The 113,709-nt window shown below is 55.5% G+C and carries 105 protein-coding genes (2 of these 105 only partly in view); 40 read left to right on the forward strand and 65 right to left on the reverse strand.

Annotated features, from left to right (window positions below; all coding sequences use genetic code 11):
* Positions 1–326, forward strand: partial view of an HAD family hydrolase gene (locus ACMGGR_RS14070; RefSeq protein WP_414148970.1) — the 3' portion only. The gene continues 322 nt to the left of window position 1, outside the view; only the last 326 of its 648 coding nucleotides appear in the window; its start codon lies off the left edge, out of view; it ends in the stop codon at positions 324–326.
* 31 nt (positions 327–357) lie between these two features.
* Here ACMGGR_RS14070 and ACMGGR_RS14075 read toward each other — a convergent pair whose 3' ends face one another.
* The gene (locus ACMGGR_RS14075; RefSeq protein WP_414147147.1) at positions 358–1,473 is read right to left on the reverse strand and encodes a PQQ-dependent sugar dehydrogenase; all 1,116 of its coding nucleotides are present in this window, start codon (positions 1,471–1,473) and stop codon (positions 358–360) included.
* A gap of 243 nt (positions 1,474–1,716) precedes the next feature.
* Here ACMGGR_RS14075 and ACMGGR_RS14080 point away from each other — a divergent pair, with 243 nt between their 5' ends.
* Both ACMGGR_RS14080 and ACMGGR_RS14085 read left to right on the forward strand, forming a co-directional pair.
* A complete protein-coding gene (locus ACMGGR_RS14080) occupies positions 1,717–2,424 on the forward strand; it encodes a phage antirepressor KilAC domain-containing protein (RefSeq protein WP_246760494.1) in 708 nt (235 codons plus the stop codon).
* A gap of 560 nt (positions 2,425–2,984) precedes the next feature.
* Positions 2,985–3,833, forward strand: a complete 849-nt coding sequence (locus ACMGGR_RS14085) for a manganese catalase family protein (protein WP_246760493.1) — start codon at positions 2,985–2,987, stop codon at positions 3,831–3,833.
* Positions 3,834–3,976: 143 nt separating this feature from the next.
* On the opposite strand, the gene ACMGGR_RS14090 is transcribed toward ACMGGR_RS14085, so the two are convergent.
* The 6 genes from ACMGGR_RS14090 to ACMGGR_RS14115 all read right to left on the reverse strand — a co-directional run bounded on the left by ACMGGR_RS14090 (position 3,977) and on the right by ACMGGR_RS14115 (position 10,770).
* Positions 3,977–4,426, reverse strand: a complete 450-nt coding sequence (locus tag ACMGGR_RS14090; RefSeq protein WP_246760492.1) for a DUF4385 domain-containing protein — start codon at positions 4,424–4,426, stop codon at positions 3,977–3,979.
* Positions 4,427–4,487: 61 nt separating this feature from the next.
* Positions 4,488–5,393, reverse strand: a complete 906-nt coding sequence (gene gsiD, locus ACMGGR_RS14095; RefSeq protein ID WP_414147148.1) for a glutathione ABC transporter permease GsiD — start codon at positions 5,391–5,393, stop codon at positions 4,488–4,490.
* Positions 5,394–5,402: 9 nt separating this feature from the next.
* On the reverse strand, positions 5,403–6,323 hold the full coding sequence (gsiC, locus tag ACMGGR_RS14100; protein WP_246760490.1) for a glutathione ABC transporter permease GsiC: 921 nt from the start codon (positions 6,321–6,323) through the stop codon (positions 5,403–5,405).
* A gap of 53 nt (positions 6,324–6,376) precedes the next feature.
* Positions 6,377–7,912, reverse strand: a complete 1,536-nt coding sequence (gene gsiB, locus ACMGGR_RS14105; RefSeq protein ID WP_246760489.1) for a glutathione ABC transporter substrate-binding protein GsiB — start codon at positions 7,910–7,912, stop codon at positions 6,377–6,379.
* A 34-nt stretch (positions 7,913–7,946) separates the two neighbouring features.
* A complete protein-coding gene (gene gsiA, locus ACMGGR_RS14110; RefSeq protein WP_414147149.1) occupies positions 7,947–9,797 on the reverse strand; it encodes a glutathione ABC transporter ATP-binding protein GsiA in 1,851 nt (616 codons plus the stop codon).
* A 10-nt stretch (positions 9,798–9,807) separates the two neighbouring features.
* On the reverse strand, positions 9,808–10,770 hold the full coding sequence (locus tag ACMGGR_RS14115) for an isoaspartyl peptidase/L-asparaginase (protein WP_414147150.1): 963 nt from the start codon (positions 10,768–10,770) through the stop codon (positions 9,808–9,810).
* A 250-nt stretch (positions 10,771–11,020) separates the two neighbouring features.
* On the opposite strand from ACMGGR_RS14115, the gene moeA reads away from it, so the two are divergent.
* The 4 genes from moeA (at position 11,021) to ACMGGR_RS14135 (ending at position 15,247) form a co-directional block, all read left to right on the forward strand.
* Positions 11,021–12,256, forward strand: coding sequence for a molybdopterin molybdotransferase MoeA (gene moeA / locus ACMGGR_RS14120; RefSeq protein ID WP_414147151.1), 1,236 nt, complete (start codon positions 11,021–11,023; stop codon positions 12,254–12,256).
* Entirely contained in the window at positions 12,256–13,008 is a 753-nt protein-coding gene (gene moeB / locus ACMGGR_RS14125) for a molybdopterin-synthase adenylyltransferase MoeB (RefSeq protein WP_414147152.1), read from the forward strand. The genes moeA and moeB overlap by 1 nt, the downstream gene beginning before the upstream one ends.
* Before the next feature lie 128 nt (positions 13,009–13,136).
* A complete protein-coding gene (locus tag ACMGGR_RS14130; RefSeq protein WP_414147153.1) occupies positions 13,137–14,678 on the forward strand; it encodes a diguanylate cyclase domain-containing protein in 1,542 nt (513 codons plus the stop codon).
* A gap of 161 nt (positions 14,679–14,839) precedes the next feature.
* Positions 14,840–15,247, forward strand: coding sequence for a hypothetical protein (locus ACMGGR_RS14135; RefSeq protein WP_414147154.1), 408 nt, complete (start codon positions 14,840–14,842; stop codon positions 15,245–15,247).
* A gap of 105 nt (positions 15,248–15,352) precedes the next feature.
* On the opposite strand, the gene ACMGGR_RS14140 is transcribed toward ACMGGR_RS14135, so the two are convergent.
* From ACMGGR_RS14140 to ompX, 8 genes are all read right to left on the reverse strand, one after another.
* Positions 15,353–16,945: an ABC-F family ATPase gene (locus tag ACMGGR_RS14140; RefSeq protein WP_414147155.1), complete on the reverse strand. Its 1,593-nt coding sequence runs from the start codon at positions 16,943–16,945 to the stop codon at positions 15,353–15,355.
* A gap of 100 nt (positions 16,946–17,045) precedes the next feature.
* Complete coding sequence (locus tag ACMGGR_RS14145; protein WP_246760481.1) at positions 17,046–18,533, reverse strand: sugar porter family MFS transporter; 1,488 nt, start codon at positions 18,531–18,533, stop codon at positions 17,046–17,048.
* Between the two features lie 641 nt (positions 18,534–19,174).
* Complete coding sequence (locus tag ACMGGR_RS14150) at positions 19,175–20,737, reverse strand: efflux transporter outer membrane subunit (RefSeq protein ID WP_414147156.1); 1,563 nt, start codon at positions 20,735–20,737, stop codon at positions 19,175–19,177.
* Between the two features lies 1 nt (position 20,738).
* Positions 20,739–22,307 (reverse strand): DHA2 family efflux MFS transporter permease subunit, encoded by a 1,569-nt coding sequence (locus tag ACMGGR_RS14155; protein WP_246760479.1) that lies wholly within the window; start codon positions 22,305–22,307, stop codon positions 20,739–20,741.
* Complete coding sequence (locus ACMGGR_RS14160; protein ID WP_246760478.1) at positions 22,304–23,479, reverse strand: HlyD family secretion protein; 1,176 nt, start codon at positions 23,477–23,479, stop codon at positions 22,304–22,306. Before ACMGGR_RS14160 ends, ACMGGR_RS14155 begins: the two co-directional genes overlap by 4 nt.
* Before the next feature lie 103 nt (positions 23,480–23,582).
* Positions 23,583–24,704: an SLC13 family permease gene (locus ACMGGR_RS14165; protein WP_246760477.1), complete on the reverse strand. Its 1,122-nt coding sequence runs from the start codon at positions 24,702–24,704 to the stop codon at positions 23,583–23,585.
* A 17-nt stretch (positions 24,705–24,721) separates the two neighbouring features.
* A complete protein-coding gene (gene mntR / locus ACMGGR_RS14170; RefSeq protein WP_246760476.1) occupies positions 24,722–25,174 on the reverse strand; it encodes a manganese-binding transcriptional regulator MntR in 453 nt (150 codons plus the stop codon).
* Positions 25,175–25,511: 337 nt separating this feature from the next.
* Entirely contained in the window at positions 25,512–26,024 is a 513-nt protein-coding gene (gene ompX / locus ACMGGR_RS14175; protein ID WP_246760475.1) for an outer membrane protein OmpX, read from the reverse strand.
* A 366-nt stretch (positions 26,025–26,390) separates the two neighbouring features.
* Here ompX and rhtA point away from each other — a divergent pair, with 366 nt between their 5' ends.
* From rhtA to ybiO, 7 genes are all read left to right on the forward strand, one after another.
* Positions 26,391–27,284 carry a threonine/homoserine exporter RhtA gene (rhtA, locus tag ACMGGR_RS14180; RefSeq protein ID WP_414147157.1) on the forward strand — a complete coding sequence of 298 codons (894 nt, stop codon included), beginning with the start codon at positions 26,391–26,393 and terminating at the stop codon, positions 27,282–27,284.
* 368 nt (positions 27,285–27,652) lie between these two features.
* Positions 27,653–28,156 (forward strand): DNA starvation/stationary phase protection protein Dps, encoded by a 504-nt coding sequence (gene dps, locus ACMGGR_RS14185; RefSeq protein ID WP_147200555.1) that lies wholly within the window; start codon positions 27,653–27,655, stop codon positions 28,154–28,156.
* Positions 28,157–28,250: 94 nt separating this feature from the next.
* Complete coding sequence (locus ACMGGR_RS14190; protein WP_246760473.1) at positions 28,251–28,514, forward strand: DksA/TraR family C4-type zinc finger protein; 264 nt, start codon at positions 28,251–28,253, stop codon at positions 28,512–28,514.
* Positions 28,515–28,766: 252 nt separating this feature from the next.
* Positions 28,767–29,513 (forward strand): glutamine ABC transporter substrate-binding protein GlnH, encoded by a 747-nt coding sequence (gene glnH, locus ACMGGR_RS14195; protein WP_414147158.1) that lies wholly within the window; start codon positions 28,767–28,769, stop codon positions 29,511–29,513.
* Positions 29,514–29,593: 80 nt separating this feature from the next.
* Positions 29,594–30,253: a glutamine ABC transporter permease GlnP gene (gene glnP / locus ACMGGR_RS14200; RefSeq protein ID WP_246760471.1), complete on the forward strand. Its 660-nt coding sequence runs from the start codon at positions 29,594–29,596 to the stop codon at positions 30,251–30,253.
* On the forward strand, positions 30,250–30,972 hold the full coding sequence (gene glnQ / locus ACMGGR_RS14205; RefSeq protein WP_246760470.1) for a glutamine ABC transporter ATP-binding protein GlnQ: 723 nt from the start codon (positions 30,250–30,252) through the stop codon (positions 30,970–30,972). Before glnP ends, glnQ begins: the two co-directional genes overlap by 4 nt.
* A 133-nt stretch (positions 30,973–31,105) precedes the next feature.
* Positions 31,106–33,370, forward strand: a complete 2,265-nt coding sequence (ybiO, locus tag ACMGGR_RS14210; protein WP_414147159.1) for a mechanosensitive channel protein — start codon at positions 31,106–31,108, stop codon at positions 33,368–33,370.
* A gap of 47 nt (positions 33,371–33,417) precedes the next feature.
* Here ybiO and rlmF read toward each other — a convergent pair whose 3' ends face one another.
* Entirely contained in the window at positions 33,418–34,350 is a 933-nt protein-coding gene (rlmF, locus tag ACMGGR_RS14215; protein WP_246760468.1) for a 23S rRNA (adenine(1618)-N(6))-methyltransferase RlmF, read from the reverse strand.
* A gap of 126 nt (positions 34,351–34,476) precedes the next feature.
* Here rlmF and ACMGGR_RS14220 point away from each other — a divergent pair, with 126 nt between their 5' ends.
* From ACMGGR_RS14220 to ACMGGR_RS14230, 3 genes are all read left to right on the forward strand, one after another.
* Entirely contained in the window at positions 34,477–35,109 is a 633-nt protein-coding gene (locus ACMGGR_RS14220; RefSeq protein WP_414147160.1) for a flavin reductase family protein, read from the forward strand.
* A gap of 117 nt (positions 35,110–35,226) precedes the next feature.
* On the forward strand, positions 35,227–35,751 hold the full coding sequence (locus ACMGGR_RS14225) for a 5' nucleotidase, NT5C type (protein ID WP_414147161.1): 525 nt from the start codon (positions 35,227–35,229) through the stop codon (positions 35,749–35,751).
* 68 nt (positions 35,752–35,819) lie between these two features.
* Entirely contained in the window at positions 35,820–36,974 is a 1,155-nt protein-coding gene (locus ACMGGR_RS14230; RefSeq protein WP_414147162.1) for a M20 aminoacylase family protein, read from the forward strand.
* 178 nt (positions 36,975–37,152) lie between these two features.
* On the opposite strand, the gene ybiB is transcribed toward ACMGGR_RS14230, so the two are convergent.
* The 4 genes from ybiB to ACMGGR_RS14250 all read right to left on the reverse strand — a co-directional run bounded on the left by ybiB (position 37,153) and on the right by ACMGGR_RS14250 (position 42,016).
* Entirely contained in the window at positions 37,153–38,124 is a 972-nt protein-coding gene (gene ybiB, locus ACMGGR_RS14235) for a DNA-binding protein YbiB (RefSeq protein WP_414147163.1), read from the reverse strand.
* Positions 38,125–38,144: 20 nt separating this feature from the next.
* The gene (gene dinG / locus ACMGGR_RS14240) at positions 38,145–40,301 is read right to left on the reverse strand and encodes an ATP-dependent DNA helicase DinG (protein WP_246760463.1); all 2,157 of its coding nucleotides are present in this window, start codon (positions 40,299–40,301) and stop codon (positions 38,145–38,147) included.
* A 173-nt stretch (positions 40,302–40,474) separates the two neighbouring features.
* Entirely contained in the window at positions 40,475–41,251 is a 777-nt protein-coding gene (locus ACMGGR_RS14245) for a DUF3750 domain-containing protein (protein WP_414147164.1), read from the reverse strand.
* A gap of 246 nt (positions 41,252–41,497) precedes the next feature.
* Entirely contained in the window at positions 41,498–42,016 is a 519-nt protein-coding gene (locus tag ACMGGR_RS14250; protein WP_414147165.1) for a GNAT family N-acetyltransferase, read from the reverse strand.
* 228 nt (positions 42,017–42,244) lie between these two features.
* Here ACMGGR_RS14250 and ACMGGR_RS14255 point away from each other — a divergent pair, with 228 nt between their 5' ends.
* Entirely contained in the window at positions 42,245–42,976 is a 732-nt protein-coding gene (locus ACMGGR_RS14255; RefSeq protein ID WP_246760460.1) for a MerR family transcriptional regulator, read from the forward strand.
* Positions 42,977–43,096: 120 nt separating this feature from the next.
* A complete protein-coding gene (locus tag ACMGGR_RS14260; protein ID WP_158783236.1) occupies positions 43,097–43,201 on the forward strand; it encodes a protein YohO in 105 nt (34 codons plus the stop codon).
* Here the strand turns inward: ACMGGR_RS14260 and ACMGGR_RS14265 are convergent.
* The 4 genes from ACMGGR_RS14265 to ACMGGR_RS14280 are packed head-to-tail and all read right to left on the reverse strand — an operon-like array spanning position 43,188 to position 46,920.
* Entirely contained in the window at positions 43,188–43,913 is a 726-nt protein-coding gene (locus ACMGGR_RS14265) for an ABC transporter permease (RefSeq protein ID WP_414147166.1), read from the reverse strand. The two genes, ACMGGR_RS14260 and ACMGGR_RS14265, sit on opposite strands and share 14 nt — an antisense overlap.
* 1 nt (position 43,914) lies before the next feature.
* The gene (locus tag ACMGGR_RS14270; RefSeq protein WP_414147167.1) at positions 43,915–44,847 is read right to left on the reverse strand and encodes an ABC transporter ATP-binding protein; all 933 of its coding nucleotides are present in this window, start codon (positions 44,845–44,847) and stop codon (positions 43,915–43,917) included.
* Complete coding sequence (locus ACMGGR_RS14275) at positions 44,844–45,998, reverse strand: ABC transporter permease (RefSeq protein WP_414147168.1); 1,155 nt, start codon at positions 45,996–45,998, stop codon at positions 44,844–44,846. The genes ACMGGR_RS14270 and ACMGGR_RS14275 overlap by 4 nt, the downstream gene beginning before the upstream one ends.
* A gap of 16 nt (positions 45,999–46,014) precedes the next feature.
* Positions 46,015–46,920, reverse strand: a complete 906-nt coding sequence (locus tag ACMGGR_RS14280; protein WP_246760594.1) for an ABC transporter substrate-binding protein — start codon at positions 46,918–46,920, stop codon at positions 46,015–46,017.
* A 182-nt stretch (positions 46,921–47,102) separates the two neighbouring features.
* Here ACMGGR_RS14280 and ACMGGR_RS14285 point away from each other — a divergent pair, with 182 nt between their 5' ends.
* Positions 47,103–48,581 (forward strand): MFS transporter, encoded by a 1,479-nt coding sequence (locus ACMGGR_RS14285; protein WP_414147169.1) that lies wholly within the window; start codon positions 47,103–47,105, stop codon positions 48,579–48,581.
* A 53-nt stretch (positions 48,582–48,634) separates the two neighbouring features.
* Here the strand turns inward: ACMGGR_RS14285 and idi are convergent, their stop codons facing one another.
* The 11 genes from idi to ACMGGR_RS14340 all read right to left on the reverse strand — a co-directional run bounded on the left by idi (position 48,635) and on the right by ACMGGR_RS14340 (position 58,180).
* A complete protein-coding gene (gene idi, locus ACMGGR_RS14290; RefSeq protein WP_246760455.1) occupies positions 48,635–49,177 on the reverse strand; it encodes an isopentenyl-diphosphate Delta-isomerase in 543 nt (180 codons plus the stop codon).
* 81 nt (positions 49,178–49,258) lie between these two features.
* Complete coding sequence (locus ACMGGR_RS14295) at positions 49,259–50,356, reverse strand: suppressor of fused domain protein (RefSeq protein ID WP_246760454.1); 1,098 nt, start codon at positions 50,354–50,356, stop codon at positions 49,259–49,261.
* Positions 50,357–50,444: 88 nt separating this feature from the next.
* Entirely contained in the window at positions 50,445–51,317 is an 873-nt protein-coding gene (locus ACMGGR_RS14300; protein WP_414147170.1) for an oxygenase MpaB family protein, read from the reverse strand.
* Positions 51,318–51,400: 83 nt separating this feature from the next.
* Positions 51,401–52,093 (reverse strand): amino acid ABC transporter permease, encoded by a 693-nt coding sequence (locus ACMGGR_RS14305; protein ID WP_414147171.1) that lies wholly within the window; start codon positions 52,091–52,093, stop codon positions 51,401–51,403.
* A 12-nt stretch (positions 52,094–52,105) separates the two neighbouring features.
* Positions 52,106–52,810 (reverse strand): amino acid ABC transporter permease, encoded by a 705-nt coding sequence (locus ACMGGR_RS14310; RefSeq protein WP_246760451.1) that lies wholly within the window; start codon positions 52,808–52,810, stop codon positions 52,106–52,108.
* 52 nt (positions 52,811–52,862) lie between these two features.
* The gene (locus tag ACMGGR_RS14315) at positions 52,863–53,678 is read right to left on the reverse strand and encodes a transporter substrate-binding domain-containing protein (RefSeq protein ID WP_414147172.1); all 816 of its coding nucleotides are present in this window, start codon (positions 53,676–53,678) and stop codon (positions 52,863–52,865) included.
* 17 nt (positions 53,679–53,695) lie between these two features.
* Positions 53,696–54,430, reverse strand: coding sequence for an amino acid ABC transporter ATP-binding protein (locus ACMGGR_RS14320; RefSeq protein WP_246760449.1), 735 nt, complete (start codon positions 54,428–54,430; stop codon positions 53,696–53,698).
* Entirely contained in the window at positions 54,423–55,004 is a 582-nt protein-coding gene (locus tag ACMGGR_RS14325; protein ID WP_246760448.1) for a peroxidase-related enzyme, read from the reverse strand. The genes ACMGGR_RS14320 and ACMGGR_RS14325 overlap by 8 nt, the downstream gene beginning before the upstream one ends.
* Positions 55,001–55,483 carry a CMD domain-containing protein gene (locus ACMGGR_RS14330; protein ID WP_414147173.1) on the reverse strand — a complete coding sequence of 161 codons (483 nt, stop codon included), beginning with the start codon at positions 55,481–55,483 and terminating at the stop codon, positions 55,001–55,003. Before ACMGGR_RS14330 ends, ACMGGR_RS14325 begins: the two co-directional genes overlap by 4 nt.
* Entirely contained in the window at positions 55,480–56,937 is a 1,458-nt protein-coding gene (locus ACMGGR_RS14335) for an NAD(P)-binding domain-containing protein (RefSeq protein WP_414147174.1), read from the reverse strand. The genes ACMGGR_RS14330 and ACMGGR_RS14335 overlap by 4 nt, the downstream gene beginning before the upstream one ends.
* Before the next feature lie 283 nt (positions 56,938–57,220).
* Positions 57,221–58,180 (reverse strand): LysR family transcriptional regulator, encoded by a 960-nt coding sequence (locus tag ACMGGR_RS14340; protein ID WP_246760445.1) that lies wholly within the window; start codon positions 58,178–58,180, stop codon positions 57,221–57,223.
* Between the two features lie 192 nt (positions 58,181–58,372).
* Between ACMGGR_RS14340 and ACMGGR_RS14345 the strand changes: the two genes are divergently transcribed.
* Positions 58,373–58,858, forward strand: coding sequence for an N-acetyltransferase family protein (locus ACMGGR_RS14345; RefSeq protein WP_414147175.1), 486 nt, complete (start codon positions 58,373–58,375; stop codon positions 58,856–58,858).
* A gap of 43 nt (positions 58,859–58,901) precedes the next feature.
* Here ACMGGR_RS14345 and bglX read toward each other — a convergent pair whose 3' ends face one another.
* Positions 58,902–61,199: a beta-glucosidase BglX gene (gene bglX, locus ACMGGR_RS14350; protein WP_414147176.1), complete on the reverse strand. Its 2,298-nt coding sequence runs from the start codon at positions 61,197–61,199 to the stop codon at positions 58,902–58,904.
* 159 nt (positions 61,200–61,358) lie between these two features.
* On the opposite strand from bglX, the gene dld reads away from it, so the two are divergent.
* Together dld and ACMGGR_RS14360 are read left to right on the forward strand one after the other, a co-directional pair.
* On the forward strand, positions 61,359–63,092 hold the full coding sequence (gene dld, locus ACMGGR_RS14355; RefSeq protein ID WP_414147177.1) for a D-lactate dehydrogenase: 1,734 nt from the start codon (positions 61,359–61,361) through the stop codon (positions 63,090–63,092).
* A gap of 105 nt (positions 63,093–63,197) precedes the next feature.
* On the forward strand, positions 63,198–63,455 hold the full coding sequence (locus tag ACMGGR_RS14360) for a type II toxin-antitoxin system Phd/YefM family antitoxin (RefSeq protein WP_414147178.1): 258 nt from the start codon (positions 63,198–63,200) through the stop codon (positions 63,453–63,455).
* A 73-nt stretch (positions 63,456–63,528) separates the two neighbouring features.
* On the opposite strand, the gene ACMGGR_RS14365 is transcribed toward ACMGGR_RS14360, so the two are convergent.
* The 3 genes from ACMGGR_RS14365 to ACMGGR_RS14375 form a co-directional block, all read right to left on the reverse strand.
* Positions 63,529–65,967 (reverse strand): DUF3772 domain-containing protein, encoded by a 2,439-nt coding sequence (locus ACMGGR_RS14365; RefSeq protein WP_246760439.1) that lies wholly within the window; start codon positions 65,965–65,967, stop codon positions 63,529–63,531.
* An 85-nt stretch (positions 65,968–66,052) separates the two neighbouring features.
* Complete coding sequence (pbpG, locus tag ACMGGR_RS14370; RefSeq protein ID WP_246760438.1) at positions 66,053–66,994, reverse strand: D-alanyl-D-alanine endopeptidase; 942 nt, start codon at positions 66,992–66,994, stop codon at positions 66,053–66,055.
* 178 nt (positions 66,995–67,172) lie between these two features.
* Positions 67,173–67,760, reverse strand: a complete 588-nt coding sequence (locus tag ACMGGR_RS14375) for a Yip1 family protein (RefSeq protein WP_246760437.1) — start codon at positions 67,758–67,760, stop codon at positions 67,173–67,175.
* A 215-nt stretch (positions 67,761–67,975) separates the two neighbouring features.
* Here ACMGGR_RS14375 and ACMGGR_RS14380 point away from each other — a divergent pair, with 215 nt between their 5' ends.
* Positions 67,976–68,554 carry a DedA family protein gene (locus tag ACMGGR_RS14380; protein ID WP_414147179.1) on the forward strand — a complete coding sequence of 193 codons (579 nt, stop codon included), beginning with the start codon at positions 67,976–67,978 and terminating at the stop codon, positions 68,552–68,554.
* 351 nt (positions 68,555–68,905) lie between these two features.
* On the opposite strand, the gene ACMGGR_RS14385 is transcribed toward ACMGGR_RS14380, so the two are convergent.
* The gene (locus tag ACMGGR_RS14385) at positions 68,906–69,682 is read right to left on the reverse strand and encodes an SDR family oxidoreductase (RefSeq protein WP_246760435.1); all 777 of its coding nucleotides are present in this window, start codon (positions 69,680–69,682) and stop codon (positions 68,906–68,908) included.
* Positions 69,683–69,827: 145 nt separating this feature from the next.
* Here ACMGGR_RS14385 and ACMGGR_RS14390 point away from each other — a divergent pair, with 145 nt between their 5' ends.
* Entirely contained in the window at positions 69,828–71,642 is a 1,815-nt protein-coding gene (locus ACMGGR_RS14390) for a glycoside hydrolase family 15 protein (protein WP_414147180.1), read from the forward strand.
* Positions 71,643–71,815: 173 nt separating this feature from the next.
* A complete protein-coding gene (locus ACMGGR_RS14395) occupies positions 71,816–73,045 on the forward strand; it encodes a L,D-transpeptidase family protein (RefSeq protein ID WP_414147181.1) in 1,230 nt (409 codons plus the stop codon).
* 90 nt (positions 73,046–73,135) lie between these two features.
* On the opposite strand, the gene ACMGGR_RS14400 is transcribed toward ACMGGR_RS14395, so the two are convergent.
* Positions 73,136–74,146 (reverse strand): DUF481 domain-containing protein, encoded by a 1,011-nt coding sequence (locus ACMGGR_RS14400; RefSeq protein WP_414147182.1) that lies wholly within the window; start codon positions 74,144–74,146, stop codon positions 73,136–73,138.
* A gap of 237 nt (positions 74,147–74,383) precedes the next feature.
* Between ACMGGR_RS14400 and ACMGGR_RS14405 the strand changes: the two genes are divergently transcribed.
* The 3 genes from ACMGGR_RS14405 (at position 74,384) to ACMGGR_RS14415 (ending at position 76,928) form a co-directional block, all read left to right on the forward strand.
* A complete protein-coding gene (locus ACMGGR_RS14405; protein ID WP_414147183.1) occupies positions 74,384–75,991 on the forward strand; it encodes an inorganic phosphate transporter in 1,608 nt (535 codons plus the stop codon).
* A gap of 165 nt (positions 75,992–76,156) precedes the next feature.
* Complete coding sequence (locus tag ACMGGR_RS14410) at positions 76,157–76,405, forward strand: hypothetical protein (RefSeq protein ID WP_414147184.1); 249 nt, start codon at positions 76,157–76,159, stop codon at positions 76,403–76,405.
* The gene (locus ACMGGR_RS14415) at positions 76,392–76,928 is read left to right on the forward strand and encodes a hypothetical protein (RefSeq protein WP_414147185.1); all 537 of its coding nucleotides are present in this window, start codon (positions 76,392–76,394) and stop codon (positions 76,926–76,928) included. Before ACMGGR_RS14410 ends, ACMGGR_RS14415 begins: the two co-directional genes overlap by 14 nt.
* A gap of 52 nt (positions 76,929–76,980) precedes the next feature.
* Here ACMGGR_RS14415 and ACMGGR_RS14420 read toward each other — a convergent pair whose 3' ends face one another.
* The 5 genes from ACMGGR_RS14420 to ACMGGR_RS14440 form a co-directional block, all read right to left on the reverse strand.
* Positions 76,981–78,171 carry an MFS transporter gene (locus tag ACMGGR_RS14420; protein WP_414147186.1) on the reverse strand — a complete coding sequence of 397 codons (1,191 nt, stop codon included), beginning with the start codon at positions 78,169–78,171 and terminating at the stop codon, positions 76,981–76,983.
* 50 nt (positions 78,172–78,221) lie between these two features.
* Positions 78,222–78,278 (reverse strand): hypothetical protein, encoded by a 57-nt coding sequence (locus ACMGGR_RS14425; RefSeq protein WP_414148971.1) that lies wholly within the window; start codon positions 78,276–78,278, stop codon positions 78,222–78,224.
* Positions 78,271–79,230, reverse strand: a complete 960-nt coding sequence (dusC, locus tag ACMGGR_RS14430; RefSeq protein WP_246760427.1) for a tRNA dihydrouridine(16) synthase DusC — start codon at positions 79,228–79,230, stop codon at positions 78,271–78,273. Before dusC ends, ACMGGR_RS14425 begins: the two co-directional genes overlap by 8 nt.
* Before the next feature lie 178 nt (positions 79,231–79,408).
* The gene (rhlE, locus tag ACMGGR_RS14435; RefSeq protein ID WP_414147187.1) at positions 79,409–80,857 is read right to left on the reverse strand and encodes an ATP-dependent RNA helicase RhlE; all 1,449 of its coding nucleotides are present in this window, start codon (positions 80,855–80,857) and stop codon (positions 79,409–79,411) included.
* Between the two features lie 299 nt (positions 80,858–81,156).
* Positions 81,157–81,537 carry a YbhQ family protein gene (locus ACMGGR_RS14440; RefSeq protein WP_246760425.1) on the reverse strand — a complete coding sequence of 127 codons (381 nt, stop codon included), beginning with the start codon at positions 81,535–81,537 and terminating at the stop codon, positions 81,157–81,159.
* A gap of 186 nt (positions 81,538–81,723) precedes the next feature.
* On the opposite strand from ACMGGR_RS14440, the gene ACMGGR_RS14445 reads away from it, so the two are divergent.
* Genes ACMGGR_RS14445 through ACMGGR_RS14455 form a run of 3 tightly spaced genes read left to right on the forward strand, consistent with a single transcriptional unit; the run spans position 81,724 to position 84,700 of the window.
* On the forward strand, positions 81,724–82,485 hold the full coding sequence (locus ACMGGR_RS14445; RefSeq protein WP_414147188.1) for an endonuclease/exonuclease/phosphatase family protein: 762 nt from the start codon (positions 81,724–81,726) through the stop codon (positions 82,483–82,485).
* Positions 82,482–83,732, forward strand: coding sequence for a cardiolipin synthase ClsB (gene clsB, locus ACMGGR_RS14450; RefSeq protein WP_414147189.1), 1,251 nt, complete (start codon positions 82,482–82,484; stop codon positions 83,730–83,732). Before ACMGGR_RS14445 ends, clsB begins: the two co-directional genes overlap by 4 nt.
* Positions 83,732–84,700: a lysylphosphatidylglycerol synthase domain-containing protein gene (locus ACMGGR_RS14455; RefSeq protein ID WP_246760422.1), complete on the forward strand. Its 969-nt coding sequence runs from the start codon at positions 83,732–83,734 to the stop codon at positions 84,698–84,700. Before clsB ends, ACMGGR_RS14455 begins: the two co-directional genes overlap by 1 nt.
* Before the next feature lie 31 nt (positions 84,701–84,731).
* Here ACMGGR_RS14455 and ACMGGR_RS14460 read toward each other — a convergent pair whose 3' ends face one another.
* Positions 84,732–85,442 (reverse strand): Bax inhibitor-1 family protein, encoded by a 711-nt coding sequence (locus tag ACMGGR_RS14460; protein WP_414147190.1) that lies wholly within the window; start codon positions 85,440–85,442, stop codon positions 84,732–84,734.
* A gap of 223 nt (positions 85,443–85,665) precedes the next feature.
* On the opposite strand from ACMGGR_RS14460, the gene ACMGGR_RS14465 reads away from it, so the two are divergent.
* On the forward strand, positions 85,666–87,606 hold the full coding sequence (locus ACMGGR_RS14465) for a methyl-accepting chemotaxis protein (protein WP_246760420.1): 1,941 nt from the start codon (positions 85,666–85,668) through the stop codon (positions 87,604–87,606).
* A gap of 230 nt (positions 87,607–87,836) precedes the next feature.
* On the opposite strand, the gene aguA is transcribed toward ACMGGR_RS14465, so the two are convergent.
* Together aguA and aguB are read right to left on the reverse strand one after the other, a co-directional pair.
* On the reverse strand, positions 87,837–88,919 hold the full coding sequence (aguA, locus tag ACMGGR_RS14470) for an agmatine deiminase (RefSeq protein ID WP_414147191.1): 1,083 nt from the start codon (positions 88,917–88,919) through the stop codon (positions 87,837–87,839).
* A gap of 2 nt (positions 88,920–88,921) precedes the next feature.
* Positions 88,922–89,806, reverse strand: a complete 885-nt coding sequence (aguB, locus tag ACMGGR_RS14475) for an N-carbamoylputrescine amidase (RefSeq protein WP_414147192.1) — start codon at positions 89,804–89,806, stop codon at positions 88,922–88,924.
* 197 nt (positions 89,807–90,003) lie between these two features.
* On the opposite strand from aguB, the gene ACMGGR_RS14480 reads away from it, so the two are divergent.
* Positions 90,004–90,900 carry a LysR family transcriptional regulator gene (locus tag ACMGGR_RS14480; RefSeq protein WP_414147193.1) on the forward strand — a complete coding sequence of 299 codons (897 nt, stop codon included), beginning with the start codon at positions 90,004–90,006 and terminating at the stop codon, positions 90,898–90,900.
* Here the strand turns inward: ACMGGR_RS14480 and ACMGGR_RS14485 are convergent.
* The 11 genes from ACMGGR_RS14485 to ACMGGR_RS14535 all read right to left on the reverse strand — a co-directional run bounded on the left by ACMGGR_RS14485 (position 90,897) and on the right by ACMGGR_RS14535 (position 104,003).
* Positions 90,897–91,979 carry a DUF1615 domain-containing protein gene (locus ACMGGR_RS14485; RefSeq protein ID WP_414147194.1) on the reverse strand — a complete coding sequence of 361 codons (1,083 nt, stop codon included), beginning with the start codon at positions 91,977–91,979 and terminating at the stop codon, positions 90,897–90,899. The two genes, ACMGGR_RS14480 and ACMGGR_RS14485, sit on opposite strands and share 4 nt — an antisense overlap.
* 293 nt (positions 91,980–92,272) lie before the next feature.
* Complete coding sequence (locus tag ACMGGR_RS14490; protein ID WP_414147195.1) at positions 92,273–93,610, reverse strand: c-type cytochrome; 1,338 nt, start codon at positions 93,608–93,610, stop codon at positions 92,273–92,275.
* Position 93,611: 1 nt separating this feature from the next.
* Positions 93,612–95,381 carry a GMC family oxidoreductase gene (locus ACMGGR_RS14495; protein ID WP_246760414.1) on the reverse strand — a complete coding sequence of 590 codons (1,770 nt, stop codon included), beginning with the start codon at positions 95,379–95,381 and terminating at the stop codon, positions 93,612–93,614.
* A gap of 17 nt (positions 95,382–95,398) precedes the next feature.
* Positions 95,399–96,127, reverse strand: coding sequence for a gluconate 2-dehydrogenase subunit 3 family protein (locus ACMGGR_RS14500; protein WP_246760413.1), 729 nt, complete (start codon positions 96,125–96,127; stop codon positions 95,399–95,401).
* Positions 96,128–96,478: 351 nt separating this feature from the next.
* Positions 96,479–97,501, reverse strand: coding sequence for a LacI family DNA-binding transcriptional regulator (locus tag ACMGGR_RS14505; protein ID WP_414147196.1), 1,023 nt, complete (start codon positions 97,499–97,501; stop codon positions 96,479–96,481).
* 403 nt (positions 97,502–97,904) lie between these two features.
* Complete coding sequence (locus tag ACMGGR_RS14510; RefSeq protein WP_246760411.1) at positions 97,905–98,822, reverse strand: substrate-binding domain-containing protein; 918 nt, start codon at positions 98,820–98,822, stop codon at positions 97,905–97,907.
* A gap of 123 nt (positions 98,823–98,945) precedes the next feature.
* Positions 98,946–99,263, reverse strand: coding sequence for a hypothetical protein (locus ACMGGR_RS14515; protein WP_246760410.1), 318 nt, complete (start codon positions 99,261–99,263; stop codon positions 98,946–98,948).
* Positions 99,264–99,337: 74 nt separating this feature from the next.
* Complete coding sequence (locus ACMGGR_RS14520) at positions 99,338–100,144, reverse strand: SDR family oxidoreductase (RefSeq protein WP_246760409.1); 807 nt, start codon at positions 100,142–100,144, stop codon at positions 99,338–99,340.
* Positions 100,144–101,058, reverse strand: coding sequence for a myo-inosose-2 dehydratase (iolE, locus tag ACMGGR_RS14525; RefSeq protein ID WP_414147197.1), 915 nt, complete (start codon positions 101,056–101,058; stop codon positions 100,144–100,146). Before iolE ends, ACMGGR_RS14520 begins: the two co-directional genes overlap by 1 nt.
* A gap of 13 nt (positions 101,059–101,071) precedes the next feature.
* The gene (gene iolD / locus ACMGGR_RS14530) at positions 101,072–102,916 is read right to left on the reverse strand and encodes a 3D-(3,5/4)-trihydroxycyclohexane-1,2-dione acylhydrolase (decyclizing) (protein ID WP_246760407.1); all 1,845 of its coding nucleotides are present in this window, start codon (positions 102,914–102,916) and stop codon (positions 101,072–101,074) included.
* A 148-nt stretch (positions 102,917–103,064) separates the two neighbouring features.
* Entirely contained in the window at positions 103,065–104,003 is a 939-nt protein-coding gene (locus ACMGGR_RS14535) for a MurR/RpiR family transcriptional regulator (RefSeq protein ID WP_414147198.1), read from the reverse strand.
* Positions 104,004–104,410: 407 nt separating this feature from the next.
* Between ACMGGR_RS14535 and ACMGGR_RS14540 the strand changes: the two genes are divergently transcribed.
* The 6 genes from ACMGGR_RS14540 (at position 104,411) to ACMGGR_RS14565 (ending at position 111,041) form a co-directional block, all read left to right on the forward strand.
* Positions 104,411–105,844, forward strand: coding sequence for an NAD-dependent succinate-semialdehyde dehydrogenase (locus ACMGGR_RS14540; RefSeq protein ID WP_414147199.1), 1,434 nt, complete (start codon positions 104,411–104,413; stop codon positions 105,842–105,844).
* Between the two features lie 9 nt (positions 105,845–105,853).
* Positions 105,854–106,672, forward strand: a complete 819-nt coding sequence (locus ACMGGR_RS14545; protein WP_246760404.1) for an HpcH/HpaI aldolase family protein — start codon at positions 105,854–105,856, stop codon at positions 106,670–106,672.
* Between the two features lies 1 nt (position 106,673).
* The gene (locus ACMGGR_RS14550; RefSeq protein ID WP_246760403.1) at positions 106,674–107,666 is read left to right on the forward strand and encodes a hydroxyacid dehydrogenase; all 993 of its coding nucleotides are present in this window, start codon (positions 106,674–106,676) and stop codon (positions 107,664–107,666) included.
* A 39-nt stretch (positions 107,667–107,705) separates the two neighbouring features.
* Positions 107,706–108,701, forward strand: a complete 996-nt coding sequence (gene iolG, locus ACMGGR_RS14555) for an inositol 2-dehydrogenase (RefSeq protein ID WP_414147200.1) — start codon at positions 107,706–107,708, stop codon at positions 108,699–108,701.
* An 11-nt stretch (positions 108,702–108,712) separates the two neighbouring features.
* Positions 108,713–109,828, forward strand: coding sequence for a Gfo/Idh/MocA family protein (locus ACMGGR_RS14560; protein WP_414147201.1), 1,116 nt, complete (start codon positions 108,713–108,715; stop codon positions 109,826–109,828).
* 67 nt (positions 109,829–109,895) lie between these two features.
* A complete protein-coding gene (locus ACMGGR_RS14565) occupies positions 109,896–111,041 on the forward strand; it encodes a phytanoyl-CoA dioxygenase family protein (protein ID WP_414147202.1) in 1,146 nt (381 codons plus the stop codon).
* Positions 111,042–111,065: 24 nt separating this feature from the next.
* Here the strand turns inward: ACMGGR_RS14565 and moaE are convergent, their stop codons facing one another.
* The 5 genes in view from moaE to moaA are tightly spaced (at most 15 nt apart) and all read right to left on the reverse strand, a layout consistent with a single transcriptional unit that may run on beyond the window.
* Positions 111,066–111,518 (reverse strand): molybdopterin synthase catalytic subunit MoaE, encoded by a 453-nt coding sequence (gene moaE / locus ACMGGR_RS14570; RefSeq protein ID WP_246760399.1) that lies wholly within the window; start codon positions 111,516–111,518, stop codon positions 111,066–111,068.
* Between the two features lies 1 nt (position 111,519).
* The gene (gene moaD / locus ACMGGR_RS14575) at positions 111,520–111,765 is read right to left on the reverse strand and encodes a molybdopterin synthase sulfur carrier subunit (RefSeq protein ID WP_414147203.1); all 246 of its coding nucleotides are present in this window, start codon (positions 111,763–111,765) and stop codon (positions 111,520–111,522) included.
* Positions 111,758–112,243 (reverse strand): cyclic pyranopterin monophosphate synthase MoaC, encoded by a 486-nt coding sequence (gene moaC / locus ACMGGR_RS14580; protein WP_414147204.1) that lies wholly within the window; start codon positions 112,241–112,243, stop codon positions 111,758–111,760. Before moaC ends, moaD begins: the two co-directional genes overlap by 8 nt.
* Positions 112,244–112,246: 3 nt before the next feature.
* Entirely contained in the window at positions 112,247–112,762 is a 516-nt protein-coding gene (gene moaB, locus ACMGGR_RS14585; protein ID WP_246760396.1) for a molybdenum cofactor biosynthesis protein B, read from the reverse strand.
* 15 nt (positions 112,763–112,777) lie between these two features.
* On the reverse strand, positions 112,778–113,709 hold the 3' portion of the coding sequence (gene moaA, locus ACMGGR_RS14590) for a GTP 3',8-cyclase MoaA (RefSeq protein ID WP_414148972.1). Its footprint extends 58 nt past the window's final position; 932 of the gene's 990 nt are visible here — the last part of the coding sequence; its start codon lies off the right edge, out of view — the gene reads right to left on this strand; it ends in the stop codon at positions 112,778–112,780.

Consider the following 113,709-nt stretch of genomic DNA (forward strand, 5'->3'; position numbering starts at 1 on the left):
TTGTCTCCGGAAGTGGTGAACATCTGGTTGTGCCTATTGCGCAACACCTCGGCGCTCACGGCGCATGTGCCACCGGTGTAGAAATTATTGACGATCGTTATAGCGGCCGGCACTACGGCAGCATGACCTGGCAGCAGGAAGGCCCCGCTACGGATGGCTGGCTAACTGTTAAAGCCAGATGCCATCGTACCTGGGCCTACAGTGATTCTATTAGTGATTTATCAATGCTGGAACAGGCCGATCACGCCTGCGTTATTAATCCGGCAGAATCACTACACCAGCTGGCGCAGCAGCGCGGCTGGGAAGTTTGTCGCTGGGTAAAATAATTTTGCGGGTCGTTAACGCGGCCCGCAGGTCTTACTTTAACGCCCCTATCCTGAGCAATTTGCCGTTTGTTTCATCCGTCAACACATACAGATAGCCGTCTGGCCCAACTCTGACATCCCTGATGCGCTCACCACGGTTTGCCAACAGTCGCGCTTTCTCTTGGGGCCGTTCACCCTCTGCCTGTAGCCGGATCAGGCTCTTTTCCTTGAGCGCGCCGATAAACAGCGAACCTTTCCACCGGGGAAAACGCGAGCTGTCATAGAAAGCCATGCCGCTAATGGCTGGCGAAACTTTCCAGTAAAACACGGGCTGTACGGTACCGGCCACCTTTCCGCCTTTGGAACCGGGTACCTTTTCGCCGCTATAATCGATGCCCCAGGTAGCCAGCGGCCAGCCATAGTTCTGGCCTTTACGCGGAATATTAATCTCATCACCCCCGCGTGGGCCATGCTCGCTTTCCCAGAGCTGCCGGGTCCAGGGATTCAACGCCAGCCCCTGCGGATTGCGCATGCCGTAGCTCCAGATTTCAGCGCGAGCATGCTGCCGAGCGACAAAGGGATTATCCTCCGGCACGCTGCCGTCGCTTTTGAGGCGCACGATTTTACCGGCCAGCTGTTGCAAATTTTGCGCGCTGTCGGCCTGAAAATTATCGCCAAAGCTGGCATACAGATAACCTTTATCGTCAAAAGCCAGCCTCGAACCAAGGTTAGCCCCGCTGGAAAGCTTCGGTTCCTGCCGCAACACAACCTTAAAATTTTGTAGCTGCGTGTTCTCTGTGTTTAATACTCCGTACCCCACCACTGCGCCTGCATGACCACGACTATCCGCTTCGGTGTAGCTGAGCCAGACGCGGCGACTCTGCACGAAGTCCGGAGCCAGCGCGATATCCAGCAGGCCCCCCTGCCCGTGCGCCCAAACCTGCGGTGTGCCGCTAAGGGGCGCAGAAAGCCCCTTCCCTTGTTGCCAGAGGCGAAGCTGGCCGGAGCGCTCGGTAATTAATATTCCCTGGCTATCCGGCAAAAAAGCAATGGCCCAGGGATGGTTCAGATTTGTTTGCAGTTCAGTAACGGTAACCTCTTCAGCCTGGGCGTTACCGAGCGTAAAAAGCGTTATTGCCAGCAAACACGTTTGCAGCAGTCGGCACATGTTTTTCTCCTGAAGGATGAGCTGCATTAAAAGCAGTCGGCGCACGTTTTTCTCTTGAAGGATGAGCTGTATTAAATCTAGCGGAGCCGCGCTGCGAGGGCGTCATCTTTACAAAAACGCAAAATGCGTAATGGAATCAGCTTACTGGATCGGCCAAAAAAAGTACTGGATATTTAAACAGCTTATTGTATAATATTTCTACTGCCCGCTCGGGTGTCTCCTGGAAAGCTTAGGGTGAAACCTATGATGATTTCGACAGAAAACCTCAATACGCTAAATAATCCGGTCTCGATGAGCAGCCGTGAAATTGCCAGACTGGTCGGCCTTGCGCACGGCGAAGTGAAACGTATGATCAAGACGCTGGAAACGACGCAGCGTCTGTCGCAGCCATTGACGGTGAACCTATACGAACGCGAAGGTGAGATGCGTCAGGAATACTGCCTGAACAAGCGCGACTCGCTGCTGGCGGTGGCTCGCCTTGCACCTGCCTTCATTGCTCAGGCGCTGGATATCTGGCAGGAGCGCGAGAAAACCACCCGTCTGCCGGACTTCACTAACCCGGCAGCGGCCGCACGCGCCTGGGCAGAACAGTTTGAACAGCGTCAGGCTGCCGAACAACAGCTGGCACTGTTCGCCCCAAAGGCGGAATTCTTTGACCGTTTTGTACAGGTGGAAGATTCGCTCGGTTTTCGTCAGCTCTGCAAGATGCTAAAGGTAAAAGAACCCGACTTCCGCCAGTTCCTGTTTGAGCGCAATATTATGTATCGCGCTAACGGCGCGCTGATGCCGCAACAGCATCACGTGCAGGCAGGCTACTTTACGGTTCATACCAGCGTGGGCGAGAACCAGCACGCCTTTTCCCAGGCTCGCTTTACGACTAAAGGCGTGAAGTGGGTGACGAATTTATGGGCAAACCATCTGGCTACGCAAACCAAAGGCGCAGCGGCCTGATTGACCACCTTCTCCTGGCCCCTATAGCGAGCCTGCGATAAAAAGAGGCTCGCTGTATTGTGAACGTTATATTCCAAAGCTCCCTACCTTCCTGCCCGTAACTTAAGCTTGCCGATCCTTTTTGAATAATAAAAAACCTGTTAGTAATATGGGAGGGCGATAATTAAAACGATTTTATATAAGATCAAAACCTCATTATTAAATGGTCGCTCATGCCGCTAGCAGCAATGTAAAAACATCGATATAAGAAATATCTTACCTTAGAAAATACCTGGCAAGACAATATAAAGAAAAGACCTCACAACAACAGAGGAATTAATTTTATCTGTTTGATTTAAAATAACAATTTATGGGTTAGGCATGAATTCAACTACAAAAATCGCCCAGCTATAACCATTAAATCTATCTGGACATTAGCATAACACTCAAGGATAAAATAAGCCTTACCCCACCTGAAACTTACTCATTAAATAAAATTTTTCGCTTTCTCCTTTCATTTTCCGCAAAGTCATCCAGGCTTTATGGGGTAATTTATTTCAATAGCGTATCTGGAGGAGACTATGTTCCACCATTCATCGAAGTTGCAATATCCGGTAAAAGTCGACAAGCCCGATCCAGAATTTGCCATGCTGTTACAGCAGGCTATCGGCGGCGTAGAAGGTGAAATTCGCGTTGCTATGCAGTACTTTTTTCAGGCTATGGGAACACGTGGCGATCCACGTATCAAAGATTTGCTGATCTCTACCGCTACGGAAGAACTGGCACATATCGAAATGCTGGGCCATGCCGTCGCGCTTAACCTTGAAGGCGCACCGCTTTCTTACCAGGAAGAATCGGCAAAAGACCCGGTGGTTAACGCCATTCTCGGCGGAATGAACCCACGCCATATTCTCTCTTCTGGCCTGGCGGCTATGCCAGTCAACGCCAACGGTATGGCGTTTGATATGAGCCATATCTATGCTTCAGGCAACGTTGCAGCGGATATGCTGGCTAACGTCACCGCAGAAGCGACCGGCCGCGTTCTGGCTACTCGTTTATATAATCTGACCGAAGATAAAGGCATGAAGGATTTCCTTTCCTTCCTGATTGCTCGCGATACCATGCACCAGCAGCAGTGGCTGGCGGTCATCGAAGACATGGGCGGTATCAGCGCTTCTATGCCGATTCCGAACAGCTTTCCGCAGTCTGAGGAAGCGCAGGAACATTCTTACTACTGTCTGAATACTTCGCTGGATAAACCGCTGCCGAAAGGCCGCTGGAGTGAAGGTCCGGCCTATGATGGCGTCGGACAATTTACGGCAAAAGAAAAGCCGGATATTTTAGGTCAAGAGCCTATTCTTGGCCCGGCTAAGCCAGGTTCAGGTGCGCAAAAAGAGCAGATGATCGCGGGTGAAGCACCAAAGAAATAGGCCGTTCTGGCGTATAAAGTCACACCAGAATTTTGATGCCGCCTTTGCGCGGCATCAGGCTTTTACAGCCGGGCAAAGATCTTTTTTAGTCCGGCCAGCCCCCTTTCTGTAACCCGGTAGAACGGGCTGTACGAGGTGTCCCGTCACCCATATTTAGCCTGATGCGCCTTCTTCCGCTGCAAATAGTCTTCATCTGCGCGCAGCTTGTCCCAGTACGTTTTAAAAATCGCGGCCGATGCCGCTTTCTCTTCATTAACGTGATAAGGCAGCACCTGTCGCTCTTCGTCATACTTGCGTCCGCCCTTATGATTAGCGTAACGCCTTGCGCGGGTATAGCCCATCTGGATGAATTTCCTTGCCATATCCATGCCGACGAAATCATCCTTCGCACGGTACTCTTCAAACAGCGCCATAATTTTTTTTGCGGAAGCCTCGGCAATGGCGGGCGTTTTGAAACGCCAGTGCGGCAAGATTTCACCTTTGTAAGGTTCCACCATCAGCACGCCCTGTTCGCCGCGCCCTACCTGGTATAGCTCCGGATGCTGGCGAAAATCGATAGTTTTAAAATCCTGCTGATAATCAAATTCCTTCACGGCCTGACCTCTGGAGAAAAGAATAAGTCTGGCACAGGAAATCAGAGCGCGCACAGCTGCCTTAGTTTTTCAGTCTGGGATCCAACGCGTCCCGCAGGCCGTCGCCCAGCAGGTTAAAGGCCAGTACCGTCAAAAATATTGCCAGGCTCGGAAAGAGAGCCACGTGCGGCGCCATCACCATATCGGCTCTGGCTTCATTCAGCATTGCGCCCCACTCCGGCGTCGGCGGCTGTGCGCCAAGCCCTAAAAATGAGAGGCTGGCCGCGGTAATAATTGACGTGCCGATACGCATGGTAAAGTAGACCACGATAGATGAAAGCGTACCCGGCAAAATATGGCGCAGTATGATGGTAGTATCGCTCGCGCCAATGCTGCGGGCGGACTCAATATAGGTCATTTGCTTAAGTACCAGCGTGTTGCCTCGTACCAGGCGGGCAAACGCGGGAATGCTGAAGATCGCGACGGCGATAACCACGTTAGCCATCCCGCTACCCATAATAGCGACAACGGCAATAGCCAGCAAAATGCCGGGAAAGGCAAACAGGACGTCGCTGATGCGCATAATAATGCGATCCCACCAGCCTTCATAATAGCCCGCCAGCAACCCTAACAGCGTGCCGATAGCCGCGCCAATCGCCACCGAAAAGAAGCCAGAGATCAGCGACAAACGCGTTCCCACTAGTACGCGGCTAAAAATGTCGCGGCCCAGCGAATCGACGCCGAACCAGTGCATCGCCGAAGGCCCTTCGGTCAGGCGATCGTAATCAAAATAGTTTTCTGCATCAAAAGGTGCCAGCCATGGCGCAAAAAAGGCCACCAGAATCAGCAGCACCACGAAAATTCCTGCCGTCAGCGCCACCGGCTGACGGCGAAACCGCCGCCAGAACTCCCGCCACGGTGTCCGCACGCGATGTTGATTTAATGCAGGCATCGCGGAAAGCGCCGCGCTACGTCGCCAGTTTTTCATCGCCTGTCCTTATTTGTAGCGAATGGCCGGGTTAATCGCCGCGTAAAGCATATCGACCACCAGGTTGATAAGAATAAACTCCAGTGAAAACAGCAGAACTTCCGCCTGTACCACCGGATAATCACGCATCTCTACTGAATCCACCAGCAGACGGCCCAGGCCAGGCCAGTTGAAAACCACTTCCACCACGATGGAGCCGCCCAGCAGAAAACCGAACTGTAGCCCCATCATGGTCACAACCGGGATCATGGCATTGCGCAGACCGTGTTTTACGACCACCAGCGTTTCACGCACGCCTTTTGCTCGCGCGGTTCGCATGTAATCTTCCTGCATGACCTCGACGAAAGAGGCACGGGTAAAGCGCGCCATGACCGCTGCAACGGCCGCGCCAAGCGTGATCGAAGGCAAAATATAGTTGCGCCAGCCGTCTGCGCCGATGGTCGGCAGCCAGCCCAGTTGAACCGAGAAAACCTGCATCAACAGCATCCCCAACGCGAAGGCGGGAAAAGAGATGCCGGAAACGGCCAGCGTCATGCCGATCCTGTCAGGCCAGCGGTTGCGCCAGACGGCAGAAACAATACCGATGGTCATTCCCAACAGCACCGACCACAGCATGCTGGCTAACGTTAACCAAAGCGTGGGCAAAAAGCGCTGGGCAATTTCGGTAGAAACCGGTCGCCGTGAAACCATCGACTGACCGAAATCACCCTGCACAGCGTGACTGATAAAGTGCCAGAACTGCTGAATTAGCGGCTGATCCAGCCCCAGCTGCTGACGTACCAGCGCCACGACGGTTGCGTCCGCTTCCGGCCCGGCCACCAGCCTGGCCGGATCGCCCGGCAGCATATGCACAAACAGAAAAACCAGCACCGCAACAATCAGCAGCGTTGGGATCAGCCCCAGCAAACGTTTGATAAAATAGTTAAGCATACTTTTCCCTGCGCTTTTACAGCGGCGTCCCGGTTAAGACGCCGCCCGGGCAGTTACTTCAGATCGGCATCGTCAAAGCTGAACGAGGTGTCCGGCATGACATAAAATCCCGTCAGATTTTTCGTGTTGGCTGAAACCAGCTTCTCCACCACCAGCGGTGCCCATGGACGATCGTTCCAGATCCGGTCCTGTGCATCTTTGTACAGCGACGCTTTTTTCTGGTCGTCCGTGGTTTTCAGCGCCTCGGCCAGATCGTTATCAACCTGAGGGTTGCTGTAAAAAGCGGTATTAAAGATAGTTGGCGGCCATGACTGCGTAGCAAACAGCGGCGTCAGCGCCCAGTTGGCTTCGCCGGTTGACGCGCTCCAGCCGGTATAGAACATTCTTACGCCGCTCTCTTTCTGACCCTTGTCCTCCACCTGCGCGGCACGCTGTCCGGCATCCATGGCGGTAACGGTGGCTTTAATGCCCACCTGCGCCAGCTGCTGCTGGGTGAACTGCAACACTTTTTGCGCGGTGCTGTGGTTATGAGAAGACCATAGCGTTGTGGTGAAGCCGTTTGGATAGCCAGCTTCTTTCAGCAGTTCGCGCGCTTTGGCCGGGTTGTATTCCGGTGCCGGATAGCTTTGCGAATATTGAATGGAAGGCGGCACGATGCCGGTCGCTGGCGTGGCATAACCGGCAAAAGCAACTTTTACCAGCGCCTGACGGTTGATAGCGTAGTTGATCGCCTCACGTACTTTCGGGTTATCAAACGGTTTTTGCGTCACGTTAAAGCTGATATAGCGCTGCATGATCGAAGGCGAAGTGACCAGATCCAGCTTGCTGTTTTTCTCCAGCAGTTTGGCCTGCTCATAAGGGATTGGGAAAGCAAAGTTCGCCTCGCCGGTTTGCAGCATCGCCGCACGGGTATTGTTATCAACCACCGGACGCCAGGTAATGCTGTCCAGCTTCGGATAGCCCTTTTTCCAGTAGCCCGCAAATTTTTTCACCTTCACGAAATCGGTCTGGTTCCAGGTTTCCAGCTCGTAAGGGCCGGTGCCGACAGGATGAAAACCGATCTCTTTACCATATTTTTTCAACGCGGTCGGCGAAATCATCGCTGCAGCCGGGCTGGCCAGCGTATTGATAAAGGCGGAAAACGGCTGTTTCAGCGTGATTTTAACGGTCAGCGGATCAACCACTTCCGTGGTCGCAACGGACTTAAACAGGTTATAGCGTTTCAGATGGTTATCCGGATTGCTGGCGCGGTCGAGATTCACTTTTACCGCTTCAGCATTAAAGTCGGTGCCGTCCTGGAACTTAACGCCGCTACGCAGTTTGATGGTGTAGGTCAGGCCATCTTTACTGGCGTCATAGCTTTCGGCCAGCACGTTAGTCAGCTTCATCTCTTTATCAAAGCCAAACAGCCCCTGATAGAAGGATTTTGCCACCGCCTGCGACAGCGTATCGTTGGCGTCGTAGGGGTCAAGCGTGGTGAAGTTTGAACCAACGGCGATCACCGCATCTTTTGCGGCCCAGGCAGGAACCGCCGCCAGGCCGCTAAGGATGCCGGCCGCTAACAGCAGCTTGCGTTTGCTATCGATCATTATTTTTCTCCTGAGATTAAGTTATGCAGCAAAATCAGACCACGGCATGACGCGCCACAAAATGTCCGGCGCTGACCTCCACAAGCTTTGCCACTTCCGGTTCGTCGCCCACGGCCCTGACTGGACTGGGTATTTCATCTACCAGCAGCGCTCGCTCGCGGCGGCGATGGCCAGGATCGGCGACCGGCACGGCGGACATCAGCTTGCGCGTGTAAGGATGCTGCGGATTTTCAAAGACGGCCTGGCGCGAACCCATTTCAACAATTTGTCCTAAATACATCACCGCAACGCGATGGCTGATGCGCTCTACCACTGCCATATCATGCGAAATAAACAGGAAGGCAATGCCAAACTCGCGCTGCAAATCCATCATCAGATTGACGATTTGTGCCTGTACGGAAACATCGAGCGCGGAGACGGACTCGTCAGCGATAACCACCTTTGGGTTCAGCGCCAGCGCGCGGGCGATACAGATACGCTGCCGCTGGCCGCCGGAAAACTCATGCGGATAGCGGCGGGCGTGTTCCGGCAATAACCCTACTCGCTCAAGCAGCCACGCCACGCGCTCTTCGGCCTGTTTACCTTTTGCCACGCCGTGCACCAGCAGGGGTTCCATAATGGAAAAACCAACCGTCAAGCGGGGATCGAGGGAAGCGTAAGGGTCCTGAAAAATAAACTGAATATCACGACGTAGATGCGATAAGGCTGCGCCGGTTAAATTATCGATACGCTGCCCGTTAAAGGTGATAGTGCCGCCCTGGCTCGCCACCAGACGCAGTAAGGAGCGGCCCGTGGTGGATTTGCCGCAGCCCGACTCGCCCACCAGCGCCAGCGTTTCTCCGGCATAAAGATCGAAACTGACTTTTTCGACGGCATGAACGCGGCGCGTAACGCGATTCAGGATGCCGCTGCGTATGTCAAAGCGCGTGACCAAATCACGCACCTGTAAAACTGGTTCGCTGTTGGCTACCACCGTATCCTGAATGCTGTCGGGTGCTTCGCCCTCTTCCGGGCTGACAAGCGGAAAGCGAGCGGGGAACGGCTTGCCGTGCATTGCGCCCAGTTTAGGCACGGCGGCCAGTAGCGCTTTAGTATATTCCTGCTGGGGTGCCTGAAAAATGGCGTCGACCGGGCCGGTTTCAATAACGTCGCCGCGATACATGACCTGCACGCGATCGGCCATTTCCGCCACCACGCCCATATCGTGAGTGATAAAAATCACCCCCATCTGCATCTCTTTTTGCAGTACGCGGATCAGCTGTAAAATTTGTGCCTGAATCGTCACGTCCAGCGCCGTGGTTGGCTCGTCGGCAATCAGCAGCGCGGGCCGGCAGGAGAGCGCCATCGCAATCATCACTCGCTGACGCATGCCGCCGGAAAGCTGATGCGGAAAGCGTCTCAGCACGTTTTTCGCTTCAGGAATGCGGACCAGATCCAGCATTCGCTCCGCTTCTTTCAGCGCGTCACGATGGCTTTTACCCTGATGCAGCACGATGGATTCCGCAATCTGGTCGCCGACCGGGAAGACCGGATTCAGGGAAGTCATCGGTTCCTGGAAAATCATTGCCATATCGGCACCGCGCACCGTTCGCAGTCGCGACTGCGACGCGCGGGTAACGTCAATCACTTCGCCGTTGCGCCGCCGCAGCAGAATTTCGCCGCTGTCGATGCGCCCGCCGCCCTGCTCAATTAGCCGCATCAGCGCCAGCGAGGTGACGGATTTTCCTGAACCGGACTCGCCAACAATAGCCAGCGTTTCGCCTCGCCGGACGTCAAGCGACAGGTTTTTAACTGCATGAACGATTTCGCCTTCTTGCGTAAAGCTGACGCTCAACTCTCTGACCGACAATACTTGCCCGGCGGGCAGTTCGCTTCCACTGGCCATCCTGACTCCCTTATTCTTCGCGATAGATACCCACGTTTGGCGCGTCGCCCACGTAGCCAAAACCCCGGTACATGCCTTCGCTGTTGAACGGCAGCGCAATATTGCCTTCGCGATCGATAGCGATGACGCCGCCGCTGCCGCCCAGCACTTTGATTTTTTCCATCACCACTCCCTCGCTGGCTTCTTTAAGCGACAGGCCGCCGTATTCCATTAACGCCGCAATATCATAGGCCGCCAGCGTGCGCATAAATATTTCGCCGCTTCCGGTACAGGAAACGGCCACGTTAGCGTTATTGGCATAGCAGCCTGCGCCAACAATGGGTGAGTCGCCTACCCGTCCGGCCTGCTTGTTGGTCATGCCGCCGGTTGAGGTCGCCGCAGCCAGATTACCCTGGCGATCCAGTGCCACCGCGCCTACGGTGCCAAATTTACGATCCGGATCGAGCGGATCGTCCGGGGAAGGCGACGCACCATCGTGATCCAGCATCACCTGTTGCGCAGCCAGCGCACGCTGTAGCTGTTCCCACCTTTCTGGCGTAGAGAAAAAATCGGGTGCAACGGGTGTAAAACCTTGCTCGAGCGCAAAAGCTTCTGCGCCTTCGCCGATAAAAAACAGATGGGGGCTTTTTTCCAGCACGGCCCGTGCCACCAGTATCGGGTTGCGCACCTGTTTCACACCGGCTACCGCGCCGGCATCGAGCGAGCGCCCATCCATAATGCAGGCATCAAGCTCGTGCGTTCCCTGATGGGTAAAGACTGCGCCTTTGCCTGCGTTAAACAACGGACACTCTTCCAGCAGGCGCACAGCCTCCGTTACGGCGTCCAGCGCGCTGCCGCCCTGCGCCAGAATGGCCTGCCCCCTGGCCACAATCGAGGAAAGCGCTTCGATATACTGCCGCTCTTTTTCTACACTCATACTGGCTCGGGCGATGGCGCCTGCGCCGCCGTGGATCGCAATTGCTGCTCTGCTCATTGGTTTACCCTGCGTGCCAAATCGGCAAGAAAAACACGAAGTTAGAATAGTTTTATATAAATGTGACCGTTTTTGACTATAGGCAGGCGGTAAAGTGATGTAAAGCAGAATGTTAAGCGAATCATAATAACGAAAGCTTATGATTTATAACCTGACGATGGCATAACGTGACCCCGCTGACAATTCACGCCATAATAATTGCCATCTGAATTTTTATGCCTGTCTGTAGCACAGGCACACCGAGGACGTTATGGAAGCTTTTACCGCGGGACTGATCTCCCTTGACGATGCGCTGTCTACCATGCTGGCACGCGTTACGCCCGTCACCGAAACAGAAACCCTGCCGTTAACGGCGGCTACAGGCAGAATTACCGCTTCTGCCGTGATTTCCCCCATTAACGTTCCCCCCTTTGCTAATTCCGCGATGGATGGCTATGCCGTGCGTCTTGCCGATTTAGCGCTGGAGCAGCCGCTGGCCGTCGCCGGAAAAGCGTTTGCCGGTACCCCTTTTGATGGCGAATGGCCCGCCGGCAGCTGCGTCCGCATTATGACTGGCGCGCCGGTGCCGCAAGGCACCGATGCCGTGGTAATGCAGGAAGAAACCGAGCAGGCCGACGAGAAAGTACGTTTTCTGGCGAAGGCTAACGCCGGACAAAATATTCGCCTGCCCGGCGAAGATATTGCTCAGGGCAGCAGCGTGCTGGCAGCGGGTATTCGTCTTGGCGCGGCCGAGCTTCCTTTACTTGCTTCGCTGGGCGTCGCGCAAATCACCGTAAAACGTAAGCTGCGCGTGGCGGTGTTTTCAACCGGCGATGAGCTGCAGCCCGTTGGCGAGCCGCTGGCGACAGGCCAGATTTACGATACCAATCGCTTTGCTGTACGTCTGATGCTGGAAAAACTGGGCTGCGAAACGATCGATCTTGGCATCATCCGCGATAACCAGTCGGCCCTGCGCACAGCCTTTATTACAGCGGACAGCAAAGCCGATGTGGTTATCAGCAGCGGCGGTGTTTCGGTCGGTGAAGCGGACTATACCAAGGCCATGCTGGAAGAGCTTGGCAAGGTTGGCTTCTGGAAGCTGGCCATCAAGCCCGGCAAGCCGTTTGCCTTTGGCCGTCTGCAAAACAGCTGGTTCTGCGGTTTGCCGGGCAATCCCGTTTCTGCCGTGCTGACGTTTTATCAGCTGGTGCAGCCGCTGCTGGCAAAGCTTAGCGGCCTGGCGACGCCTGCTCTGCCGCCGCGTCTACGCGTAAAGAGCGCCGACAACCTGAAGAAAACGCCGGGAAGACTCGACTTCCAGCGTGGTCGGCTGGTACGTAATGCACAAGGTGAAGCCGAGGTCCACACTACCGGTGCGCAAGGTTCGCATGTGTTTAGCTCATTCAGCCAGGCGAACTGCTTTATCGTGCTGGAGCGCGAGCGCGGCAATGTCCAGGCCGGAGAATGGGTAGAAGTTGAGCCGTTTAACAGCCTGCTGGAGGGCTAATGAATCCGGAACTCAGCGATGCAGAAATGCTGCGCTATAACCGTCAAATCGTGCTGCGCGGCTTTGATTTTGACGGTCAGGAAAAGCTGAAAGCGTCCCGCGCGCTGATTGTCGGGCTGGGCGGACTGGGCTGTAGCGCCAGCCCTTATCTGGCCTCGGCTGGCGTTGGCCATCTGACGCTGCTGGATTTCGATCGGGTTTCCGTCTCCAATTTACAGCGGCAGATCCTGCATCACGATGCGCAAATCGGTTTGGCCAAAGTGGACTCTGCCCGCCAACAGCTGAGCGACATTAATCCGCATATCAGCATAGAAACCGTCGATCGGCAGCTTGAGGATACGGAGCTGGGCGAGCTGATTGCTCGTCACGATGTGGTGCTGGACTGTACGGATAATGTAGCCACCCGCGAACAGCTGAATCGCCTCTGCTTCGCCAGCAAAACGCCGCTGGTTTCCGGCGCGGCAATCCGCATGGAAGGCCAGCTTAGCGTTTTTACCTGGCAGGAAACGGAGCCTTGCTATCGTTGTCTGAGCCGCTTGTTCGGCGATGCCGCGCTCAGCTGCGTGGAGGCCGGAGTGATGGCCCCGCTGGTTGGCGTTATAGGTTCTCTCCAGGCGATGGAAACGATCCGGCTGCTGACCCGCTTCGGCGACGGCGTAGCGGGTAAACTGCTGATGTATGATGCGATGACCCTGCAGTTTCGTACTTTAAAGCTGGCGAAAGATCCACACTGTGAAGTTTGCGGAAAATAAGGCCAGACTGACGTCTTATTTTTGCGTCGCCAGCTCCCATTTCTGCCCTTTTCTGGCGTAAAAACAACACATTCTCTCTGCGACCACTATAGTTATATCACTGCGAATTTCGCGCCAGGGAGAATGCCATGAGCGAAGAGCATCACCCGCGCCCGGATGTCAGTATGCATGGCCTGCGCCGCCTGCTGATAATCTTCCTGCTGGTGATTGGAAGTGCCGTTGTGCTGGTAAACGGCTGGGTGGTTTACAGCATCTGGCAGCGCATCGTTAATGAAACCCAGAACGATGCGCATAATCTGTCACAATCGCTTTCACGACAGTCCGAGGATACGATTCTGCCGGTCGAGCTGACCCTGCAGGATCTCCGCGATCGGATCACGCTGGTCGGGCTGGATCCTGAACGCCAGGCCTACCTGCGCACGCTGCTTATGGAACGCAAGGCTTCGCTGCCGCAGCTGCACGGCCTGTTTGTTTACGACAGCCAGGGCAACTGGGTGTTAACTTCCGAGGGGATGTTTGACCAGCGCCGCAATAATGCCGACCGCGCCTACTTCAAATATCATCAGCAGCACAGCGATCTTAATTTGCATATTGATGAAGTTATCCGCAGCCGCAGCACCGGCGATTTGATTATTCCTTTATCGATGCGGCTGAATAATCGCGATGGCTCATTCAGAGGGGTGCTGCTGGCCACGCTGCGCCTTGACTATTTTCGCCAGACGTTTGGCTACTATAATCTGGGCGAGCGTGGCCTGCTGGCGCTAATGACCCATACGGGCAATATTCTCTACGTTCGGCCTTTTGCCAACGAGCTGGTTAACCGCAATATTTCTGATAGTCCACTGTTCAAGCATCTGCTGAAAACCTCTACCAGCGGCACGGCAACCTATAAGGCGGCGGTAGATGGACTTGAGCGCGTTTTTGGCTATGCCAGCCTGAAACGTTATCCGCTGGTGGTAGCGGTGGGCTACGATAAACAACAGCTGGTGCAGTCCTGGTTAACGGAGCTGGTGGCTTATCTGACGCTGTGCGCCTTGCTGCTGGCGGTCATCGCCGCGCTGGGCTGGCTGCTGATGCGCAATATCGGCCATACCATCCGCGATCAGGAAGAGCTGGCGATGGCGCGCGATCGCCTGGCGATAATGAACCGCACGCTACAAACGCTGGCGCTGGTGGATAGCCTTACCGGCCTGGCAAACCGCCGACAGTTCGATCTCTATCTCGACCGCAGCCTTGAGCGAGCCAATAACCTGCGCGCGCCGCTGGCGCTGTTAATGATTGACGTCGACTCTTTTAAGCGCTTTAACGATACCTATGGTCATCTTGCCGGTGACGAATGCTTAAAGTATGTCGGCAACGCGTTACAAAGCGTTGATCATCACGCCGACGATCTGATTGCACGCTATGGCGGTGAAGAGTTTGCCGTAATCCTTTGCGATTGCGAAGCGGAAACCGCGCTGCGTCTGGCCCATGCCGTCCGAGAAGCCGTCGCCGCCTTGCAAATCCCTCATCGCAACAGTGAAAATGAGGCCAGAGTAGTTACGATTAGCGTGGGGGTTCACGTTATTCAGCGTAGCCAGAAGGAAGATCGCCAGACGCTGATAAGCCAGGCCGATAAAGCCCTGTATCAGGCAAAAACGGGCGGAAGAAATCGGGTAGAGATAGTGTAATAATTACCAGAAATCGTCTGTTTTTTGTCCTCCCTCATTTTTTCATCGCTGTTAATCCCCTACTCTTTCCCGGCCAGCAAAGCATTAACTGGCGCAACCTTTTGCATGCTATCGACTGGCAACCACTACAGGAGTAACGTAAGCACACAAGGAAGAGCAACATGGAGAGTTATCTGTACCTGGAGGATATGGACGATTTTTGGCCTGAAGAAAAGGAATATGGAGGCGATATGGATAATCTGGAACAGCGCGTTGAGCGGCTTGAAAAAGATACGCAGCAGATCAAGCTCGATCTGGCGGTATTAACTTCTCGTTCGGAGAATTTTGCTACTAAGGCCGACGTTGCGGAGCTTAAAGCCGAACTGGTGCAGGAAATAGTGGCCAGCGAAGTGCGCACTACTGCTAAATTCGAAAGAATTGATGAAAAGTTTCAAAGAATTGATGAGAAATTTGAAAGGATAGATAAAAGGTTTGACGACCTCAACAACAGAATTTTATGGACGCTAATGGTGCCGGCCCTCACGGCCATTCTCTTGTGGTTTGTCAAAACCGCCATCCTGAAAATCTGAACGCAACATTGACCTGAGCCAGGTGGCTCAATAAGGCGGAGCAGATGCCCCGCCTCAGGCGGCCAACAAACATCACGCGCTTTACCGGCGGCCCTTTTATAAGGTTTAGAAAATACCCTGGCTGCGCAGGTAATCTTCGTAGTTACCGGTAAAGTCTTTCACTTTGCCTGGCGTCATCTCAATCACGCGCGTTGCCAGTGAGCTAACAAACTCACGGTCGTGAGAAACGAAGATCAGCGTGCCTTCATACATCTCCAGCGCCATATTCAGCGCCTCGATGGATTCCATATCCAGGTGGTTGGTTGGCTCATCCATAATCAGCACGTTCGGTTTTTCCATCATCAGCTTACCAAACAGCATGCGGCCTTTTTCACCACCGGACAGCACCTTCGCTGGCTTTTTGATGTCGTCCTGGCTAAACAGCAGACGACCAAGAATACTGCGTACAGCCTGCTCGTCATCGCCTTCCTGCATCCACTGGCTCATCCAGTCGAAAACGGTCAGATCGTTAGCAAAATCATGGGCATGGTCCTGAGCATAATAACCAATGCGCGCATTTTCCGACCACTTGACCGTGCCGTTATCCGGTTGCAGCTCGCCCACCAGCGTTTTCAGCAGGGTCGATTTACCAATACCGTTAGGGCCGATAATCGCCAGCTTTTCACCCACTTCCAGCAGCAGATCGAGGTTTTTAAACAGCGGCCCCTGGTCGAAACCTTTCGTCAGTGACTGTAGCTCCAGCGCGTTACGGAACAGCTTTTTATCCTGCTCGAAACGAATAAACGGGTTCTGGCGGCTGGAGGCTTTCACCTCATCCAGCTTGATCTTATCAATCTGTTTGGCACGCGAGGTTGCCTGACGAGATTTTGAGGCGTTGGCGCTGAAGCGGCTAACAAAGGATTGCAGTTCGTTAATCTGCGCCTTTTTCTTGGCGTTATCCGCCAGCAGACGTTCACGTGCCTGGGTGGCCGCCGTCATGTATTCATCGTAGTTGCCCGGATAAACACGCAGCTCGCCGTAGTCCAGATCGGCCATGTGCGTACAGACCATGTTCAGGAAGTGACGGTCGTGCGAAATAATAATCATGGTACTGTTACGTTCGTTCAGCACCTGCTCCAGCCAGCGAATAGTATCGATGTCCAGGTTGTTGGTTGGTTCGTCAAGCAGCAGAATTTCCGGATTGGAAAACAGCGCCTGCGCCAGCAGCACACGCAGCTTCCAGCCGGGCGCCACTTCGCTCATCGGGCCATAGTGCTGCTCAAGCGGAATACCCACGCCTAATAGCAGTTCACCGGCGCGAGACTCGGCGGTATAACCATCCATTTCGCCATACTTTTCTTCCAGGTCGGCAACCTTATAGCCATCTTCTTCGCTCATTTCTGGCAAAGCGTAAATACGGTCGCGTTCTTCTTTAACGGCCCACAGTTCACCGTGGCCCATAATGACCGTATCCAGCACGGAATATTGTTCGAAAGCGAACTGATCCTGGCGAAGCTTACCGATACGTTCATTCGGATCGAGGGAAACGTTACCCGCCGATGGCACAAGGTCGCCGCCGAGGATTTTCATAAAGGTGGACTTGCCGCTACCGTTGGCACCGATCAGGCCATAGCGGTTGCCGCCGCCAAATTTGACAGAGATGTTTTCGAACAGCGGCTTACTGCCAAACTGCATGGTGACGTTGCTGGAAACTAGCACAGGATAGCCTTTCATTTGCGATGGGATAATATCAGCGCGTATTATGCCAAAAAAAAGGGGCGGCGAATACACCGCCACCCCCTCAAGCCTTGCGTTTTCGCTAATGGCTTTCCGCTTTGCGTTTTGGCGCAGGCAGAGGCCGAGCCTCACCGTCGCTGCTTAGCCAGTCATGCAGATAGTGCTCAATCTGCTCCAGGCTACGGTTACGCGTTTCCGGCACGCATTTAATGACGAACGCCGCGCCAAACAGGCCGATAAAGGCGAAGATAAAGAAGGCGCCGGCCAGCCCTACCTTCGCCAGCAAGACAGGGAAAACCAGCGAGATAAGGAAATTAGCAATCCACATGGCGAATACCGCGCCGCCCATAAAGATGCCGCGCAGGCGGGTCGGGAAGATTTCGGAAAGCAGCAGCCAGGTTACCGGCGACAGCGCACCCTGCTGGAAACTGAGAAACATCAGCATACCCAGCAGCACCAGATAGCTGCGCATCACATCAACCTGGCCATTAATTGTTTCCGGCATAAAGTAGCTGATGCAACCGATAAACAGCAGGCAGGCAGTACAGCCAAACTGGCCGATCATCGTCATAGTACGGCGGCCCAGACGGCCAAGCAGCCAGATGCCGACAAAGGTCATCAAGACAGAAATAGCGCCGTTGGCAATAGTGGCAAACAGCGCCGCATCGGTACTCATCCCTGCCGCTTTCAACATGGTAGGCGCGTAATACATGATGGTGTTCACACCGGAAAGCTGCTGAATAACCGCCACGCCAATACCGATTAAAAACAGTTTGAACAGCCAGGGCTTGCGTAACTCTTTCAGGCTGGGTTTATTTCTGTTTTCTTCTTCGCTGAGCGTTTCTTCAATTTCCGTCAGTTCCCATTCAACATCACTTTTTGCTCGCGTACGCTCCAGTACCTTGCGCGCTTCCGCCAGGCGACCTTTCATCGCATACCAGCGTGGCGTATCAGGCATAAACATCATACCAAACCACAGCGCGACGGCGGGCACGGTCGCAATCGCCAGCATCCAGCGCCAGGTATTTTCACCGCCCCAGGCCGCATTAAAGCCAGCGTTGGACATATAGGCCAGCATTTGCCCGGAGACGATCATCAGCTCTTGCAAGGTAACCAGCTGGCCGCGCTTGTTAGCGGGCGCAATTTCAGCAATGTAGACCGGGACGGTCGCTGAAGCGCCGCCTACCGCTACGCCTAACACCAGGCGGAAGAAAATCATCCAGTGCACGTCAGGTGCCAACGAAGTTCCCAGCGCACCGATCGCAAAGATAACTGCGAGAACAATAATGATTTTCTTCCGCCCGGCTGCCGCAGCATAATGCCCGGAAATCAGTGCGCCAAACGCGGCACCAAACAGCAGTGAACTGGTGACGAGCCCGGTAGTAAAAGGCGTCAGGTGCAGCTCCGTGCCCATAAACAGAAGCGCGCCGGAAATAACGCCCGTATCGTAGCCAAACAGCAATCCACCCAGCGTAGCAATAAGGGCAATAACCTTAACAAAAGGCTCCGTTCGCGACGTGCTGTTGGGTCCAGATGCCCGACTGGGCGTGAGATATTGTTCTTTCGGCATGATTGTCGACCTCTTATCGTTATTCACAGGTCAGGCTGGCAGGAACGGGCAGCCTGGTGTCTTTCCCAGGCCTTTAACTTAGTCTTTTTCTTTCATTTAAAAAAACAATGAAAATTAAATTTTGCGGCACAGCTCTCATCACCTGGTCAGATTTGTGACGCAAGTATCATAAATAGACCTTATATTTCCGCTTTCACTGACCTGGCTCCAGGAAAATTTGAAATGACCCACCCTGCTTTTTAAAATTTATATTCCACCACAATGGAAAGTATTCACTATTATTTCGAAAAGAAGGGAGCCGCTTTAACCGGCCAGAAAGTTGACGGCAGCCAACAATGCTGCCTGAAAGAGCGAGCAAGTTTCGGCCGCAGCGGCAATAAAGCTGACTGAAAGAGCAAGCCAGTTTCAGCCACAGCGGCAATAAAGCTGCCTGAAAGAATGAGAAAATTTCAGCCGCAGCAGTAATAAAGCTGCCTGAAAGAATGAGAAAGTTTCAGCCGCAGCGGCAATAAAGCTGGCCAGGCGTCATGAAGAGGTGCGGACAGAGTAGCCTGGAAAAGACGGGTAAATATCGAAAACGAAAAATTGTGTAATAAAAAGGATGGGCGATAAGCAAGAAGTTATCGCCCGCCCGTTAACGCTTACCTTGCGGCCACATCGCCTGTTTCCGCAGGGCCAAACACGGAATAGTCAGGTAGCTTCACATTCTGGTAAAGCTCCCAGCCGCCGCCAAGCGCCTTGTAAAGCGCGACCAGATCCAGGCTGGACTGAACCCTGGCTGAAGCAGCCTGCTGCTTCGCCTGGGACAGCTGACGCTGCGCGGTCAGGGCGTCGATAAACGAAGAAAGGCCCTTACCATAGCTATCATTCGCCAAATTAAAGGCGTTTTGCAGCGCGTCGACCGTTTGATCAAGGCCTTCGACCTGCTGCTGGTCGGTACGATAGCTAACCAGCGCATTTTCTACATCCTGGAGCGCCGTCAGCACGGTTTGCCGATAGCCCAGCGCGGCATTGGCCTGCTCTGCTCTTGCCAGCTTCACGCCGGAAACCAGCCGACCGCCCTGGAAGATGGGCAGGGAAACCGACGCGCCATAGGTGTAAAAATGGCTGCTCCAGTTGTCCAGATAGCTGGCGTCAGTATTGCGCAGGCCAAACTGGCCGGTCAGCGAGAAGTCAGGAAACAGCTGTGCAACGGAGACGCCGATATTGGCCGTTGCTTCATGCAGACGGGCTTCCGCCTGACGCACGTCCGGACGACGCCGCGCCAGCGTAGAGGGCAGCCCGACGGCCACCTCTTTTGGCAAGGCCGGCAGCGCTTTAGGTGCGGCAAGCTCTGCATCCAGCATGCCTGGCGGCTTACCGATCAGCACCGCCAGCCCGTTCATCGCCTGATGAATTTGCGCTTCATACTGCGGCAGTTGCGCCTGCAGGGAGTGTAGCTGCGCACGAGCGTTTTCCACGTCCATCTGCGGCGCAAGCCCGTTACGCTGCTGGCTTTGCGTCAGCTCCAGCGTCTGCTGCGCGACTTCAAGCTGTGTTTGCAGGGTCTGGCTAATCAACTGCGCGCCACGCAGCTGCAAATAGGTTCGCGCCACTTCCGCTTCAAGAGAAACCAGCGCATCGTTGCGGCTCTCCAGCGACTCCTGCTGCTGCGCGCCTGCGGCCTCAACCTGACGTCGTACCCTGCCCCAGAGGTCCAGTTCCCAGGACGCGTCAAAGCTACCCTGATACAGGCCAACCGGTTCTGTCAGCTCATTCAGTGCCGAACTCACATCGGCATCGGTATTCGCCGCGTCAAGCTGTTGGTAAACGCCATTTGATTCCAGTTCCCCCTTCAGGCCAAGCTGCTGGCGCTGCGCCGACGCTTTACCATTCACTGAAGGAAACCAGGCACCGCGCGCCTGATTAAGCTGCTGACGCGAGCCGGCGATACGCAGCACGGCCTGCTGCAGACTCAGGTTTCCGGCGATAGCGCGGTCAATCAGGCTGTTTAACTGCGGATCGTTAAAAGATTTCCACCAGCCCGGATTGGTCACGGTAGCCTGCGGCTTTGAGGCGCGATCCGACGCCAGCGAGTTAAACGATGACGGCGTGGCGGCTTTGGGCGGCTGGTAGTCAGGCCCGACGGTACAGGCCGATAGCGTAATAGTCGCAACCAGCAGCACGCCGAGTCGCGAACGCGTAAACAAAGGAGAAACGTTCATGTCAGTGTGCTCCTGCACTGCCCTCGCTCTTAATCGGCGCAAGCAGTAAACAAAATGGAATAAGAACCAGGGCGAGAATACTCAGGCCCATAAATACGTCGATATAGGCCAGAATGCGCGCCTGGGCAATCATCTCTTTATAGAGCTGTCCGGTCGCCACGGTGACCGGATCGCCAACGGCGGAAGTAAAGTCCCTGACTCCCTGCGCCCAGCGTTCTACCGTCAGGTTGAACGGCTCGTTCAGCGGCGTCATGTTATGCACCATGCTTGCGCTACGCGCCTGCTCACGTTCAGTGATCATCGCGGTGGAAAGCGAAATGCCGATTGAGCCCGCTACGTTACGACACATGGTAAACAGCGCCGAGGCGTCCGCATTCAGTTTTTGCGGAATAGTGACAAAAGCCACGGTTGTCAGCGGGACAAACAGGAAGCCAAGCCCGATAGTTTGCGCGCTACGCATCATCACCAGCGTGGTAAAGTCGATATTCGGCGCCAGCTTTGCCGAGTAGATAAAAGAGACGAACAGGCAGGTAAAGCCGAAAGCGATAATCCAGCGGGTCTGCACGATCGGCATCAGTTTCAGCACCAGCGGAATCGTCAGGACAATCAGCACCGCTCCGGGCGAAAGCACCAGCCCGGACCAGGTTGCGGTATAGCCCAGATCCTGCTGCGCCAGCTGCGGAATCACCACCGAGCTGCCATACAGTATCGCTGCCATGCCGGACATCAGCAGACTGGCGACGGCAAAGTTACGGTCTTTCAGCACGTGCAGATCCACCACCGGCTTTTTGGCATACAGCAGCCAGTAAGCCGCGCCGACCAGCCCGATTGCGCTCATAATGGCAAAGGTAATAATAAACGGCGAGCTAAACCAGTCGTCGTCTTCGCCCCGGTCCAGAAACACCTGCAAACAGCCAAGTCCCAGCGTAATCAGGCTGATGCCGATATAGTCGATAGAGAGCTTGCCCTTCGCCATTTTACGTTCCCACGGCGGATCTTCTAGCAGCTGATAGATAGCCAGCACGCTAAGGATCCCAACCGGGATGTTGATAAAGAATACCCAGCGCCAGCTGTAGTTATCGGTAATCCAGCCGCCCAGGGTTGGGCCAAGCACCGGCGCCACGATAATAGCAATGGATGACAGGCCAAAAGCCTTACCGCGATCTTCCGGTTTGAAGTAATCCAACAGCACCGACTGCTGTACCGGCTGTAGCCCGCCGCCAAAAAACCCTTGCAGCACCCTGAACAGAATGATCTGCCAAAGCTCGGTGGCAATGCCGCACAGGAACGAACAGACGGTAAACATCACAATACAGATCAAAAAGAACTGTTTACGACCGAAAACGCGACTCAGAAAAGCCGAGATAGGCAGCACGATACCGTTCGCCACCAGATAGGAAGTCAGCACCCAGGTTGATTCATCGTAGCTGGACGACAGCGAACCGGCGACGTGCGGCAGCGCCACGTTAACGATGGTGGTGTCCAGGATCTCCATGAACACCGCCAGCGTTACGGTCATGGCGACAAGCCAGGGATTGCTGGCCGGCTTCCAGCTCTGGCCCTGACTCATTCCACGGTTACCTCAGGCTCTACCGACAGGCCCAAAGGCAGCGGTTTATCAGGGTTTAGACCTTTATCAATCACAATTTTTACCGGGACGCGCTGCACAATCTTCACGTAATTGCCGGTGGCATTTTCCGACGGGAAGGTAGAGAAGCGCGAGCCGGAACCCATCTGAATGCTGTCCACATGACCTTCCAGCTTCATATCCGGCCAGGCGTCTACGGAAATTTTCACCTTGTCGCCAGGGTTCATGCGTTCTAACTGGGACTCTTTAAAGTTGGCGGTGATCCAGACATTTGGCGAGACCAGCGAGAAAAGCGAAGTGCCAGCCTGCACCAGCGTACCGACCTGTACATTACGTTTGGTGACAAAACCGTCGTAAGGCGCACGCACCTCGGTATAGGAAAGATTCAGGTTCGCCGTATTTAACTGCGCCTTCGCCTGCTCAACCTGCTGCTGGCGCGCTTCAACGTTAGTTTCCTGCTGGCGAATTTGCAGCTGAATTTGCGAAGCCACCTCAACCTGAGCCTGGGCGCTTTGCAGTTCGGCCTTCGCGCTTCTTAACTGAGCGCTGGCGGCATCGATGTTACGTTGCGAAGTGGCGCGAGGATCGACGCCGCGCTGGCGTTTGTAATCTTCCTGCGCATTAAGATAGTTGGCTTGCGCCTTAGCCTGCTGCGCCAGCGCCTGATCTTTCTGCGCCGGATACTGCACGCGAGAAAGCGCCAGCTGCGCCTGAGCCTGATGCAGCTGAGCGATAGCCAGACCAAGCTGTGCCTGCGCCTGGTCGCGCTGCGCCTGATTATCCTGCGGATCGATAACGACCAGCAGATCGCCCTTTTTCACCCGCTGGTTATCGGTAACCAGCAGTTTAGTGACGTAGCCGGAAGCTTTAGGCGCAATGGTAACGGCGTCCGATTCAGTGAAGGCATCGTCCGTCGTCTCAATATTGCGACCGGTAAACCAGAAGTAGAAGCCGACAATAACCATGACCACCACAACGATGGCAAGAATGATCAGGGGTTTTTTACCCGGGCGTTTACGCTCCGGCTGCTCGTCTTCGTTCTGCTTTTTGTCCTGCTGTTGGTTATTATCCTGACCACCGTTTGCCGCAGGGTCATGCTGATGACGCGGATCTACGTCCGAGGAAGAATTTGATTGATTAGCCATAGTTCTCATCAGGTTACGGCGGGCTCAAACCGAGCCCGCAAGATTAACGCTGTTATAAACATAGGGCTTAAATTGACAAATGCCAGTGTTTCTTTACGAAGTCAGACAAGACTCAGGCCTGTACCGCATTAATGACTAAAAGCAGGCACCAGCCCAGTGCGGCCGCCCATGCCAGCATCGGCAAAGAATAAAAATGAAAGCGTAACCAGACGGTACGATCTTTAGCCATACGTAAGGCGATCAGGTTAGCCAGCGAGCCGGGTAGCAGGCCAAAACCGCCGATATTCACAGCCCAGGCAAGCAGCGTGCTGGCCGGTAAATTCCCCAGCAGAAGAATGGTTGCCGGAACGTTACTGATGACCTGTGATAAACCAATGGCCAGCAGATATTTTTCACCGGCAGAAAAGTGGCTAATTTGCTCAAGCAGATGATGTATCGCGGGCAGACGCGTTAATAAAAACACATCGACGAACATGGCGATAAAAACGGCCAGCAGGCTCCAGTCGATAGCCAGCAGCGTACGGCGCGCTATCAGTAAAAAAACGGCAAAAATCAGCAGTACGCCCCACCCCGCGTAACCTGATTCCAGGGCGGTAATAAAGACTAAATAGAGCGCTACGCTTGCCAGCAATAGCAGCTTCTGCCACTGCGTTTCAGGTGCCTGGTCGGTGCGCTCTATCCGCCGTCTGGAAAAGCTAAATGCGGTCAGCAGCAGTAAACTGGCCAGCAACACGACGGCCAGCGGCAGCATCTGCATAATAAAGCCGCCGAAACCCAGCTTGCCGTGTTGCCACAGCAGAATGTTTTGCGGATTCCCGACGGGCGTCAGTAGCGAACCGGCGTTAACGGCCAGCGCTTCAAAGATAATAAGGCGGGTGACCGGCAACGAGGAGTAGCGCCGTAAGGTCAACGTCAGCGGCACCAGGATAAAAAGCGCGACGTCGTTGGTCAGAAAGGTTGAGAGCGCCGCCGCCGCCGCGGTCAGAAACAGCGCCAGCGAGCGTTCCGAGCGGAAACGCTGCACCAGCCGATGTCCCAGCACGTCAAAATAGCCGCTGGCTTCAATCCCTTTGGTGAGCATTAATAACCCACCCAGCGTCAAAATGGTTGACCAGTCTACGGCGGCAGGCAGCTGCCGCAGGGAAAATGGCGCGAAGCAGGCCAACAGCAGCCCGGCAAGTACCAGCAGATGCAAAAAGCGATCGTGCAAAAAAGGCCTGAGCAGCGTGACCATGGTTCACCAAAAAGTTGTTACTGACGGCTTTCGTAAAATTGCTGAAAAATAGCCAGCGTTTCATCACTGACGTGATGCTCCAGACCTTCGGCATCACGCCGGGCGGTATCGGGGCTTATCCCCAGCGCCAGCAAAAAGGTCTCGACAATATGATGTCGCTTGCGGCTCTCTTCGGCCAGCGCCTCACCTTCGGCGGTCAAAAAGACGCCGCGATAGGGTACCTGCTCGACCAGTCCGACCGTCGCCAGCCTTTTTAACATTTTGGCCACGGTGGGCTGGGATACGCCAAGGCGCGCCGCCATATCAACCTGGCGAGCCTCGCCAAATTCACGAATAAGATCGGAAATCAGCTCAACATAGTCATCGATCAGCTCACGGCGGTGGGCCTCACGAACCTGACGAAAGCCTTCGACGTGCTCTTCAATTTCTTTCAGTGGCGCAGGCACTGTGGTTTTAGCGCGACGACTCATTCAGCTTCCTCTTTTTATTATCAACTGACGCGTAACGGCTCGCGGCAGCCTGTTGGTGCCACATTGTAAACGAAGCTCAAAGAAGCACAAATTTTCGCGCAATAGCACTGGCTACGAAGTATAGCCTGTGCTATATCTGGTGATAAAGCGTACGAAGGGGGACAATATGAAAAAGCCACTTTTACTGCAGCTGTTCTGTCGCTCGCCTTTTACGCTGCGTCTGATGCTGCTGGAAATGCTCACAACAGAGAAAAAACGCCGCCGTTGATCGGCCATAAAAAAATCCGCCACGTGGGCGGATTTTTTATCGACCGATCGAAACCGGTTTTTAGCAGGCTTAGAAGCTGTAGCCTACGCCAGCAATCCAGGTGCCAACGTCTACGCTGCGGATACGGCTCTGCTCGTAGCCAACATCCAGAGCAACGTTTTCGATGCCCGGGTTGAACTGCAGGCCAGCGCCGTAAGAGAAGCCAACGTCGCTTGAGTCAGACTTCACGCGGTCTGCGCCGTTCTGCTGGAATTTACCGTAGCCGATACCTACTACGCCGTAGATGCTTGCCCAGTCGTTCAGACGGTAAGCAGGACCACCGGTGATGCCGTAGTACTGGCCTTTGTTATACACGCCAGCGTCGGTACGATCTTTCTCGGTGTAGGTGAAAGAACCGATCCAACCCAGGGCATCGGTGCCGTTTTCGTAACGGTATTTCAGGTTGAAACCGTTAGCTTTGTTAGCCACGCCCTGCATATCGCTTTGTGCGTAACCACCGGAAACAGTGCTCTGTGCCATCGCTGAACCAGCAGAAACTGCCAGTACACAAGCCAGTGCTGAAAGACATGCAATTTTTTTCATAACCACCTCAAATGTGAAAGTACTTATCTCCTGACAACGCTGAAAATATAACAAACCTCAGACAGAAACTCTGCCCCGTTTTTGTTGTCCAAGACAATGTTTGGTGTAACAGGACGTTAATGATTGATTGTATTTATCTGTTTTTATTCAACTTTAAGCCAACACCGCCTCGGCTGACCCGCAATGTAAAAATTTGTTCATTGAGATAAATCTTAATTAATTTTGACACTTCTTTACGTCAGCAGGCCTTTTTTTCCGAATTTCCTCACCTGTTTATGCTGTTTTCGCCACTTTTTATCGGCGTCTGTTGGTACACTCGACGGAACTTTTTCCTCTTCTGACAGACAAATAAGGTTGGTTTCAAGGATGTCTTCTTCCCGCACTTCCTCAGTCTGGTTTTCTGTTTCGCTGCTGTTAATCGCCATGATTTCTATTCAGGGCGGCGCCGCCTTAGCCAAAACGCTTTTCCCTGTTGTTGGCGCGCCAGGCATTACGGCCTTACGTTTGGGTTTGGGCACGTTAATCCTTTGTCTCGTTTTTAAGCCCTGGCGTTTGCGTTTCAGCCGCCAGCAAATTTTGCCGCTGCTTTGTTACGGGCTGGCGCTGGGAGCAATGAACTACTCCTTTTATCTGTCGATACGTACCGTACCTTTGGGTATTGCCGTCGCGCTGGAGTTTGTCGGGCCGCTCACGCTGGCGTTAGCCGGAGCAAGAAAACTGCTGGATTTTGTCTGGGTGGCGCTGGCGCTGGCCGGTTTGTGGTGGCTGCTGCCGCTGGGCGATTCAATTTACGGTGTGGATATCAAGGGCGCGCTGCTGGCGTTGCTGGCCGGTGCCTGCTGGGCTGTATATATTCTGAGTGGTCGCCGCGCCGGCGCTGAACACGGCCCGGCGACCGTTGCGATGGGGTCACTAATCGCCTCGCTGGTTTTTGTTCCGTTAGGTTTTACCTTTGCCGATAGCGGTATCTGGAGCCTGGCAATTTTACCCGTCGCGCTGGCCGTTGCCGTGCTGTCCAGCGCCTTCCCTTATTCGCTGGAAATGGTGGCGCTGACCCGCTTACCGGCAAAAACATTTGGTACGCTAATGAGCCTTGAACCGGCGATGGGCGCGCTTTCTGGTATGCTGTTTCTGGGCGAAAACCTGACGCTGCCGCAGTGGGCCGGGCTGTTGGCTATCGTGCTGGCCTCCGTCGGAACAACGTTGACGTTGCAATCTGCCAGGCCGGAAATTGAACCCGTAAGCGAACCTGGCGAATAAATTGCCGAATTATCTCATGCCGGTGAATTAATTCAGGTTCCCGGCTTTAATGGCTAATAATTTAATATCACTCAGACTATTCCGAGCTATTTTTATATCATTACTGTCGACTACGTTAACGTTGCTGGTAAGTTTCCCTTTTCAAACAAAATAAAAATATTTTAATTATCAGCGCGTTATTAAATCCTGTTTAAATGAGAATATTTATTAATCGCATCTACCCAGCGAAAAAGCAGAAATACCAGCAGCTTAAGCTGCAAGACGCCCGCTATTTTTTCGATAGGCAGCACCTTTGTGGCAAAGGGCAAAAGTCCTGCTACACTTATTCGGTACATTCAGGACAACTGACCATTAAGAGGATATTAATGATGAGTACCGCTAAACTGGTAAAAACGACTTCATCCGATCTGCATTACACGCGTAACAATGTGGCTGACGAAGAGAAAAAAGCCACGATTGAAGTGCTGAATCGCCTGGTAACGGAATTCATTGATTTGTCCCTGATTACCAAGCAGGCGCACTGGAACATGCGCGGCGCAAACTTCATCGGCGTGCACGAAATGCTGGATGGTTTCCGTACCACGATTACCGATCATCAGGATACTATCGCCGAGCGCGTAGTTCAGCTGGGCGGTGTCGCGCTGGGTACGACTCAGGTAGTTAACGACAGGACGCCGCTGAAAAGCTATCCGCTGAACATCCACACCGTTCAGGATCACCTTAAGGCGCTGGCTGAACGCTATGCCGTTGTTGCTAACGATACCCGTAAAGCCATTACGGAAGTAGAAGACGAAGACACCGCTGATATTTTCACTGCGGCTTCGCGTGACCTGGATAAATTCCTGTGGTTCATTGAGTCTAATATCGAATAAGACTCAGCGGGCTGTTAATTCAGCCCCCTTCTCGTAGAGTAGATTTCAGAGCAGATGAGGCCTTTCATCTGCTCTTTCTATATGGGAGATAACGATGGCCAGTGGTTGGGCACGTGATGATGCCGTACAGGAACAGATTGACTCAACGGTAGAAGATGCCGTTAATCGTGCAAGACGCTCGATGCATAACGGCGTCAGTGCGGAATATTGTGAAAACTGTGGTGAACCTATTCCGGAGGCCAGACGCCTTGCTCTGCCTGGCGTGCAGTATTGCGTACAGTGTCAGCAGCAGCGTGACGAAAAGCAGGCTTCCACTCTTTATAACCGTCGCGGCAGTAAAGACAGCCAGCTGCGATAAAATTCTGCCTCCCTCTCTTTTTCTTTTGTTTTTTACTCCCTGCCAGGCTAAAACTGATCTGCACCATAATGAACACGACGCACTATTATGGTGCTCCATTATGGTGCATTGCATCGCTTAATACGTATCCACAGCGGTTTCATTGACTCAACGTGCTGTTTTTCATATATTTTGAAAACCTGGCACGCTTTTTTCATATAGCCCGGCATCAATCGGACAAAGTGCTTGTCCGACTGCAATAAGGATAAAAAGATGAAGTCACTTGTTAAGTTTTCCCTGGCTGCGCTGACGCTGGCGTTCGCCGTCTCTTCTACTGCCGCAGAAAAAAAACTGGTTGTTGCTACCGACACCGCCTTTGTGCCTTTCGAGTTTAAACAGGGTAACCAATATGTTGGCTTTGACGTGGAGTTGTGGGCTGCTATCGCTAAACAGCTGAATCTGGATTACACCCTGAAGCCAATGGATTTCAGCGGCATTATTCCTGGCCTGCAAACGCACAACGTTGATGTAGCGCTGGCGGGTATTACCATTACCGACGCACGTAAAAAGGCTATCGACTTCTCTGACAGCTACTACAAAAGCGGCCTGCTGGTGATGGTTAAAGCCAATAACGACCAGATTAAAAGCATCAAAGATCTGGATGGCAAAGTGGTTGCAGTAAAAAGCGGCACCGGTTCCGTAGATTACGCAAAACAGCATATCAAGAGCAAAGACCTGCGCCAGTTCCCTAACATCGATAACGCCTACATGGAGCTGGGCACCAGCCGTGCGGATGCCGTGCTGCACGATACGCCAAATATCCTTTATTTCATCCATACCGCAGGCAAAGGCCAGTTTAAAGCGGTAGGCGACTCAATCGAAGCACAGGATTACGGTATCGCCTTCCCGAAAGGCAGCGACGAACTGCGTGATAAAGTCAACGGCGCGTTGAAAACCCTGCGTGAAAACGGCACCTACAACACTATTTATAAAAAATGGTTCGGTTCTGAGCCTAAATAACAGCGCTTTACCTTTCGCAGGCGCGCCGTGCGCCTGCGGTTTTACACCAATGAATATGGTTTTAAACCGGAGAATTAAGAATGCAGTTTGACTGGAGCGCCATCTGGCCATCTATTCCGGCCCTGCTTGAGGGCGCCCGACTGACGCTGTGGATTTCCGTCCTCGGCCTGATTGGCGGTCTGATTATCGGCCTTGTAGCGGGTTTTGCCCGCGCCTACGGCGGCTGGCTGTCACGCAATGTTGCGCTGGTATTTATTGAACTGATCCGCGGTACGCCTATTGTCGTCCAGGTCATGTTTATCTATTTTGCCCTGCCGATGGCGTTTAGCGATCTGCGCATCGACCCCTTCAGTGCGGCAGTGATCACCATCATGATCAACTCCGGCGCTTATATTGCAGAAATCACCCGTGGTGCCGTCCTGTCAATCAACAAAGGCTTTCGTGAAGCAGGTCTCGCGCTGGGCTTATCCAGCCGTGAAACGCTGCGTTACGTCATTATGCCGCTGGCGCTGCGTCGTATGCTGCCGCCGCTGGGTAACCAGTGGATCGTCAGTATTAAAGATACCTCGCTGTTTATCGTGATTGGCGTGGCGGAACTGACCCGCCAGGGCCAGGAAATTATTGCCGGCAACTTCCGCGCGCTGGAAATCTGGAGCGCCGTAGCCGTTATCTACCTGTTTATTACGCTGGTGCTGAGCTTTGTTCTGCGTCGCATTGAGAAAAGGATGAAGATCCTGTGATTGAATTTAAAAACGTCTCCAAACACTTTGGCGAAACGCAGGTTCTGCACAATATCGATTTATCGATTAAACAAGGCGAAGTTGTCGTGATTATCGGGCCGTCAGGCTCCGGCAAATCCACGCTGTTGCGCTGCATCAACAAGCTGGAAGAGATCACTACCGGCGAGCTGATTGTAGATGGCCTGAAGGTTAACGACCCGAAAGTTGATGACCGTTTAATTCGCCAGGAAGCAGGTATGGTATTCCAGCAGTTCCATCTGTTTCCGCAGATGAGCGCGCTGGATAACGTCGCCTTTGGCCCAATCCGCGTGCGCGGCGCTAAAAAAGCTGACGCGCAGCGTCTGGCAAAAGAGCTGTTGGGCAAAGTTGGCCTGGCCGAGCGCGCGCACCATTTCCCGTCCGAGCTTTCCGGCGGCCAACAGCAGCGCGTGGCCATTGCCCGCGCGCTGGCGGTCAAGCCTAAAATGATGCTGTTTGATGAACCAACTTCCGCGCTCGATCCAGAGCTGCGCCATGAAGTTCTGAAGGTCATGCAGGATCTGGCCGAAGAAGGCATGACGATGGTCATCGTGACGCACGAAGTGGGCTTTGCGAAGAAGGTTGCTTCACGTCTGATCTTTATCGATAAGGGTCGCATCGCAGAAGATGGTGACCCGGCAGAACTGATCGATAATCCGCCGGGCGCGCGCCTGCAGGAATTCTTACAGCACGTTTCCTGATAGTCTTCGGGGCGGGAGTTTGCCGCCCCGCTTGCTCTTCCCTCTCTTAAAAAGCGCCTCTTCGGCTTGCGCTTTTTCCCGGCAGGCTATACTTGCTGGTCGACGCTTCTTTGCGTCGTCACAGGAGAATACGATGTCAGGAACCCTCCCCTTCTGGCGCCTGGCGTTCAGATGGCTACCGTTAGTCATTGCTATTTTTTGCTGCCAGGCCCAGGCCGTTAGCTTACCTGCCGCCGCCGTGGCTGCTTCCCAGACAAAATCCGCTTCGGCTCCCCAGGGCGGCGAACCGAGCTTAGAAGATAAAAAAGCTGCCTATGCCGCGCTGGCGAATATTTTGCAGAATGACCAGTCCCGGGCCGAGCTGATTAATCAGTTACGCAGCGCTTCTACAAGTACGTCTAGCACAAAAGATCCGGTGCTTACGCCGCCAACGGCCGATGATGATAAAACCGTACTGGAAAGCGTTACCAACGTCAGTCGTCATTTTGGCGGCGAAATGCTGGGAAAAGTACAAAAGCTCCATCGCAATATCACTGATGCACCGCACAAGGCTTTTAATCCCAAAACGTTTTATAACGCGCTGAGCCACTTTGTGATGCTGGCCGTTGCGCTGTTCGCATTTTACTGGCTGCTCCGCTGGGCCGTTACGCCGCTTTTTCGCCGCATGGGCGAATGGGGAAGAAGAAAAAACGGCGATCGCACCAGCTGGCTACATTTGCCCGCGATGATCCTGGGTGCGTTTGTTGTCGATCTACTGCTGCTGGGCATTGCCTTGTTTGTGGGGCAAATGCTGAGCGATTCGCTGAACGCAGGCAGCCGTACCATTGCTTACCAGCAGGGTTTATTTCTTAACGCTTTTGCGCTGATTGAATTTTTCAAGGCGATCCTGCGGTTAATATTCTGTCCGCGCTATCCGCAGCTGCGCTTTTTCCATCTCTCTGATGCACGCGCCAGCTACTGGGAGACTCGCCTCAGCTGGCTGAGCGGCGTTATCGGTTATGGGCTGCTGGTCATAGTGCCTATTGTTTCCAATCAGGTTAACGTGCAGGTTGCCGCGCTGGTGAACCTTATCCTGATGTGTTTTATCACGGCCTGGGCGCTCTACCTGATTTTCCATAACCGTCGCGCCATACAGCTGGAACTGAATCGGCTAGCCGACCGCTCAATGAGTTTCTTTTCGCTGTTTATCCGCGCTTTTGCCATGGTCTGGTACTGGCTTGCCAGCGCCTACTTTATTGCGCTGTTCCTGCTTTCTATCTTTAATCCCGGCGACAGCCTGAAGTTTATGATGTCCGCCACCGTGCGCTCGCTGGCGATAATCGGCCTTGGTGCGTTGATTTCCGGCGTGCTTAGCCGCTGGATATCAAAAACGATTATCCTTTCGCCGGAGCTGCGCCGTAACTATCCTGAACTGCAAAAAAGGGTTAACGGCTGGATTTCCGTGATGCTGAAACTGGCGCGGATCCTGACCGTCTTCGCCGTTTGCCTGCTGTTATTAAACGCCTGGAACCTGTTCGACCTGTGGCACTGGCTGACGGTTGGCGCGGGCGTCAAAATGGTTGATGTGATTATCCGTATCGTGATGATTTTGTTCTTTTCGGCAGTTGGCTGGACGCTGCTTGCCAGCCTGATAGAAAGCCGTCTCGCCTCGGATTCTCATGGTCGCCCGATGCCAAGCGCCAGAACACGCACGCTGTTGACCCTGTTTCGCAACGCGCTGGCCGTAGTTATCAGTACTATTACCATTATGATCCTGCTGTCGGAGATTGGCGTTAATATTGCGCCATTGCTGGCAGGCGCGGGCGCGCTGGGGCTGGCGGTTTCGTTCGGCTCGCAAACGCTGGTAAAAGACATTATCACCGGGATTTTTATTCAGTTCGAAAACGGCATGAATACTGGCGATCTGGTGACTATAGGCGCAATTACCGGCACGGTAGAACGCATGTCGATACGTTCGGTCGGCGTACGTCAGGATACCGGCGCTTATCACATTATCCCGTGGTCTTCGATTACGACTTTTGCCAACTTTGTGCGCGGCATCGGCTCTTTTGTCGCCAATTATGATGTCGATCGCCGCGAAGACAGCGATAAAGTTAACGCTACGCTACAGGCGGCGGTAAGTGAACTGATGCAGGATGAGACGATTCGCGGCATGGTAATCGGCGAGCCCTCCTTTGCAGGTCTGGTAGGCCTTACCAATCAGGCATTTACGGTGCGAGTTTCCTTCACTACGCAGCCGCTAAAGCAGTGGACGGTGCGGTTTGCACTCGACAATATGGTTAAGAAACACTTCGATGCGGCCGGGATCAGAGCACCGCATCCAACGGTTCAGGTAATGCAAACGGGTAGCGATCTGGCTGCGGCAGCCAGTTTTCCAGCGCTGCCGGCGCCAGAGTAAATCCTGAGCTTTTTACGTAACAGCGGCAGGATGCCGCTGTCGTCGGGCTAAACGCGCGTCATCTGGCGCTCGCGAGCCGGTTGCTCCATAAAGGTCCAGGCAATAAACCGGCTCTGTTTCTGACCCTGCGCCATATCGATAGTGCGAACGCTAACGGCTCCGGCCTGCTCCAGCGCGCGCCAAAGCTCAGGTAAATTTTCCCGGCGCGAAACCAGTGAGGTGAACCAGATACACTGTTTTGCAAAGCTGACGCTTTCGGTAATCATGCGGCCAATAAACGCTTTTTCGCCGCCTTCGCACCAGAGTTCATCCTGCTGGCCGCCAAAATTTAGTGGCGCATCTTTACCGAGTCCCAGATTGCGGACTTTACGCTGGCTGCCCTGCTGCGCATCGCTGGCGGAAGCGTGAAAAGGTGGGTTACAAAGAACGGCATGGTACAGCTCGTTTTTATGAATAATACCGCTAAAAATAGCCTGCGCACTTTTCTGGCGACGCAAACGCACCCCGCGATTAAGCCCGGGCGTAGCGCTAATAATCGCGTTTGCCGCACGCATCGCTTCTTCATTAACTTCGCTGCCGGTAAAACGCCATTCATACTCGCGATAGCCAATCAACGGATAGATGCAGTTCGCGCCGCAGCCGATATCCAGCACGTTGATATTACGCGGCACCACTGAACGGTTATCTTCCGCCAGCAGATCGGCCAGGTGGTGAATATAATCAGCGCGTCCCGGCACTGGCGGGCAGAGAAAGCCGTCCGGAATAGTCCACTGTTCGATCTGGTAAAAATGCTTCAGCAAAGCCTGATTAAGCATTTTTACCGCCGCCGGATCGGCAAAATCTACCGATTCATCACCGTACTGGTTGGTCGCAACAAACGCTGCCAGCGGCGGATGGCTGGCAATCAGCGCGGGAAAATCATAGCGGCCACGGTGGCGGTTACGGGGATGAAGCTGGGTTTTTTCGACACTCTTTTTCATGAACGGCTCTCTTATCTGCAGGCGCGTAAGATACCTGCTGCGGTAAAGATCGTAAACAATTCCCGCCTGATTTCCTGCTATCTAACGGCTAATATTAAGGATTACCCCATTCTTCAGGAGTTGTTAATGCCGCGTTCCCGCCATTCTTACCAGCCTCGCCTTGGTCACGGCCTGCCTCACGATCCGCTCAACGCCATTATTGGCCCGCGCCCGATTGGCTGGATAAGCTCGCAAAGCGCCAGCGGCGAGCGCAATCTGGCGCCCTACAGCTTTTTTAACTGCTTTAACTATAAGCCGCCAATTATCGGTTTCTCCAGTCAGGGCTGGAAAGACAGCGTGGCAAACATTGCCGAAACCGGTGAATTTGTCTGGAATCTGGCTACCCGCGAACTGGCGGTAGCGATGAACGAAAGCTCCGCTTCAGTCGCACGTGATGAAGATGAGTTTGCGCTTTCTGGCGTCACGGCTATTCCGGGTACGCAGGTTGCGGCCAGTATGGTAGCGGAAAGCCCGGTCAATTTTGAATGTAAGCTAACGCAGCTTATTCAGTTGCAGGACGCCGATGGCGGTAAGCTGGAACAATGGCTGGTGCTGGGCGAAGTGATTGCCGTTCATATCGACCAGGCTTTATTGCTCGACGGCATTTATCAGACCGCCAAAGCCAATCCCATCCTGCGCGCGGGCGGCCCCAGCGCCTATTACACCATCAGCGACGAGCAGCGCTTTGATTTAACCCGGCCGGACGCGCGCAGGTCATAGCAGGATATAACAAGCGAAGCGCCGACGCAGCGCCTCGCTTTTAAGGCAATGCCGACAACCCGGCTGGCGGTTTTTTGTTATGATGTCCGCAATCCCGATCGCAGGTATGGAGCGATAATGAAGAGAATTGCTATTGATATGGATGAGGTTATCGCCGATTTTCATCCTAAAATGGTCGCCACTTTTAATCATCATTTTTCCCTGAAGCTAACGCATAGCGAACTGAATCTGTTCAGTCTTGCCGCCGAAAAACCGGAAATGCTGCGGGAAATTTTCACGCTGGTCAGCGAAGACAGCGATTTTTTTGGCGATCTTGAGGTGATTGAGGATAGCCAGCGCGTCATTGCCGAACTGGGCAAGCGGTATGAAATTTTTATTACTACTGCGGCTATGCAGGTGCCGACCTCGTTTAACGCCAAATTCCGCTGGCTCAACACCCACTTCCCGTCGATTAAACCCAGCAATATTGTGTTCTGCGGCAACAAAAGCATTATCAATGCAGACTATATGATTGATGACAACGCTGAAAATTTTAGCGGTTTTTGCGGCGAAGGCATCCTGTATTCCGCCCCCCATAATCTTCAGGTTACCGGCTATCGGCGGGTAAAAAACTGGCAAGAAATTGAAAATTTGCTGATGTAAATGTTCTGTCTGCGCCCGGCCTGACAGCCTGGCGCGACGGCAGACGCAACGCCCGCAAAGGAGAAGACATGATCCCCGTCCCGCTGATTCAGGAAGCCACCGAGTGGCGCAGGCAGTTTCACGCGCAGCCGGAGCTGGGCTATCAGGAACATCATACTTCACGACGGGTTGCAGAACTTCTGCGCTCTTTTGGTTTACAGGTGCATACCGGTCTGGCAGGCACTGGCGTGGTCGGCACGCTGGAAAACGGCCCCGGCCCCGCAATCGGTTTTCGGGCCGATATGGATGCGCTGCCGATTACCGAACTGGGTGAGAGAGCCTGGCGCTCGACGCAACCGGGCATCATGCACGCCTGCGGCCATGACGGCCACACCGCTATCCTGCTGGCCGCCGCAAAACATCTCAGCGTTACGCGCCGTTTTAGCGGCACGCTGCATTTCGTTTTTCAGCCCGCGGAAGAAAACCTTGGCGGCGCACGCAAAATGGTGGCCGACGGCCTGTTTACGCTGTTTCCGATGGAGGCTATTTATGGGATGCACAACTGGCCCGGCCTGCCCGTCGGCCATCTGGCGGTAAACAGCGGGCCGATGATGGCTTCGCTGGACGCCTTTGAAATTACGCTGCGCGGCAAAAGCTGCCATGCCGCTATGCCGGAAAACGGGGCCGATCCTGTGGTAGCGGCGGCGCAGCTGATCCTGGCGCTGCAAACCATTCCCGCGCGGCGTTTGTCCCCGCTCTCTTCGGCGGTGGTCAGCATTACCCAGATTAACGGCGGTGAAGCTATTAATGTCATCCCGGAAAGCGTCACCCTGCGCGGTACGCTGCGCTGCTTGCAAAGCGATGTGCGCGCCAGGGTGCGCAGCATGATTAACGATTTTGTCACCACCTTCACCGCGCCGTTGGGGATTGACGGCAGCATTGATTATCTGACGGATTATCCGGTTACCTGTAATCACGCCATGGAGGCGCAGCAGGTTCGCGATTGCGCGCTGTCGCTGTTGCCTGCGGAACAGGTGCACTGGGAAATAAATCCTTCTATGGCCTCGGAAGATTTTGCCTGCATGCTGGAGGTTTGCCCCGGTGCCTATTTCTGGCTCGGCGCAGACGGCGCTTTGCCTTCCGCACCGCTGCATAATGCGCGTTACGATTTTAACGATGAACTGATTAGCGAAGGTATCGCTTTCTGGGCCGCGCTGGCGGAAAAGCTTATGCCGACCAGATAGCTTCTTCGGTCACGCCCGAGCTCTTTTTTAGATCCACCTGTAAAAAGAGTGAAGGCTGAGCGCAGGCTCAGAAAAAATTTTGCGGCGCCAGAAAACGGTTAACGAATGTACATAAAACGGCTTCCATGCCGGTTCTCGCCGCATGAAAACCCGCTATGCTATCTGCGGCCTGCAAGCATCAATAGCCCGCCTTCGCCACCTGCTCCAGCCCGCTTTCCACATCGGCCGCCCGGCCTGTAGCCACAAAACAGCAGGCCAGCTGCAGGCGCAGCGATTGCGGCACCGCGACCTCCCGGTTCAGGCAGCGTTTGATCCACTCAGCCGTTATCTCTGCGTCTTTACCCGCAGGAAGCTCATCACGACCGATGCCGCTCTCTTCCTGCCGCGTTACCAGCACTTCGGGTTCGCTACCGGCAATCAGATTAATGGCCGTGCAGCGTTGCGGACTGGCGTAGACTTCGCCTTCCGTGCCGTTCATCAGCAGCGCTCGTCCACCCACCGCGTGGAAAAACTGGCCCACGCGCGCAATATATTCCGGGTGGGAAACGCTGGAAAGCCGTAGCGCAGCGTCCTCGCCAAAGGGCGTCAGCAGCTTTGCCAGCGTATGGGCGCTGTTGCGTACGCCCATACGCCAGCGCAGCGAAAGCTGACGCGCCAGCGGCGCACAAAGCGTTTCAACCGATACAAACACCGCTTTTCCTTCTTCCAGCTGTGCCTGCGCCTGTTCTGCGCTGTCGGCTGGTTCGATGCCCAGCGCGGTAAAAATAGCCTCGCTGGTTACGCGTGTCGGATCGTCACTAACGCCATGTACCAGCACCGGAAAACCCAAAGCGGAGAGCAGCAAAGCCAGCAGCGGCGTCAGGTTAGCCTGCTTGCGCGCGCCGTTGTAGCTGGGGATCACTATTGGCATGGGCAGGCTGGCTGGCGGCTGCAGGCTGAGCACCGACTCCTGCATCGCCTGATAAAAGCCCAGCATCTCCTGCTCGCCTTCCCCTTTGATGCGTAGCGCAATAATAATCGCGCCCAGCTCCAGCTCCGGTACGTCGCCTGCCAGCGCCTGACGATAAAAATCACGGGCGCTGTCGAAATCGATATCGCGCGCGTGATTTTTTCCGCGTCCAACCTCTTTAATAATTTGCTGATAACCCATGCTTCTGCCCTGTTCGATAGTTAGCGACGACGACGTACTTTCTTCTTAACCACCGCTGTGGGAACGGCTTTTGGCAGCTCACCTTCCGGCATTGGCGGTTGCTCAATAGGAAAAACCGGCAAAGCGCCCAGCAGGCGTGCGCCATAGCTCTTGCTCAATAAGCGGCGATCGTAAATAACGATTTCGCCAAAACAGTGATGGCTGCGGATTAACCTGCCCACCTGCTGAATCAGGTTAAACGAGGCGCTCGGCAGGCTCTGAACCTCAAACGGATAGCGTCTGAGGCTTTTCAGCCATTCACCCTCGGTCAAAATAACCGGACTGTCTACCGGTGGGAAAGCAATTTTATGAATATGCACCTGCGACAGCAGTTCACCTTTTAAATCCAGCCCTTCGGCAAAAGACTGCAGGCCAACCAGCACGCTGGTTTCGCCCTGCTGAACTTTTTTGCGGTGCAGCGCCACCAGCGCCGGACGGGGTTTATCCCCCTGTACCAGCAGCATCAGCCGTAACTCAGGCAGGTAGGAAATAAACTGCTGCATCGCGCGGCCGCTGGCAAACAATACCAGCAGGCCTTTGTGCTTGCCTTCTTTGATCTGCTGACGGAAAAAGTGCGCCATTTCCGCCAGGTGTTCAACCTCGTTCGCCAGCATCGGCTCATAGCGCATCTGCGGGATGATTAACTTGCCCTGCTCGACGTGGTTAAACGGCGAATCAAGCGCAACGAAACGGTCGCCCACTTTTTCGCTTAATCCGGCCATTTCCTGCAGGCGCTGAAAGCTGTTTAGCGAGCGCAGCGTGGCGGAGGTCAGCACCACATGCGGGATTTTGCGCCACAGCAGCTTTTCCAGCTGGTCGCTGACGCGGATACCGGCACAGTGGAACAGCAGGTGCGGATTGCCTTCGCGCAGTTCACGAGTAACCCATTTGGAAACCGGCGCGCCCGAAGCCTGCTCCATTGAGGCCAGGCGCCAGAGCTTGCTGCTGGCTTCAAACCAGCTGAGCGCCCGGTTCATTTGCAGCAGGGTACGATGCAGACGTGCCACGTCAAACTGACCGGTTTTTTCCGCCAGGTCGTTCAGCAGCGCCTCTGCCAGCCCGCGCAGCCCGTCGCTGAGCTTAAACAGCCTGGCGCAAAGCGTCATCACCTCTTCCGGCAGCAGCCCCATTTCAAAACGGTATTCGCTTTCCTGCTGGCCTGGCAACAGCTGTATCAGGATATGCGACAGCTGCTGTAGCTGCTCGTGCATCTCTTCACAGTGGGCCTTAAGGCGCTCCGGGTTACTAAGGTGCGGCGGTTTTTTAGGCCGGAACTGCGCCATACACTGCTCCACCAGGCGGCAGAACAGATCGAGCTGAAGCGTGCTCCAGGCCGGGGTGATATCGCCGCTCATCTCCAGTGCGTCCCGCGCTACCTCCGGCAGGTGATGGCCTTCATCCAGCACCAGCAGCAGGTTTTTCGGCGGCGGCAGCACCGATTCCGTCTCCAGCGCGGCCATCACCAGCGCGTGGTTGGCAACCACCACGTCGGCATTTTCGATTTCGCGGCGGGCCAGGTAGAACGGACACTCGCGAAACCAGTGGCAGTTGCTGCCCAGGCAGTTGGTTTTATCCGTGCTGATGCGCTGCCAGAGCGAATCTTCAATGGTGTCTTCACAGTGATCGCGCAGGCCATCCCACTGGTGCCGATCGAGATTTTTTTGCAGCGTGCTGCACAACGCGCGCTCATCCTTGCTGGCGGTCATCTCGTCATCCAGAAACAGCAGCAGATCGCCCTGCTTCTCTTCATCACCGCCCAGCGCCGAAAGGTTGCGCGGGCAAACGTAGCGACCGCGACCAAAAGCAGCAGTAAAACGCAGATCGGGAATGATCTTTTGCAGCAGCGGCAGATCTTTACTGTAAATCTGATCCTGCAGCGCCACGTTAGCGGTACTTATCACCAGCGGCTTCTCTTCGGCACGGCTGACGGCGATACCCGGAATCAGATAAGAAAGGGTTTTCCCCACGCCGGTTGGCGCTTCGATCGCCAGATGACGGCCATCGTCGCCCGCCAGCGTTTTCGCCACTTCGGCAATCATCTGCCGCTGCGGCGCGCGGGAAATAAAATCGGGGATCTGCTGCTGGAGAGCTTTATACCAGCCGGCAATTTGCGCTTTTAACGCAGCATTTAGCGCCATAACAACCACTTTTCACCAAAACGGCCTGTATTTTTACACAGTATTTCGTCGGCGTCAGCCTTTTGCCGCAATCCTTCAGCCCGGCTCGCAATTTATCGCTTTGCAGCGGCCAGAAAGCCTCGGCCCGTCACCATCGTCATCGCTCAGCTGACCGGCCCGATAGAGAGAGGCTATCAGCCATTGTTATCCGTTGCGGTTTTACTCATCCCAAGCCTGCCGGTAAAGGGGAGACGCAACGCCGGATGCCTGAAATCGATGCCAAAGTTGAAAGCCAGCACGTTAAATTCCAGCCCTTCTTCCGCGCCCAGCGTCAGCCCCAGCACGCCCAGCAGTGAAATCTGCACCCCCTTGCCGGATGCAGGCAAACCTACAGGATTGCTCAGCGGCCGGAAATCTTTGCCAATAGCGTTAGCGGGCAGATCCAGCTTCAGCTCCGGCACTTCCCTGCCGATGTGCGCTAAAAACGTGTTGCTGTTTGGGCCAGGCCAGACGCGGTAGCTATGCGGCCACGGATAGCTTTTAATTGCCGCTTCAATACGGGGGATCATCGCCGCTGCCGCCGCGCCACGATGGTCAAGCAGCAGCCTGGGCTTCGCGCCAAACCAGTAGCCGTCGGGCAGCGCGTAATTATGGCGAATCACGTTACGGCTGCCCCAGCTCACCACTTCATATCGATTGAAATGGTCCTCGCCCGCCCTTTTATAAATAATCCACGGATGGACGGCAAAAAGCCCACGCCAGCCAAAAGTGGGCGCAACGTAAACCTGTACAATGGCGGTATCGACAAATTTTTGCGCATCGGGTGCCATCCCGGCCGAGTCGCGACGTGCCGTGGCCCAGTCCTGCCCCGTAATTGCTACGCCACTGTGGGTGGCCTTAACGTAGCTTTGCGCAAAAGAGAGCAGCAGCATACAAAGAAAACTGAGCGTGATAACTTTCAGCAGAAACATAATACCTTCGGCTACCCGCCGTCGCGGGTCTGATAAGGGTTGATAACGGGTCAGCGAGCGGGCGCTTAAGATGTGAGCAAAATCACATTACGGAAAATCGCGGCGGCATTCAATCTTTATCCACTGAATGCCATGATACGCAGGGTGTGCGCTTCAGCTATCCGCCTGGCGGAGTACGCTTCGGCTATCAGCCTGAAATAGTGCGCTTTAGCTATTGACCTGGCGGAGTACGCTTCAGCTATCCGCTTACAACAGCTTATACATTACCGTTGTCGCATCCAGCTGGTTTTCCGTCGAGCGCGCGAACGCCGGAATTTGACCGCTAACCTGCCAGTTTTGCGCCAGATAAAGCTGCTCTGCCACATCGCCGGTGCGCGTATCCAGCACCAGCAGCGTTTTGCCTTCCTGCTGCGCCAGCTGCTCTGCACGTGCCAGCAGTTCCCGTGCGATGCCCTGACGCCGGGCGACAGGATGAACCAGCAGTTTGGCAATTTCCGCGCGGTGGTTGCCGTTAGGCTTACGGCAGAACTCAACGATGACGGTGCCCACAATTCTCTGCTGCTGCCGGGCTACCAGCAGCTGTTTCTCTCCGCTGGCAAGATCCGCAATCGCGCTTTGCCAGAAGTTGGCCATAGGTTCAGGATCGTTATTGATAAAACCGACGCTGGCGCCATCACGCACGCAGGCGCTCAAAACCTCGTATAACTCATCGCTGACCTGGTTCGCCGCTTCGGCACTCAGCATTTGGTAGGCAATAGTGGTCATAGGGAAGCGATTATCCTGTAAAACGGCCTTTTCCAGCCAGTAAGTAACGGGTAAAATAAAAAGGTTGTCCAGGGCTAACAAAGCCTGCCGCAATCGGTTTTTCGGGCATGACTCAGTAAGATATACAACAGTACTGGCGCAGCGCCAAGTTGTACAAACAAATAATAGTTGTACAACAATGGAGAGTTAGTTAGGCTCAGGGAAGTCAAACAAGGTTTGAGGAAAGGCATGGCTTTATACAGTATTGGTGATGTCGCCGAACGCTGCCGCATTAACCCGGTCACGCTTCGCGCCTGGCAACGCCGCTATGGTTTACTGAAACCGCAGCGTACCGAAGGCGGTCATCGTCAGTTTGACGATGAAGATATTCAGCGCATCGAAGAGATTAAGCGCTGGATAGAGAGCGGCGTACCGGTCGGAAAAGTTAAGGCGCTGCTGGAAGGCGAAAGCCTGAACGTGCATGATGGCTGGACCGGCCTGCAGGAAGAGATGATGGCGGTATTACGCCACGTCAGACCGGCCAAGCTGCGCGCAATAGTCGCTACGGTAGGACGCGAACATCCTGCAGCAGCGCTGATTGACCACGTCTTCCTGCCTATTCGACAGCGTCTGAATCTGGATCAAAACACCGCGCGCACAATGTGCAGCCTGCTTGACGGTATCCTGATTGATTATGTGACCTTCTGTCTGGCCAGCTGCCGCAAAAAAGCCGGTAAAGAAGCGCTGATTGTCGGCTGGGGTACGGAAGACCGCACCCGCATCTGGCTGGAAGCCTGGCGTCTCAGTCAGCAAGGCTGGCGCATGGACGTGCTGGCAGAACCGCTGGAGTTGCCAAGGCCGGAGCTGTTTCCGGGCCAGCAGCTGTTTATTTTTACCGGAAAACCGCTGACTCGCCGCCAGCAGGAACAGATGACCCACTGGCAGGAACAGGGTTACGCAATTACCCATCTGGTCAGCTAATTTTATTGCCGTGCAGCGCCGGTCGCTGCTTCCTGCGCGATTAAAACCCACAAAAACTTAACGTCCGCCGAACAAAAGCGATATACTTTGCTCTCTTTTTTACGGCAGGCGGACAACGGCATGAACTGGCAGAAAATTGGCGTAATTTGTATCTTTCTGATGATGGCGTTAGGCGGCATCGGCGGCGTGATGCTCACCGGCTATACCATTCTTATCCGTTCTTAAACAGCCGCAGCAGGCGCTCAAAAAGCCGATCCGTTACGATGGCCAGCAGCGCCACCAGGCTTGCGCCCTGAATGATATAAGCCGTATTGAAACCGCTTAGCCCGATAATAACCGGCGAACCCAGCGTATTAGCGCCCACCGTTGAGGCAATGGTGGCGGTGCCGATATTAATAATCACCGATGTACGTACGCCAGCTAAAATAACGGGCGCGGCCAGCGGCAGCTCTACTTTGTACAGGATCTGGCGTGGCGTCATGCCTACGCCCTGAGCGACCTCGCGCAGGCTTTGCGATACGGCATCAATACCCGCCAGCGTTCCTTGCAGAACAGGCAATAAACCATACAAAACCAGCGCCACCAGCGCAGGCTGCTCGCCAAAACCGATAACCGGCACGGCCAGCGCCAGCACCGCAACGGGCGGAAAAGTCTGCCCCGCCGCCACCAGCGTTTCCACTACCGAACGAAACTCTCTTCCCGCCGGGCGCGTCACTGCAATCCCCGCCCCCGTGCCGATAACAACGGCAATAAGGCTGGAAATCAGCACCAGCTCGGCGTGCGCCACCGCCAGACGGATAAAGCTCTCCTGCTGATAAAGCGGCCGCGACAGATCGGGAAACCAGCCAGCAAAAAGCGCACCGCTGTAGGGCATTAACAGCAGCAGCGCGATAAACAGCAAAATCAGCCAGATAAGCGGGTCGCGTAGCCAACGCATCTCAGCTCCTTTTTTGCCGCAGCAGATCGGCAAAGTGCAGCACGCCAAGCGGCCGCTGCTGTCCATCGCGTACGGGTAACTTGTCGGTGCCGCGTGCGATAAACACCGATAGCGCCTCCCGAAGCGTCATGCTTTCTACAATGGCATCTTCTTCCAGCCACTCCCCGCGCCTGGCCGCCTGGCCGGCAGAAGCCTGCGACAGTAGCCGAATCCCCCACTCGCTCTGCCCGAAAAACTGCCGGACAAACTCGCTGGCGGGTTTTGTTAACAGTTCGACTGGCGTACCTTGCTGAACAACCTCGCCTTTATCCATTAATACCAGCCTGTCAGCCAGGGCCAGCGCTTCATCAATATCATGCGTCACCAGCACAATAGTTTTGCCGGAAAGCTGATGAATGCGGGCAATCTCCTGCTGTAGCGTGGCGCGCGTCACCGGATCGAGCGCGCCGAAGGGTTCATCCATCAGCAGCACCTCCGGATCGGCAGCCAGCGCGCGCGCTACGCCGACGCGCTGCTGCTGACCGCCGGAAAGCTGGTGCGGATAACGCTGGCGAAAGCTTTCATCCATGTTCAGCAAGGCCAACAGTTCACTCACCCGCTGCGCAATTTGCGGTTTTGACCAGCCGAGCAGCGTCGGCACCGTGGCAATATTTTTTTCTACCGTCCAGTGCGGAAACAGGCCGGTCGACTGGATGGCATAGCCCATACGGCGGCGCAGCGCCTGCGGGTTAAAGCGGCGGATCTCTTCGCCAGCAAATTGAATAGTGCCAGCATCGTGCTCAACAAGCCGGTTAATCATTTTCAGGGTGGTAGATTTGCCGCAGCCGGAGGTGCCAATCAGCACCGTGAATTCACCTTTGGCGATGTTCAGCGTCAGGTTGCTGACCGCCGCTTTGCCTGCAAACTGCTTGCTTACCGCGTTAAAATCGATCACTGACGTTTGGCCTCGGTTATGGAGATCAGAAGCTTAAATAAGGTATCGGCGATGACCGCCAGCGCAATGACCGGGATAACGCCCAGCATCACCAGATCCAGCGCGCTGCTAAGCAGCCCCTGAAAAATAATCGCGCCAAAGCCGCCTGCGCCAATCAGCGCGGCAATCACCGTCATGCCAATGGTCTGGATAGTGGTAACGCGCAGTCCGGCCAGCAGCACCGGCAAAGCCAACGGCACCTCCACCTGCCAGAAAATTTGTCCACTCTTCATCCCCATTCCTCGCGCCGTTTCCATCACCGCTTCCGGCACGTTTTGTAGCCCGGCGACAATACTGCGCACCAGCGGCAGAAGCGCATACAGCACCAGCGCAATCAGAGCGGGCGCGATACCGATACCGCTAATGCCTATTGAGGATAACGCGGGAAAAGCACGCGCCAGACCGCTGAGCGGTGCCATCAGCAAACCAAACAGCGCTACTGACGGGACGGTTTGAATAATATTCAGCGTAGAAAAAACCGCAGGCTGTAAAGCGGGACGGCGATAGCAATACCAGCCAAGGGGAATACCCACCAGCAGGGCCGGAACCAGCGTGCCGCTCAGGATCAGTAAATGCCGTGATAGCGCCTGATCGAAGACGTCGCGGCGGTTGGCGTACTCTTTCAGCAGCGACAGCGCGTCCAGTTGACCGCTCGCTAATAAAACGATGACCGGCAACCAAATCTGCCCGTTCAGCAGTAGCCGCCACAGCAGACCAGGCGTCAGGCGGCTGACGGCATCGGCCGCGATCAGTAAGGCGAGCGCGGCGGCCAGCCAGAAACCGCTGCCGTAAGAGGCCCTGGCCAGCGGACTACCGTGCTGTGCCAGCGCGGCCGCCGCCATGCCGCCAGCGGCGACCAGCGCCACCAGCAAAGCCTCGCTACAGAGTAAGATAAGTATCAAAGTGAGGCGCTTTTGCGGGACAAAAGCTAACGCCAGCAGCAGCAGTGCGGGAAGCAGCAGCCACATACCTTTTGCTATTTGCGGCAAGGCGAGCGGCTGGCCGGAAACCAGCCGATTAGGTGCCCAGTTAAGAAAAGGCAGCAGCAACAGCGCCGCCGTTAGCAGCAAAGCCAACAGCAGCGTCACGCGATTGTGAATACCCATAGCCATGGTTAACGCTGCACGGCTAGAATTTTTTCTGCTGCAGATAATCGGCAGCTACCTGTTTCGCATCCATCCCTTCCACCGCGATTTTGGCGTTCAGCTGCTGCAAGGTTTGTTCGCTCAGCGAGGCAAAAACCGGCTGTAGCCAGTCGCCGATCTGCGGATAAGCTTTCAGCACGGCCTCGCGGATCACAGGCACCGGTGCATAAACAGGCTGCACACCTTTGGGATCGCCCAGCGTTTGCAGCCCCAGCGCTGCAACCGGGCCATCCGTGCCGTAGGCCATAGCGGCGTTAACGCCGGAGGTTTGCTGCGCGGCAGCTTTCAGCGTGACCGCCGTATCGCCTCCGGCCAGCGACAGCAGCTGCTCCTGGTTAAGCTTAAAGTCATAGGCGCGCTCGAAAGCGGGCAGCGCGTCCGGACGCTCGATAAACTCTGCCGACGCGGCCAGCTTAAATGTGCCGCCCTTTTTCAGATAGGCGCTAAGGTCAGCCAGCGTCGCCAGCTGGTTTTTCTGCGCCAGATCGCCGCGTACCGCAATAGTCCAGGTATTGTTGGCGGGCGAAGGCGTCAGCCAGATCAGATGATTCTTTTCCGCATCCAGCTTTTTCACCCGCTGATAGCCAGCCTGCGCGTTTTTCCAGGCCGGGTTTTTCTCATCGTGAAAAAAGAAGGCGCCGTTGCCGGTATATTCCGGATAGATATCCAGTTCGCCCGCCGTAATCGCGCCTCTGACAACCTGTGTGTTGCCCAGCTGGATTTTGTTAATGGTTTTCACGCCGTGCTTATCCAGCACCTGCAAAATGATATTGCCCAGCAACGACCCTTCCGTATCAATTTTTGAGCCGACTTTTACCGGCTCGGCCGCCTGCGCGCTGCTGCCCAGCCCCAGCAAAACTACCAGCGCCAGCGCGCTGCCCAAACCCATACCCTTTGCCATTTTTTGTTCCTTATTAGCAGGTCAGCTTCAAGAGTAGCCCATTAATTAACCACTTAAAACCCATTGTTAACAGTGATTCTTTTAGTTTTAACTTATAACCAGCCGGAATTTAACTTCGCCAGCTCGCGGAGTATGCTCACGTATTATTGCTATAAAAAGAACATAACATCATGACTGACTTAGCTTCTTCGGCGCATGTCGCCACGGCAGGGAATGAACCGGGCGGTGAGGTTTTGACTATCCGTCACGCGGCAGATGTCTCACGGCTGGTGAATAACAGCACGCAGGCGCGGAGCAATGCCCATATCGTGATTGCGATTGCGCTGGGCGGCGTTTTTCTGGACGCCTACGACCTTGGCGCGCTGGCCTTCGGCATGAAAGATGTTACGCGGGAATTTTCGCTGACGCCTGCGGGCGCGGGCATGGTCGCTTCGGCTATCGCTTTCGGCGCTATCGTCGGCGCGCTGACTGGTGGCTACCTCACCGATAAAATTGGCCGCTACCGCGTTTTTATGGCCGATATGTTTTTCTTTGTGGTCGCCGCGCTGGCCTGCGCTTTTGCCCCAAACGAATATGTCTTAGCCGGGGCGCGCTTTGTGATGGGGCTGGGCGTCGGCATCGACCTCCCCGTGGCGATGGCCTTCCTGGCCGAATTTTCAAAGCTTAAAGGACGAGGCAACAAGGCCGCCAGCATCGCCATGTGGTGTCCGACCTGGTATGCCGCCATCTCCATTTCTTACTTACTGGTGCTGTTTTTCTATTCCGTGCTGCCGGAAGCGCACGCGGGCTGGCTGTGGCGGATCATTCTTGGCTTTGGTGCCGTCCCCGCGCTGTTGATTATTGCCATTCGCAGCCGCTATATGAGCGAGTCGCCGGTCTGGGCCGCTAACCAGGGCGATTTAAAAAGCGCCGCCGCTATCCTGCGTCACTCCTATGGCATCAATGCCGTGGTCGCCAAAGAGGCTGAACTGGCTCCCGCGACGCCGGTTCGCCGGGCCGGCTGGCGCAACTACGGCGAGCTGTTTAAAGGCGTCTATCTGCGCCGTACTTTGCTTGCCGCCGTGACCGCTGTTGCTTCCGCCTTTGCCTATAACGCCGTCGCCTTCGGGCTGCCGGTGATTATTTCCAGCTTTCTGGCGCAGTCAATGCTGACCACCATTCTGGTGTCGCTGGCTTTGAATTTGCTGTTTGCCTTTGTCGGCGGGCTACTGGCGGTGCGCCTGGTGCCGCGTTTCGGCGCGTGGAAGATGACGGTGGCGGGCTATAGCTGTCAGTTTGCGGCGCTGCTCGGCCTGGCGCTAATTGGCAGGCCGGACGACGGCGCGCAGGCGGCAGTTGCCATTGCCATGCTGGCGCTGTTTCTGCTGGGTCAGGGCTTCGGCCCCGGCTCGCATACCATGACCTTTGCTTCGCTGAGCTATCCAACTTCGCTGCGCGGCGTGGGCGTAGGGATGAACCAGACGCTGATGCGCGGTAGCTCTACGCTGTCGCTGTTTCTGTTTCCCCTGCTGTCGGCGGCGCTGGGCACCAACGTCTTCTGGGTTATCGGTCTTGCGCCGCTGGCCGGGTTACTGGCGCTGCTGCTCGTGCGCTGGGAGCCGTCGGGTTACGATGTGGATGCCGAAGATTTTACCGTGCGCCCTCGCTAAAACAGGCCGCCTGTAACGCCTTGCCGTAATCGGTCAGTTAACCGGCTGGAGGGCTAGCCCGCCAGCGTGGCGGTGGTAAAGCGAGCCAGCTCTGTGGGAATACGCGCGAACGTATGCAGAAACCATGGCGTAAAGCGCTCGGGATGCGCCGTCATCTCCTGCCGGATCTCCGCCAGCGAAGCGTAGCGCCAGCTTTCTGCTTCCTGCGGATTGGGCTGCGGCAGCTCGTCGCTTAAGGCGAACCAGACATGGCCATACTCATGCTCAATCAGCCCGTTCGACAGCGGTAAACGGTAGCTCAGTTCAAACACAGGTTCGAGACTCAGCTTTAGCCCCATCTCTTCGTGCAGACGTCGTTCGGCAGCGTGGCGCGTAGACTCCTGCGGATAAGGATGGCCGCAGGTGGTATTACTCCACAGCCCGCCACAATGATATTTATCGCTGGCGCGCTGCTGCAACAGCAGCTGGTGGCGGGAGTTAAATACGTAGACGGTGACCGCGCGGTGAAGTAATCCTTTTTGATGGACTTCCAGCTTTTCCATGGTGCCGACGGCGCGGTCCTGGCTATCGACCAGGATAACTTCAATTGCAGACATGCCTACCTCTTCAGAATTTCCTCAGATAATTGTGGCACATCTGCAGCCCTGGCGGCTGGGTAAAATCGTGCGGAAGTATGATTACTTAACCGGCTCCACCAGCTGCGGCCTTGGTCGGAAGATGTGGTCGTGGCCGGATTCGGTCAGGCGCTCAACCAGTTCAAAACCGCCGCGCGCTTCTTTCTCGGCAAACTCCTGTTCGGCAGCCGTGACCGGCGTTGCCCATAGCAAACTGACTTTTTCCCCTTCCCGCTGCGGTAGCGTAAAGCGCTCGCCTAATTCGGCAGAAAGCAAAAAGCCTTCAAAGCCAACGGGTGCCACGGCGGAAGAAAGCGTATGCCCTTCACCAAGCCAGCTCAGGCGCGCCCACGGGAAATGGGCAAAGTTCGCCAGCGCGCTGGCCATCTGCACCGCGTTCTCTTCACTCATCACTTCGGCATCAATTGCCATCGCCAGCTCGGTACGGCGATGATGCGTGGCGTCCTCATAGAGAAAATCTACCCACGGCATAGGGCGAATGCACATGCCCAGCGTCAGGAAATACCAGCTTCCCTGATGGTAATGCTGGGAAATCGCCATCGGCGGCCAGTTGCCCTGATCGATAGAGTAGTACTTCAGCGAGTCGCCATACTGCGCTTCATAACAGCGCAGCATGTCGCGCTGAACGGGTTCCCACAGGTGGCCGTCGTGCCAGTCACGCCAGAAGTGCCGATCTTTTACCGCCTGCTCATAGTAAGCATTGGTAGAAGCGGAGCCGAGCGGCGCGGTCAGTCGATTCTCTTTAATACAGCCGGCCGAAAAGCTGACCTGCTTGTCCTGATAAAGGCTCCAGCCTGGGATCACCGCCAGCAGCTGCCCCTGATACCAGAGCGCGGCACCGTCGTCGCCGGGCGTCCAGACAACCTGCAAACCTGCGGGTTGCAGTATGGGTTCCGCTTCCAGCGTGCGGCAATATTCTGCGCTAAGCAGCGGCGGCACGCCTTGCGCCATGGCATCCAGGTCTTCCTGGGCGGGCGCGGGCAGCAGATTTCTCAGCCAGCAGCCGCGTACGGCAAACTTGCCGCGAAAAGGCTCGGTGGGACGGAGATAGAAATAGGCGGTGCGCTCATCCTGCTCAACCGTGGCAATAAGCGTTTGTTGCTGATTAAAGACTTCAGCCAGCCGGTATGTTTGTGTCATAGCGCCTCGACAAGAGTTCTGGGTCATCCTCACCCGGAGAATAGAGCAGGATGCCCGCGCGCGCCATGTTACGGCAAGGGTAATAATCTCAAATTTCGCGCCCCATGCGCTTCATCGCCCGATAATAGCCACCGCGCCGTACGCACCAGCGCAGCCCCGCCGCGAGCCATTTCATGCGCCGCCGGATCGCCCTTTGCCGCCAGCCGGAAAAGCGAAAGCCAAACTGCTGCTGCGCCCACTCCGGCAGCAGCTCAATGCCCGCCATCATCATCGTGTGCATAGCCGGTCGCGCCTGCCAGCTGGGCGCAGGCGTATTCAGCAAAATCGCGAGCACTTCTTTCGTTCGTTGATCACAGCGCAGCTGCGGCCGCATCGCCGTCAGGTAAGCTTCCACCTCCTGCACCGTTTTTGGCACCTGAGCTGCGCCCAGCGCTTCGGCTACCACGGCCGCTTCAGCATAGTAACGGTCTCTGTCCTGCAGGCTCAGATGCGGATTTTTATAGCGCAGATGGGCGGCCAGAAAACGGCTGGTTTCCGCCACGTGAACCCAGGTTAACAAAGCCGGATCGCTGGCGGCATAGGCGTTGCCCTGCCCGTCAACGCCGGAAACCCGCAGGTGAATGCGTTTTACGCGCTCAATCAGCGTATGTGCGTCCGCCGTATTGCCGAAGGTGGTAACGGCGATAAACTGGCTGGTGCGCCGCAGCCTGCCCAGCATATCGTCGCGAAAGGTGGAGTGATCCCAGACGCCCGCCAGCGCCTGAGGATGCAGCATTTGCATCAGCAACGCCGAGATACCGCCGCACAGCATTGAAGAGAAGTCGCCGTGTACCTGCCAGATGGCGCTGTCCGGCCCATAAAGTCCCGGATCGCCCGGCGGCTGGCTGAGGTCAAAATCGTTCATCGCCAGACCGTTAAGGCGAAAAACCTGCTGCTGAATTCTGTCTCTGACTGAAAGCATAATTCTCCGCTAATAAAAAAGGCCGGAAGCGTAACATCGGCTTCCGACCTGTATTTCACTGCTCCAGAGCCAGCTTAACAGCTTTAGGTACGCACGCGCAGCGCCGCCTCGATCTTATCGGCAAGCTTGGTCACCGCCCAGGCGATAACCATATAGAACACCACCGCCACGGCGAAAGCTTCGAGGTAATAGAAGTTCAGCGCGGCGGTAAGCTGGGCCTGGGCAAAAATATCGACGACTTCAATAGCAAAGGCCAGCGACAGCGCTTTCATGATCACCATAAACGAGTTCGCGAGGTCTGGAATAGCCGACACGATAATCTGCGGAAACAGTACGCGGCGGAACAGCTGAGCGTTACTGTAGCCCAGCGAGTATGCCGCCTCTGCCTGACCCGCATCAAAGGCGTTCAGCGCGCCCTTGACCACTTCCGCCTGGAACGCCGCCACGCAGGCCGTCAGCGCCACGATAATAATGACCCAGTTAGGCAGCGAGTGGGCGTTAAAAGGGAGGCCAAACAGCGAGGCCACAAAGTGCAGCGCTGGCGGTAAACCGTAGTAGGCCAGAAAAATGACCACCACCATTGGTACACCCTTAAAAGCAATTTTATAGGTGACCACCAGCTGGCGCAGCAGCGGGATCTTTTTATGCTCAACCAGCGCAAACAGGCCGCCAAGCAGCGTCGAGAAAATAAAGATGGTCAGCGCCATCGCCAGCGTAACGGGCACCGCATCCAGAATGCTCCAGAAATCCGGCAGCAGCAGGTCCATTTCAAACATGATCGCCCCTCTTTAGACGCTTGCCGTCAATTTAATCTTCGCCGTGGCCTTGTCCGCATGCCAGCTGTAGCGACGTTCGAAAAAGCGCACGATTAGCCAGACAATCAGGCACAGCAGCGAATAGAGCACCGCCAGCACCAGGTAAGTGCCAAACTGGTACTGGTTATAGTCGCGTTCCATGATCAAATGCGCCGTCGCCATTACGTCGGCCGCGCCGATATACATCACCAGCGCCACGTTGTGGATCAGGTAAATCACCGCGTTACCGTAGCCAGGCAGCGCGATATGCAGCGCCTGTGGCCCAACGATACGGCTGATTTTCTGCCGGAAGCTGTAGCCAAAGCTGTCGGCGGCGTCGTGCTGGCCGCGTTCAACCGCCAGAAAGGCGGGCCGCATCACCTCTGAGAGATAGCCACCGTGATAAAGGCTCAGGCCAACCATGGAAGCCGTGGTCGCTGAAAGAAAATCATCCACGCCGAACAGGGCCGCAATCGGCGGCAAGCCGTAAAAGGCGACGAACAGTTGCAGCACCACGGGCACGCTGCGCGCGTAGGAAACGTACAGATCGGCCAGCAGGCTCAGTCCCGCAATCCTGCGCACTCGCAGCGTGGTGGCTATCAGCGCCAGAAAAAAACCGGCGATAAGGGCGACAAACATAATCGCGAGCGTCAGCGGCAGTGCCGAAAGCAGCTCGGGGATCATGGAAGACAGATTCATGCAACGCTCCTGTTTTCGCGGCGGCCGCTTTTCTGGCGGTCGCCGCGAAGAATTACTTCATATATTTTACGACGGGTTCGCCAAACCATTTCTGCGCCAGCTTGTCCAGCGTGCCGTCATCCTTCAGCGCTTTCAGGGCGTTATTCACGTCATCGTTCAGCGCTTTGTTTTGGTCAGATTTATGAATAAGCACGTAGGTGTTATTGGTCACCACAGGTTCGCTCGCCTGGATATTCAGCTTCTGGTTATCGATAACCGTCTGCTCGCCCAGGTTTGACGGCAGGATCAGCGCGTCATATTTGCCGCTCTGTACTTCTTTCAGGCGATCCGGATAAGGGATACCGGCGCTGGAGGCTTTGATATCGATTTTGTCGCCAGGGTGCTCCTGCTGCCACTGGGTAACAAATTTATAAACGCCGCCGCCTGCCGTCACGGGCACGATGTTTTTGCCAACCAGATCTTTCATCCCGTTGATGTTGCTGTCTTTACGGCTGTAGATCTTCATCAGGCTGGCGCCAATCGGACTGTCCGGGATCAGGAACTGTTTGCTGCGCGCGGGCGCTTTGTAGTAACCGCCGGTCGCCATGTCATATTTACCCGTGACCAGGCCGGTTTCCTGAGCAATATCCGCCGCGCCTTCCAGCACAAACTTATACTGCGGCAGCTTAGCGTTAACCGCTCGCAGCACGTCCGGCTCGTAGCCCTGCGGCTCAACACCGATAGCGCCCCAGGAGAGCGGTTTTGATTCGGCCGAGGTTGCAACTTTGATGGTGCGAACGCTGTCGGCGGCGTTAGCGCCAGAAGCCATAAGCGCGATGGCAACGCCGCCAGTAACGACCAGACGACGCAGAGTAGTGATTGCAGGCATAGTATTTCCTTTTATTATCAGACGTGTTCAGCGTTCAGGAAGCGGGCAAGGCGCGGCTGCGAAGGGTTGTCGAAAATCGCTTCCGGCGTACCTTCTGCGGCAACCACGCCCTGGTCCATAAAGACGATGCGGCTGGAAATGCTTCTGGCGAACTGCATTTCATGGGTAACCAGCAGCGAGGTAATACCTGAGGAAGTGACCTCTTTGATCACTTTTAATACTTCGCCCACCAGTTCAGGGTCGAGCGAAGAGGTCGGCTCGTCAAACAGAATAACGTCCGGCTTCACGGCCAGCGCGCGGGCGATCCCCGTACGCTGTAGCTGCCCACCGGAAAGCTGCGACGGATAGCGATCCAGCTTCGCGCCCAGCCCGACGCGCTCCAGCTCCTGCCCGGCAATAGCGCGCGCTTCTTCCTTCGACTTACGCTGCACAACCATCAGCGGATCCATTACGTTTTCCAGCACCGTCATATTGCGAAAAACGTTGAACTGCTGGAAAACCATTGCGGTTTTAAGGCGAATCGCCTGTACCGCCGCCTTATTGACGGCCTGGTAATCCATCCGGATATCATCAAGCACGATGGTGCCGGAAGTGGGCTTAGCCAGATAGTTAATACATCTCAGCAGCGTGGTCTTGCCGGTGCCGCTGGGGCCGATGATGGACACGACGTCGCCGCGCTTCACCGAAAGATTGACGCCTTTCAGGATCGGCGTGTTGCCGTATGAGAGCTTAATATCATTAAGTTCAAGCATTTGTAGACCCTTTTGCGTAAGTAGCGTGGCCAAGCACGTGCATCAAACGGTTTGCCCAGCCAAAGATCGAGATAGCGTGAATCAGATCGACGATCTCATTCTCATCCATGCCGTTTTCACGCAGCGCGGCAATATCTTCCGCCGTTGCCTGCGAAGGCGTTACGGACAGGCGGCAGGCGAAGCGATAAATGGCGGCATCGCGCGGGCCAAGCTCTTCCGGCTTGCTGAAGTAAAGCGCGCTGACGACCTGCTCGCTCTGGGTTAGCTGGGCGTGACGGCGAGCATGCACCACCGCGCAATATTTGCAGCCGTTGACCAGCGAAGCGCCCAGCGCGCCCAGTTCCCGATCGGCGCGGTTCAGGCCGCCTTCGACATACATGATGGCGTTAAACAGCACGGTGCGCGCCGTATAGCTTTCTGGATCGTGCGCCAGCGTGCGGACGTATTCAGAAATCTTCTTGCCGGACGGCGTCACTTCCATTGCCGCAAGCTGCTCCGGCGTGGCGTCTGCCAGCGCCAGCGGCGTAATATACGGATGCCAGCTAAGTGGCTTCAGGCGAACCACAGGGATCATACTGACCTCATCAGGCGCAGGCCGATGGCCACGCGCGTCTGGAAATTAACAAAAGCAATCAGCTCGGAAAGCGCGACAATTTGCGGATTGTTCAGTCCGGCCTGCTCCAGCTTTCTGATATCTTCCGCCTGCGCTGTGGTCGGCGTAAGCGTGACCAGATCGACGTGACGAGCAATAGTCGCCAGCGGCTCTGCCAGGGCCGTTTCGCCCGCGGCCAGCGCCAGCAAGTCCGGAGCCGGTTTCACGGCAGCCAGCTGTGCATCGTAGTCTGCCGTTAGTACCGCATCCTTGTTTAACGTCGCCATACGACAGGCCAGCGCAAGTCGTAACTCAGCGCTCAGCCCCTGATCGTTAGCGGGTTGCAGTACGGAAAGGCGGCACTGTTCTGCCCCCTGTACAAATTCGGGCCGAAAACGGCGGGTAGCGTAAAGCGCCTCCTCCGGCGACAGGCCGACAGCCTTATCGATAGCGTCGTTCACGCGTTCTCCTGTTTTAACAAAGGGGTGGAATCCGTCCATTCATCGCCCAACAGTTCGGGCTTGTCGTAGGCGACCAGGCTGGCAAAGTGGCTGTCAACATCTTCGGCAAACAGCGAAGCCGCAATGCCGCGCACCAGACGATCGGCTCCGGCGCTGACGGCCGGAATATCACCGGACACCTTACCGTGCGTCAGCATCGCGGCGTCGTTGAAGCAGTGAATATGCGCCAGCATCGGACAGCTGCCCGCCGTTCGCTCGCGGAATTCAAACGCTGGCCCCAGATCCGGCGCATCCGTCATGCCGCTACGCGGCGCGCCCATTTCCGGCTGATAGCGACCGTCTGCCCAGCTGCGAATATAAGGTGCGATAGCCGCAAACTCTGGTCGTCCGTTAAAGGTGTTGGCAAACCCGGTGGCGGCAATCAAAAAGTCATAACGCCTCTCGCCCTGCGTGGTTTCAATCAGTAGCCCGTTGGCTTCCTGTTTTACCGCCTTAATGCCGCAGTCCAGAAAAAACCGCGCATTGGCGTGACGGGAAACACGCAGCGTGGAAGAGCGCGGCGGCGGCGTCTGCGTCGAGGCGGTGTAATCAACAAATTTCCATTTCCACGCGTCCGGCAACTGATGCATACCGTGAACCACGCCCTGGCTGCCGATGCCGGTCATCTTGTTGATGCGCGGCATGGCTTTACGCCGAATCAGCATATCCACCGCGCCCGCGCCCGCTTCCAGTGCCGTCGCGGCGTTGTCCATCGAAGAAGCCCCCGCGCCGATGACCGCCACGCGTTTGCCCTGCAGCGCATTAAAGTCGATATCGTCAGCGGAGTGCGCCCAGTAAGCGCGATCGATGCCCTGCAGGAAATCAGGCACGGCAAAGCCACCCAGCCCCGAGCGTCCGGTCGCCAGCACCAGCCGACGGGTAAAAATTCTGCGGCTGGTAAAGCCTTCGACCTCCAGCGCCATCAGATCGCCTGCCTGGCTAATCCCCGTCATCCGTACCCCGTTTTGTACCGGCAGGTTTAGCACATGGCGATACCAGACCAGATAATCCATCCACTGGCCTTTAGGGATTTTATCCAGCGCCTGCCAGGCTTCATCGCCCCACTGCGCGGTATACCAGGCGCGAAAAGTGAGCTGCGGCAGGCCAAGCGCCGGACCCTGTAGCGTTTTCGGCGAACGTAGCGTTTCCATCCGCGCAAAAGTAACCCACGGCCCTTCCCGTCCGGCCGGAGCCGCGTCCAGCGCAAGGACGTTATCAATCCCGCTCAGCACCAGTTTCGCCGTTGCCGCCAGCCCGCACATCCCTGCGCCAAGCACCACGACATCACGCACTTTCTCGTTCTGATAAGTCCGTTCCGGTACCCAGGATTTCGCAGGCAGCTCAAGGAACTCAAGATCCTGCTGCAGCCGGGCTTCCAGAGCGGCCAGCCCCGCCGGTGAATTAGCATGCGCCATAGTGGTATTCCTCAGGCCTGAGCGTCACAAAAACCTCGTTCCTTAGTCTGTTCCCGAACCGGGAGCGTCAGAGCAGGCCGAATGCGATAAGGCGCACTGCCCCGCCCTTAATGATTCATTTATCACATAATTGCGCATTCATTATCAGATATACGCATAGTAATAATTCAGGAGTGGCATCATCCTGTGCAGGGAGGAGAGCGTCAAGCAAAACGCCGGGAAAATGACCTATGGATTTCTTATAACTTATGCACAAAAAGGTATAAGAGCGGTGACGGACGGATTAATCTTGATTGATCAAGCGCATGATGCGTGGATGCTCGCTTGCCGCAAGACGCTGGAAAGCGGGAAGCAAATCGGTAGCGGCCGTTTCCAGCGCGTTAATCAGCGCCTGTGCCGCGGTTGAAAGCTGGCGGCCCTGCGGCGTAATGACGCCAAAAAAGTAGGGGATATCTTCATCCAGCGCGCGAATAGCTACGCCTTCCAGCGGCATGCCCCAGGCGGTAACCGGCTCCAGAATGGCCACGCCCAGCCCGGCGCGAACGCAGGCGAGAATATTGGCGGAAGAGTTGGTTTCGATGGTTTCATGCGGCGGTGTTTTTAGCTTTTTCAGCGCTTTTGCAAAGCGCCCGCGCAGCCGCTGCGGATTCCACGGCGCAATAAGACGTCGTCCGGCCAGGCTGGCGAGCGTGACGTGCTGTTCTGCGGCCAGCGGGTCGTCTTGCGGCAGAGCGACTACGCAACGCGACTGGCCAATCCAGTGCAGCTGTACCGCATGGTGCTCCAGCGGCAGACTGCACAGGCCGACTTCTGCTTCTGCGGTGATCACCGCATGCGCGGTCTGCTCGGCAGATTCGCTAATAATTTGCACTTTATTCTGCAAACCCAGCAGAGAAAGCGCCAGCGGCAGCAGGCCAGCCGCCAGTGCCGGGGTGGCCGCAATGCTGAGGGGCCGATGCTGCTGCTGCCCTATCTCCTGCGCGCGCAGGCGAATTTGCTGCAATGAAAGCAACGCTTTTTGCACATACTGGTGAAGCTGAAGCGCTTCTTCCGTGGGGTGGATGCGCGGCCCGTTGCGGAGAAACAGCGGATAGCCCAGCGACTGCTCCAGTTCCTGGATCAGGCGCGACACGACGGGCTGAGAACGGTTTAACGTTCTGGCGGCGGCCGTCACGCTGCCAGAGGCAATCACCGCGGCAAACGCTTCCAGCTGTTTTAAATCCAGATCTTGTAAAGGAGTCATGCGCACGCGTTTCCTGATTGAATGGCACTTTCTCGCGGCAGTGCGAAAAGTCCGTATCATAGAATGGGTTAAGCCGATTAGCTACAGTGAGGAAGCGTTGATTCTCCGGGGTGGCGAAAGTGGATAGCGCTTAATTCTGCGGTCAATAACCTTTATGCTTAGCCGATTAATTCGCAGGTGAAGGAAAAAGTCATGAGTATCACCATCCGCCAGGCCCGTCCGGCCGACGCACAAGCTATCTTCGATATGATTTATGAGCTGGCCGTTTATGAAAAAGCGCCGGAAGAAGTGGTGACCACAGCGGAGGAAATCCGCACCACGCTGTTTGCCGCCGACAGCAAAACGGAAGCGCTAATCTGCGAAGCGGATGACGCGATCGTCGGCTATGCGGTGTTCTTCACCAGCTATTCAACCTGGCTTGGACGCAACGGTATCTACCTGGAAGATCTCTATATTTCACCTGAGGCACGCGGCTTTGGTGCTGGCAAAGCGCTGATCAAGCATATCGCCCAGCTGGCGGTACAGCGCAACTGCGGTCGCCTGGAGTGGAGCGTGCTGGACTGGAATCAGCCCGCTATCGACTTTTATAAAAGCATCGGCGCGCTGCCGCAAAGCGAATGGGTGCGCTACCGCCTGGACGGTGACGCGCTGCTGAACTTTGCTGAAGACGCGAAATAAAAAAAGAGGCGATTAATCGCCTCTCTCCTTTTTCACGGCCTGATTATAAATAATCAAACTCCGCTTCGTTGGTCCGTACCGAATCCAGCCCGATCATCACGCTGAACTTGCCCGGCTCGGCCACGTGCTGCATTCTGGCATTCCAGAAGCGCAGCGCATCGACATCAATCGGGAAAGTGACCGTCTGCGATTCGCCCGCTTTCAGCATAATGCGCTTAAAGCCTTTTAGCTCTTCTACCGGACGGCTGATGCTGGCAACCTGATCGCGCAGATACATTTGCACCACCGTCGCGCCATCCAGCTTGCCGGTATTGGTTACCGTGACGGAAGCATTCACTTTGCCGTTGCGCGGCATCGTTTTTGCCGAAAGCGTTACCGGCGACACGTTAAAGCTGGTGTAGCTCAGGCCGTAACCAAACGGATAGAGCGGGCCGTTTTCCGCATCGTAATAGTGCGAAGTGTATTTGTTAGGGTGCGCAAAGTTGTAAGGGCGGCCCGTGTTCAGGTGGTTGTAATAAATCGGAATCTGACCCACGGAGCGCGGGAACGACATCGGCAGCTTGCCGGACGGGTTGTAATCGCCAAACAGGACGTCGGCGATAGCGTTGCCGCCTTCGGTGCCGCTAAACCAGGTCTCTAACAGCGCATCCGCCTCGCGGCTCTCTTTAACGATAGTCAGCGGACGGCCGTTCATCAGCACCAGCACCAGCGGTTTACCGGTAGCCTTCAGCGCGCTGACTAACGCCTGCTGCGAAGGTGGAATAGTAAGGTCGCTACGGCTGGAGGCTTCGTGCGCCATACCCTGCGCTTCACCGACGACGGCGACCACGACATCCGCTTTTTTCGCGGTGGCAACGGCCTCATCCAGCATTTGCTGCGGCGTGCGTGCATCCACCGTCACCGCGTTTTCATACAGGTTCAGGAAGTCCTGAATGCCTTTATTGTCGCTGACGTTGGCACCTTTGGCATACAGAATGGTTGCTTTACCCGCCGTGGCATTTTTCAGCCCTTCCATTACGGTAACGGACTGCGCTGCGACGCCAGCCGCCGACCAGCTCCCCATAATGTCGCGCTTGCTGTCGGCCAGCGGGCCAATCAGGGCGATGGTGCCCGATTTTTTCAGCGGCAGCGTCTCAAGGCGGTTTTTTAACAGCACGATACTTTTCCGCGCTACGTCGCGCGCTTCTGGCCGATGCAGACGGCTTTCGGCATTGGTATCTTTAGGGTCGCTTTCTGCCGGGCCAAGATGGCTGTAAGGATCGTTAAACAGCCCCATATCATATTTCACGTTCAGCACGTGGCGCGTGGCATCGTCGATTTCCGCCATGCTGACTGCGCCGCTTTTCACCAGGTCCGGCAAATATTTGCTGTAGTACTCGTCGCTCATGCTCATGTTAACGCCTGACTTGATCGCCAGCCGTACGGCATCCTGCGGATCGCTGGCAACGCCGTGCTTCATCAGCTCTTTAATCGCGCCGTGATCGCTGATGGTAATGCCTTTAAACTTCCAGTCGTCGCGCAATAAATCTTTCAGTAGCCAGCTATCCGACGTGGCCGGCACGCCGTTAATCGAATTGAGCGCCACCATCACGCCGCCGCTGCCCGCGTCCAGCGCTGCTTTGTACGGCGGCAGGTAGTCCTGGGCCAGCCGCTGAGGGCTCATATCCACCGTGTTGTAATCGCGTCCGCCTTCCACTGCGCCATAGGCGGCAAAGTGCTTCACGCTGGTCATCACCGAATAGCGATCTGCCGGGCTTTTTCCCTGCATCGATTCAACCATGGTGCGACCCATTTCCGAGGTGAGATAGGTATCTTCACCGAAGCCTTCCGATACCCGCCCCCAGCGCGGCTCGCGCGTGACGTCAACCATCGGTGCCCAGGTCATATTCAAGCCGTCGTCCGCCGCTTCATAAGCTGAAATTCGCCCGACTTCCGCCACGGCATCCAAATCCCAGCTGGCCGCCAGCGCTAAAGGAATCGGGAAAACGGTACGCTGGCCATGCACCACGTCATAGGCAAAAAACAGAGGGATCTTCAGGCGGCTGAGCTGCATCACCTGATCCTGCATCGCGCGGATATCCTGGCGGGTCACGGTGTTAAAAATCGCGCCAACCTGCTCACGCTTGATCATCTCGCGGATAGCTTCTTTCGGGTTATCCGGACCGACGCTGATCAGCCTGAGCTGGCCGATTTTTTCATCCAGCGTCATTTTTTTTAAGAGGTTAGTCACAAAGGCGTCACGCGCCTCGGGCGTTAACGGGTGCTGCACGTGATTACCGTCAGCAAAGGCTGGCTGCATCGCCAGCGCGGCGGCAAAGCTAACAGAATAAATCCATTTCATCAGGTTGGTTTCTCTTTATATAGACGGCGGCAGAACGTGACGACAGAAGTGGCGAGTGTGCCATAAGTTGAGGATAGCAGGTAGTTTTCAAGCTGGTGAGAGCCGTAATAAATCAGCGGTGCTAAAGTTATGACGTGCGACTAACAAGGACACAAGGACATGAATAAACCCTCACCGACCGGCCGCAAGCTGGTTACTGAACTGGCCCGCATTGTCGGGCGCGCCCATCTGCTTACCGATCCTGAAAAAACTGAACGCTACCGCAAAGGTTTTCGCTCCGGCGAAGGCGACGCGCTGGCCGTGGTGTTTCCCGGCACCTTGCTGGAGCAGTGGCGTATTTTACAGGCCTGCGTGGCGGCAGACGTGATTGTGTTGATGCAGGCGGCGAACACCGGCCTGACCGAAGGCTCGACGCCGGACGGCAACGACTACGATCGCGATATCGTGATTATCAGTACCCGCCGGATGGATAAAATCCAGCTGCTGGATGAAGGTAAACAGGTGCTGGCCCTGCCCGGCAGCACGCTCTACCAGCTGGAAAAAATCCTTAAGCCCCTGGGCCGGGAGCCGCATTCGGTGATTGGCTCTTCCTGCATTGGCGCGTCGGTATTGGGCGGCATCTGCAATAACTCCGGTGGTTCGCTGATTAAACGCGGCCCGGCATACAGCGAAATGGCGCTTTATGCGCAAAAGGACGCCAGCGGCAAGCTGACGCTGGTTAACCATCTTGGCATTGAGCTGGGCAGCACGCCGGAACAGATCCTCAGCCGTCTTGATGATGAAACCTGGCGGCCCGAGGATGTGCGCTACGACCAGCGCCACGCCTCAGACCATGACTACGCGGAACGCGTGCGTGAAGTCGAAGCCGATACGCCATCCCGCTTTAACGCGGATGCGCGGCGATTATTTGAGGCTTCCGGCTGCGCGGGCAAGCTGGCCGTGTTTGCCGTACGTCTGGATACCTTTGCCAGTGAAAGCGCGCAGCAGGTGTTTTATATTGGCACTAACCAGCCGGCGGTTTTAGACGAGCTACGCCGCCATATTCTGAGCGAATTCAGCGAACTACCGGTAGCGGGCGAATATCTGCATCGCGATATTTTTGATATTGCCGAAACCTACGGCAAAGATACTTTTGTGATGATCGACAAACTCGGCACTGACAAAATGCCGCTGTTCTTCTCCCTGAAAGGCCGCGTCGACGCCTGGTTAAGACGGGTCTCTTTTATTAAGCCCAACTTTACCGATCGCGTGCTGCAAAAAATCAGCGGGCTTTTGCCTGCGCATCTTCCTGCCAGACTAAAAGTTTATCGCCAGCGCTTTGAGCATCATCTGATGTTGAAAATGGCCGGGCCGGGTGTGGAAGAGGCGCGTCAGTATCTGCGCACGTACTTCCAGCAGGCCGAGGGCGAGTTCTTTGAGTGTACGCCTGAAGAAGGCAGCAAAGCCTTTTTACATCGTTTTGCCGCAGCAGGTGCCGCCGTGCGCTATCACGCGGTACATCATCAGCAAGTGGAAGATATTCTGGCACTGGATATCGCGTTACGCCGCAACGATCGCGACTGGTTTGAGAAGCTGCCGCCCGAATTCGACGACGCGCTGGTACATCGGCTCTACTACGGCCACTTCTTTTGCCACGTCTTTCATCAGGATTACATTGTGAAAAAAGGTGTGGATGTGCATGCACTTAAAGAGAAAATGCTGCAAATCCTTAGCGAACGCGGTGCAGAATATCCGGCCGAGCACAATGTCGGCCATCTTTACCATGCAAAACCGCAGCTTAAAGCCTTTTATCAGCAGCTCGATCCGACCAATAGCTTTAACCCCGGCATTGGTAAAACCACCAAAGCAAAAAACTGGGCGGCATGCGATTGCGGTCAAAAGCTGAAGCGTTAAGCTGGCAATCCTGCTTATTAAATAGACTAACGCAGGAGTAAGAGCTGCGTTAAAATCGGTATGAATTGTACTTTTCGTACCGGTTTAACCCATAAGGAAGCCGCCATGGTTAGTTTTACTGCCAGCGAAGCCAAAATCCAGTTTGGCGAGGTGATTAACAAAGCACAGCGTGAACCAGTGAGCATCACAAAGAATGGTAAGCCTTCCGTAGTGGTCATTTCTGCCGACGACTATGCAGAAATAGAACAACTGAAGCTACAAACTCTGCGCAGCAAGCTGGCGCATTCACTTGCGCAGGCTAAAGCAGGCCAGATTCACGATATAGAGACGGTATTTGATGGATTAATGAAGGATTTATTATAAAAGGCGGCGTTCTGGTTATTGCTGTTATCCACCAGAGCCGCCTTCCCAAAGTGCTTCTGCAGCGAAAAGGTGCCTAGGCGTCCCCTTCCTGCACCACCACTTTTTGACCGTTACGTTGTTCGACAATCATTGTCTGCGGCGTGGAAAGCACGATGCCCTCTTTGCGCAAACGGGTCAGAATATCAAACAGCAAATCGCTCTTGGCGCCGGAAACCTGGCGCGGACTGGCGACGTTGCCGGTAACGGCCAGCACAATGCCGGCTGGCGTCAGATCTTTAAATGAAACCGACGGTTCCGGCGTCTCCAGAATACGCTCGTTATCGATATAAACGTCCAGCAGGAGCTGGCGCACTTTTACCGGATCGATATCCAGCGGGAAAGTCAGGGTAATGGTCGCTACGCCCTGGGCATTGCCCATCGTGGCGTTACGCACGTTTTGCGAGATGAACTGCGAGTTAGGCACGATAACGGTAGATTTGTCGCCCAGCTGGATCTCGGTAGCGCGCACGTTAATACGGCGAATATCCCCTTCAATTCCGCTGATGCTGACCAGATCGCCAACCTTAACCGGCCGTTCGGTCAGCAAAATCAGACCAGAGATAAAGTTTTTAACTATTTCCTGCAGGCCAAAACCGATACCAACCGATAGCGCGCTGACAATCCACGCCAGCTTGTTCCACTGTAATCCCATTATCGACAGCGCCAGCAGGATAACCAGCACGTAGCCCACGTTGCTGAACAGCGTAATCAGCGAAACGCGCATGCCGGTGTCCATGGTGGTCTTCGGCAGAAAATCCTGATCCAGCCAGCGCCTGGCCGAACGCAGCACGTAAATGCCGACAACCAGGCACAGCAGCGCATTCAGTACGTGCGCCGGAACAATATTCAGCGACTCCAGGCCCTTTCCGCCCCAGAACTCAATGGCTTTCTGCACCAGCTCGATTGGCGCGGCGCTGCTGAAGGTGCCGTTTAGCATGGCCATCGCGGCAATCAGCACCAGGACCGTCTTACCCAGTGCGCCCAACAGCGTAGCGACCTGAGAAAGGTGACGTTCATCAATGTTCAGCGAGCGCTGAATGCCTTTACCGGTAGGATTGCTGGTGGAAAATAGCGATTCACAGGCGTCCGAAATCAGATGGCTGAGAATATAAAACGAACCGAAAACGATGCCCGCCCAGATCAGTTCATAGCTTAAAAAGCGTGCCAGCGTCACATAGCCAATAACCAGCGTCACCATAATTGCCACGCCAATCAGGGTAATGGCCATTTGAATCAGGCCAACCAGCGTGGATTTGGCTTCTGGCTGTCCGCCTTCCAGTACCAGCTTGCGGCGCACGCGATTGGTGCGGAAACTGATGGAGAGCGCCGTTGCGCCAATCAGCAGCGCGGTAATACCGTTAGCCAGTACCGTCGTCGCAACGCTGGTGTTAGCGCTGCTGTTGAGATTTTCCAGCGCCTGGAAAACAAACACCAGGCCCGCCATCAGCGGCGGAAAAGGTTTCAGCGCCAGCGCCACTTCGTTGGAAATGGTCGGCAAGCGCCAGGAAGGACGGCGAGTAGAAAGAAACGCGCGGCCAAGGCCCGCGATCAAACCGCAGAAAATACTCAGGCCTACCAGTTTGTCGGCAAAGTCGCGTACGTCATCCGTTACGTCAGGCTGACGGGTAAAGGCCAGGTCAAGAAAATTAAAGGCCAGCACGATAGCGGCAAGCGTGGTCATCGCAATAGCGGCCGCCAGGAAACTGCGGCGCAAGCGCCCTTCCGGCAGCCGGTTAATTCCTACCCACGCCAGAAATTCTTCCATATAGCGACGGCCAAAGGTCGCGACCAGTCCGGCCAGCACAATCCAGAAAGCCGTGCCGATGCGCCAGCCCGGCTGCCATGCCAGCACGGCGGTATCCGCCAGCTCGGTAAGGAAATCTTTAACCTTCTCGTTGTCATCGCTCTGACCGTTAAACAGCGGCGACCAGAAGCGCGGCCCAAAAATACTGCCTGCGTTCAGCGCCAGCTGCGTTTTTAACGCATCGCGACGCAGGTTAACGATCTGCGCGGAAAGATTGGTCGCGCCCGTTTTAACCGCTTCCGCCTGGCTAAGCTGATCGTCGATTTTGCTTTTCTGGTTTTGCAGATTTTTACGCTTGCTGGTGACTTCTGACGTCTCTTTAACGCCGCTTTCCGGTTTTGGCGCCGGACCAAGCACATCAAGCTGCGCCTGCAGCTGCGTGCGCTGCGGCGTAATGGACTGCATCAGCGTGTCGGCATCGCTGGAAAGTTCCAGCGCCATATCGTTCAGCGCGTTCAGCTTGCTGTCGTTGGTTTCGCCAGAAACCTGCTGTTTAATCTTATCCAGCACCTTCTGCATTTTAGGCAGTTCAACCGCCGCGTTGAGTTTGGCTGGCGTTCCGGCAGCCTGCTGCTGGCTGGCGTCATCGTCAGCGGCGTACACCAGCGCGGGTGAAAAAGCGATTAACGTAAACAGGCAAAGGCGAAAAAAAGTCATTATTGTCGACATGAAGAGTTCCAGATATCAGACGCTCGGACAGGCAAGCGCGCGCTATTTTAGGCGTTTGCCTGCCCGAAAACCAGCGGATGCTTAACTATTCGGTAACTTCGCCATTACCCGTATTGCTAACCATTTCCGCCGCTTTTTGCTTTTTATAGCTCAGCGCGGCGGCGGGAACCGGCGACACTTTTCCTGTTTCAAGCCAGCTGCGCAGGCGGTTAGCGTCGGCAAAATGCGTGTACTTACCAAAAGCATCCAGCACCACCAGCGCAACCGGACGTTGCTTAATCACGGTACGCATTACCAGACAATGCCCGGCCTCATCAGTAAACCCGGTTTTGGTCAGCTGAATATTCCAGTCGGGACGGTAAACCAGGTGATTGGTGTTGCGAAACGGCAGCGTGTAGTTCGGGTTAGTGAAGGTAGCCATATCTTCATGCGTGGTACTCAGTTGCCCAATCAGCGGATAGCGTTTGGTAGCGATCAGTAGCTTTGTCAGATCGCGGGCGGTCGAGACGTTTTGAATCGACAGGCCGGTTGGTTCGACGTAACGCGTATGGGTCATGCCCAGCTCGCGCGCTTTAGCGTTCATAGCGCGAATAAAAGCGTCATAACCGCCGGGATAGTGATGCGCCAGGCTGGCGGCGGCCCGGTTTTCCGAGGACATCAGCGCCAGCAACATCATATTCCTGCGGCTGATTTCGCTGTTCAGACGCACGCGGGAGAAAACGCCGCGCATTTCTGGCGTGTGGCTGATATCTACCTTCAGAATTTCGTCCATGGGCAGATGCGCATCCAGCGTGACCATCACCGTCATCAGCTTGGTGATTGAGGCCATTGGCCGCACCAGATCGGGATGGCTGGCGTAGAGGATCTTATTGCTATTCAGATCGACAATCATCGCGCTGCCTGAGGCAATTTGCGGCTGCGAAAGCGAAGCGACCTCAGCGGGATGCGGGCTGGCCACGGCCGGAAGAACCTGTCCGGAAAAAAGCAAAGCTAAAGTCAGAAGAGACAAGCGAATTTTTGCAGGCATCGTTGGAAACTTAATCGATAGTGATTCAGGTATGGCACAGCCATACGCCGCCGCCGCACAAAGCACGCCACGCGGGGGCTGGCAAGCGCATCATACGCTGGAGGCTAATCTTTTTCCTAAGAGATATTCGTTTCCGGGCGTTAACAACAGCGCCGCCGGGGGCCCGACGGCGCAGGGTTCAGAACAGACGGTAGCCGTAACCCCACAGGATAACGGTCAGCGCCATCAATACTTCGAATACCAGCACGCCGATGGCCAGCGTGGAACCGGAAAAGCGCAGGCTCTCTTCCCGGTCGATATTCAGAAACATAGGGATGCCGATATAAAGTAGATAACCGGTGTAAACCAGCGCCAGCGCGCCGACAAACACGCACAGCCAGACCAGCGGATAAAGCGCTACCAGGCCGCTGACAAACAGCGGGGTGGCAACATAGCCCGCAAATACGGTACAACGTTGCAGGCTGGGACGCTGTGGATAGTCACGCGCCATCCAGTAAATCACGCGGCCCATCACCGCTACGCCGCCCAAAATCAGCGCATAAAACAGCACGGCGAGAGCAAAAGCGTTTACCAGCGTAAGCTGAATGGTGCTGCGCGCGCCAAAATCCCAGCCGAGCTGCGTCGTTCCAATAAAGGCGCAAATAACCGGAATCAGCGCCATCAGCAAAACATGGTGCGTATAGTGATGCGAAACGGATTCGTTTTCTTGCCGGATATCGCGCATTTCACGGTCAGGATGCGCAAGAAGTCCCCAGACATGGTTCATATCTTCACTCCTTATTACAGGTCGGTTGCGAACTGGCGGGTCAGACTGAATTATAAGTCATCCTCAACTGTTTATTTTTTCACCGCCGATTTTTTATGCTAACCGCTTCTGTTTATTACGAAAAAAATCGCGCTTTTGGGCAACTTTTTTCCCGCTTTAGCCGACAGCGTTTAGACTAAAAGCTTTTAGCGCACTGACCGCAGGAGCAACAGTAAATGGATATCAATCATTTGATCACGCAGTACGGTTATCTGGCGCTATTTTTGGGGTGTATTGCCGAAGGGGAAACCTTTACGCTGCTGGGCGGCGTAGCGGCACATGAAGGGCTGTTGCACTATGGCCTGGTGGTGCTGGTGGCAATGGCGGGCGGTATCCTGGGCGACACCGCGCTGTTTTTTATCGGCCGCCACTATGGCACCGCCATTCTGCAGCGTTTTAAGAAACATCAGAAACAGATAAAAAAAGCTAATAACCTGATCCGCAAACGGCCCGTGTTGTTTGTTATCGGCGTGCGGTTTATGTACGGCCTGCGCATTATCGGCCCGATCATCATCGGTTCCAGCGGTTTAAAACCGCAAAAATTTCTTCTGCTGAACGTAATTGGCGCGGTGCTGTGGGCAGTGATTTTCGTCTCGCTGGGCTACGTGGGCGGCCAGGTTATCGCACCCTGGCTGCACAAGCTGGATCATCATCTGAAACAGGTTTTCTGGGTGGTGATGATCGTCGCGCTGGTCTGGGGCATCAGGATCTGGTTTAAGCGCCGTGCTGCTCACCAGCCGGATGAAGATGAGTGATTGTAGCTGCCGGATAAATAAAGGCAGGGTGTTACCGGCCGGAAAAAATCACGGCTGGTGATCCTGCCAGCAGGCATAAAGATAAAGGCTGGTGATCCTACCAGCAGGCAGGAAGACGAAGGCTGATGAGTCTGCCAGCAGGCAAGAAGATGAAGGCTGGTAATCCTGCCAGCAGACAGGAAGATAAAGGCTGATGAATCTGCCAGCAGGCAAGAAGATGAAGGCTGGTAATCCTGCCAGCAGACAGGAAGATGAAGGCTGGTGATCCTGCCAGCAGGCGAGAAGACGACGGCTGGTAGCTTCGCCAGCCGAACGGGACAAATGAGCAGGCCAGGCAATGGCTCTATAACCTTATTTGCCGATATAAAACTGCGGGTTCGCCAGGGTAAAGCCACCATCGATAATAAAGGACTGGCCGGTGGTGTAGCTTGCCCACTGAGAACAGAGCCAGGCGACCATGCTGGCAATTTCGCGCGGGTCGCCTGGCCTGCCTGCCGGGATTTCCGGAATGGAAACCTTATGGGCATCGTCGTCGCTCATCGCATTCATCGGCGTGGCGATAGCACCGGGCGCGACCGAGTTTACCAGAATATTGTGCGGCATCAGGCTTAGCGCCATCGCTTTGGTCAATCCACCCAGTGCATGCTTCGCGGCCGTATAGGCAACCGAATCCGGCAGCGGCGTATGCTCATGCACGGAGGTGATATTAACGATACGTCCGCCGTCGCCCTGCTCCACCATGTGCCGCGCGGCGATCTGACCGCAGATAAACGCGCCGTCCACGTCTACGCTGAACACCTTGCGCCACGAGTCAAAAGAAGTCTCCAGAAACGCCGCTTTATCATTGGTGCCCGCGTTGTTAACCAGCGCGTCAATACGGCCAAGCTTGCCAATCAGCGCCTCCAGCGCCTTGCCGCCTTCTTGCGGGTCGGCGAGATCCAGCTGGTGAACTTCTGCTTTCCGACCCAGCGCACGCACCTTGCTAGCCGTGTCCTGCGCGCCCTTTTCGTCCGAACGCCAGGTTATGCCGATATCGTATCCCTGTTCCGCCAGCATAATTGCGCTGGCCTTGCCTATCCCGGAATCGGAGGCGGTGACAACGGCAACTTTCTGCTCTGCTTTACTCATGGATGGCTCCTCGGTCACGATAAAAAATTAAGTATAGGCGAGGGAATTTCAGCGGCGTTTACACTTGCTTGCGCTTCCTGACGCCGCCGCTGGCGGGCACTGTCTATAGTTAAAAAACAGCCTGCACAATTAGCCAGAGGAAGGAATGAGCAAAATAAAAAGAAAGATTGAGGATCATGGCGTTATCGGAGACCTGCGCACCTGCGCGCTGGTGGCAAACGACGGGGCAATCGACTACTTCTGCTGGCCGAATCTTGACAGTCCCTCTGTCTTTACCGCGCTGCTGGATGGCGATGAAGCGGGCCTGTTCAGTATCGAGCCAGACTGGCCGCAAGCGCGACGGCTACAGCTCTATTTGCCTGACACCAATATTTTGCAGACTCGCTGGCTCGATCATAACGGCGTGGTGGAAATCACCGACTATATGCCGCTTTGCAATCGGGAAGACACCCGGCCGCGCCTGATCCGCCGGGTAAAAGTGGTTCATGGCGAAGCAACCTTTACGCTACGCTGCGCGCCAGTTCACGATTATGCCAGAGCGGAAACTATAGCGAGCCTGCATGAAGGCGGCGTGCTGTTTAGCGCGGACAGCCAGCCGACGCTGCGCCTGAGCGGAAAAGCCGATTTTGCCACGTCAGAGAATGCCGCAACGGCAACCTTCACCTTAAAAGCCGGTGAGCACCGCGAGTTTGTCCTCGGCTGCGCGGACGACGAAAAAGTCGATGAGGAAAAAACCGCCGTCTGTTTCCAGGAAACGCTGCATTTCTGGCGTGACTGGAGCGCCAAAAGCAGCTATCGCGGACGCTGGCAGGAGATGGTGACGCGTTCCGCGCTGACCCTAAAGCTGCTGACCTCGTGGAAACACGGCTCCATCGCCGCCGCCGCTACCTTTGGCCTGCCGGAAGAGCTGGGCGGCGAGCGTAACTGGGATTATCGCGCCTCCTGGCTGCGTGACGCCTCGTTTAGCATGTATGCGCTGATGCGGCTCGGCTATGTGGAAGAAGCCAGGCACTTTACCCACTGGGTTGGTCACTGCGTGGAAAACAGCCATCACGACGTGGAAAAGCTCCAGGTGATGTACCGTCTTGACAGCGGCACCGAGCTACACGAAAGCGAGCTGCTCAATCTCTCTGGCTATGCTAATTCCACGCCGGTGCGTATTGGCAACGACGCCTGGAATCAGAAACAGCTGGATATTTATGGCGAACTGATGGACGCGATTTATCTTGCCAACAAATATGGCGAAGCGATTTCCCATCGCGGCTGGGCGCACGTCAGCAAAATGATTGACTACGTGGGGGCAAACTGGAATCAGCCCGATGCCGGTATCTGGGAGATGCGCGGCGAACCGCAACACTTCCTGCACTCCCGCCTGATGTGTTGGGTCGCGTTAGATCGTGCAATCAGGCTGGGCCAGAAACGATCGCTCTCGTTTCCTTACGAACGCTGGCTGCGCGTCCGTGATGAGATCCGTGAAGATATCTGGAGCAACTTCTGGAACGAAGAAAAAGGCCATTTTGTTGCCACGCGACACGGTGATTTTGTTGATGCCTCTATGCTGCTGATGCCGCTGGTCAGATTCGTGGGCGCAACCGATCCCGACTGGCTGAAGACGCTGGACACGATTAAAGAACAGCTGGTTAACGATGGCCTGGTAAAACGCTATAACCGCGCCGAAACACCGGCTGATGCGCTGGAAGGCACGGAAGGATCTTTTACCGCCTGCTCGTTCTGGTATGTCGAATGCCTGGCGCGCGCTGGCAGAGTTTATGAAGCCCATTTCGAGTTTGAAAAGCTGCTAAGCTATGCCAATCCGCTGGGGCTTTACGCGGAAGAGTTTGATCATCAAGGCTATGCACTGGGCAATACGCCGCAGGCGCTCAGCCATCTGGCCCTGATTAGCGCGGCATTTTTCCTTAACCGCAAGCTGAACGGCGACGACCCGCTATGGCAGCCGTAACGCAAAGCCATTTTTTACGCGTTATTTCCAGATAAATCTGCGTAAAGCTGGCACGCCAGGCGCAAATGCAGGTTTATTCCGGACGCTTATGACCATATAATGTGCAGCCGGTCACCTTTGACCGGCACAGGCTTCTTTATCCACAGTTTACATGGCGCTATACCTTGAAGAATATGAAAAAGAGCATCCGCGCGTTAGCCACTTTACTGCTGGCCGTTACCGCTTATAGCCAGTCTGCTTTTGCCGTGGTTTATAACCTGCCCGCCGCTAACAGCCGTCTGCTTGGCGACAATATTGAAATTACCGTGCCTGCCGACAGCAAGCTGCCGCTGGAGGCTTTTGCCGCTCAGTATCAGATGGGGCTGAGCAACATGCTGGAAGCGAATCCGGGCGTGGATGTTTATCTGCCCAAAGCCGGTAGCAAATTAATTATTCCTCAGCAGCTGATCCTGCCCGACGCGCCGCGCGAAGGTATCGTGGTCAACAGCGCCGAAATGCGCCTTTATTACTATCCAAAAGGCGGCAAAACGGTGGTGGTATTACCGGTTGGCGTAGGCGAACTGGGTAAAGATACGCCGATGAACTGGACCACCACGGTACAAAGCAAAAAAGATGGCCCGACCTGGACGCCAACCAAAAAAATGCATGAAGACGCCGCTGCCGCGGGCTCACCGCTGCCGCCAATTTTCCCGGCCGGCCCTGATAACCCGATGGGCCTGTACGCGCTCTATATCGGCCGTCTTTATGCTATTCACGGCACCAATGCCAACTTCGGCATCGGTCTGCGCGTCAGCCACGGCTGCGTGCGCCTGCGCGCTGACGATATCAAATGGCTGTTCGACAACGTGCCGGTCGGCACGCGCGTACAGTTTATCGATCAGCCGGTTAAGGCCAGCGTAGAGCCAGACGGTTCACGCTATATCGAGGTGCACAATCCCCTGTCGCAGACCGAAGAGCAGTTTAATTCACGCGAGCCGGTTCCGCTGACGTTAACCGCGGCCGTGAACAAGATTGTGGCGGACAGCAGCGTAGACAGCACGACGCTGGAAGAAGCGCTGAAAGCGCGTACCGGTATGCCAACTAAAGTGAACGGCGCGGCCGGTAATGGCTATGCCGCTCCGATTCCGGTACAGGAAAACGAAGGCGCGCAGCCTAAAGAAGAGCCAGCCACGCCGGTAACGCCGCAGGGCGCTAACGGTGGCGCGGCCCCGGCTGCCGATACGCCAACCGTAGACGGCCAGCCTGCAACAAATGCAAACGGTCAGACCTCTGGCGACGGCGCGGCGGCAACCCAGGCCCCTGCGTCCAGCAGCAGCAGCAACTTCGTTGTGCCCACGCAGCCTGGCCCAATCTACCAGGACAGCAAATCGGCAGCGAAAGCTAACGCGGCTACGCAGTCCTGATAGTGGCGTCTCGCTGACCAGCAAAAACGGGCCAAACGGCCCGTTTTTTTATGCCTTTTTGAGATGTTTTACATTGCCCAAGCGCCCTCCTTACCACTTCAGCCCCAGCCCGGTGGTGAAGTCACGTTCATTTAACGTATCGCGCGTGCCGCTAACCAGGTTATGTCCATAGGTAATATTTAACGACGACCAGCTGGTAAGCTGATAACGCAGGCCGACCTCGGCATCCATAGTGAAGATGTTATCGTCCAGCGAATGCCCTACGTCGCCATGGCTGAACAGCGCGATCTTTCTGCCCTGTAGAAAACGCTGATAGTCCCAGCGCAGCGAAGCGCCAAGGTGGCTGTCTGAACTGCCGTCGCTATAGCCATAGGTAAACGCGCCGCCCAGTAACGCCAGCGAAAACGAGCCCAGCTCATCGTCCCAGAACTGGTAGCCGGGGCCGGTGCCAAGCAGCGCCTGTTGTGATAAATCCTCGACCCAGTCACGCTTGTAGCTGGCCCTGCCCTGCCAGAAAAGCCGATCGCGAAACTGATAGTCCAGCGCGTAGCGCAGGCTATAGTTTTCGGTGTTCATGGTGTCATCTTCTTTTTCGCGCCTATAGGTGCCGCCAAAGTCGTTACGCCATTTGCCGATATTGACCTTGTTGTTATAGGCGAAGTGGGAATCCTGCGTGCGGGTAGACGCTTTTTTCAGGCTGATCCCCATATCAATATTACCGGTCCAGGTCAGCGCATCGGTTTTAGGTTTGGGCTTCATAAACTCTTCAAATCTGGTTATCTGCACCCGCTGTTCATCCGCGCCGCGCCGCACCACGATATAGCCCGGATCGGCCGCTTCAAGCTGCGCTTTGAAAACCTGTTGGCCATTGCGTACATCGATCGCTTTTTCACTGGAAAGCGTACTGACCGAGCTCCAGTTAAGCGAAAGCGTGCCGCCGTAGCTGGTATCCATCACCAGCTTGCCGCCGCTAAGCGAGCGCACCGTGCCGCTCAGGCGATCGCCGTTTTTCATCCACACCGTATCGGCATGAACACAGGGAGTAAGAAAAAACAGGACAAGCAGACCGGAAAGCCGCAAACGGCACGAAAGAAGATGCATATAGACAGGTACTACCTTTGAGCGCAGGATGAGCGAATGTTTCCTATACCTTAAACGATAACCGTTTCGCTAAGCAGGGGAATATGTCTGATAAACAGAGCAAGCAGGGTCCGATTTGGCACGTTGACCGCCTGTTTTTAAGATAAATCGCGACGGGCTTCGTCATCTTACTGTCATTAATCCTGCGTACATCTGCTTAAGACAGCTATCTCTTTCCGCCCACAGCAAAGAGGACTTATGAGCCAGAACAGCGCAATCGATCGGTATCAGATGGCCGGTAGTCGTCCCGTTTACCGTAAAAACAGCCGATTATCGGTACTGCTGTTTATTCTGCTGACGCTTATGGGCATCGCCTTTGCCGGCGTTAATCTTTTCCATGACGTTACCGATGCAGGCAGCGAAAGCACCAGCTATGTGCCTTATTTGCTGTTGGGTCTGGCGCTGCTTATCGCGCTGGGCTTTGAGTTCGTTAACGGGTTTCACGATACGGCAAATGCCGTGGCCACGGTGATTTATACCCATTCACTCACGCCAACCGTGGCGGTAATCTGGTCTGGCTTTTTTAACTTTCTTGGCGTGCTGCTCTCCAGCGGCGTGGTCGCTTTTGGCATTATCTCTTTATTACCGGTCGAGCTGATTTTACAGGCCAGCAGCGGCGGCGGTTTCGCAATGGTTTATGCCCTGCTCTTTTCGGCCATTATCTGGAACCTTGGCACCTGGTGGTTTGGGCTGCCCGCCTCCTCCTCGCACACGTTAATCGGCTCCATTATTGGCGTGGGCGTGGCAAACGCGCTGATTCATGGCCGTACCGGCACCAGCGGCGTGGACTGGGATCAGGCGTTAAAAGTGGGCTATGCCTTATTACTGTCGCCGATCGTCGGCTTTGTCTGCGCGGGATTGCTGATGCTGTTAATGAAGCGAGTCGTCAGGAATCGCCGACTTTACAGCGCGCCGCAGGGAAATAAAAAGCCGCCGACCTGGATCCGTGGGCTGCTGATCCTGACCTGCACCGGCGTCTCTTTTGCGCACGGCTCTAACGATGGCCAGAAAGGTATGGGATTGATTATGCTGATTCTGGTCGGGACCATGCCAATGGCCTACGCGTTGAACCGCTCGATTCCTGCCGAGCAAAGCCCACGCGTTGCGGCGCTGGCTACCGTGACGCAACAGGAGCTGATGCGCCAGTCAAACAATGCGCCAGCACCTGCTTCTTCTTACCACGTGCTGACGGACTACGTTCGTACCGACAAGCTTAATCCTCAGGTGCTGCCCGCACTGGCTGAGCTGACCGGCGCGATTGGCAATCAGATCCGTCAATACGGCACGGTTGATAAAATCCCGGCGCGGGCGGTTTCTAATACCCGTAATGATATGTATCTGGCTTCTGAAACCATTAAGCATCTGAAAAGCGATCCGCAGTTCAAACTGCCCGCGCAAACCCAGCGAGATCTGGATGCGCTAAAAGCTGAACTGGATAACGCCACGCGCTTTATTCCCTGGTGGGTTAAGGTGACTGTCGCTATCGCCCTGGGGCTGGGAACCATGGTCGGCTGGCGCAGGATTGTGGTCACCGTCGGAGAAAAGATCGGTAAGGCGCATCTGAACTATGCTCAGGGTGCCAGCGCTGAACTGGTGGCGATGGCGACAATTGGTGCAGCGGACGGCTTTGGTTTACCGGTTTCGACCACGCACGTTCTTTCCTCCGGCGTGGCGGGCACGATGGCAGCCAACCGCTCTGGCCTGCAGATGGCCACGCTGCGCAACCTGGCAATGGCGTGGATCCTGACGCTGCCCGTGTCGATTCTGCTCTCCGCCACGCTTTACTGGCTGTTTACGCGGTTTTGACCACAAATACGGCCCGGCTGCACTGGTAAAGGCAAGCCGTATAAAATAAATGCAAGTTGCTACCTGTAGCCTGCCGGGCGTACAATAACCAGGCTATTGATAAAACAGAATACGGCTATAACAATATTGTTGATAACGAATGTTGACGTGAATCAGGATGAAAAAATGAAGCTTAATCTTCACTCAACCCCAAAAAAAATTCCTGACCCGGCTAAAGGTAATGCCGTGGCTGCATCCCTTGTTATGCTTTCAGGTAAAAAACCTGTCGGACGTAAAATGGTTCGTGTTGGCCTTAACCCTCAGGTTATTTACGTCAATGCATCAGCTCAAGCGTTGCAAAGAGCAGTAAGGATCTCAGAAGAGTACAGCGCCAGCTGTGGCAAGGATGGAGATCCGAGGTTTGAAGAAGCCTGATAAGCTTTACTCTCCTGCTTTCAGGGTTTATCAGACCATAACGCTTAAAAACAAGCGTGCTTTAGATAATATTATTGATAAAGCCTGTGCAGATTTAAAAAGCGCGGCGCTAAGCGGTTATCTGACGGAACCCCATCTCTGGATGCAGCACGCCGCATTTAAGCTCGCTGATAATGAATCCGGCTTCGGCAAGCTCGGTCCCTTCAGGCGTCCCAAAGCCGCTCTTTTTGAACCCATTTTTCATATTCACATCCTTCCTGTCAGCTATATCTTCAACAAGCATCAACACCATGCTACGTCAAATGCATGTATCGTTTATGCCGACTTTACCGTGCACAATAAACGAATTATTTTAATGCTGGATTTCGGATCGAGTCATAATGGTGATATGTCAGAGAAAGACGTATGGAAATATATTAATGATTTCCATAAATTACGGCCCGGCATTATTGATGCCGTTAAAACATTGACAGAAACCCGCGAAATGCCAGGCCGCCAGACAAAACGCTATCCGGCAGGATGATTTTGCCGGATAGTCTCTCCGCTGTGCCATCTGAAGATAACTTAGCGCTTCTCTAGCCCGCTTTCACCGCAGCGCGTGCCGGGAGCCGAACGATAACGGCCAGCGCAAACAATACCACCACGGCGGCCACTAAATAGATGGAATCAATACCCCATTGGCCGATCAGCAACCCGGCTACCGGTCCGGTGATACCCAGGCCAAAATCCAGAAAGGCGGAATAGAGACCCAGCGCCGAGCCCTGATTTTGCGGTGCAACCTGCTTGATTGCCTCCACGCCCAGCGCGGGAAAAATCAGTGAAAAGCCGGAGCCGGTCAGGAATGCGCCGATATCCACCATCAGCGATGAGTGCGCCTGCCAGATAATCAGCAGGCCAATACACTCAATGGCAAAAGAAAATCCGGAGACGCGCAGACCGCCAAACCGGCCGATAAAGCTGCTAAAGATGAGCCGCATCATCACAAAGCCCAGGCTGAACAACGTCAGGGAGAACGCCGCGCCGCTCCAGCCGTGGCTGGCGAAATAGAGCGTAATAAAGGTAGCGATCGTACCAAAACCAATCGTGCCCAGCCCCAGGCAAAGCCCAAAGGGCCAGATGCGTGAAAACACCTGGTTAAACGGGATACGCTGGCCTATGGTGACCACCACTGCCGGGCGTCGAATGGCCAGCCAGACGCCAAAAAACGCCATCAGCATAATCAGTACGGCAAAACCGGAGAGGCCAAACGCAGAATTCAGCATCACGCCCAGCGGCGCACCCATCGCCATTGCCAGATAGGTCGCCACGCCATTCCAGGAGATAACGCGTGCGCTCTGCGTGGTGCCAACAATGTTGATTCCCCACAACATTGCTCCTGTTGACGTCAGGCTTTCGCCAAATCCCAATACCACGCGTCCGCTAGCCAGCAAAATCAGGCTGGTTAAGGGGGCTGCGTTAAAAACGACCGCCAGCACGCTGAACAAACCGCTGGCGCCACACAGTACCAGCCCCAGCAGCACGACCTTTTTTGGCCCCAACAGATCGGCATAGCGCCCTGCCTGTGGGCGGCTGACGAGAGTAGCGAAGTATTGCAGGCTGATAATCAGCCCGGCGATAAACGAGCTGTAGCCAAGCTGGTTATGCACGTAGCCCGGCAACACTGCCAGCGGCAGGCCGATGGAGAGATAGCAAAAGAAGGTGAAGATCACTACCGAAATGATGCGTTTGTTAAGCTGTGCGCTGGATAGGGCCGGAGTTGCAGACATGTCAGAGCCGAAAATGAGTGTGATGAAGCTCACATCATAACCTTAGCGGGCTAAGAGATCGCGGAAAGAATCAGGCCATTTGTTACAAAGTTGTAATTATCAGGCACCGTTTGCCGCTACGATACGCGCGTAGCGATCGATAGCGCCAGCGATGTCGCCAGAGGTTTTTAGCGCCCGGATCTGGCTGAACAGCTCGCTCGCTTCCAGATACTCTTTACGTAAATAGCCCAGCCACTGTTTGATCCTGGCAACGTGATAAAGACCGGTATCGCCCTGCTTTTCCAGCTGCACATAACGTTGCAGCAGCGTGACCACCTGCGGCCACGGCAGACGAGGTTCGTTATATTTGATGACCCGGCTCAGGTTTGGCACGTTAAGCGCGCCGCGCCCAATCATTACTGCATCACAACCGGTAATCCGCAAACAATCCTGCGCGCTCTGCCAGTCCCAGATTTCACCGTTGGCAATGACAGGAATACGCAAACGCTGGCGGATCTCGCCAATAGCCTGCCAGTTAATTTTTTCTGCTTTGTAACCATCCTCTTTTGTCCGACCGTGCACGACCAGCTCGCTGGCACCCGCCTGCTGCACGGCATCGGCAATTTCAAACTGCCGGGAATCACTGTCCCAGCCGAGCCGGATTTTAACGGTGACGGGTAGATGTGCGGGTACGGCTTCACGCATGGCTTTCGCGCCACGGTAAATCAGATCGGGATCTTTTAGCAGCGTAGCGCCGCCGCCGCTGCCGTTAACCAGCTTTGAAGGACAGCCGCAGTTAAGGTCAACGCCCCAGGACCCCAGTTCCACCGCGCGAGCCGCGTTTTCCGCCAGCCACTGCGGATGCTGGCCCAGCAGCTGAACGCGCACGAGCGTGCCGGATGGCGTACGGCTGGCATGATGCAGTTCAGGACAAAGGCGATAAAAAGATTTGGCAGGCAAAAGCTGATCGACCACCCGCAAAAATTCGGTGATGCAGAGATCGTAATCGTTGACGTCGGTGAGCAGTTCGCGCACCAGTGAATCAAGCACGCCCTCCATCGGGGCAAGTAAAACGCGCATGTCACAAACCGTTGCTGGTTAGAGAGATAAGGTATCGACAAAATGCCAGCGCGGAACGCATTGCGCTCCGCGCTGTAGAGCAGCCAGGGATTGCAGGGGGGAGAGATCCGCCTGGCGTGTTGGCTAACTCAAAACGTGCCGACAGTAAAATAAGGGAACCAGGTTCCCTGCATCTTTGTTATGCCGGATTAGAACGACGCTGGCGAGTTTTGTTGCGAGGCGCACCCGCCGCGCCTTCGCCCTGACGGCGTGGACCGTTGCCCTGACGCTCTGACGCTGCGCGCTCGCCGCTGGCAGCCTGGCTACGCCCGCCGCCGTTGCCGTTACGCGCGCTCTGGCTGCGTTCGCCGCTGCTGCTGCGTCCCGCGCCCTGGCCACGTTCGCCGCCACGGTTACCCGCTGGCGCGCCGCGTCCACCGCGTCCCGCACCGCCGCCGCCGCCACCACGCTGCTGACGACCGTTTTGGATCGGCTCCGCTTTGATGCTCGGATCCGGCTCATAGCCTTCGATGGCGATACGCGGGATCTCACGCTTCAGTACGCGCTCAATATCGCGCAGCAGCTTGTGTTCATCTACGCAAACCAGCGACAGGGCTTCGCCCGTCGCGGCCGCGCGGCCGGTACGGCCAATACGGTGCACGTAATCTTCCGGCACGTTTGGCAGCTCATAGTTAACCACGTGCGGCAGTTCGGAAATATCGATGCCGCGCGCGGCGATATCGGTCGCCACCAGCACGCGAATGTTGCCGTCTTTAAAGTCGCTCAGCGCGCGAGTACGTGCGCCCTGGCTCTTGTTACCGTGGATCGCCGCAGCGGTGATGCCATCTTTGTTCAGCTGCTCAGCCAGATGGTTGGCACCATGCTTGGTGCGGGTAAAGACCAGCACCTGCTGCCAGTTGTCGCGGCCAATCAGGAAAGAAAGCAGTTCCCGCTTGCGCTTTTTGTCTACAAAGTGCACGTGCTGGGTAATCTGTTCAGAAGCGGTATTGCGGCGAGCCACTTCCACTTCTTCCGGGTTATGCAGCAGTTTTTCCGCCAGCGTTTTAATCTCGTCAGAGAAAGTCGCGGAGAACAGCAGGTTCTGACGCTTCGCCGGCAGCTTGGCCAGCACGCGGCGGATATCGTGAATAAAGCCCATATCCAGCATGCGGTCGGCTTCGTCCAGCACCAGAATCTCTACTTTAGAAAGATCCAGCGCGTTCTGATGTTCCAGATCCAGCAGACGGCCCGGCGTTGCCACCAGCACGTCAACGCCGCCGCGCAGCTTCATCATCTGCGGATTAATGCTGACGCCGCCAAACACCACCAGCGAACGCAGGTCCAGGTATTTGCTGTAGTCGTGCACGTTTTCGCCAACCTGCGCGGCCAGCTCGCGGGTCGGGGTTAAAATCAGGGCGCGGACGGGACGGCGTCCTTTTGGATGCGGGTTGTGGCTGCTCAGCAGCTGCAACAGAGGCAGCGTAAAACCGGCGGTTTTGCCGGTGCCGGTCTGGGCGCTGGCCATCAGATCGCGACCGCTTAGTACGACAGGAATAGCCTGGCGCTGAATAGGGGTTGGCTCGTTATAGCCCTGTTCGGTTACTGCACGCAAAATATCGGCGTTAAGGCCGAGAGAATCAAAAGACATAAAGTTGACTGACTCCGGTTCCGCCCTGACCGCAGCAAGCGGTGTAGTTTCCAGGGGGATACTGTGACGCCAGGCTTAGCCTGACGCTTGAAAGGGGGCACAAACCACGGTGCGTAAGCGCCGGATTATAACAGATGTTGCGCTTATGCAGCGAAATATCTTTAACCGGTAAAAAGACGGCACGCTGGCGCTGTTTTGCGCGTCAGCAATCGAACGGGTAGCGGATAAAACAGCCGGGCATGGTAACAGCGAAGGAAAGAAAAGAGGATAATAAGCGGGCCAGAGTGGCCCGCTCTGCTTTAACGCCGGGCGCGAACCGGCTCTTTGGCCAGCAGCGAAACCACGGCAGGACCGGTCAGCATAACAACGCCAACACAGCCTAACAGCAGATTGTTATGCACCACGCGCGACAGCAAATAAAGCACCAGCATTGCTGCGCCAAAATAGTAGGTGGTGGTCACGTCTTCCAGAAAATCGCCCAGGCGGCGCAAACGCGCCAGGCGCTGGGCCGGCAGCATGGCGATAAAGACGCAGGCATACAGCGTGACTAAAACGGTGCTGACCTGAAACAGCGCATGATGTTTCCAGCCCGTGATCAGGGCGGCAATCAGCAGCAGGTGCAGCGTGATGTGGACGTAGGTTTGTCCGGTGACAATCTGAACGCGATTGGACCATTTCATGTTTTTATCTCCTGGCAGACCCCACAAAGATCTGCCCAAGTCTGGTTACCACAGTAAGTGGCAACGCATTTTATCAGACTACCGTAGTTCTTAATTAATGCCGTAAATTTCTACACTTAGCAGCACGCTTTTGTGACAAGGACTACACTTTACTCTTCCTGATCCGAAGAGGAGAGCGCGCACAGTATGTCACAAAAACCGCAAGGATTTTCATTAAAAGTCCTGACGATCAACACACACATGGGTTTCAGCGCTTCAAACAAGCGTTTTATTTTGCCGGAATTACGCGATGCGGTCAGGGCCACTGCCGCCGATATCGTCTTTTTACAGGAGGTGATGGGTTCTCATGACCTACACTCCTTAAAGGTGCCGGCGTGGCCAGCGACCCCGCATTACGAGTTTTTAGCCGAGATGATGTGGAACGATTTCGCCTATGGCCGCAACGCCGTTTACCCGGAAGGCCATCATGGCAATGCGCTGCTGTCACGTTTCCCTATTTTATCGCATGAAAACCGGGATATATCGGTAGAGGGTACGGAAAAACGCGGCCTTTTATATAGCCAGATAGCGGTGCCGGGCAGCGATAAGGTTCTGCACACGGTCTGTGTGCATTTAGGTCTGCGGAACGACCATCGTGCCGCCCAGCTGAAAATGCTGTGCGACCTGCTGAATACATTGCCGTCGGATGCGCCCGTGGTGGTCGCAGGGGATTTCAACGACTGGCAGCTGAAAGCCAATAAAATATTACAACGAGGAGCGGCTATGGAAGAAGTCTTCAGCCGGAAAACCGGTCGCCCGGCGCGTACCTTCCCTGCCCGCTTTCCACTTCTGAGGCTGGATCGAATTTACGTTCGTAACGTCGGCATCAGCAGCCCGCACAAAATACCGCTGCGACCCTGGTCGCACTTATCCGATCACGCGCCGCTGGCTGTGGAGATACATTTATGAAAACGGAATGGCGTGACGGTAACCGCCTGCGCCTGTTGGCCAATGGCGAACAATATTTCCCCCGCGTTTTTGAAGCCATTCGGCGGGCGCGCCAGAGCGTCTTGCTGGAAACATTTATCCTGTTCGAAGATGAGGTTGGCTGCGCATTACAGCAGGTTATTCTGGATGCCGCCGCCCGCGGCGTTAAAGTAGAGATGCTGCTGGACGGCTATGGATCTAACGATTTGTCGCCGGAGTTTATTCGTAGCCTGACGGCGGCCGGCGTGCGCTTTATTTTTTACGATCCGCGCCCGCTGGTGTTCGGCATGCGGACAAATGTTTTCCGCCGCATGCACCGAAAAACCGTGGTTTGCGACGGCGAGATAGCCTTTGTCGGCGGCATTAACTATTCCGCCGAGCACAATTCCAGCTACGGCCCGGAAGCAAAGCAGGATTATACCGTCGAGGTCAAAGGCCCGGTGGTGGAAGATATTACGCGTTTTGTAAAAGAGGCGATTAACAGTAAAGACACGCCGAAACGCTGGTGGGGACAGCGTGGCCATCGCTTCACCCGCAATGAAACACCGGGCGATGCGCAGGTGCTGTTTGTCTGGCGCGATAACGATGAGCACAGCGACGATATCGAGCAGCACTATATTAATATGCTGCGCGAGGCGAAAGAGGAAGTGATTATCGCCAACGCCTACTTTTTCCCCGGCTATCGGCTGCTGCGCGAAATGCGTTCGGCGGCACAGCGAGGCGTTTCGGTTAAGCTGATCGTGCAGGGCAAGCCCGATATGCCTATCGTCAAGGTCGGCGCAGAGCTGCTCTATAATTATCTGGTCGGCGGTGGCGTAGAGGTTTATGAATATATTCGTCGTCCGCTGCACGCAAAAATCGCGGTGCAGGATAACTTCTGGTCGACCGTCGGCTCCAGCAATCTTGACCCGCTAAGCCTGTCGCTGAATCTGGAAGCCAACCTGATCATTCATGACCGCTCGTTTAACCAGATAATGCGTGCCGAGCTGGCTCGGCTGCTGACGCAGGACTGCGAGCGCGTGGATGAAAGTAAGCTCCCCAAACAGAACTGGTGGCAGCTGGCAAAAGGCGTGGTGGTGTTTCACTTTCTGCGCCATTTCCCGGCGATTGCGGGCTGGCTACCGGCACACACGCCGAAGCTGGCGCAGATTGCGCCACCAGTACAGCCGGAGATGGAAACCCAGGATCGCGTCGAGTCCGATAGCGAAAAAGAGAGGGCTAAACCCTGATGTCTCACTCACATTCTCGCTGGAAATGGGTAAAAAAGGGGCTAACCGGCCTGTTTTTTATCGCGGTGATCGTACTGCTGGTGATCTACGCCCGCAAAGTTAACTGGCATGACGTACTGAACGTAATTACCCACTATAACCGCGCCGCTATTTTAGGTTCCGTGGCGCTGGTGGTGGTCAGCTATCTGACCTATGGCGTTTACGATCTGATTGGCCAGGCCTACTGCGGCCACAAGCTGGAAAAGCGCCAGGTGATGCTGGTTTCTTTTATCTGCTACGCCTTCAATCTGACCCTCAGCACCTGGGTCGGCGGCGTGGCAATGCGTTACCGGCTCTATTCAAGGCTTGGCTTAAGCGGCAGCACCATTACCCGTATCTTTTCCCTGAGCATTGCTACCAACTGGCTGGGCTACGTGCTGGTGGCCGGGGTCGTCTTCAGCAGCGGCTGGGTGCCCATTCCCAAAGGCTGGTTTATTGGCGAAGGCACGCTGCGCACCATCGGCGCGGGCCTGCTGGCTTTTGTGGTGGTCTATCTGGCGCTGTGCGCGTTTTCAAAGCGCCGCCGCTGGACGATCAAAGGCCACAAGCTGGCGCTGCCCTCTTTGCGGATGGCGCTATTGCAGTTTGCCGTTTCCAGCGCTAACTGGCTGGTAATGGGCGCGATTATCTGGCTGCTTTTCGCGCACAAGGTAGATTTCCCGCAGGTGTTAGGCGTGCTGTTAATCAGCAGTATCGCAGGCGTGATTATTCATATTCCGGCGGGGATTGGCGTGCTGGAGGCGGTCTTCCTGGCGCTGTTGAGCGGCGAACATCTGTCGCACGGCACGATTATCGCCGCGCTGCTGGCTTACCGGGTAATCTACTTTATTGCACCGCTGCTGCTGGCGCTGGTGCTTTACCTGTGGCTGGAAAGTCGGGCCAAAAGCTTGCGGCGTAAAAACCAGCAGCAGATGCAAAAACAGGCGTAAAAAAAGGGCGAATTCGCCCTTTTTAATTTTCCTAGCGGCGGTTGCCAAAGATGCGCAGCAGCATCAGGAACAGGTTGATAAAGTCCAGATAAAGCGTCAGCGCACCCATAATAGAGTAGCGGCGCAGATTCTCTTTATCCCGCATATCGATACTCTCACCGATATTTTTCAGCTTCTGCGTGTCATACGCGGTCAGACCGACAAACACCAGCACGCCGATATAGGTAACCGCCCACATTAGCGCGGTGCTTTTCAGCCAGTAGTTGACTACCGACGCCAGCACAATGCCAATCAGCGCCATAAACAGCATGCTGCCCATGCGGCTCAGATCGCGTTTAGTGGTGTAACCCCAAAAGCTCATTACGCCGAACATGCCGCCCGTTACCACAAAGGTGCTGGCGATAGAGGAATAGGTGTAAACCAGGAAAATACTCGCCATCGTCAGGCCGGTCAGCGCCGAATAGAGCATAAACAGGCCGGTTGCTACCGCACCGCTCAGCTTATGCACCATGCCGGACAGCACGAACACCAGGCCAAGCTGCACGATAATCAGGCCAAAAAAGGTCATACGGCTGGAGAAAACCAGCTCCATGACGGCTGGCGTTCTCGCCGCGTACCAGGAAACAAAGGCGGTCAGCAGCAGTCCGCACGTCATCCAGCCATATACCTGCGCCATATAGGCCTGCAGGCCCGTAGTGGCATTTGAAACAATGGAACCATTGGAACGAGGATATCTCTCCATGATGCTCTCCTTAGTGAATTTACTGCTAAGTCTGGCACAGTCCGGGCAGGTTGGGCCAGCCGCAGCAGAGGCTTTTTCGTGACAAAAAACTTTCTTCGCCCTGCCGCGTGGGGATGGTTTTTTATGTTGCGTAAAGATTGCACAAATTTTGCCGATAGTCTGAACACAGGGAGAAAGCTTACCGGGAAGTCAGAATACTTTTAACCAACGCCAGGAATTTCTGATGACGACATACCAAAAACGAAAAATGAGCACCCGCACCGTGATGCTCCTGACGGGTGCGCTGACGATCACGCTCGGTTTTACCATCACTATTGGCCTGCTAAGCTGGCAGTCCAGCCAGCAGCAGCACAAAATCGCCGAGCAGTATCTGGGCGAAATAGCCGAAAGCAACGCGCTTAGCGTGCAGCAACAGCTGGACTATGCGCGGACGGTTGCCAGAGACATGGGCCAAAGCGTTCTTGCTTTGCCAGCGGCCGGTATTACCGACCGTAAAGCGGGCCAGCAGCTGATGAAATACGCCATGAAGGAGAACCCGGATTATCTGTCGCTCTCGCTCATCTTTGAAGCCAACGCGTTCGACGGCAAAGACGCCGAATTCGCTGCCCAGCCCGGCACGCCACCCGCTGGCCGTTTCGCCTACTTTGTCGATCGCGACAGCGCGGGCAACTTTGCCATGCACAATCTGGAGTCGATTTTTACGCCAGGCCAGGGCGACTACTATCTGATCCCGCAGAAGCTGCAAAAAGATGTGCTGACCGAACCTTACAGCTACGCCTATAACGGCGTGCCAACGCTACTCACCTCGGTGGCGGCGGTGATAATGAATAACGGCGAGCTAAAAGGCGTCGCCACGTCAGATATTTCGCTCGCGGCGCTGCAAAAAAGCGTGGGCGCGATTAAACCTTATAACGGTACCGGCTACGCGCTGCTGCTTTCTCATAAGGGCCTGGTGGTCTCCAGCCCGGATAAAGCCGAGGCGGGCAAAGGCTACAAGGGCGAAACCAGCGGCTTTACGCAAAACGTCGTCCAGCATTTTGACAGCGTGTTGGGTGAAGACGTGCTGGAAACCTGGCGTCCGGTTAACATCGGCAATAGCCCGCTGCCGTGGTATCTGGGCGTGGTTGCGCCGGTCAGCGCGGTAATGGCCGAGGCTAACCGCCAGCTGATGCATGCGTTGATCATGATGCTGCTGAGTATTGTGATTGTCTGCACCGTGCTGGGCGTGCTGTTCAGCCGTAAAATCTCCAGGCCGGTCGGCGGCGAGCCTGTCCAGGCGGCTGAAATCGCGCTTGGCGTAGCGGAAGGCAACCTGACGGCGGATATCCCGGTTGGCGCACAGGATCGGGAAAGTATTTTCTTTGCCATGCAAACCATGCAAAAACAGCTGCGCACTATGGTTAGCGAAATTATTTCCGCCAGCGACTCCGTTCGCCAGGGTGCGGAAGAGATAGCTTCCGGCAACCTGGATCTTGCTTCGCGTACCGAACAGCAGGCCGCCGCGCTGGAGGAAACCGCCGCCAGTATGGAACAGCTTACGGCTACCGTGAAGCACAATGCGGATAACGCCCATAGCGCCACCGAGCTGACCGATAACGCCACGACTATTGCCAAACGAGGCGAGCAGCTGGTGCATCAGGTAGTGGAAATTATGCAGCAGATCGACGAAAGCTCGCAGAAGATTGGCGCCATTACCAGCATCATCAACGGCATCGCTTTCCAGACCAATATTCTGGCGCTGAACGCGGCGGTTGAAGCCGCCCGCGCTGGTGAACAGGGTCGCGGCTTTGCGGTGGTCGCCGCAGAAGTGCGTAGCCTGGCGCAGCGCAGCGCCAACGCGGTAAAAGATATCTCCGCGCTGATTGGCGAATCGACGCAGCGCGTCACGACCGGCGTTTCACTGGTGCAGGATGCGGGCAGAACCATGCAGGAGATGACCACCGCCGTCAACTCGGTGAAAACCATTATCGGCGAAATCGTGCATGCCTCGGACGAGCAGTCTCAGGGGATTGGCCAGGTAACGGTGGCCGTCAACCAGATGGATGGCGCAACGCAGCAAAACTCGGCGCTGGTACAGCAGATGTCCGCCGCTGCCGCATCGCTGGAAGATCAGGCGCAGCAGCTGGCGCAGACGGTGCAACGGTTCCGGCTGGAATCGGCATAAGGTCTCGGCTGACGGCATGAAAGTGGCGTCAGCCGGGGATTAATAAGAGAGCGAGGTCTGTACGGGCCACGCTCCCCGACAAGTTAGCGATGGCCTGCACGGGCTACGCTCCCCGACAAGATAGCGATGGCCTGCACGGGCCATGCTTTCCGACAAGTTAGCGACGGTCTGCACGGGCCGCGCTTTCCAACCATCACATACGATGCCGACTGGTGCTACCTCTCTTTCTGCTACAGCGGGATCTGCTGCGTAATACAGTGGATATTACCGCCACCCAGTAAGATTTCCCGCGCCGGTACGCCGGTAAGGAGATAGCCGGGAAACATTTCGCCCAGGACGCTTGCCGCCAGGCTATCCGTCTCCGTCGCAAACAGCGGGTAGACAATCTGCCGGTTGGTCAGCAGAAAATTAACGTAGGAAGCGGCCAGCCTGTTGCCTGCCGGTCTGTCGATAGCCGTACCCTGCTGGATCTGGCTGCTCTCTTCTTCGCTGCTATAAAACGGCCCGGGTGCCGGGATTTTCCAGATTTTCAACGCCCTTCCCCGCGCGTCCGTGGCGTTTTGCAATATTTCCAGCGCCGCCAGCGAACGGGCATACTGCGGATCTTGCCGATCGTCGGTCCAGTGTAAAGCCACCTCGCCCGGCCGAACAAAACAGCACAGGTTGTCGACGTGCCCATCCGTTTCATCATTAAACACGCCGTAAGGTAGCCAGATAATTTTGCTGACGCCCAAATAGTCGCGCAGCTGCTGCTCAATCGCGTTTTTATCCAGCTGCGGATTACGGTTAGGATTAAGCAGGCATTCGGCCGTGGTCAGCAGCGTTCCTTCCCCATCGACATGTATTGAGCCGCCCTCCAGCACCAGCCCGGTTTGATAACAGGGCAAGCCGTGGTGGCTGGCAACCTGGCTGGCGATAGCCTCATCGCGATCCCATGGCGCATAAAGCCCACCAGCCAGACCGCCCCACGCGTTAAATGTCCAGCTAATCGCGCGACGCTCTCCCGCGCCGTTGACCACTATCGTTGGCCCGCTGTCGCGTATCCAGGCATCATCGCTCTCTATCGCCACCAGCGTTGCCCTTGCGGGCATTATTGCCCGCGCCTCGGCCATATCTTGCTCCGGCACGGCGATAAAGACGGCGGTGGTTTGCAGAATGGCTGCGGCAACGGCGGCAAACGCCTGCTGCGCCGGGCGTGCATCCGCTCGCCAGTTATCCTTTCTGTACGGCCAGATTATCCAGACAGCCTGCTGCGGTGACCATTCAGCGGGCATGGCAAAGCCATCGGCCTGCGGTGTCGTAAGCAATGACATATTCAGCTCCTGGCTTTGCCATCAGAGGTTGCCAGCATGGCGTACATTTCCGGGCGTCTGTCGCGGAAAAGTCCCCAGGCGGCGCGCTGGCTGGCGATGGCATCCAGATCGAAGGTGTAGGTCAGCACTTCCTCCTCCGTTTTTCCGGCCAGCCTGACCAGCTCGCCGGTCTGATCGGCAATAAAAGACGAGCCGTAAAAGGTCATTTCTAATCCGGCAACGCTCTGGCTTTGCTCGGTGCCGATACGGTTAGAAGCGATAACCGGGATAAGGTTGGCGGCCGCATGCCCTTGCTGCACGCGCGTCCAGTGAGGCTGGCTGTCGATATCCGGATAAGCCGGTTCCGAGCCAATAGCCGTAGGAAAGAAAATCAGCTCCGCGCCCTGCAACGCAAGCGCGCGGGCCGTTTCCGGAAACCACTGATCCCAGCAGATCCCCACGCCGACTTTGCCATAGCGGGTTGCCCAAACCTTAAAGCCGCTGTCGCCAGGCACAAAGAACTGCTTTTCCTGGTAGGCTGGCCCGTTGGGAATATGGGTTTTGCGATAGGTCCCCAGCTGCGTGCCGTCGGCGTCAATCATTACCAGCGAGTTGTAATAAGCGTTGTTGCTCTTCTCAAACAGGCTTAACGGCAGCACGACCTCCAGCTCGCGGGCCAGCGCGGCAAAATGCGCAACCAGCGGGCTGCCTTCAATCTCCTGCGCCAGCGCATAATGCTGCGGGCTTTGATCGATACAAAAATAGGGCGTGGCGAAAAGTTCCTGGATTAAGATGATTTGCGCGCCCTGCCGATGCGCCTGACGAACCAAACGTTCCGCGCTGGCGATATTTTTATCCAAATCCCAGCTACAGGCCATTTGCGTGGCGGCCAGCGTTACTTTTCTCATTCACGACTCCCCTTATTGAACAACAGCATTAGCCTGCATGACGGCGCAGCGCAAAGATGGTCAGGTTTCCGGCTCCAATCTTTTGATTATCCGCACCTTTCGTTATTTCATTAGTTTTCCTTAAGCGACTATAGCAATGCCCATAGATATGAATAAAATGTATTATCTGCATGGAATAATGAACAGGATGCATAGTCATGCTCGACCTTAACCTGCTGCGGCTGCTGCCCATTCTCGCCAGAGAAAAAAACGTGACCCGCGCCGCGCGCGTGGCCAATATTACCCAGTCCGCGTTTAGCCACGCTCTGGGTCGGATTCGTGAACAGCTGAACGATGAGATGTTTGTTCGTACGCGGCAGGGAATGGAACCGACGCCCTACGCGTTGTCGATCATTCCCATTATTGAAAATGCCCTGCATAAGCTGGATGTGGCGACGCGCGGCGCGCATCCCTTCGATCCGCTTAAGGATGCGCATACCTTTTATATTGGCGCAGTGGACTATTTTGAGTTTCTGTTTATGCCGCCGTTGACCGCGCGTTTTAAAACCACGGCGCCAAACGTACGCTTATCGGTCGATATTTTGTCAGAAAGGATAAAGCTGGAGCGGGTGGAAATGGGCCAGCTGGACGCCTTTATCGGCGTGGATAACCTGCAGCATATTCCACACTATTTTACGCAGCATCGGCTGTTAACCGATGAGTATGTCGCTATTGCCGCTAATGAGCGTCAGGATCTGCCCGATCGGCTGGCGATCGAACATCTGATCACCGAGCCGCAGATCCATTTGCCTGCGGTCAGCTCTGGTGCCGATCATATCGATCGCTGGCTGGCCGAGCGTCATCACTATCGTCCGCTCACTACGGTGGTACAAAGCTATGCCGTTGGCGGCAGAGTGGCTGCCGCCTCGGGCTATCTGATGTGCGTTCCACGACGCATCGCTCAGGAGCTGGTTAAGATGCTGCCGCTGCGCATGCTACAGCTGCCGGAAGGAACGCCCGCTTTTGAGCTGGTGCTGTTAACGCACGCGCTTTTCGATCATCAGCCCGCGCTGCGCTGGCTGATTGACGAATTAAAAAGCATTGAAATTAACTAGCGCCCACGAGCCAGACAGCTCTGATAACGGCTATCCACGCGCTGGGCAAACCAGGCGGTGGTCAGGTTACGGGTAATCTTAGGGCTTTCCAGCTTAATGCCGGGCAGCATCTCGCGCGGTAGCCGTTTTCCGGCGTTTTTATCTGCTCGCGCAAAGACTTCCTGCCAGAGATCGGTTTTTTCAAAGGCCAGCGTTTCGCCTTTATCCAGCGCGCTACGAATCGCGCCGTCGCTCATCCCCAAATGCAGCGAGCGCACGGCCAGCTCCGTTGAGCCGGCCGCCTCAGAACCGTACTGAATTAAATCGCCGTCCAGCGCCAGCTTAATGCCGCTCAGCCGGGCAACGGCCGCCTGAAACGCCGCGTTGCGGCTGGCATACCAGCCCGCGTTAAAATCCGCAAAGCGATAGAGCGGCTGGCTGTAACTGGCCGGGTAGCCGAGCAGATGACGCGTGCCGAACCAGACGCCGCCGCGACGGCTGAACACTTCCTGACGAAGGGTACCGGCAACCGACCAGGGATAGCCCTCGGCATGCGCCTGTGCAAATTCGATGCTGACCTGCATCGGGCCGCCGGTATGAATAGGGTTTAGTTTGCCAAACAGCGTCTGGCCCATCGGCACCATATTAATGAAGTCGTCAAAGATATCACTCAGCTCTTTTTCGCTGCGCACCTTATCCAGCCGCTCGGTATAGCTTTGACCGTTTGGCGACTTAATCATCAGCGCGGTGCGCACGACAAAAGAAGGAATGTGCAGCTTGCCCGCCCGGCGGTCAATTTCGCCCCAGGCGATTTTCGGCAGGCCCGGCACGCTGGCATCGGCATTAAACGAAGATTCCTGATCGGCTACGGCAATCACGGCACAAACGTTACTGACTGAAGGATCGAGTTTCTGGCTGCTGAAGGCGACAAAGATATCGTCCGTCCAGCCCTGACGGTCGCTGACTTTGGCCGGCAGCAGCGTTCTGATTTGCGCTTTAACCTCAGCCGGACGCCGCTCGGGCAGTTTTTTTTCTGGTTGATTACTACAGCCAGCCAGTACCAGCACGGTCAGCAGCAGCAGGCGTTGATAACAAGACATAACTTTCCCTGTGAAAATAGATGGCAGATAAGAATGGCGCGGTTGAAAACAGGCCCGGAACGTACGGAATAGCGCATGCAAAGGATTTTCGCAATCGCCATTTAGCGATACCGGCGCTTTTTCAGCTTAGTCACTCTGTGTTGCGTTGAGCTGAAGGGCTTAGAGGAAGTGTTGGTAGCGCGCTGTAAAAGGCGTATGCAAAGAGGTTAAAAGCCCGCGCCGTCTGTGCCGCGGGCCGTGATGCAGGTTTAGTTGCAGTCAGAGCAGGCCGTAAAGCCTGCTACAAACCCGGATTATTTCCCGGTATCCGCCGTTACCTGCTGTCTTGCGTTGGTTTTACTGCGCATTGCCGCAACCTGCTCAGGCGTCACGGCCGAAGCCTGATTGCCCCAGGAGTTGCGAACGTAGGTCAGGATGTCCGCCATCTGCCGATCGTTCATTTTCCAGTCGAAAGCAGGCATGCCGGCAGCGGTCTGACGATCGGCGGTATTTGCCGCTCGCGTTCCGTTGAGCATGGCTGAAATCATATTGGTCGGATCGTTCAGCATTGAGCGGTTACCGGCAAAGGCCGGCACCATGCCGCTGATGCCTTCTCCCTTGCCGCCGTGGCAGGCGCTACAGTTCACTTCAAAACTTAGCGCGGCTTTTTTCCGGCTGGTTTCATCCATGGTAAACGCCGCTTGCGCTGGCGTACTGGACGCAGGCAGGTGTTTAAGGTAAGCGGCAACGGCGTGCAGATCTTTATCGTTGAAGTATTGCAGCGAGTGCTCTACCGCTTCCGACATTGGACCAGCCGCGACGCTCTGGCCATCCGAGCCGGTTTTCAGATACTGCATGATCTGCTCGTTACTCCAGTCACCAATACCCGTATGCGGGTTTGGTGTGATATCTGGCGCATACCAGGCACCCAGCTGACCGCCCTGAAGATATTTACTGCCGATTTCGCCGCCCAGCGCGTTGCGGGCCGTATGGCAAACGCTACAGTGTGCCGGCCCATCAACCAGATATTTACCCCGGTTGATCTGGTCAAGCTCTTCGCCGCTGGAGCTGGCCGTTTTCAGGCTTTCCGGTTTGAACGGGCTGTTATCAAAAAACAGCAGGTTCCAGCCCGCCATCGCCAGGCGAATGTTGTACGGGAAATTCATGCCGCCGTTTTCATCGATGTTGTTTTTTACCGGCTTCATCGTTGAAACATAGGCCCAGAGATCGTGCATATCCCGATCGCTGAGTTTGGCATAGGCGGTATACGGCATCGCCGGATAAAGGAAGCCCTTCTCACCGCGTCCCAGACGGATCGCGTTAAAGAAGTCATGCTCCGTCATTTTACCGATACCGGTTTCCCGGTCTGGCGTAATATTGGACGTTTGCAGTTCGCCAAACGGCGTAGAGATTTTGTAGCCCCCGGCAAAGTTCTGCTCGTGACACGCTGCGCAATCGCTCAGGCGCATAACGTATTCACCGCGCTTGATCGCCGCTGCATCGGTGCTGTGGAAATCCGCGAGCTGGACCTTATCATCGGCAACGCTTGAGCGTGAGCTGTCCATCACCACCCAGAGCCTGCCAAAAACACCAATGCCCGCTAAGACGGCCAGCGCCGCCAGGCTATAGCTAATTGTCTTTTTCTTCATCACGTTAGGCCTTTACCAGCGGAGCAGGGTTTTTGATATAGGTCTGATGGATTGCCTGCGCGGCTCGTACAGCCAGTGCGCCAACGGTGATCGTTGGGTTATAGCCGCCGTTATTTGGGAACGCTGACGCGCCCACCACGAAGACGTTATGCACATCCCAGCTTTGCAGATAAGTATTCACCGCCGACGTATGCGGATTAGCGCCCATCACGGCACCGCCGATAGTATGCGAGCTTTCCTGCAGATAAGGGTTCCAGCTGCTGTCGGTCTGGCGTTCAAAAATGGTAGCGGTTGGCCCGGCTTCCTTCATGATGGCTTTGGCTTTATCCGTCACGTAGTTCACCATCCTGACGTCGTTCTGGTTCCAGTCGAAGGTCACGCGCAGCAGCGGCTGGCCGTGGCGATCTTTATAGACGGGATCGAGGTCGAGGTAAGCGCCGCGTACCGGCATTGAGGTGCCCTGGCAGAAAATCGTGGCGGCGGTTTGATAATCGCGCGCGTAGCCTGCCTTCCATTCGCTGCCCCAGCGTTTGGTGCCGGTACGCAGGCTGTCCATATGCTGAATCGGACGGCCATCGGTGTTGTATGCCATGATCCCGGCACCGCCGATAAAGTCGAGCTTGCTGTGATCGAAGTTGTCGCCGTTAAAGTCATCAATCTGTACCGCCAGCGCGCCGCCGCCGATAAACGGATTCATAAACTCGCCGTCAAAGAAGCCCGTAACCGAGGAGCAGCTCTGATAGTTGTAGTTACGGCCAATGGTGCCGCGACCGGTTTCCGGATTGTAAGGCTCACCGATTTTGGACAGCAGCATCATGCGCACGTTATCCATCTGGTAGGCGGTGATGCAGACCACGTCCGCCGGCTGGAAGCCCTCTACGCCTTCTTTGGTGATAAAGCGCACGCCCTTGGCCGTCTTGCCGTCTTCATGCTTGATAACCTGCAGCACTTCTGTTTCGGTCAGTACGGTAAAGTTCGGACGGCGCATCAGCGCAGGCAGAATACAGGCCTGAGGCGAAGATTTACTGAAGTTGCCACAGCCGTGGAAGTCGCAAAAACCGCAGTAGGTGCACGGCCCCATCGTCACGCCCAGCGGGTTGACGTAGGACTGGGACAGGTTGCCCGCAGGAATGGTGAACGGGTGGTAGCCCATGCCTTGCGTGGTCGTGCGGTACTTGCGCAGCCAGTGGGTATCTTTCAGCGGCGGCGTTGGATAATCGCGGCTGCGCGGCCCTTCAAACGGGTTGCCGTCAGGCTGCGTTTTACCCTGCAGATTGCCCGCGATACCTGATGTTCCGGCGATGCGTTCGAAGCGGTCGTAAAAAGGCTCCATTTCGGCATAGGTAACGCCCCAGTCCTGCAGCTGCAGGTCTTTCATTTTCGCCGCGCCGTAGCGTTCGCGAGTCTGGGTAGCGACTTCAAAATCCCACGGGGAAAAACGCCATGACATGCCCGCCCAGTGCGTACCCGCTCCGCCGACGTTCCAACCAAACTGATAGGCAGACCAGTTACGAACCGGCGCGGCATCCTGACTGGTGTTGTTACGGAAAGTAGTGGTTTCAACGCTCATCGGCTGCAATAGCTGACGACGGGTGTGCCAGCGCAGTTCATCCGGATCGACGGCAACCGGGAAATCGGTAGAGGTATCGCGCCAGGCGCCACGCTCAATGGCCACCACGTTAAGGCCAGCGCGCGTTAATTCTTCTGCCATGACCGATCCGGCCCAGCCTAATCCGACGATCACGACATCGGTTTTATTTCTAATTTGTGACATTGACTCAGCTCCAGAAATCAGTCTTTAGGGATCAAACTGACAGGAATTAATTGTAAATTTTCACCGCGACGATCAACGTACTGCCGGTAGTCATAACGCGCGCCAGGAAAACCGATCATTTTCCAGCCGGCCATCGTTTTGTTGCCGCCATACAGTGGGTCGGCAAGATAGCTTTCACGAACGTTTTGCAGCATCAGCTCAAAGAAGGCCTGGCTGTTTACGTCTGCGCCGAGATTGATTTTTCCGGCTTCCATGTTGGTCAGGAAAGCGTCAATGTCCGCCGCGTTAAGGGTATAAAAAGAGGCGTGGTGGTTCTGCTGAGCCCAGGCTTCCAGCGCTTTCAGGCCGGTGATGTAGCGCTCGCGCGGCGAAGCCAAAAATTGTGGGCTACCCATCAATTTTTCTTCATTTTCAGGATGGAGTGGCCCTTCCAGATAGAGTGCCGCGCCGGAGCCGTAGTCGCCCGCCAGCTGGTCATCGAGAAACTCAATCGCGCCCTCTTCCGTTGCTGAAGGGCCGTGATCGTCGGCAGGAATAAGGCGGTCGAAAATCGCCGCCAGATTTTTGCGATCGGTTTCATTAGTCAGGATACGGTATCCGCCCTGCATTGCCGGAACGGGCAGCGCGTCGGGGGTAAGCCGGGTATCAAGCGGAACGTTATGCAACTCTTTCGCGTTGAGCTTAGTTGCCACCGTTAACGAAGCTACCAGTGAACTAATAGAAAAGATCGCTTCTCTTCTGTTCATATCTCTTTCCTTTAATAGCATGATTGTTATTGCTTTTATCCGTGAAGAAAAAAGGCAATAAAAACCCTACCCTGTTTAAAACAAAGTAAAAAAGCTGCCTTAAAGAGGCATTATTTTTTTAGCGACGAGTTAATTCGACTCTTGAGGAGACAAAAGTTATGAAATGGACTGTCACTTAACGATAAAAATTAAGGGGTGTTGGACATGGTATCTGGCATAGCAATTCCTGATGTTTTGATTAAAAGTAAACGTGAAATTTTTTATTAGTTATATTGTTCAATAAGGTTAACTATTTTTGCAGGGTAACCAGTTTATTATTCAGCCCGCACCACCGGCACGGGCTGAATTGAATTAACGTTTTATATGGCTCTTGCGTAAAATTAATTTACCTGTCCGCCAGGCCGCCTGCTCATCGCTATTTTCGCCCGTCAGGCGATTCACCGCTTCGCTAATCTGTTTTTCAGTCTGCTGATCGTAAGTCGTCAGGTTCCAGACCGGAGAATCCGCTTCATCTATGCCGTCAAATCCCACCACGGCTATGCTGTTGATATCGCCCGCTTCGTAAAGCGCTTCCAGCACGCCAATCGCCAGGATATCGTTTTCGCAGAAAATGGCGTCAATCCGCTGATCTGCTGGCGTGTTCAGCAGATAGTCCTTCATGATGGAATAGCCGGCTTTACGCTCATATTTGCCCGCCAGCAGCATCAGGTCGACGTTCAGGTTAGCTAACGAAAGCTCGTGCTGATAACCGTCCATACGCAGCAGGTGACCGGAGTCGGTATCTGGCCCTTTCATATAGCCAAAACGGTGATAGCCCTGCGCTATCAGCAGCTGGCCAATTTCGCGCCCCGCCTGGAAGCCATCAATATTGATGTTCTCGATGTTGCGGTGTTCTTCACTGTTGCGGCAGATCTGAATCAGCGGCACTGAGTGCAGGCTGTGCGCAATTTCAAACAGTTCGTTACTGAGCGTGTTGGCGAAAAACAGAATGCCGTCAACCTGCAGCTGGTCCGCCATCTCTATCACTGACTGATAGTCATCACCGGCAGTGATATTCAGCACCAGCGCCAGATATCCTCTGGCCTGCAGCTGCTTTGTAGCGGCATCCAGAATTCTCATGGCATGCGTGTTTTTAAATTCATCCATCGCGATGGCGATGATATGTGTATTTCTTTTCGTCAAACTACGGGCCAGCAAATTGGGGCGATAGCCCAGTTCGGCGGCTACGGCCATGATTCTTTCTTTGGTATCCGGAGCAACATAGGCTCCCGGCGTAAAGGCGCGTGATACCGTCCATTTCGATACGCCCGCCAGCTTTGCGACGGCGGTAGCGTTTGCTTTGGGCTGTTTTTGAGGTTTCTTCGCGTCTGTCATACGGTCACTTAAGGGCAATGGACGTTAATGCCCCTATTGGACGCCAAACGGCTGTAAAAAGAAACGCTCAAAGTGCAAAGGTGCCGCCAGGTAAACGCTTTTTAAACGCATGATAACTTTTGAGAGTTTTTTTTAACTCATTGTTGAGATTATGTTAATTCGATACGCGCTTTGCAAACGTTTTCTGCACCCAGGTGCAGAAATTTTAAAAGAAATCGGTATATAATTATTAATATCTATTAAATTCAAACGATTATATCGTCGCCCTTTGGTTAAAAAGGGTGCAGAGGAAACTTTTTGTGACGCAACGCGCATAGTTTAACCACTGAACAGGCCTGATACAGACGGCACCGGGCCAGCTTATTATCATCTGGCCCGGTGCCGCTAACGCGTGGATACGGGATCAGTTTTTGGCAGCAAACTGCGCATAGTTATCCTGCGTAATCACCTGATAAGGTACCCAGTTAAGTTCTTTAACCTGTTTTTTGTCCAGCAGCGCTTTAGTAACCTGCACTGCGCCGGTCGCCTGAGCTCTGGCATCCTGGAAAATGGTTAGCGCCATCTTGCCGTTTTTAATAAATTGCAGCCCGTCGGGCGTACCGTCGATGCCCGCCACCAGGATCTTCTCTTTTTTTGCCTGGCTTAGCGCCATGATCGCGCCGATAGCCATCTCATCGTTGTTGGCCGCAATAGCGTCAATGGGACGCTGGTTCAGCAGCCAGCTGGAAACCACGTCCACGGCTTCGTTGCGCTGCCATTTAGCCGTCTGCTTCTCAATCACCTTCATATCTTTGTATTTGGCGATAACGGCTTCAACCGCGCGGGTACGTTCACGCGCTTCTTCCGTTGATAGCGCGCCCATAATGACGGCGACGTTACCGCGGTAGTTCATGCGTTTCGCCAGCGCCTCCATCTGCATCTGGCCGCCAAGCGCCGAGTCAGAACCGACATACGCCATGCCGACAGGCAGCTTTGTCTCTGGCTTACGGTTGACAAAAACCAGCGGAATTCCCGCTTTTTTGGCGGCGGCAATCATGGGCAATACGCCCTGCGTATCAACCGGATTGAGGATAATGGCGTCGACGCCCTGATTGATAAAGTCATCAACCTGTTGCACCTGAAGCGCCACGTCGCCTTTGGCATCGACAAACTGGCCGGTGAGATCGTTATTTTTCAGCTCCGTTTGCATTTGGGTTCGCAAAATAGAGATAAAGTTTAAATCAAAATTAGCCAGCGCTACGCCGACGGTAAACGTTTTAGCACTTACGCTCAGGCTAAGTAAAAGCGAGCACGCAAGCAGCAGCAGATTTCGAATATTCATCATCATTTCCTGTAGGGTTGGGGACTATAGCCAACAGCGGTTTATACCGGGCAACAGGCAAATACCCGTGAAAGAATCAATAACGGCATATCCTTATAATAATTAAAAAACTACGGCGCAAAGTTATCTTTTCTTATTGCTTAGCTCAGGCGTTAACGACTCCAGCTCCATCCTGATTAAGCTACAGTTTTTCTCCAGATTAGAGATCTTAAAGCGTAGGTCGCTAATACTGTTTTTATCGGTTTCTTTTTCGAAAAAAATAATTTCGTGGCGGCATGCGACACCAAAAGTTTTATTTCGCTTGTGTTTTACCAGCCATTTTTTTATGTCACTTTTAATCGCCGCTTCGTCACGTTCGGTTTCTTGCGAAGAAACGTTATAAATTGTCATAAGAAACTGGCTATAGAAAGTGTGTATAGCCGTTAAGCGCTGTAAATCCATGATTGCTCCATCATACGCAGCAGGTTCGTAAAATGGCGTATACGGCCAGCGCGCGCCAGCCGTATAGCAAAATGTTAAAGCGGTGACGCCGGGGCCGGAGCCTGATCGTACCCCCCCCAGACGGACTGATCGTAATTCACCACCGAGCCGGTCATCAAGCCTGACTCTTCGCTGGCTAAAAACGCCACGGCACGCGCCACTTCATCCGGGTTAATCAGTCGGCCAAACGGCTGCTCGGCCGCCGCCTTTTGCAACCAGCCATCCTGTGCGCCGTGATACTGCTTCATAATGCGATCTTCACCCTCGGACGCCATCCAGCCAATATTCAGGGCGTTGACGCGGATGCGGTTACGCAGCAGAGCATAGGCAGCATTGCGCGTTAAGGTCGCCAACGCCCCTTTCGACGCGCAGTACGCGGCAATAAAAGGCTGTCCTGCCAGGCCAGACATCGAGCAAATATTGACCACGCTACCCGCGATGTTTTCACGGCGCATCACTTTGAGCGCTTCCTGCATCAGAAAGAACGGGCCGCGCACGTTGGTGGCAAAAATCTGGTCAAACAGCTCGGGCGAGGTATCCAGGATGCTGCCGCGATCGGTCATGGCTCCCGCGTTCACCAGCACGTCAACCCTGCCGAACAGCTCGTCGGTATGCGCAACCACCTGACGGCAATCTTCTACCGAAGAGAGATCCGCTTTGACAAAATGCACGCGCCCTTCGCCTTCCTCATTAAGCTGTTTGGCAATGCTTTCACCCTTGGCCTGATTGCGTCCGCAAATCACCACGCCTTTGGCACCCTGCTGTACAAAATGGCGGGCAATGGCGGCACCCAGTCCCTGCGTACCACCGGTGACGATGGCGACTTTATCGTTTAACTTCATCAGAATTCTCCTTGAATCAGTGTGTAGCCTGCGTCGCTGAGCGCTCTGCGCAGGGTGTTATAGCCGATACGCGCATATTGCAGCGGCGGCGCTTTTGCCGGATCTTGTTCCGCTTCAACCACAAACCAGCCCTGATAACCGATGACCGCCAGCTCGCGAACAATGGCGTCAAAATCGATGCCGCCGTCACCCGGCACGGTGTAAATGCCCTTCAGCACCGCATCAAGAAATGAGTCTTTCTGCCAGTCGAGGCTGGCAAGCACGTCCGGACGCACGTCTTTGGTGTGCACGTGATTAATGCGCTTACCGTGTTTTTTCAACACGCTGAGCGGATTGACCCCGGCGAAGAAGAGATGCCCGGCATCAAACAGTAAACCGACATCCTCATTCGTGGCGGCCATCAGCCGGTCGATATCGTGCTCGTCTTCAATGGCTGTTCCCATATGGTGATGAAACGCCAGCGGAACGCCGAACTCGCGGCAAAAGGCGGCAAATTCAGACAGCTTATTGCCGTATTCGCTAATCTGCTCATCGCTGAGCCGACGGCGGTTGGCCAGCGCTATATGCTGTTGATTCTGGATAGTGCCTGCCGTTTCACCGTAAACCAGGCAGGCGGCCCCGCAGTCGCGAAACAGCTGCAGCTGCGGCGTTACTTTTTTGATTTCGTCTGCCACGCTATTGTCGAGCAGCGTGCCGGAGTACCAGCCGGAAACCAGATCCAGCTGGAATTCACGCAGCATCGGCTTCAGCTCTGCGCTGGTTTTTGGAAATTTCCCGCCGGTTTCTACGCCCTGGAAACCCGCCAGATGACTCTCGTACAGGCAGGTCGACAGCGGCGTATCGCCGCCAAGCTGGGGCAAATCGTCGTTTGACCAGGCAATAGGCGCGATGCCCATTTTTGCTTTTAGTGACATATTTCCCTCCTGATTAGAATCCAACCCGCTGTTTTTGACGTCCGGCAACGTGCTCTTCACGCGCCTGGTTAACACTTTCGCGTGCGCTGACCTCTGGCACGCCAACATCCCACCACGCATCGCCCGGCGTCCAGCTATGGGGATGCGTATCGATGACGATAACCGTGGTACGGTCGGTGGTTTTTGCCCACTGGATTGCCTCTTCCAGCGCGTCCAGCGATTCGACCTTCCGCGCCAGCGCGCCCATTGATTGCGCATTAGCGACAAAATCAACGTGGAAAGGCTCTTTCACCCGGCAGTCCTTCAGCAGGTTATTAAAGGATGCGCCGCCTTTGGCATTCTGTAGCCGGTTAATCACGGCAAAACCGCCGTTGTCGCACACCAGCAGAATGAACTTGTGGCCGGAAAGCACGCTGGAGTAGATGTCGGAGTTCATCATCATGTAGGTACCGTCGCCGATCATCACAAACACATCCCGATCGTGACCGGCCATCGCTGCGCCCCAGCCTGCGGAAAGCTCATAGCCCATACAGGAAAAACCAAATTCACAGTCAAAGGTGCCGGGATTTTTTACCCGCCAGCCTTTCACCAGTTCGCCCGGTAAGCCGCCCGCCGCGCTGATGATGTAGTCTTCGGCTGCGGCCTGCGCATTAACCACGCCCACTACCTGCGCATAGGTCGGTTCGCTGTCGCTCACCACGCGCTCCTGTTTTTCCGCAATCAACGTATTCCAGCCGACAAAAGCCTGACGACCTTTTTCCAGCCAGGCCGCGTCCGCCTTCCAGCCACCAAGCGCCACATCCAGCTCGCCGATCCCTTCACGCGCATCGCATACCAGCGGCAGCGACAGATGCTTATGCGCATCGAAGCGCGCGGCGTTCAACGAAATAAAGTGGGCCTTATGATCGAACAGCGACCAGGAGCCGGTAACGAAATCCATCAGGCGCGTGCCGACTGCCAGAATGACGTCGGCTTTTGCCGCCAGCTCGTTGGCCGAGGTTGAACCTAAGATACCGACCGGCCCCATGTGCATGGGATGGTCATGGGTGAAGGCACCTTTACCCGCGATGGTTTCGACTACCGGAATGCCATGCGCTACCGCAAAGGCTTCCAGCGCGCTTTCCGCCTGGGAGTAACGTACGCCGCCGCCAGAGATAATCACCGGGCGTTTCGCTCGCTTCAGGCATTCAACCGCGCGTGCCAGTAGCTGACGATCCGGGCGCGGACGCGGCATCAGATGCAGACGAGGCGCAAAAAACTCTTCCGGGAAGTCATACGCCATCTCCTGCACGTCCTGACAAACGCCGATAAACGCCGGGCCGCAATCGCCCGGATCGAGCATGGTAGCGACCGCTTGCGGTAACGAAGAGAGGATCTGCTCAGGCCAGGTAATGCGATCCCAGTAGCGGCTGACCGCTTTAAAGGCATCGTTCACGGTTTGCGTCGGGTCGCTGAAGTGTTCAACCTGCTGCATAACCGGGTCGGGATGGCGACGCGCAAAGGTGTCGCCGCAAATCATCAGCAGCGGTAAGCGGCTGGTGTGCGCTACGCCAGCGGCGGTCAGGAGATTGGTGGTACCCGGGCCAATCGAGGCGGTCACCACCATGATTTGCCGCCGCGCCATCGCTTTGGCAAACCCGACGGCGGCAAACCCCATCGACTGTTCATTTTGCCCACGCCAGGTCGGCAACGTATCCTGAACGGCTTCCAGCGCTTCCCCCAGACAGGTCACGTTACCGTGTCCAAAAATCCCGTAAACGCCGGGGAACAGCGGCACGCGCTTGCCGTCAACTTCGGTAAACTGATGGCTCAGGTAGCGAACTATCGCCTGAGCTGTCGTGCAACGAATCGTAGCCATATCTCTACTCACTCTGATGAGATGCGCCAAAGCGGCATCGCGGTTTTTATAAAAACGTTAATTGCATAAAGTTCATAAAAGCAATATTAGTTGCATTCTCAGGCGACAGAACTCCCGCCAAAAGTGCGAGAGTCCCTGATAACGTACGCTAAGCGCGCTTGCGTTTGCGCTGGCTTTCCACCCGGCTTTCGCGTTCGGTAATCGTTTCAATATGCGGCTGCGCCCTGTCGGGCTGTAGCGCGGCAGCCAGCGCCATAGCAATACTTTGCGCCAGGCAAACCGGCGCGGCCAGCGAGCGCGAAAAGCTGTATTCCTCTTCAGGAATGGTAAACAGCACCCTGGCGCTTTTCGCCAGCGGCGATAGCTGGCTGTCGCTGATAGCCACCACCGGAATGTTGCGTTCCCCTGCCTCATCGGCGATGGCGACTACCTCTTTGGCATAGTGGCGGAAAGCGATGGCAATCAGCACATCGTTCTCGCGCATGTTATTAGCCATCTGCGGGGCCAGCCCGCCAGCGGCATCAAGCAGCACGACGCGACGGTTCAGCATGGTCAGCAGATAGCGCAATAACGACGCAATCGGTTCAGACCGTAACTGCCCGGCGATATAAACGATCTCGGCCTCTTTCAGCAAATGCGCCGTTTCATCCAGATTTTGCTCGCTCACGTTATCCAGCAGCTGCTGCAAGGTGGCGATATCGCGGATCACCAGGCTTTGCAGAAAACCAAAGCTGCCCTTTTCATCGTTTTTACGCAGGTCGCTTTCCAGCGCGGTAATCCGCTCGTTATAGCCCGGTGCTGCGGTAGCCAGGCGCGTCTGAAACACGCTCTGCATCTGCTTAAAACCGCTGTAGCCAAACACCTGCGCAAAGCGCACCAGCACCGAAGGATGCAGCCCGCATTTTGCCGCTACGGCGTTAATAGACTCCAGCGCCACGATATTCGGGTTCTGCGTGATATAGCGCGCGGCCTGCTGATGGCGGTTTGACAACTGCGGGTAGCGCTGGGTGATCTCATTCACCACCTGTTCGTAGTTGTCGTGCGGCAGCGGCTTTGGCGCGGCTTTCATTTTCTTTGCTTTATCCATCGGTATTTCCTGTGACGTGCCCTGATTAGCCAGCACGCTAAAGCAATAAAAATTGCAAGTAAACCCTGAATGCAATTATTTCTAACCTATTTTGTGCAGCCTGGGAAAACCCATGAATAAAATTTGTGATTAATCTCGAATAATTTACATTTTTATAACTTAATAATTTACAAAGCTGAAAATTAACCGCATATAACCTCCTGTATTTCCTTATTTTATGTCTGATTTCGCAATTTTTACTGCAAACGCTGCCCGCTATTGCAATTATTTTTGCTTCGATCCTAATATTGCAATCATTGATGCGTGAGAGCCTCTTGACGCCGCTCTGGCAGAGAGGTTCAGAGCACTACCCGAAGGGGTAACGCGCATCCCATTGAGCCGGAGCCGATGCCGGAGGAGCGACAACCATGTATGACGATTTTGGACAGTTTATAAATGGCAAATGGTGTAAAGGGAGCGGGCAGGAGCGTATTAACGTTATCGATCCCGGCAATGGAAATAGCCTGGGAGAAATTCAGGCCGCGTCGGTATCCGATACCCACGATGCGCTGAAAGCCGCCGAACAGGCGTTTACGCAGTGGAAAGCGTTGCAGAGCTGGACGCGCGCGGATTTTTTACAGGCGGTCGCGCGTGAAATGGTTGCGGCAACCCAGCAGGCAGCCCGCGTTATCTCGCTGGAAAGTGGCAAACCGCTGGCGCAGGCGAAGCGTGAATGGGAACTCTCTACCGATCAGTTTATCTGGTATGCGGAAGAAGCTCGCCGCATCTATGGCCGCATCGTTGAGAGCCGCGTTCCCGGCGGCCGCTGCGAGGTGTTTCACGAGCCTGTCGGCGTAGTGGCGGCCTTCACCGCCTGGAACTTCCCTGTGGTGTTAGTGGCGCGCAAGCTGGCTCCCGCGCTGGCAGCAGGCTGCACCGTGGTGCTGCGTCCCTCCAGCGAAGTGCCGGGATCGGCAATGATGGTCTTTGAGTGTTTACGTAAAGCAGGCCTGCCCGCTGGCGTGGCAAACCTGGTGGTTGGCCCAACTGCGGCCACCTACGAGCCACTGATGGCTTCGCCCACTGTACGCAAAATCTCACTGACCGGTTCAACCCAGCTGGGCCAGCAGATGATCCGCGACTCGGCTAATACCATCAAGCGTCTCAGTATGGAGCTGGGTGGCAACGCGCCGGTCATTGTCTATCAGGATGCCGACCTGGAAAAAGCACTCGACCTTTCAGTAGCAACAAAATTTGCGAACTGCGGCCAGGTTTGCGTGACCGGCGATCGCTTTTATGTGCATGAAAGCCTGTATAGCGCTTTTGTTGAAGGCTTTGCCAGCCGCGCCCGCAAGCTTAAAACCGGTTACGGTCTGGACGAAGCCACCACCATGGGGCCGTTAATTAACGCTCGCCGTCTGGAAGCTATCGAGGCCATCGTAGCCGATGCGCGCAACAAAGGCGCCCGCGTGGTAACCGGCGGTGAAAGGCTGTCGATCGGTAACGGCTATTTCTATGCGCCGACCGTGCTTGCCGACGTAGCGGATGACGCGAAGGCGCTGGCCGAAGAGAACTTTGGCCCTATCGCCGCTATTACCTCCTTTAGCAACCACGAAGATTTGTGGCAGCGCGTGAATAATTCTGATTTCGCGCTGTCGGCCTACGCCTTTACCCGCGATCCGGCGCTGATTCGGGAAACGGTATCGCGCTTTGAGTCCGGCATGGTCGGTATCAACAGCTATGCGCTGGCCGCTGCCGAAGTCCCGTTTGGCGGTGTCAAAGCCAGCGGAATGGGTCGCGAAGGCGGCTCGGAAGGCATCCTCGACTATATGAACGTCAAACTGGCGCAAATTGTTCTTTAAGGAGCAGGAATGAAACTTAATAACATTAAACAGCGCTGGAAGGACGAGCAGCCGGTGCTGAACGGCTGGCTGAGCATCGCCAGTTCCTTCAGCGCGGAAATCATGGCGGCGCAGGGCTATGACTCGCTGACTATCGATCTGCAGCACGGTTTTGTTGGCTACGATGAGGCGAAAATCATGCTACAGGCGATGCGCGCCAGCGGCGTTGCGCCGATGGTTCGCGTGCCGTGGCTGGAACCCGGCATCATTATGAAAGCGCTGGATGCCGGTGCCTGGGGCATTATCTGCCCGATGGTTAACAATGCAGAACAGGCGCAGGCGCTGGTTTCCTGCGTGCGCTATCCCCCGCTCGGCAGCCGCAGCTTTGGCCCAACGCGCGTGACCTTTTCCGCCGGGCAGGACTATGGCCAGCACGCGGATGAACAGGTGGTCTGTTTTGCGATGATCGAAACGGCCGAGGCGTTTGCCCGGCTGGAAGAGATAGTCGCCACGCCGGGTCTGGATGGCGTTTATATCGGCCCGGCGGATTTAACCCTGGGCCTGACGGGCCGCAAATACCGCACCGGTTTCGATCGCGAAGAGCCGGAAATTGTGGACGCCATCAAACACATTCTTACCGTTGCCCACCGCGCCGGAAAAAAGGTAGGGCTGCACAACGGAACGGCAGCCTATGCCGCTAAAGCCGTAGAGTGGGGATTTGATCTGGTCACGGTATCGAACGACGTACAGCTTTTGCGCTCGGCCGCCGCCGCCAGCGTGCAGCAGTTCCGCGAGCTTCAGGGTAGCGAAACAAGCTTTGCGTCCGCCACGAAGACGGGAGGATATTAAGATGCCACACGTTCTGGTTGCCGGAAAAATTCATGAAGCCGGGCTGGCGGTACTGCAAAACGCACCGGGCATCACCCTTCAGCTGGTCGACGAAGTCAGCGTCGAGAGCTATGCGCCGTTTATGGCGCAGGCCGATGCGCTGCTGATCCGTACCCAGCCGTTAACCGCAAAAGAGATTGCGACCGCACAACAGTTGCAGATCGTTTCGCGACACGGCGTGGGCTATGACTCGGTCGATGTCGACACCTTAACCTCTCGCAATATTCCGCTGACCGTGGTCGGCGACGTCAATTCGCTGTCGGTGGCCGAGCATACGCTGTCGCTGCTGCTGGCGGTGGCGAAACGCATTTGCTACTTCGACCGCAGCATTCGCGAGGGCGAGTGGAATCGCCGTAACAGCTTCTCGGCAATGGAAATTGCCGGCAGAAAGCTGTTTATTCTCGGCTTTGGCCGTATCGGACGCGAAGTCGCGCGGCTGGCAAAAAGCTTCAATATGGAAGTCATCGCTTACGATCCTTATTTACCGGACGAGATGTTTTCCACACATCACGTGCAGCGCGTAGCGGAGATTGAGGATGGCCTGCGCGCGGCCGACGCGGTCACCGTGCATCTGCCGTTTAATGGTGAAAAACCGTTAATCGGTAAGGATGAGCTGGCCATGATGAAGCCCGGTGCTTTTCTGATTAATACCGCGCGCGGCGGCATCGTGGATGAAGAAGCGCTGGCGCAGGCGTTGCAGTCCGGTCATCTGGCTGGCGCTGGCCTGGACGTGCTGAAAGATGAACCGGCCAGAGCGGATTCACCCCTGCTGGCGCAGACCGATCGGCTTATTCTCAGCCCCCATACCGCCGGCCTGACCCAGGAAGCCGCCATGCGCATGTCGGTCTCGGCGGCCACCAATATCGTCAACTACTTCCAGGGCCAGCTGGATACCGGGCTGGTGGTGAATCAGCAGGTGCTGGCGGTAAACGATCTGATGAGTCCTACACCCTAATACGCAATAACAATAACTTACCTCTAAGCGGAGATTGTGATGATCAAAATAGCCATTCTCGGTGCCGGCCGCATCGGCCAGGTTCATGCGCTCAACGTTGCGCGACACAAAGACGCTACGCTGGCGGCGGTTGCCGACCCGATCCTTACCAATGCGCAGGCGTTAACGGCCAGCTGGGGCGGCATCGCCATGAGCGATCCGCTTGAAGCCATTAACCACCCGGATATTGATGCGGTAGTGATTGGCACGCCAACGCATACCCATATCGATTTGATGCTGGCGGCATCAAGAGCGGGTAAAGCCGTACTGTGTGAAAAACCGGTCGATCTGGATCTGGAGAAAGCCCGCGCGGCGGAAAAAGCGCTGGGCGACGCGGCGAAACGCGTCATGCTGGGCTTCAATCGCCGCTTCGATCCGGGCTTTAGCGAGATCCACCGACGCGTGCAGCAGGGCGATATTGGCGACCTTCACCAGGTCATTATCACCAGCCGCGATCCCGGCTTCGCTCCCATGGGCTACCTGCAAACGTCGGGCGGAATTTTTCGCGACATGGTCATCCATGACTTCGATCTGGCGCGCTGGCTGTTAGGCGAAGAGCCGGTGGAAATTTTTGCTACCGGTAGCCGCCTGCTGGAACCGGCGCTGGAAGCGCTCGGCGATTACGATACCGTCATGATGCAGATGCGTACCGCCTCCGGTAAACAGTGCCAGATTAACTGTAGCCGCCAGGCCGTTTACGGCTACGACCAGCGCATGGAGGTGTTCGGCTCGGGCGGCATGCTGCTGAATGACAACCTGCGCGAAACCAGCGTTCGCCACTATCGCGGCGAAGAAACAGAGGCGCGCGGGCCGCTGCTGAACTTCTTTATGGAGCGCTATGCCGACGCTTACCGGCTGGAAATGGAAGCCTTTATCGATGCCATTAAAACCGGCAGCCCGCTGCCGACTACCGTACACGACGGCTGCCAGGCACTGAAGCTGGCCGATGCCGCACAGCGTTCAGCCGACAGCCACGCTGCCGTAACTATAGAGTGAGAGGAACTCCAATGCGTAAGATAGGAATTGGCTTAATTGGCACCGGCTTTATGGGAAAATCGCATGCGATGGCATGGCGGGCAGCGGCCTCCTTTTCCGGCGACGTCCAGCCGGTGCTGGTCAGCGTTGCGGATATCGACGGCGCGGCGGCGGAACGCGCGGCGGCGCAGTTTGGCTTTCAGCGCTGGACCAGCCAGTGGCAGGATTTAATTGAAGATCCGGAAATCGACGTGATCTCCATTACCTCCCCTAACCGCTTTCACGCCGAGCAATCGCTGGCGGCTATTGCGGCAGGCAAGCACGTACACTGCGAAAAACCGCTCGCACCGAATAGCGAGACGGCGGAACGCATGGCGCGCGCGGCCGCCGAAGCGGGCGTCGTTACCCAGGTAGGCTTTAACTACGTTAAAAATCCGTTGCTGAAGCTGGCGAAACAGATGATCGCCAACGGCGAACTGGGTGAGATTACCGGTTTTCGCGGTATTCACGCGGAAGACTTTATGGCCAGCCCGGAGCTTCCCTGGTCGTGGCGACTCGATCCCAGCGGCGGCGCGGGCGCGGTGGCCGATCTGGGCAGCCATATCCTGGGCATGGCGCGCTTTCTGCTGGGGCCGATTTCCGCGATGTTTGCCGACCTTGATACGGTAGTCAAAGCGCGGCCCGAAAAAGCCGGGTCCGCAACAATGAAAGCGGTTGAGGTAGACGATATCGCCCGCCTGACAGTGAAATTTGCCCGCGGCTGTAGTGGGCAGATAGAGGCCAACTGGGTGGCATCCGGCCATAAAATGCAGCTGGGCTTCGAAGTGACCGGCAGCAAAGGCGCGCTGATTTTTAATCAGGAACGCTTTAACGAACTGCAGTTCTTCCGCAATACGGACACGGAAAGCAGAAACGGCTTTACCACAATCGTTGCCGGGCCAGATCATGCGCCTTACGGACTCTTCTGTCCGGCACCGGGCCACCAGATTGGCTTTAACGATTTGAAAACCATTGAAATGCTCGAATTTATTCAGTCCATCACGCAAGGCAAAGCACAAGGGCCTGATTTTCAGGAAGCCTGGGAAATTCAGAAGCTGGTGGATGCGGCCCTGCGTTCATCGCGTGAACGCAGCTGGGTAACCCTTTAGCTCTTGTCAGTTTAAGGACAGGTAAGCAGCAAGGACGCTGCCCCGCCAGCCAGACAACGAGGCCAACATGACAAAGTTTTGTTTCGCCAGTGAAGACCAGGCATCCGTTACCGATTTTATCGCGCTCTGCGAGCAGCAGCTCGAGCCAGAGGCTTATCCGCTGGCAACGGCTATTCATGCCAACGTGCTGATCTATGACCGCGAAGTGCTGGACGATGCCGCCATGACCGACCAGCGCGCGGTGCTAAACGAGCTGCATAACGCGTTTTCGGACGGCCCCGGCGTGCTGGTGGTGCGCGGCCTCTATCCCCAGAGCGAGCTGGTCGATCGGGCTTCGCAAATATTCGAATCGATAATGCAGGAGGAGGCAAAGTCGAAGGTCCAGGCCGACCATTTTTCACGTGCCGGGAACAATGGCCGCATCTGGAACGCCCTGCAAAAACTGGCGGAAGCCAGTCCTGAAACGTTCAGTGAATACTATGCCAATCCCACTCTGGGGCTGATTTGTCAGGCGTGGCTGGGCCCGGCGTGGCGTATGGTCTCGCAGGTTAACCAGGTGCGTCCGGGCGGCGAAGCGCAGCGGGCGCATCGTGACTATCATCTTGGTTTTCAACAGAGTGAGTTTGCCGCCGGCTTTCCCGTTCCCGTGCAGGTTTTAACGCAGTACCTGACGCTTCAGGGTGCCGTGGCGCATAGCGATATGCCGCTGGCGTCCGGCCCGACTCGTTTGCTGCCCTGGTCGCACCAGTATGAGCTGGGCTATCTCGCCTGCCGCCGCCCGGAGTTCGTCGACTACTTTAATAAGCATTTCGTACAGCTGCCGCTGCAAAAAGGAGACGGTCTGTTTTTCAATCCCGCGCTGTTTCATGCCGCAGGCAACAACACCACTCACGACCAGCTGCGTACCGCTAACCTGCTGCAAATTTCCTCCGCTTTCGGCGTGCCGATGGAGGAGGTTAACCATGAGAAGATACTCAAGCTGATCTATCCGGTCATAAAGTACGGCAACCTGACAGAGGCGGAACGGAACGCGCTGATTGCCGTAGCGGCGCGCGGCTACTCCTTCCCTACCAATCTGGATACCGACCCACCGGTAGACGGCCTGGTCCCTGAAACCCAGCAGCAGCTTGTGCACAAATCGCTAAGCCAGGGCCTGGGTTTTGCGGAATTTTGTCAACGGCTTGATGAGCATACCGCACGCCGCAGAGCCTGACAGATGCGCGGCATCGGCGTGACGCTACTCCCAGCGTGAGGCGGCCTGTTTATCACTGTCGCGGGATTCAACCCAGCGATCGCCTTCCGGCGTGGCTTCTCTTTTCCAGAAAGGCGCGCGGGTTTTCAGATAATCCATAATAAATTCGGCGGCGGCAAAAGCCGCGCCGCGATGCGCGCCGCTGACGCCTACCAGCACGATTTCATCACCGGGAAACAGTTCGCCGATACGGTGGATCACCGTGACGCGCTGCATCGGCCAGCGCGTGCGCGCTTCCGCCACGATCTCCTCCAGCGCCTTTTCGGTCATCCCGGGATAGTGCTCCAGCGTCAGCGCAGCCACGCTGTCACCCAGATTGTGATTACGCACCTTGCCGGTAAAGGTAACCACGGCCCCATCCTCATCGCAGGCCGCCAGCCAGCGGTACTCTTCCGCCATATCAAACGGCGCCTGCCCTACTCTGATCCGCGTTGCCATTTTAACCTCCGGTAACCGGCGGGAAGAAAGCAACCTCATCACCGGCACGTAATGGATGCTGCGGTGATACCAGCGTCTGGTTAACCGCCGCCAGCAGCTTGTCGGAGGAGAGCGCCAGCGACCAGCGATCGCCACGTCCGGCCAGCGCCGCCCGCAGCGCCTCCACGGTGGCGTACTCTTCGTTGACGCTGAGGCTGTCGGTACCGATTAGCTCGCGCACCTGGGCAAAAAACAGCACGTTAATCATGGCTGACCGCCTTGAAATCGCCGGACTTGCCGCCGCTTTTGCTCAGCAGGCGACACTGTTCAATGCTGATATCTTTCTGCACCGCTTTGCACATATCGTAAATGGTCAGCGCGGCCACCGAAGCCGCCGTCAGCGCCTCCATTTCGACGCCGGTTTTGCCGGTCAGGCGGCACAGCGATTCAATCCGCACCCGGCTGTTAGCCGTATCGGCAGACAAAGTAACCTCTACTTTGCTTAACAGCAGCGGATGACAAAGCGGGATCAGCTCCCAGGTGCGCTTGGCTGCTTGAATACCGGCGATGCGCGCCGTGGCAAAGACATCGCCTTTATGGTGACTGCCGTCGAGGATCATTTGCAGCGTATCGGGATGCATCACCACAAAGGCTTCTGCACGCGCTTCACGTACGGTGTCGTTTTTGGCGGAGACGTCCACCATGTGTGCCTCACCGGAGGCGTTGATATGGGTTAGTTGCGACATGGCTTAAGGCTTCTTCAGGTGCGAAACAAAATTACAGGGACGGGTACGGGCATCCAGCTGTTCACGGATAATTCTTTCCCACGCGCTTTCACAGGCGCGGGTTGAGCCGGGTACGGCGAAAATCACCGTCTGGTTGGCCATACCGGCAACGGCGCGCGACTGGATAGTAGAGCCGCCGATATCCTCGTAAGAGACCATGCGAAACAGCTCGCCAAACCCGTCGATTTCCCGGTCAAACAGCGGCAGCAGCGCCTCTGGCGTGCTGTTATTACTGTTAAAGCCGGTGCCGCCGTTAACGATAACAACCTGCACGTCCGCGCTGGCGATCCAGCTGGAAACGATAGCGCGAATACGATAGCGGTTATCTTTAACCAGCGCGTGATCCAGCACCTGATGTCCCGCTTCGCTCAGCGCCTCGCGCAGATAGTCGCCTGAACTGTCCTCTGCTGCGTCCCGGCTGTCGGAAACGGTCAGCACCGCCACGTTCAGCGCCACAAATTCCGCCGTAGATTTTCCCATTGTTGACTCCATGCGTTAGCCGCCGATAAAAGAGAGATTCTGTGTAATGCCGGTATTGCCCTGATGCAGAAAATGCGTCTGCTTTTTGGTTTTCAGGCTGGCGGCAATACGTTCCTGCAGCTCATCCTGCTGGTCGTCACTTTGCAGCAGATCGCGCAGCGACACGCCGCCATCGCCAAACAGGCAGAGATGCAGTTTGCCGACGGCCGACACGCGCAGGCGATTACAGCTGGCGCAGAAATTTTTCTCATATGGCATAATCAGGCCGATTTCACCCGCGTAGTCCGGATGGCAGAAGACCTGCGCCGGGCCGTCGCTGCGGCCGCGTAGCTGACGCACCCAGCCCTGTTGCAGCAGCTGGTCGCGAATAACCTCGCCGGAGATATGGTGCTTGCGGAACAGCTCGCCGCCGTCGCCGGTTTCCATCAGCTCAATAAAGCGTAGCTGGATTGGCCGATGGCGGATCCAGTCGAGGAAAGTTTGCAGGCTGTGGTGGTTGACGTCGCGCATCAGCACGGTATTCACTTTTACCTTGCTGAAGCCCGCTTCAAAGGCCGCGTCGATGCCCGCCATCACCTGGTGGAATTTATCCTGGCCGGTGATAGCATGAAACTGGCGCGCATCCAGGCTGTCGATGCTGACGTTCAGCGCCGTCAGGCCCGCCGCACGCCATTGCGCCACGTCACGCGCCAGGCGATAACCGTTGGTGGTCATGGCCAGCTGGCGAATCGCGCTGTTTTCACGCACGGCGGCAATAATGTCGGTAAAGTCGCGTCGCAGCGAAGGCTCACCGCCCGTCAGGCGCACCTTCTCCGTTCCCGCCGCCGCAAAGGCACGGGTAACGCGCCGGATTTCATCCAGCGACAGGAAGCTTTTGTTGTTGCCGCCCTGCGGCCGATAGCCGTCGGGCAAACAATAGTTACAGCGGAAATTACATACGTCGGTGA

This window comes from Erwinia sp. BNK-24-b, from assembly GCF_047456155.1.
In the GTDB taxonomy this organism is placed as follows: domain Bacteria; phylum Pseudomonadota; class Gammaproteobacteria; order Enterobacterales; family Enterobacteriaceae; genus Erwinia; species Erwinia phyllosphaerae.

What these genes read in the sequence shown, in the direction of transcription:
- ACMGGR_RS14395 (WP_414147181.1), top strand. Translation starts at nt 71,816, where the DNA reads ATGAAAAAGAGCATCCGCGCGTTAGCCACTTTACTGCTGGCCGTTACC.
- glnP (WP_246760471.1), top strand. Translation starts at nt 29,594, where the DNA reads ATGCAGTTTGACTGGAGCGCCATCTGGCCATCTATTCCGGCCCTGCTT.
- ACMGGR_RS14245 (WP_414147164.1), bottom strand. Translation starts at nt 41,251, where the DNA reads ATGTTTCTGCTGAAAGTTATCACGCTCAGTTTTCTTTGTATGCTGCTG.
- ACMGGR_RS14260 (WP_158783236.1), top strand. Translation starts at nt 43,097, where the DNA reads ATGAACTGGCAGAAAATTGGCGTAATTTGTATCTTTCTGATGATGGCG.
- ACMGGR_RS14405 (WP_414147183.1), top strand. Translation starts at nt 74,384, where the DNA reads ATGAGCCAGAACAGCGCAATCGATCGGTATCAGATGGCCGGTAGTCGT.
- pbpG (WP_246760438.1), bottom strand. Translation starts at nt 66,994, where the DNA reads ATGCCTGCAAAAATTCGCTTGTCTCTTCTGACTTTAGCTTTGCTTTTT.
- dld (WP_414147177.1), top strand. Translation starts at nt 61,359, where the DNA reads ATGAATAAACCCTCACCGACCGGCCGCAAGCTGGTTACTGAACTGGCC.
- ACMGGR_RS14340 (WP_246760445.1), bottom strand. Translation starts at nt 58,180, where the DNA reads ATGACTCCTTTACAAGATCTGGATTTAAAACAGCTGGAAGCGTTTGCC.
- gsiB (WP_246760489.1), bottom strand. Translation starts at nt 7,912, where the DNA reads ATGATCGATAGCAAACGCAAGCTGCTGTTAGCGGCCGGCATCCTTAGC.
- ACMGGR_RS14075 (WP_414147147.1), bottom strand. Translation starts at nt 1,473, where the DNA reads ATGTGCCGACTGCTGCAAACGTGTTTGCTGGCAATAACGCTTTTTACG.
- ACMGGR_RS14160 (WP_246760478.1), bottom strand. Translation starts at nt 23,479, where the DNA reads ATGAGAACTATGGCTAATCAATCAAATTCTTCCTCGGACGTAGATCCG.
- rlmF (WP_246760468.1), bottom strand. Translation starts at nt 34,350, where the DNA reads ATGAAAAAGAGTGTCGAAAAAACCCAGCTTCATCCCCGTAACCGCCAC.
- ACMGGR_RS14505 (WP_414147196.1), bottom strand. Translation starts at nt 97,501, where the DNA reads ATGACAGACGCGAAGAAACCTCAAAAACAGCCCAAAGCAAACGCTACC.
- ACMGGR_RS14135 (WP_414147154.1), top strand. Translation starts at nt 14,840, where the DNA reads ATGGAGAGTTATCTGTACCTGGAGGATATGGACGATTTTTGGCCTGAA.
- dinG (WP_246760463.1), bottom strand. Translation starts at nt 40,301, where the DNA reads ATGGCGCTAAATGCTGCGTTAAAAGCGCAAATTGCCGGCTGGTATAAA.
- mntR (WP_246760476.1), bottom strand. Translation starts at nt 25,174, where the DNA reads ATGAGTCGTCGCGCTAAAACCACAGTGCCTGCGCCACTGAAAGAAATT.
- dusC (WP_246760427.1), bottom strand. Translation starts at nt 79,230, where the DNA reads ATGCGCGTTTTACTTGCCCCGATGGAGGGCGTGCTTGATTCACTGGTG.
- ACMGGR_RS14520 (WP_246760409.1), bottom strand. Translation starts at nt 100,144, where the DNA reads ATGAAGTTAAACGATAAAGTCGCCATCGTCACCGGTGGTACGCAGGGA.
- ACMGGR_RS14080 (WP_246760494.1), top strand. Translation starts at nt 1,717, where the DNA reads ATGATGATTTCGACAGAAAACCTCAATACGCTAAATAATCCGGTCTCG.
- ACMGGR_RS14410 (WP_414147184.1), top strand. Translation starts at nt 76,157, where the DNA reads ATGAAGCTTAATCTTCACTCAACCCCAAAAAAAATTCCTGACCCGGCT.
- ompX (WP_246760475.1), bottom strand. Translation starts at nt 26,024, where the DNA reads ATGAAAAAAATTGCATGTCTTTCAGCACTGGCTTGTGTACTGGCAGTT.
- ACMGGR_RS14540 (WP_414147199.1), top strand. Translation starts at nt 104,411, where the DNA reads ATGTATGACGATTTTGGACAGTTTATAAATGGCAAATGGTGTAAAGGG.
- ACMGGR_RS14265 (WP_414147166.1), bottom strand. Translation starts at nt 43,913, where the DNA reads ATGCGTTGGCTACGCGACCCGCTTATCTGGCTGATTTTGCTGTTTATC.
- ACMGGR_RS14385 (WP_246760435.1), bottom strand. Translation starts at nt 69,682, where the DNA reads ATGAGTAAAGCAGAGCAGAAAGTTGCCGTTGTCACCGCCTCCGATTCC.
- ACMGGR_RS14315 (WP_414147172.1), bottom strand. Translation starts at nt 53,678, where the DNA reads ATGCCTGCAATCACTACTCTGCGTCGTCTGGTCGTTACTGGCGGCGTT.
- moaB (WP_246760396.1), bottom strand. Translation starts at nt 112,762, where the DNA reads ATGGGAAAATCTACGGCGGAATTTGTGGCGCTGAACGTGGCGGTGCTG.
- ybiO (WP_414147159.1), top strand. Translation starts at nt 31,106, where the DNA reads ATGTCAGGAACCCTCCCCTTCTGGCGCCTGGCGTTCAGATGGCTACCG.
- ACMGGR_RS14390 (WP_414147180.1), top strand. Translation starts at nt 69,828, where the DNA reads ATGAGCAAAATAAAAAGAAAGATTGAGGATCATGGCGTTATCGGAGAC.
- ACMGGR_RS14375 (WP_246760437.1), bottom strand. Translation starts at nt 67,760, where the DNA reads ATGAACCATGTCTGGGGACTTCTTGCGCATCCTGACCGTGAAATGCGC.
- ACMGGR_RS14165 (WP_246760477.1), bottom strand. Translation starts at nt 24,704, where the DNA reads ATGGTCACGCTGCTCAGGCCTTTTTTGCACGATCGCTTTTTGCATCTG.
- ACMGGR_RS14495 (WP_246760414.1), bottom strand. Translation starts at nt 95,381, where the DNA reads ATGTCACAAATTAGAAATAAAACCGATGTCGTGATCGTCGGATTAGGC.
- ACMGGR_RS14380 (WP_414147179.1), top strand. Translation starts at nt 67,976, where the DNA reads ATGGATATCAATCATTTGATCACGCAGTACGGTTATCTGGCGCTATTT.
- ACMGGR_RS14310 (WP_246760451.1), bottom strand. Translation starts at nt 52,810, where the DNA reads ATGAATCTGTCTTCCATGATCCCCGAGCTGCTTTCGGCACTGCCGCTG.
- ACMGGR_RS14400 (WP_414147182.1), bottom strand. Translation starts at nt 74,146, where the DNA reads ATGCATCTTCTTTCGTGCCGTTTGCGGCTTTCCGGTCTGCTTGTCCTG.
- ACMGGR_RS14275 (WP_414147168.1), bottom strand. Translation starts at nt 45,998, where the DNA reads ATGGCTATGGGTATTCACAATCGCGTGACGCTGCTGTTGGCTTTGCTG.
- iolE (WP_414147197.1), bottom strand. Translation starts at nt 101,058, where the DNA reads ATGTCACTAAAAGCAAAAATGGGCATCGCGCCTATTGCCTGGTCAAAC.
- ACMGGR_RS14295 (WP_246760454.1), bottom strand. Translation starts at nt 50,356, where the DNA reads ATGACACAAACATACCGGCTGGCTGAAGTCTTTAATCAGCAACAAACG.
- ACMGGR_RS14345 (WP_414147175.1), top strand. Translation starts at nt 58,373, where the DNA reads ATGAGTATCACCATCCGCCAGGCCCGTCCGGCCGACGCACAAGCTATC.
- rhlE (WP_414147187.1), bottom strand. Translation starts at nt 80,857, where the DNA reads ATGTCTTTTGATTCTCTCGGCCTTAACGCCGATATTTTGCGTGCAGTA.
- rhtA (WP_414147157.1), top strand. Translation starts at nt 26,391, where the DNA reads ATGTCTTCTTCCCGCACTTCCTCAGTCTGGTTTTCTGTTTCGCTGCTG.
- ACMGGR_RS14480 (WP_414147193.1), top strand. Translation starts at nt 90,004, where the DNA reads ATGCTCGACCTTAACCTGCTGCGGCTGCTGCCCATTCTCGCCAGAGAA.
- gsiA (WP_414147149.1), bottom strand. Translation starts at nt 9,797, where the DNA reads ATGGCCAGTGGAAGCGAACTGCCCGCCGGGCAAGTATTGTCGGTCAGA.
- ACMGGR_RS14130 (WP_414147153.1), top strand. Translation starts at nt 13,137, where the DNA reads ATGAGCGAAGAGCATCACCCGCGCCCGGATGTCAGTATGCATGGCCTG.
- ACMGGR_RS14510 (WP_246760411.1), bottom strand. Translation starts at nt 98,822, where the DNA reads ATGAATATTCGAAATCTGCTGCTGCTTGCGTGCTCGCTTTTACTTAGC.
- ACMGGR_RS14115 (WP_414147150.1), bottom strand. Translation starts at nt 10,770, where the DNA reads ATGAGCAGAGCAGCAATTGCGATCCACGGCGGCGCAGGCGCCATCGCC.
- ACMGGR_RS14230 (WP_414147162.1), top strand. Translation starts at nt 35,820, where the DNA reads ATGATCCCCGTCCCGCTGATTCAGGAAGCCACCGAGTGGCGCAGGCAG.
- ACMGGR_RS14220 (WP_414147160.1), top strand. Translation starts at nt 34,477, where the DNA reads ATGCCGCGTTCCCGCCATTCTTACCAGCCTCGCCTTGGTCACGGCCTG.
- clsB (WP_414147189.1), top strand. Translation starts at nt 82,482, where the DNA reads ATGAAAACGGAATGGCGTGACGGTAACCGCCTGCGCCTGTTGGCCAAT.
- ACMGGR_RS14155 (WP_246760479.1), bottom strand. Translation starts at nt 22,307, where the DNA reads ATGAGTCAGGGCCAGAGCTGGAAGCCGGCCAGCAATCCCTGGCTTGTC.
- moeA (WP_414147151.1), top strand. Translation starts at nt 11,021, where the DNA reads ATGGAAGCTTTTACCGCGGGACTGATCTCCCTTGACGATGCGCTGTCT.
- ACMGGR_RS14190 (WP_246760473.1), top strand. Translation starts at nt 28,251, where the DNA reads ATGGCCAGTGGTTGGGCACGTGATGATGCCGTACAGGAACAGATTGAC.
- ACMGGR_RS14440 (WP_246760425.1), bottom strand. Translation starts at nt 81,537, where the DNA reads ATGAAATGGTCCAATCGCGTTCAGATTGTCACCGGACAAACCTACGTC.
- ACMGGR_RS14560 (WP_414147201.1), top strand. Translation starts at nt 108,713, where the DNA reads ATGCGTAAGATAGGAATTGGCTTAATTGGCACCGGCTTTATGGGAAAA.
- aguA (WP_414147191.1), bottom strand. Translation starts at nt 88,919, where the DNA reads ATGTCATTGCTTACGACACCGCAGGCCGATGGCTTTGCCATGCCCGCT.
- ACMGGR_RS14500 (WP_246760413.1), bottom strand. Translation starts at nt 96,127, where the DNA reads ATGAACAGAAGAGAAGCGATCTTTTCTATTAGTTCACTGGTAGCTTCG.
- ACMGGR_RS14285 (WP_414147169.1), top strand. Translation starts at nt 47,103, where the DNA reads ATGACTGACTTAGCTTCTTCGGCGCATGTCGCCACGGCAGGGAATGAA.
- aguB (WP_414147192.1), bottom strand. Translation starts at nt 89,806, where the DNA reads ATGAGAAAAGTAACGCTGGCCGCCACGCAAATGGCCTGTAGCTGGGAT.
- ACMGGR_RS14455 (WP_246760422.1), top strand. Translation starts at nt 83,732, where the DNA reads ATGTCTCACTCACATTCTCGCTGGAAATGGGTAAAAAAGGGGCTAACC.
- ACMGGR_RS14150 (WP_414147156.1), bottom strand. Translation starts at nt 20,737, where the DNA reads ATGAACGTTTCTCCTTTGTTTACGCGTTCGCGACTCGGCGTGCTGCTG.
- ACMGGR_RS14280 (WP_246760594.1), bottom strand. Translation starts at nt 46,920, where the DNA reads ATGGGTTTGGGCAGCGCGCTGGCGCTGGTAGTTTTGCTGGGGCTGGGC.
- ACMGGR_RS14360 (WP_414147178.1), top strand. Translation starts at nt 63,198, where the DNA reads ATGGTTAGTTTTACTGCCAGCGAAGCCAAAATCCAGTTTGGCGAGGTG.
- ACMGGR_RS14250 (WP_414147165.1), bottom strand. Translation starts at nt 42,016, where the DNA reads ATGACCACTATTGCCTACCAAATGCTGAGTGCCGAAGCGGCGAACCAG.
- ACMGGR_RS14545 (WP_246760404.1), top strand. Translation starts at nt 105,854, where the DNA reads ATGAAACTTAATAACATTAAACAGCGCTGGAAGGACGAGCAGCCGGTG.
- ACMGGR_RS14300 (WP_414147170.1), bottom strand. Translation starts at nt 51,317, where the DNA reads ATGCTTTCAGTCAGAGACAGAATTCAGCAGCAGGTTTTTCGCCTTAAC.
- iolG (WP_414147200.1), top strand. Translation starts at nt 107,706, where the DNA reads ATGATCAAAATAGCCATTCTCGGTGCCGGCCGCATCGGCCAGGTTCAT.
- moaC (WP_414147204.1), bottom strand. Translation starts at nt 112,243, where the DNA reads ATGTCGCAACTAACCCATATCAACGCCTCCGGTGAGGCACACATGGTG.
- ACMGGR_RS14550 (WP_246760403.1), top strand. Translation starts at nt 106,674, where the DNA reads ATGCCACACGTTCTGGTTGCCGGAAAAATTCATGAAGCCGGGCTGGCG.
- ACMGGR_RS14515 (WP_246760410.1), bottom strand. Translation starts at nt 99,263, where the DNA reads ATGGATTTACAGCGCTTAACGGCTATACACACTTTCTATAGCCAGTTT.
- ACMGGR_RS14465 (WP_246760420.1), top strand. Translation starts at nt 85,666, where the DNA reads ATGACGACATACCAAAAACGAAAAATGAGCACCCGCACCGTGATGCTC.
- ACMGGR_RS14535 (WP_414147198.1), bottom strand. Translation starts at nt 104,003, where the DNA reads ATGGATAAAGCAAAGAAAATGAAAGCCGCGCCAAAGCCGCTGCCGCAC.
- ACMGGR_RS14445 (WP_414147188.1), top strand. Translation starts at nt 81,724, where the DNA reads ATGTCACAAAAACCGCAAGGATTTTCATTAAAAGTCCTGACGATCAAC.
- ACMGGR_RS14485 (WP_414147194.1), bottom strand. Translation starts at nt 91,979, where the DNA reads ATGTCTTGTTATCAACGCCTGCTGCTGCTGACCGTGCTGGTACTGGCT.
- gsiD (WP_414147148.1), bottom strand. Translation starts at nt 5,393, where the DNA reads ATGAAAAACTGGCGACGTAGCGCGGCGCTTTCCGCGATGCCTGCATTA.
- ACMGGR_RS14420 (WP_414147186.1), bottom strand. Translation starts at nt 78,171, where the DNA reads ATGTCTGCAACTCCGGCCCTATCCAGCGCACAGCTTAACAAACGCATC.
- ACMGGR_RS14325 (WP_246760448.1), bottom strand. Translation starts at nt 55,004, where the DNA reads ATGATCCCTGTGGTTCGCCTGAAGCCACTTAGCTGGCATCCGTATATT.
- ACMGGR_RS14145 (WP_246760481.1), bottom strand. Translation starts at nt 18,533, where the DNA reads ATGCCGAAAGAACAATATCTCACGCCCAGTCGGGCATCTGGACCCAAC.
- ACMGGR_RS14460 (WP_414147190.1), bottom strand. Translation starts at nt 85,442, where the DNA reads ATGGAGAGATATCCTCGTTCCAATGGTTCCATTGTTTCAAATGCCACT.
- ACMGGR_RS14335 (WP_414147174.1), bottom strand. Translation starts at nt 56,937, where the DNA reads ATGGCGCATGCTAATTCACCGGCGGGGCTGGCCGCTCTGGAAGCCCGG.
- ACMGGR_RS14565 (WP_414147202.1), top strand. Translation starts at nt 109,896, where the DNA reads ATGACAAAGTTTTGTTTCGCCAGTGAAGACCAGGCATCCGTTACCGAT.
- moaE (WP_246760399.1), bottom strand. Translation starts at nt 111,518, where the DNA reads ATGGCAACGCGGATCAGAGTAGGGCAGGCGCCGTTTGATATGGCGGAA.
- gsiC (WP_246760490.1), bottom strand. Translation starts at nt 6,323, where the DNA reads ATGCTTAACTATTTTATCAAACGTTTGCTGGGGCTGATCCCAACGCTG.
- iolD (WP_246760407.1), bottom strand. Translation starts at nt 102,916, where the DNA reads ATGGCTACGATTCGTTGCACGACAGCTCAGGCGATAGTTCGCTACCTG.
- idi (WP_246760455.1), bottom strand. Translation starts at nt 49,177, where the DNA reads ATGTCTGCAATTGAAGTTATCCTGGTCGATAGCCAGGACCGCGCCGTC.
- ACMGGR_RS14085 (WP_246760493.1), top strand. Translation starts at nt 2,985, where the DNA reads ATGTTCCACCATTCATCGAAGTTGCAATATCCGGTAAAAGTCGACAAG.
- moeB (WP_414147152.1), top strand. Translation starts at nt 12,256, where the DNA reads ATGAATCCGGAACTCAGCGATGCAGAAATGCTGCGCTATAACCGTCAA.
- ACMGGR_RS14365 (WP_246760439.1), bottom strand. Translation starts at nt 65,967, where the DNA reads ATGTCGACAATAATGACTTTTTTTCGCCTTTGCCTGTTTACGTTAATC.
- ACMGGR_RS14225 (WP_414147161.1), top strand. Translation starts at nt 35,227, where the DNA reads ATGAAGAGAATTGCTATTGATATGGATGAGGTTATCGCCGATTTTCAT.
- bglX (WP_414147176.1), bottom strand. Translation starts at nt 61,199, where the DNA reads ATGAAATGGATTTATTCTGTTAGCTTTGCCGCCGCGCTGGCGATGCAG.
- ybiB (WP_414147163.1), bottom strand. Translation starts at nt 38,124, where the DNA reads ATGGGTTATCAGCAAATTATTAAAGAGGTTGGACGCGGAAAAAATCAC.
- ACMGGR_RS14255 (WP_246760460.1), top strand. Translation starts at nt 42,245, where the DNA reads ATGGCTTTATACAGTATTGGTGATGTCGCCGAACGCTGCCGCATTAAC.
- moaD (WP_414147203.1), bottom strand. Translation starts at nt 111,765, where the DNA reads ATGATTAACGTGCTGTTTTTTGCCCAGGTGCGCGAGCTAATCGGTACC.
- dps (WP_147200555.1), top strand. Translation starts at nt 27,653, where the DNA reads ATGAGTACCGCTAAACTGGTAAAAACGACTTCATCCGATCTGCATTAC.
- glnH (WP_414147158.1), top strand. Translation starts at nt 28,767, where the DNA reads ATGAAGTCACTTGTTAAGTTTTCCCTGGCTGCGCTGACGCTGGCGTTC.
- ACMGGR_RS14320 (WP_246760449.1), bottom strand. Translation starts at nt 54,430, where the DNA reads ATGCTTGAACTTAATGATATTAAGCTCTCATACGGCAACACGCCGATC.
- ACMGGR_RS14305 (WP_414147171.1), bottom strand. Translation starts at nt 52,093, where the DNA reads ATGTTTGAAATGGACCTGCTGCTGCCGGATTTCTGGAGCATTCTGGAT.